Below are 115,343 nucleotides of genomic sequence, written 5' to 3'. Positions count from 1 at the left end.
TGTGGATACGAAGAGGACAGGCATCCCGCAATCCCTTATGAAATCCGCCGTCATATAGAAACCTTCCGTTCGTTCAATAAGCGGCACAGCCAATCCGCCAGCTCCCTCGACTAATACGATGTCATACATTTCCTCAAGTTCGTGAACCCTTTCCACGACTTTCTTCTCATCGATGATACTGCCGGTTAATTTAATCGCCAAATGTGGGGAGGTTTCGGGTTCCAGTGTGTAAAACCCCGATTCCTTTACACCGAGTTCCTGCTCAAACCAAGATATATCCGGGTATGTATGATTTTCCTCATTGATTCCAGTTTGAAATGGTTTGAATATCGTGACGCTTTTTCCCAATGTTTGAAGAGACAGATAGAGTGCACTCGTGACGATGGTCTTTCCAATGTCCGTGCCAGTTCCGGTTATAAAGTAGGCTTGGCCCATGGATGATTCAGCTCCTTTACGTTTATATATCTTGCAATGCGTGGACGTACTTTCTGAATGATGACAGCACATAGAATGCATAGCATTAAATCACCGGGTACAGGTAACAAGAAGCCGTAAAGGATCGTTTGGCTGATGGAAAGCGGCGTTTCCACAATCCACTTCATCGCACCATACAGCCAGATGCAGCCGAAAAGGTAAACGGTCAGCAAAGTGGCGGCATTAGCAAAGAATATGGAACGAATCGTGGAGAGGGTAAACCGGTTGATCAGCCATCCATTTACATAGGCTCCCAGTATATATCCGAGCAAATAGCCGAAAGTGGGTTTGAATATATAGCCGAATCCCCCGCCTTCAGCAAACACGGGCACCCCGATAAGTCCGATCAAGACGTAGCATAACTGACTGAGCATCCCAAGCCGGGGCCCAAACAATGCGCCTGCCAAATAGACTGCCAGAATTTGCAGCGTGAAAGGTATGTAAGGGATAGGTATCTTAATAAAGGCGCCGATGGCAGTTAACGCGGTAAAAAGGGCCACATAAGAAATCGTCCTTGCTTTCAAGTTTTTAACCCCCTTTTTTGAAAGTGCTGGCAGAATGCCCACTATTAGTTTGCCTGATTCCTATTTTATATGTCAACTAATTTGTTATTTGGTTAACATATAAAGTGCCATTTTTCTTAGGATTTAAAGGACAACTAGTAAAATATTGAAAAAAGGCCATTGAATAATATTTTGTATGTATGTTATTATTCTAACAATATGTTAACTTTTTATGTTTTAAGTTAACAAATATTATCGCTCCATTTGATACTGCTAAATGTTCTGAGGATTGATGCTACACATGCAGCCGGTTGGAGGGAAAAGTGGTTTAGGGAATTTCGCGGCTGGAGCAGCAGGTTGCAGGAAGCGGGTCTATTACTGGTATCTTCCGTTTTATGTGCGGAGAACCGGAACAGGATATGTGCTTTTTCAAGGAATGGGATTCGGCACACAATAAAAGAAAAGAGGGATAGGTTTGGAAACATTGGTAAGAGATTGGAAGATGTTGGCGGAGAACGTTATCAAAGGATATAAAGTGACGGAGGAAGAGGCATTATCTATCGTCCAAGCCCCAGACGAAGAGGTTTTGGAAATTCTGAATGCAGCCTATCTCATACGTAAACATCATTATGGGAAAAAGGTAAAATTGAATATGATCATCAATACGAAATCAGGATTATGTCCCGAAGATTGCGGCTACTGCTCGCAGTCGATCGTGTCGGAAGCCCCGATTGATAAATATGCTTGGCTGACTAAAGAAAAGATTGTCGAAGGAGCGCAAGAATCAATTCGCCGGAAAGCGGGCACTTATTGCATTGTTGCTTCTGGCCGTCGTCCGACCAACAGGGAAATCGATCATGTCATTGAAGCGGTAAAAGAAATCCGCGAAACGACGGATCTTAAAATCTGCTGCTGTTTAGGTTTCCTGAATGAGGAACATGCAGGTAAACTAGCGGAAGCAGGCGTTCATCGCTATAACCACAACTTGAATACATCACAGGAAAACTACAGTAAAATTACATCGACACATACATATGAAGACCGGGTAGATACAGTGGAAGCTGTGAAAGAAGCCGGAATGTCCCCATGCTCTGGAGCCATTTTCGGAATGGGTGAATCTGAGGCGGAAGCGGTGGAAATCGCTCTATCCTTACGCAGCCTTGATGCAGATTCCATTCCTTGTAATTTTCTCAATGCAATTGACGGAACGCCGCTTGAGGGAACTTCCGAGCTGACCCCCACTAAATGCCTGAAATTGATTTCGATGATGAGATTCGTTAATCCGAGTAAAGAAATCCGCCTGGCCGGCGGCCGGGAGGTCAATCTACGTTCCATGCAGCCCATGGCACTTTATGCTGCCAATTCCATCTTCGTCGGCGACTATTTAACGACAGCTGGTCAAGAACCCACAGCGGATTGGGGAATCATTGAAGACCTGGGGTTTGAAATTGAAGAATGTGCCCTTTAATTGATAAAGAAGATTATTGAGACAAACCAAAAAACACCCTTTGGGTGTTTTTTTCAGTTTGTCGACTAAAGGGAGCGGATTTCTGAAAGGGGGAGGTGTAAGGATTTCCACTCCAGGCACTCGCTTTCCGCGGGCGGTCCGGGAGCCTCCTCGGCGCTCGCCTGCGGGGTCTGGCCACGCTTTTCCCGCAGGAGTCTCGTACCTTCCGTTCCAATCAACTGGAACTTCTTTTTTTAGAAATATTGAAGGGAAACTGGCTCTTCTTCTCCAATAAGTCTACAGTCAGGCGGTTCCAACAATTTTTCGACAAAAGGAGTTTCGAATTGCTCTCGCCCCGAACCAAGATTTTAAAAGTAAACTTGATTATGTTTCATGTTTTTTACTAGTTTATACGGATGAAATCCTCACTAGATATAAGAAATATGCGACACTCCTGCCGAATAACTGGCTAGCCGAGACCCCGCAGCCGTTTACCGGCGAGGAGGCTTGGCAGACAGTCGGCGGAAAGGGAGCGGATCTCTGGAATTTACTGAAATGGTTTTAAGAGAAAAAAACTGCAGGCGACTCATCCTGAAACATGTTGAAGACTAGATTATCGTTCATGTTTTTTTACAGCAATCCTTAAAGGATGGAAGAAATATGCGACACTCCTGCCGAATAACTGGCTAGCCGAGACCCCGCAGCCGTTTACCGGCGAGGAGGCTTGGCAGGCAGTCGGCGGAAAGGGAGCGGATTTCTGGAATCGACTGAAATGGTTTTAAGAGAAAAAAACTGCAGGCGACTCATCCTGAAACATGTTGAAGACTAGATTATCGTTCATGTTTTTTTACAGCAATCCTTAAAGGATGGAAGAAATGAGCGACACTCCTGCCGAATAACTGGCCTAGCCGAGACCCCGCAGCCGTTTACCGGCGAGGAGGCTTGGCAGACAGTCGGCGGAAAGGGAGCGGATTTCTGGAATCGACTGAAATGGTTTTAAAAGAAAAAAACTGCAGACATTGCCGTAATAGAACTAATGTCCTTCAACCTTTACAAAAATAAAAAAGTAATGATAAGTGAAAATAATGAAAAAAAAATGCTAAATTGTAAGGAGAGGTTTTATAATGAATTACCTGAATGCAATAACATTTGCTGCATTGTAGTAAATGATTATGAAATAGGGAAAGGATCAGTATTGGTAATATCAATAATGAAAGGATAGTTTTGTGTGATGCATATATGGCTGATTAGCTTTATTATTTTATTATTGCTAGTAATATTTTATACTATTATCCCAACGGTGCTTATTCGTGTAGGCAGCCTGGGAATAACCAAAAAAATAAATTCGAATAATGGGATTGCGCTAACTTTCGATGATGGCCCAAACCCTGAACATACGATAAAATTACTTGATCTTTTAAAGGAATATGAGATAAAGGCTACATTTTTTGTTGTGGGCAGTAAAGTGAAAAGTAATCCTGGGATTATTAAAAGAATGCATGAAGAGGGACATACGATAGGTATCCATCATTTTCATCATGTTTCAAGTTGGGTCCTATCACCAATTCATCTGCGAAAACAGTTGGAAATGACTGAAAAGGCGATAACGGAATGCACGGATGAAAAGGTGATATTTTATAGACCGCCATGGGGCCATTTCAATATGTTTACCCCACTGTTCAGTAGGAAATATAAAGTAATTATGTGGTCCGGCATCTTTGGGGATTGGAAAGTCCAAAATTGCAAAAATACTCTGCTTGATCAGCTTCGAAGCACTTCAACGGAAGGTTCCATCATATTGCTTCATGACTGTGGTGAAACATTGGGAGCGGATAAAGAGGCACCAGGCTATATGATTGAAATGTTGAAAATTTACCTGCAGGAGAGTAAGGAAAAAGGAACACACTTTATTTCTTTAAAAGACTCATAACTAATTCTGGGGGTATTATGGATATAGATACACTTTTACAATTTATTGATTCTTATGGATACCTGATCATTTTTCTTTTTTTATTCTTCGGCATCGTGGGAGTGCCTGCTCCAGAAGAATCACTTCTATTTCTAATTGGGGTGCTGGTTGCCCAAGGTAAGCTCTCTATGGGTTTAGCGATGCTGTGTGCAATTCTCGGCGCCTTTATCGGAATGCTTGCAGCTTACTCATGCGGAAAATACGTGGGGTATCCATTTATAAATAAATATGGAAGATTCATTGGGATTACGGCTGAACGCTGGGAGAAAGCAAAGAGAAAATATACGGATAATGCACGAAAAACGTTAGTATTGGGATTTTATATTCCGGGGATGAGGCAAATAAGTCCATATTTTGCAGGAATCTCTTCTATACCCTTTCGGAAATACTTCCTCTTTTCCCTATTAGGCACTATACTATGGACCGTCCCTTTTATAGTGGCCGGTTATTATGTGGGGGATGCTTTTAATGTTAATCCCAAATACGTTCCATATTTAGGTGTTGTATTTTTAGTTATTTTTGTACTATATGTTACTATCAAATACATTAAAAAGAGAAAACAAAGATCAAAAAGTTGAGTCGGCTCCTTATTATAAAACGTCGGAAATAAAAAATCGATTTAAGGAATTTGTTCAACGATATTGTAAGAGGAAGATATCATGAACTATATATTTTGTATTTTCAGAATGATTTCTTTAGGAGATGACACACATGAAGAAGATTTTGTTTTTACCTCTCTTTCGAATGCAGTCGGGACATCATCAAGTTGCAGAGGCATTGATGGATATGTTAAAAAAGCATTCAAATGGGATCACTTATAAAAAAATCGATCTTATCAGTTATACCAATACCTCTCTAGAAAAATTCATTGCAAATAGTTATCTGACATGGATCCGCTATGCGCCGGAAACCTATAATCTTGCCTATAAGAATCTGTTTTATGTTCACTCGCCAAAGGAAAGTGTATGTAAATGGTATCAGCAATTATTCATGAATAAGATGGAACGATTGATAGCGGAAGAAAAGCCTGATTTAATTGTTTGTACACACGGTTTCCCTTCATATCTTTTGAGTCAGTTAAAGATGAAAGGGAAGTGCAGTACACCGGTAATAAACGTGTACACGGACTTTTTTATTAATAATGTGTGGGGAAGCGAAGGGATAGATGCCCATTTTCTTCCTAGTCAAGAAGTGAAAGAAAAGCTGATGAGTAAGCGTCAAATACCAAAACAAACGATGATGGTCACTGGCATTCCCGTGCACGAGGAAATCACAAAAAATGCCCGTGTCCAAAGAAACACAGAACGGCCAAAAATTTTGATATCCGGAGGAAATAGCGGTCTGGGAGGGATTTTGAACTTAGGTGATGAGTTAAAGAATTCAACCGACTTTGATTATTTAGTTCTTTGCGGAAATAACAACAAGCTTTATGAAGAAATCAATACATGGAACTTACCTCATATCAAACCACTGCCCTATATCTCATCAAGGTCTGAAATGAATAAGCTTTATGAAGAAGTTGACGCAATCGTTACGAAACCGGGCGGTGTCACGATCAGTGAATCATTACGAAAAAAGCTTCCGATTTTTGTTCATTCCAGGCTTCCGGGGCAGGAGGAAATCAATCTGCAGTATCTAAAACAGCAAGGCCTTGTATTTAAACTTAATCAGAAAACGCCTTTTGAAAAACAATTACTGAGTATATTGAAGGATCAGAAAAAAATGAAAAAGTGGAGCACATCCATAGAGTCCTATCATAAGGAAATAGAGTTGGAGAAACCCGAGGGAATAGTGGAGGTCATGAAATTGATCCTTGATCTTAATCAAAATGGTACGCCTTCCTATCTAGCCCGACAGCCCAAACTTCTTTATAGCTAAATGCATGGTGTTCCCGCTGGTGATCCTAAAAGGAAGAATGGATACGGAAGGCTGCTGAATTAGCAGCCATCCTATAATGAAAGGTCGGAGAGAAGAGTGACTTTGAAAAAAACATACCTTTTGATTTTTTTGATGATGATGCTTGTGATGGTGGGTGCAGGGTGTTCAAGTGATGAAACGGAAATGAAGGCGCAAGCCGGAGGAAAAGTGGAATTGACGGTTTCCGCAGCTGTAAGTTTGCAAGATGCCTTAAATGATATAAAGAAGTCTTTTGAAAAAGAGAATGCAAATGTGGAAGTTCATTATAACTTTGGAGCCTCTGGAGCTCTTCAGCAACAGATATCCCAAGGTGCACCTGTTGACCTGTTTTTCTCGGCAGCAGAAGATAAATTTGATAAATTAGTAGAGGAAGATCTTATTGAAGAGAAAAGCGGAATCGATTTAGTCGGCAATGACCTGGTGCTTGTGGTGCCAAAGGATTCCAAAAAGGAAATTGGATCGCTGGAAGACCTCACAAAGGCCGCTAAAATTTCGATTGGGACTCCAGAGTCTGTACCGGCAGGGCAATATGCGAAACAAACTTTGGAAAACATGAACCTTTTCAAAGAAATGGAAGATCGATTGGTATATGCCAAGGATGTGCGGCAAGTGCTTACATATGTGGAATCGGGAAATGTGGACGCAGGCCTCGTTTATAAAACGGATGCGCTCAACTCATCAAAAGTTGAAATCATTGCAGCGGCTCAGGCAGATTTACACGATCCGATCATATATCCCATGGGAATGATCGATGACAAGGATCATCCCAAGGAAGCCAAGCTATTCTATGACTATCTCCAAACGGAAGCCTCCATGAAAATCTTTGAAAAATACGGATTTAAGAATTTGAAATAACCGCCAATCCGGTGGTCTCAGTTTTACTAGGACTTGTACAACGAACGTCGATTTCCACTACAGGCACTTGCTTTCCGCGGGCGGTCGGCCCTCGGCTTGCGCCTGCGGGGTCTCCCCAGACGCGCTTTCCCCGCAGGAGTCTCGCACCTTTCGTTCCAAACTTGAATTAGTTTTTAAACTTTAGGAGAAATCCTTATTTCTACAGTTTAACTAGGACTTGTACAACGAACGTCGATTTCCACTACAGGCGCTCTCTTTCCGCGGGCGGTCGGCCCTCGGCTTGCGCCTGCGGGGTCTCCCCAGACGCGCTTTTCCCGCAGGAGTCTCGCACCTTTCGTTCCAAACTTGAATTAGTTTTTAAACTTTAGGAGAAATCCTTTTGTCCACAAACTATAACCACCAATCTGGTGGTCTTTTTTAATTCATCCGCAGTAATATTAGGTATATTTACCTTGATATTGAAACCTCTTCTCGCTTTACACGTAAGAAAAGGGACATGCATGTATTCGTCTTTCAATCGCTGCGTAATATGGACCTTGGGACAAAAGAAGGACAGGCACATTATTGTCCTTTGGCTTGACTGCAAATGGTACCATTCTTTTTGAAAACGATGTAAAACAGTTTAATAGGCAGGTATCCTATAACCCCGCCGAGAGTATTCAGGATTAAATCATCGGTATCAAAACTTCCTAATTCAAATAAAAGCTGAAGAATCTCATAGGTGAAACTAAGACAGAATGTTGCAATCAAGATCGATTTGAGTTGGGAAAACCTTTTTGACAGTAAGGGAAGCATCAAGCCGAATGGTACAAAGCCGATGATATTCCCCGCTATATTTTCCATCCGGATCGATGGGTTAACATCCGCTAAGAACAGGTAATGGGCAATGGTTTTAAAAGGGATGAAGTTATGGGAACCCCAATAGCGGCCATGGGAAAAATTAATATGACCATTCATCTCGGTTATCGAGAAGGTTTTAAATAAAATGAGCTTTGTAAGCATTGATAGATACAGAACCATAAATAACGATAATACTATTTTCTCAAAAAATTTCATGATACAACTCCAATATTAAAGTGGGAAATATTTATCATTTTATCATAAATGGTATATGATGAGTTTAATGTAATAATTTACTATATTCTTAGTTCGAATTACCAAGGAGGGGTAAAACGGTGGAGGAAGCAATAATTGATTTTGTCATTGCAGTCATATTAATTATTGGTTTCACATACGGTCTCATTAGGCAATTTAGACATTGTGTCAGTATCGGGAAGGGAAATAAGTCGGAGTATGTACATTACAGGAGGGCATTGATTGGAAACTATCTGGTTTGCCTATCCTATTCAGGGTTTCTTTTTTCTTATATTTTGAATTCATTATTGGCATCCCGAATTATACAGGCTTCATTTATTACAAGTGATAATACTAGTTTTTGCAGTTTCAGTTTTCTTGCCATTCTATTAATCGCCAAATTTGGGATTATTCCTAAGGAAAATGAACAAGTTGAATTACAAGAATACATAGTTGAGAAAGAGGAAATATGAAGAAAATTTCGCTTATCATATTAATTGCATGTATTTCAATCACCTTTCTATTGAATGTTGCCATGCCTGAGATTGCTGGCAAAATGAAACATAATATAAGTTCCATGAATATTCTTTATTCATACAGTGTCACAAAAACATTCTCGGAACAAACCCATGATACGGTTGAAATGGCATCCGTTCCTTCAGGGAAAACAGAGACCAGGGATGCTGATTTCCGAATTGATGTCAAGCTTGAGGGCACGCCGCTGAATATTAAAAGTGTAGTGAAAGGGCACTTGAATAAACCTCAAGCGTATAAAACTAAAGAAAAGTTAACCGGGCCCGAAAAAGGGTTTTCAAACCGGACATATTATCTTACCAAAAATTATGATAAAGGAAGATATACAGTCATCCGAACGAATAAAATAACAGGAAAAGAAAAGGTGTATGCCGGAACTTACTATGAGCCGAGCACGCAAGATCCCATCGTAAAATGGTCGCGTGATGAAAAATGATGGCGGTCATACGATTTTAAGTAAAGTTGAGTGATTATATGGAAAAAACAGTGAAGATCGAGGAATATAACCCTGATTGGGTCAGTGAATTTCAACAGGAAAAAGCGAGGATCATGGAGGTTTTAAAGAACGATTCCCTTTGTGTTGAGCATATTGGAAGTACATCCGTCATGGGGTTGGGGGCTAAACCGATTTTGGACATCATGGTTGGCGTCCAACATTTAGCTGAAGTTGACGCGTTCATTGAACCGTTGACATCGATAGGGTATGAATTTGTCACGCATAAGGAGTTTCCCGAAAGGCGTTTCTTTAGAAAAGGCCAATGGAGAGCGGGTACACACCATTTGCATATCTATAGATTTGGAAGTGAACAGTGGAAGACTCAACTTTCATTCAGGGACTACCTAAGAAGCCATCCTGACGTACGGAAACAATATCAGCAATTAAAAATGTCCTTAGCAGAAAAGCATCCTGCAGATATAGTGGGGTACACAAAAGCGAAAGCGCCATTTATCTTAAATGTCATGGAATCAGCAAAAGGCGGTTGACTTCCAAGGTGAAATTTTGAATTACTTGAAATATGGTAACGGCAGTGGTTTAAACTGCCGTTTGTTGTATAAACAATTAGCATGAACTTCGAACGATGGGTTCGGGGGCAAACCGATAAGTAATGTACGGGGCCTGATCCGAATTGGTTATCCGGTTCAATAGTAACTCAGCTGTTTTAATTCCCATTTGCTGAATGGGCTGTCCAATTGTCGTGATGGATGGTTCATAAAACTCCGTATAAGCGACATCATCAATGCTGACAATCGCCACTTCCCCAGGAATCGAGATTTTTTGCTTTTTCAAATAGCTAAGGATTTCACGTAATACTAAATCATTTCCTGCCACTATGGCTGTCGGTGGTTTTTCTGCATCGAATATCCGGGCCAATTTTTCTTGAATTTGGTTTCTGGGTAAAGAATGAATATCATCCTCCCTTACTTCCAATTTATGAGATGCCATCGCTTTTTTAAATCCTTCGATTCTCTCCAGCCTTGGTGTGATCGGGATATCAATCGGTAAGGTTAAAAATGCAATGTTTTCGTGTCCTTTTTCAGCCAGCATGGAAACAGCTAAAAAGATTGCAGCATGATTATCTAAAAGAACGGAATCGGAAGTTACCCCATCAACTAATCGATCGACGAATACCATTGGAATGGCATGATCGATCAAGTAATTATAGACTTTAAAATCATTTCCTACCGGAAAGATGATGATTCCGTCCACTTGCGTAGAAACGAGCAAATCAAGGTATTCTTTTTCTTTCTCTGGATCATCGGCAGAGTCACATATGAATACTTTCATGCCATGCTGCTGAAGCTGTTCTTCTACGGTACGAATGATTTCAGTGGATAAAGTATGTAAAATATTAGCTACGAGTATGCCAATGACTTTTGTTTTTTTCACTTTTAAATTCCGGGCATTATCATTGGGACGGAAGTCAAGTTCTTGGATGACTTGCTCGATTCTGTCCTTTGTTTCAGCACTCATATAACGAAAACGCTGGTTAATATATTGAGAAACCGTACTTTTGGAAACGCCGGCCTTCTCAGCAACATCTGATATGGTAGTTTTCTTTTTTTTCATGATGCTCTCCTAAAGGATATTATTTCTTGAACTAGAACGGGATACCTTCATCATAACAAAGGAGCATGACGATTCCAACGCCATTTACCTGATTTTGTTAAACATTGGATGTAAGAAACACCCTAAGCACTTTGGCTAAGGGTGTTAACCTTAAACTATTGTTTTACATATCTTGATCAGAAGATTAACGAACGAGCCAGCCTCCATCAACTGCGAGGATATGGCCATTCATATAGTCAGAGGCCTTGCTGGCAAGAAAAACGACAGTTCCCATGACATCAAAGGGTGTTCCCCATTTTTCAGCCGGGATCCTTGAGAGAATGTCTTTGTTTCTTGACTCATCTGCACGAAGCGCGGCAGTATTGGCCGTTTCAATATAACCTGGGGCAATCGCGTTTATTTGAATGTTTTTAGACGCCAATTCATTAGCGAAGGCTTTAGTCAGCCCGGCAACGCCATGTTTACTCGCAGTATACGCGGGAACGAACTTGCCTCCTTGGAAGGTGAGCATCGAAGCGATATTTATGATTTTCCCGCTGCCTTGTTCAACCATTTCTTTGGCAACGAGCTGACTGAGAAAATACAAGGAGTTAAGGTTAATGTCCATTACTGCATTCCAATCCTCGTCTTTATATTCCAATAAAGGGGCACGGCGAATCGTTCCTGCATTATTAACAAGGATATCGATTTTTCCGTATGCATCAAGACAGCCTTTTACAACTCCTTTAAGGCTTTCCTTATTCGTAAGCTCCGCCTGATAAAATACAGCTTTTTGCCCGGTCGTTTCGATTAAATCCTTTGTTTCCTGCCAATTATCACCATGAGCAACGATAAACAGATCTGCACCCGCCTTTGCTAATGCAACCGCATACCCTTGGCCCAATCCGGTATTTCCTCCTGTTACGATGGCAACTTTCCCTTTTAAACTGAAAAAGTCCATTGAAAAATCCAGTAAACTCATCTTGTTTCCTCCATCCCCATATGGATTAATAAAACACTCTAGTCTTACTTCATATCTGAAATAGGAAAGGTATCCATATCTTCATATGTATAATTCTCTCCGGCCATTGCCCAAATAAATGTGTAGTTGCTTGTAGCGGAACCACTATGTATGGACCATGGAGGTGAAATGACAGCCTGTTCATTTTTCATGACAATATGCCTTGTTTCATCGGGTTCACCCATCATGTGGAACAAAACGGCATCATCTGCCAAGTCAAAATACATATAAACTTCCACTCTGCGGTCATGGACATGAGGGGGCATGGAGTTCCAGACATTTCCTGGAGCCAATTCGGTCATTCCCATACACAGTTGGCAGCTTTGGATTCCTTTTTCATGAATCATTCTGCGAATCGTCCGCTTATTTGCCGTTTCCTGTGATCCCATTTCATCACCTTGCACTTCCTTGAACGCTACGTGTTGAATAGGGTAGTTTTTATGTGCCGGAGCAGAGGCTAAATAAAATTTAGCAGGTTCGGAGTCTGAGTCACTAATGAAAATCAGCTCCTTACAACCTAATCCTATATATAGACAATCACGATTTTCAAGGGGATATACTTTCCCGTCAACTGAGATCCTTCCTGATCCCCCTATATTAAATACCCCTAATTCTCTTCGTTGAAGAAAATAATCAGCTTTAATGAAATCATGACCCTCAAGCTTAACCTCTTTAGAAACAGGTTTGATTCCTCCTATGATGATCCTGTCATCAAGGGAATAGCATAAAGAAACGTCGTCATCGAGAAATAATTTTTCCACTAAAAAATTTTCACGGATTTCACTTGTATCAAAGTGTTTGGCTTGTGACGGATGAATGGAATAACGTTTTTCCATATGCATATAAATAACCTCCTAGTTTAGTAAAACGGTTTATCGTTAGGTTGAAAAATGTTAACGTTACCAATATTTAAAATATATCTAATGTTTTCCAAATAGTCAATATTAATAGAAAATTTTAGTAGTTTATCAGTAAAATAGATGGAAAATATGCAAAAAATAATATAAAAATTAGTATTGTTAATAACTGGTTTATATGATAATCTGATTTCATCCAAAAGAAAGCGCTTTCTTGTAGTGTTGGTTTACTAAACCGAAATAAACATTTTTCAGGAGGAATTGGGAATGATAGATTTAGATGTGATCACCTTTGGGGAACCGATGAACATGTTCTATGCAAATGAAGTAGAGGCTTTACATGAGGCTAAATCCTTTTCCCGAGCGATTGCGGGAGCCGAATCAAACGTAGCCTGCGGATTGGCACGTCTTGATTTAAAGGTTGCTTATATGACGAAACTTGGCAACGACAGTTTCGGTAAGTTCATCATCGGAGAATTGAATAAAGAAAAAGTCGACACGACAGGTATCCGTTTTACAAGTGATCACCCGACAGGAATGCTCATTAAATCTAAAGTGCATGCCGGAGACCCGGAGGTGGAATACTTCAGAAAAAATTCAGCTGCTTCCACTCTGAATATCGACGACCTCTCAGAAGAGTATTTTCGGCAAGCTAAACATCTGCATGCAACAGGTATCCCATCCGCATTATCCGAAAGCTGCCATGAATTTACCGTTGCTGCCATGAAACTTATGAAGAGCCAAGAGAAAACGGTTTCATTTGACCCGAATTTAAGGCCTAACTTATGGCCGGATAAACAAAAAATGGTGGAATGCATTAATGAGCTTGCTTATATTTGTGATTTATTTCTTCCAGGCATGTCCGAAGCGGAAGTTTTAACAGGACTCCGAACACCTGAGGAGGTGGCCGAATTTTATTTGAATAAAGGAGTTAAAATGATTGTCATCAAGCTTGGAGCAGAGGGAGCTTATTATAAAAATGCCAATGAAGAAGGGTATGTTAAAGGATTCGTACCGGAAAAAGTCATTGATACGGTAGGTGCAGGCGATGGTTTCGCAGTCGGTGTGATCAGCGGCTTGCTTGACGGGAAATCCACGCTGGAAACCGTTACTCGGGGCAATGCGATTGGCGCCCTTCAAGTCATGGCTCCCGGTGATATGGATGGCATGCCCAGCCGGAAAAAATTGCAGGACTTTATTGAAAGCCAGAACGAACTATTAAATGTTGAATGATCGATAACTGCAGCCAGTTAACTCCACAACTAGACTTCCAATTACAAATATTCATAAATTTGATAATGAAGTGGAGAGATTGTGATGAGAATAAAAGCCGCAATAGAAAAAATCCCTGGTGGCATGATGGTTGTCCCGTTGTTCATAGGTGCTTTGATACATACTATTTTTCCTGACACGGCAACCTTCTTTGGCGGATTTACAGGTGCCATGCTAACAGGTACCGCATCGATATTAGCCGTCTTTTTCTTTTGTGTCGGAGCTACTATAGATGTCAAGCAATCCGGGTATATTGCAAGAAAAGGATTTACATTGCTTTTCGGTAAAGTCATATTTGCGGCATTATTGGGATATGGTGCAGCTTTGCTGCTTCCGGAGAATGGGATTCAAACCGGTATCTTTTCCGGTCTTTCGGTATTAGTGCTGATAGCGGCTTTTAATGAAACGAATGGCGGTCTTTATACCGCACTCATGACAAAATTGGGCAGAACGGAAGATGCTGCGGCATTCCCGTTCATCAGTATTGAAAGCGGACCGTTCTTCACGATGATCATCCTCGGTGTTGGAGGCCTTGCAACGTTTCCATGGCAAACAATTGTCTCCACATTGATTCCGTTTGCAGTCGGGATGATTGTAGGGAATATCGATAAAGAATGCCGGGAATTCTTTGGACAGGCCGTACCGGTCCTTATCCCGTTCTTCGCATTAGCTCTAGGATTCGGGTTGGATTTTGGCATGATCGTAAAATCCGGATTCATGGGTATTTTAATGGGCGTTGCAGTCGTCTTCCTGTCCGGAGGCGTCTTATATCTACTGGACCGTTACGTTACTGGCTCCGATGGTGTTGCTGGGGTCGCCGCTTCTTCAACGGCGGGTGCCGCAGTTGCCGTACCTTTCATCATCGCCGAGTTAAACCCGCAATTCGCTCCTGTTGCAGAATCGGCAACAGCAATCATCGCGACAAGTGTATTGGTGACGGCAATCCTGACACCGATGCTCACGATGTGGGTTGCAAAGAAACAGGAGGAAAGAGGCATTCCGCAGCGAAGGGGCATGAAACCAACTATTTTGAAAGATCAAAATGTGGCTTCCATACAAAAAGCGAAATAAAACAAATGAAATGTAAGCGTTATCCAAAAAAGCAACTGGGGTTATTATCCCGGCTGCTTTTTTGTGATGCATGCACATTATGTTAAAATAAGGAAAAAGTAAAACGGAATGGAAACGCGAATTCCTATTAAGGAGGCTTTCATGAGAAAGGTCGAGGTCGTACCATATAAGAAAGAATGGTCCAAGCTATTTCAGGATGAATGCCAAAAATTAGAGGATATTTTCGGGCCTGAAATGATAGAGTTATACCATATAGGCAGTACGGCCATCCCGGCCATTCATGCCAAGCCTGTAATAGATATTTTGGCAGTGGTGAAAGATGTGGAATGTGTGGCTGACTTTAATAAAGAGATGGAAGAGATGGGGTATGATTTCAAGGGGGAGAACGGAATCGCCGGCCGACGTTTTTTTAGTAAAGGCGGGGATGAGAGGACGCACCATATTCACATGTTTCAAAAGGGACATGAAGAAATAGGCCGACACCTCGCTTTTCGGGATTATTTGCTATCACACCCTGATGAAGCACAAGAGTATAGTAGGCTGAAGCAGCGCTTGGCAGCGGAATTTCCAGATGATATTAAAGGATATGTAAACGGGAAAAATAATTTTATCAAAAAGGTTGATGAAAAAGCGAAACATTGGGCAAAGCGTGGTGATCTTCATGCTAATGAAGTGGATTAAATGCCAAGTGAATGAGGAAAACAAGCGTTCATTTTCAAAAGCACAAGTGGGATGGGGACAGTTGCGCCATTGTGCTGGCTTCATCGGTCAAATCGGAGGGTGGAATAGAAATGAACCCTGTGAAGCAGGCGTTCTCTCCGTTTGGAAAGATCTCCATGCCTATCAAAGTTTCATGCAGCATCAGCATGATGAAATTTTCGCCAAGAGTGACCAAGGAAGTACGTATACAAATATTTCTGTCGATATATTCGAGAGTATATCCAATATAGGAACAACGGACATTACGGATTATAAGGGAAAATTACTACGAGTGGCTGAATGTTCTGTTGAAAATGTTAAACGAGCCCGTTTTGAGCAGGTGCTAAAAGGCGCAGGGAACAGGGGGATGATACCGGGCATGCTGTCAGGCGCATTCGGTAAAAGGCAAAACGGCAAATATCTGGCCGCATCATTATGGGACAATGAAGATTCACATCAACGGTATGCGGATAAGGATTTGCCTGCACTGATAAACGACCCCGGAGTGGAAGATTCAACCCAGCGAATTTCAGTAAGTTTAATTGAATTGCATCCAAAGTGGGCGGTCATTTAGAATCAAACATTATCAATCTATCAATTTGAATAATCTATGGCGTTTTGGACTGTTGCTTTCTTAATCGAATGGCTCTAAATACACTTTCTACAGAAGGGGATAACAAATGAAACTATATTATGATTCACAGTATATCAGGGGCATCTGCCTCAATAGAGACAGAATATCTTCTTATGACCATTTTCCTCTTGATCTTCCTGTTATCAGGCACCTTCAGGAAGTTGCTTTTCATCCCAGTGTTACCTATGTCATCGGGGAAAATGGAATGGGGAAGTCCACCTTGCTTGAAGGTATTGCGATTGCGTATGGCTTCAATCCCGAAGGCGGAACGTTGAATTTCAATTTTTCCAATTATGATTCCCATTCCAATTTGGACGAGTACCTCCGTTTGAAAAGAGGCGTATACAAACCGAAGGATCATTTTTTCTTTAGGGCGGAAACCTTTTATAATTTAGCTACGAATATAGAGGAATTGGACAGGGAGTCATCGTTTGGGTCGAAGATCATCGATTCCTTCGGTGGAAAATCACTACACCAGCAATCTCATGGGGAATCGTTTTTTTCTGCTTTTGTAGAACGATTTCAAGGTGATGGATTGTATATCCTCGATGAACCTGAAGCTGCATTGTCGCCATTGAGACAAATATCGATGCTGGCCAGGATAAATGAGCTTGTTCAACAAGGTTCCCAATTCATCATTTCCACCCATTCCCCGATCATCATGGCCTACCCGGATGCTAAAATCCTCCAAATTTCAGATGAGGGAATGAGTGAGGTGACATTAGAGGAGTCCAATCACTATTTGTTAATGAAACAGTTTTTCGAAGATAAAGATCGGCTGCTTCATCATCTATTTCAATGAGATTTTAGCATCCCCATGAAAAGCAACTGAGGACAAACCCCGTCTGCCCTGCGCATACGGGGTTTTCATTTTTTTGGAATTCTTTGTTGACAGCTTAGGTGTATTATGGGTATAGTACATCTATAAGGTGTATGAACCACTTAGTACATACACGCATATCAGGCTTTTTTTTAATAAATAGGGGGTGGTTTTAATGAACGTAAATACCCGGGAACCGGTATATCTGCAAGTCGTTAGGCATTTCAAAGAACAAATAGCCATTGGTAATTTCGTGGCGGGGCAGGAAATTCCCTCCAGAAGAGAACTGGCGGCTTCACTCAATATAAATCCCAATACCGCTCAAAAAGCGTATAAAGAAATGGAGGAACAGGGCTTGATTCATACAGAACGAAATTTCCCCAGTCAAATCACGACGAATGAAACGATTTTACAGGCTGTAAGGCAGGAATTGATTTTGGCAGCCGTCGATACGTTTGTCGATGCGATTCGTCCGATTAATGTACCGGTTGATGAACTGCTTCGTGTGGTTAAAGAAAAATACTCGGAAGAAATAAGGGAGGAGGAAGAAAAATGATAGAAGTAAAAAAGATCTCCAAGAATTATGGACGGAAAAAGATCTTGGATGATGTTTCATTTACAGCCAATAAAGGGGAAGTCACTTGTCTGATCGGGATAAATGGTGTCGGTAAAACGACTACACTCAAAGCGATCATGGGCTTGACGCCATATAAAGGTGAAATCCTGATCGATGATCAAAAGATGACAAAGGAAAGTTATGAAAAAATCACCTTCATTCCGGACGCACCGACCATGCTTCCGCAAATGACCATTAAACAGGCCATGGTTTTCATGTCGGATTTCTATACGTCCTGGAATCCGGAAAGAGCTAACCAGCTAATGGGGTTTTTCAAGCTTAAAGAGGAGAATCGCATTTCGGAATTGTCAAAAGGAAATACAGCTAAGCTCAACCTGATGCTTGGTTTGTCCCTTGACGTCGATTATGTACTGATGGACGAACCATTTTCGGGAATCGATATGTTTAGCCGCGAGCAAATTGCCGATGTCTTTGCGAGCCACCTGATTGAAGATAGAGGAGTCATCATCACGACCCATGAAATCGGTGATATTGAACATTTGATCGATAAGGTCATTTTATTGGATAACGGTTCAGTGCTTAAAGAGTTCAATACAGAAGAAATGCGGGAAGAGGAAGGGAAATCGGTAGTCGATGTAATGAGAGAGGTGTATCAATCATGATGCGATATATAAAACTAGTGAACTTTGAAATCAACCGTTTCAGTAAAATCTATCTTAGCTTATTGTTGATCACCTTGGTTTCGCAATTTGCCGGAGTGATCATCGTAACGAAGAGCCTTCTTAATGATGCCAAGGATATCATGAAAGAAGAAAGACTATCTGAAGCAGCTTATATTACCAATTATGGAGGCATTGATTTTACCCATATCGCCAATAGCCTCTTGTTTGTAGGACCGATAGCGCTGTGTGCGGTTGCCCTTATTTTTTACATTTTCCTTATTTGGTATCGTGATTGGTTTGGAAAGAATACGTTCATTTATCGTCTGTTGATGTTACCGACATCCAGATTATCGATCTACCTTTCAAAAGCTACGGCCATCTTCCTGATGGTATTAGGATTGATTGCTTTCCAAATCATCATTTTACCTATGCAAAATGCACTATTTAATTCGAATGTGCCGGAAGCGCTCTTGAATGAAATGTCAATTTCTACTATCACGATAGCCAATCCGATTTTGTCATTGATCATCCCAAGCACATTCACGCAATTCCTGATTTCCTATGGCATCGGTCTTATGATCATGTCGATACTATTCACGGCGATCATGTTTGAAAGAAGTTTCCGCATAAAAGGAATCATAATGGGCTTGTTATATTGCGGAATCGCTGCGGTGTTGTTTTTAGCTCCACTTTTCGTAATGGAATTTGGGAATTTCTATTTCTATCCTAATGAATTATTTGGCCTGCTGCTCGCATTAGGAATCATTTTGACAGGCTTATCGGTTTGGCTTGGTGCCTGGTTATTTAAAAATCGCGTGACCGTATAACAACTTTAAAGGAGAGTGAACAAGGTGAAACGTTATTTATGCAGCATCATTATTGGAATGGTTGTCATCTTAAGCATCGGGACCTATTATGTCAAATTTTCCTCCGCTTCCAGCCTTCCAAAGTATACGTTCAAGACACTGGAAGGCAGCGATAAAGAGCTTGATCCGGTAATCATACATGCTACGCTTGAAAATGGTTCTTTTTATGAACCATTAACATTTGAATCCAATACAACCACATATGCCAGCGAAAGGTCTTACTTGGAGAACTTAACTGGAAGACAGGATCATCAAATTGAAAGATTAATAAAAGAACATCGTTCGTTTATGCGTGGCAAGGATTCCATTAGTTCTTTATATAAAGATGATGATTTTCTCGCTTACGCTTGGGTGAATAGCGAATATACAAAGAGCGGGAATATGGAAGCGGAGTTTGATATCGGTTTACTGGAGAAGAAGGACGAAGAGGAAACTTCTTTCCAAGTTGAACTTCCGAATCAAGGGAGAATCATGAATGTTGATGTCAGGGATGTGCAATTGGTCCATTCAAAACTACAGGTTTTAACGATGAATGATGTGAATTCCAACAATGAGAAAGAGACGAAAGAGGTTCATCTGTATACGATCGATGTAGCCAATAAAAAAGTCTTGAGCGATAAAACCCTTGTATCTGAATCCTTTACTTACCCTAATCAAGTTGATTTTGAGATGCCAACTGATGTTGCTCCCTCCCAGCCAAACAACATGGTATTCTTTTCGTTAATTAAAGGGGTAAATCATGAGGATGGCTTTGAGGAAAAACTAAAGGAAAGCAAGCTTTTATCTTATAATTATGAAACGGAAAAATTAGAAACGGTTAAAAAAGGATCGCTGAGCCTGGACATGGAAAGATCAGGATATGCAGACGTAAAAAACCTTTATACAGTTGAAATGAAATCAGGTAAATACCGCATTAAAACGTTTGATCTCAGCAGTCAAACATTAACGAATGACACGGAACTGGATTTAGCTGCTAATAAAAAGGAACAAGTTTTCGCTGCCATTAAGAACGGGCGTGTGTACTTCCTATTAGGGAACGAAGTGGATCAAGACGTTTTAACATACAAGCCTGCCAAACTTCTGATTGCAGATATAAAGACTGGAAAGACTTTATATAAAGGTGAAACAGTCATGAATAAAAAGAACAGCAAAAGTTTTGGACTTTTTATCAATGACTTGGAAGTAAAGTAAATACCTACTATCTATAAAGCTTTAAATGAAAAAGGGATATCCCCCAATGGGATATCCCTTTTTCATTTAAATGGAAGCCAAGTTCGTTCTGGCTGTACGTTCCTTCTTGCCGTGCAAGAAGTAGTAAAGGACGGAGGTCAAGATGACCACAACGCCCAAGATGACATAAAGTGTGCTGTAACCTGTTACCGGAATGATGAATCCCAGAATATAAGGGCCGAATCCAAGTCCTGCATCAAGCATGATAAAGAAGGTGGACGTTGCCATCCCCATTCGGTGAGGCGGTGTCAGTTTAACGGCAATCGCCTGAGAGCTTGATTGCATATTACCGAATCCAAGGCCAATGAGGAAACCTGCTGCCAGTAAAGTGAAACTATTGGTTGTCATACTTAGAAGCAGCAAGCCGACTCCGAAAATAATGAAAGCCGGATACATGATGAAGTTCGATCCTTTCCGGTCCATCAATGGTCCTGAGAAAGGACGTGATAGCAATACGGCTACTGCGTACACTACAAAGAAGAAGCTTGCCGTATTGACCAGATCGATTTCGATGGCATAGAAACTGATGAAAGAAAGGACACTGGAATAACAGAAAGCCAATAACAGAGTGATGATGGAAATGGGCAGTGCCTTAGGTTCAATGAAATTGGAAAGCTTGAATCCTTTGCTTTCCGTAACTTTTGCCGTCACTTTCAATGCCGGGACATACAGGAAGAATGCTGTAATCAGGGAGATCACCCCTAAAGCCAGGCAGAAGCTGAAAATGACTTGGAAGCTTGTATGTTGGGCCATATAAAGACCGATGAAAGGACCGATAGCCGTCGCAAGTGTTGCGCTCATGCTGTAATAGCCGATGCCTTCACCCTTTCGTGTCGCCGGAATGATCTGCGCAACGATCGTGCCTGTCGCAGTACTTGCCATCCCCATTGCCATCCCATGGATCAGGCGGTTAACAAGCAGGAAGCCGATTCCAAGGTCCACGAAATAAAGAATTGTTGTCAAAGTGAAAAAGATCAAACCTATGAATAACGTTTTCTTGCGGCCGATTGAATCAATGAAACGGCCAATGAACAGGCGTCCGATCAACGTCCCGATAATAAAAATTCCCGATATGAGTCCGGCTTCACTTGTAGAAGCATCCAATTCATTAACAGCATAGATGGCAAGTGTCACCATCAGTAAATAAAAGATTAATGTTATGAAAAAATTGATGGACGAAACGATGACAAAGTCCTTCGTCCACAGTCTGGTTCTGGATTGATCCATGTTATTATCTCCTTACTTTATAATGTTATTTCTAATTTCGCCCATGATGCGTATGGCAGCGAGTTGCTCCTCTTCCGTGATCCCCTTCAATATCTCCTGTTCATATTGATCGATTGTCACACGGACTTCGCTGTAGACCTTTTTGCCAAGCTCCGTAAGCCGCATCCTTTTCTCGCGTTTATCTTTGCTTGGCACATGCTCGACATACCCCAGCTCTTCCAAGCGGGCAATGGTCCTCGTAATCGTGGGTTTCTCCACGCTTTGGTAATTGGCAAGCTCGACAAGCGTCGCCGAACCATAATTGTTCAAGTAATACAAAATGGACCATTGAGCCCTGTGTAAATCATGCTTGTTCAGCTGGATATTAAGATTATTTTCAAACGGCCGGTACAGCAGCAATAATTGCTGAAAGAATTTTTGGAAAGTCTTTATCAGAAACACCTCTTATCAATATATGGTTATCTTGAGTAATTGTTACCCTAGGTAACTATAATACCAAATTTAATCCCTTCTGTCCACTCGGATTTGTTATTGTTATTTTGAAAAAATAGGGGAGGAACGGCAGAATTCACGAGTAAAAGCCGGAAACTCACGAGTAAACACTCCAAAAAGCGATCATAAGAGGAGGGTGACAGGATATCTTCAACATATTGAGCTGTATGTTCCAAATTTAAAGAGGAGCATTGATTTTGGGGGCTTGTTTTTGGACGAGCTGGGCTATGAGCCATTTCAGGAGTGGGAAAGCGGGAGGAGTTGGAGAATGGGTGAGATGTACATGTTTTTTATACAAGCGGAAACAAGGTTTCTCGACATTCCCTAACATAGGGGACGTGTGGGTCTTAACCATTTAGCTTTTTACGCCGCTTCCCGGCAACAGGTTGATGAAGTTGCCAGGAAAGTTAAGGGGGGGAGTTACCACCATTAACGCCGATAAGCATCCATTTGCAGGCGGGTAGGATCATTATGCTGTATATTTCGAAGATCCAGATCGGATGAAGGTCGAACTCGCGGCCCCTTAACAATAGTTGGCATAGCTATAACCATTATTTCCACCTTTCCCATTCTCAGGTTCGGGCTCTGGGCCAAGTGAAAAGGCCTCGATCAATATGAATGCTCCGAAAACCTGGGTCCAGCTGCCTAGTAGAAGGATATGTTCTCCCACCCGTACTTTTTCTTTTAAAATAAAAATATTTCCGACGGATTCCAAAAAAGAACCGGCTGCAATGAGGCCATTTCCCTTGATCTCAAATGGTGAAATGGCCTCATCAGTCAGCGTTGCCCCAAACGTTTCAAAGGCGGCACCGAGGCCTTGGATTCCACTGCCGATTGCATCGGTTCTCGTGCCTTCCTCCACTGAACCACTCAATTGCATATCTATTCCAACTACATTTGCGGTATTACCAATGGCCTCAAGCCAATTGCCGAATATGAAGTAGGATTGCGAACGTTCGTTTTCCGGGTTCAGCATTTTTGAACGGCCGATCGCTTGCAGGGAATTTGCAACGGCTTCAATGCCATTCCCTTTGAGGATGAGATCTTTTCCGAGATTAGTGCTCGTTAAAGTTTGCCGGGTTTGCCCGATTGCACCAACAAGAGTGCCGATGCCGAGTAACCATGCTGCTGAAATAAGGAGGTCATCTCCATTTCCATGAGTGATCATATCTTAAACGCTCCTTATAAGTGGTTAGATTATATTATTCAGGAAACAGTGTTTGTTTACTTAATGCTTTATCACTTTGGGCTTTGGTTGTAAGTTACCCATTTATTGGTATAATGACAACTGGAGGAGATGATATTGACTTTTAACAATTTTTTGCAAATGATTATCGCAGCACTTTTCTTTATGGTTTTTACGTTTTGTACCTGGTATGAAGGAAGCGAAATTCTGGATAGACCTTGGGAATGGAAGCATTCCACGCATTTCACACACGTAAGTGATGAACAGGCGATAGAAGCAGATGATATTTCGAATTTCGATCATTTCGTGTATGCCGCAAAATTCAAACCGTTATTTCCATCTCTTATGGTCCTAGCCGCATCGTACTTAATCATTCTTACGGGATATATCCTGTTCCAAAGAAGGATTAAAAAGATGGCCCTATTCTTGTTGGGATTCGGTGTCCTCTTTCTATTTTCAAGCGGTTATGTATCCAATTCCCCGACTGTTGGAGGAAATATCTTTCAAGCATTTTTTCTGATAGGCGGAATCATAGCGATAATGGCTGCAGCTATCTATTATTACCGGATGCCAAGAGGGTTCAATACGCTCATGAAGTAAGCAAGCTGCCGATGAGGCAGCTTTTTTTGTGCAAATTGTTGACACAAAATAACGAAAAATAATAGTCATTTACGCGAAATTCTTAGATTGAACTTCACTGTAATGTAGTTTATAGTTAAGTCGAAATTTAGTGGACCAGTTGTTATAATACCGGCGATGAACCCTATCGATTGGATAAACCAGTGATTGAAGAATAAAGCGAAAAGGTGATAATATGTCAGCCAAAACCAAAATTGAACAGCCAAAGATCCCCCAAGACTTAACACAAGCGAACTTTCAGGAAATATATTTTCAAGATGAGCCTTATCTTGAGTCCCGTATCATAACCAACTGCACGATCGATAGAGAAAAAATGGACAAAATCGTGTTATCACAAGTTGTTTTTAAAAATGTGACATTCAGTGATGTATCATTCAGGAATATCGAGCTGACGGATGTCATCTTTGATCATTGCGATTTAACGAATGCCGATTTCATGGGCGGCTCGATTCATCGTGTGGAATTCAAAGAGTCCAAACTTTTAGGCATTAACCTTTCTGACGCAAGCTTAGGGAATGTCTTCTTTGAGAATTGCAACCTGAATTTAAGTGCCTTTGGTTATTCCAGTTTAAAGCAAGTGAGGTTCGATCATTGCTCATTGGAAAGTGCTGATTATTATGAGTGTAAATTCATTAAAGTGAAGTTTGAAACATGCAGATTAAATGAAGTGAACTTTTCCCGGACACCCCTCAAGGGAATTGATATTAGCAGTTCTACATTTCAAAGGATTACCGTATCCCCCGAAGATTTAAAAGGATGCGAAGTTTCCCCGGACCAAGCGATAGTCTTTGCAGCCATGCTTGGACTGAAAATTAAAGAGTGAACCTTTCAATAAGGCTGAAGCGAGGGACCACCGAATTTGGCGGTCCTTTTTGAGTGATTTGTAGGGCAGAGTGAGTAGAAGTATATAGGTTTTGAAAAGCACGGAATCTTTGCACAAACGCAGTATTTATTTACAATATTTGTTAAGTGGAAAGGGGACTGGAAGTTGATTATCAATAAGGTCACTTTGTATAGTCATGCCTGGAATGAAATGCGGAATTTTTATATTGATGTGTTAGGGTTTGAGCTACTATCGCAAACGGATGGTGCTTTTGAAATTAAGGCAGGGGAAAGTGTGCTTGAAATCAAAAAATATCATCACAAAGAAAAGCCTTTTTACCATTTTGCCATGAACATTCCGACCAATTTATTTATTTCGGCAAAAGCATGGGCGAAATCAAAAGTGGAATTGACCAGGGAAGAGGATGATGACGAGGTTTATTTCAGCTTTTTAGACGCAAAGTCTTTTTATTTTTTAGACCCTTCAGGCAACATTGTCGAGTTCATATCTAGATATTCCGTATCGACCGAATCCGCGGCTGAGTCTTTTTCAGCTCAAAACGTCCTGTGCATCAGTGAAATAAACATTACGACAGATGAAGTCAGGGCCTTGGGGAATCGGTTGATCAGCAATGGTGTACCTGTTAGGAATGGTGAAGCGATAAGAGAAGATGGATTGAATTTCATGGGTGAACATGAAGCAGGTTCGTTTTTACTTCTAGGTCCAAGGAAACGGCGTTGGATTTTCTCGGATAAAGAGTCGGAAACCTATCCGCTTTCGCTAGTCATAAATCAGCATCTATATATTTCATTGGATGGCGAAGGATGTATGGAATTGAAAAAGATGGAATGATGTAGATTTATATATTGGCAATAAAGCAGGAGCGGGCTGCCTGTCATTGATGTATTTCCTATGATGGTTTTGTCATCGGGATTGTAAAAGAATGAATAAAGAATAATCTCCAATAATAACAAGAAGAAGGTAATTTATGCTGAACATGATAATTATCCTATTAAGTTACTTAATAGGTTCCATCCCATTTGCTTTGGTCATCGGGAAATTATTTTACAGTACCGATATCCGCGGATATGGGAGTGGAAATCTTGGTGCAACTAATAGTTTTAGGATTTTGGGCAAGACAGCAGGGACGATTGTAGCATTTGCTGATTTATTGAAAGGTATCATAGTCTGCGTACTCCCGATGGCGCTGCATTCGAACGTTTCCCCTGCACTATGCGGCTTACTTGCAATAATTGGCCACGCCTTTCCTGTTTTCGCGGGATTTAAAGGGGGAAAGGCTGTGGCAACATCGGCGGGAGTGTTTTTATTTTTAACCCCATTAGGTACATTCATTGCTTGCATGGTATTTCTCATTAGTTTGCTATCTTCAAAATATGTATCTCTCAGTTCGATGCTGGGGAGCATTTCCATATTGATATACAGCTTATTTTTTGAAGGCAGGCTTATCATTGCACTCTCATCATTTATTTGTTTATTCGTCATCATTTTGCATCGGGAAAATATAAAGAGAATCTGTAAGGGAACGGAAGCAAAAGTAGGCAGGACCTATAAATAGCAGGAAATGAATTACATGCAGATGTTATGGTTCTCTCAATATAGTGAATATTGCACCATAACCTAAGGAGCAAAGCCATGAAAAAAAGAAGTTTATTGATAGCGGTGGGAGTGATCGTTTTTGGGATCATTGCCTCGATAGCATTGTTTAGTAAGAAGTTCGGCTGGGTATCTGATAAGTTTGGTGTTTCCTGGCAGCTTACTCTCCCAATGTGAATGAAATGAAAAGGCCACTGGATAGTGGCCTTTTTATTGCCCTTCTTCTGATCACCACATCACCGAAAAGATTCCTGACAGTGAATTGATCATTTTCTATCTTTTCATTGATGAAAGTAGTGAATTCATTTCGAGGGTTTCTTCTTTCATTAACGAGAGATTTGGACACAAAGAAAACAAGGCGTCATATCCGGGCAAGAGTTAGATGCTTTTAGGATAAACCGTTTGTGCTGTGAAGGAATTAATTATATATTAATCCTTGAGTACATTAATTCATGGATTAAAGTATGATGATAAGAAAAGCCCGGAGGAGACAATCATGAAAAATATCAATACAGAACAAGAATATCGTGAACAAATCAACCAAGAGGGACTGACGGTCGGGATTTTTACGACTACATGGTGCCCGGACTGCAAACGTTTAGACATGTTCATCGATGAGATCACTCAAGAACATCAAGACAAACAGTGGTTTACAATCGATCGTGACGAGTTCCCTGAGATTTCCGAAGAGCAAACGGTAATGGGAATTCCATCACTATTAGTATTTAAAAATGGGGAAAAGGTTGCGCACCTGCACAGTGCGAATGCTAAAACTCCAGAAGCGGTCAATGAATTTCTAAAAGACCTATAAAAGACCTGAAAATGTGAACCCCTTATTGTGCTGTAATGAGGGGTTTATTTTTTTTTAAAAATTTTTCTGGAAATGACTTGATTTCTAAGGTGAAACGGGTTTTAATTATAGATACCGAACATCCATTATGGATATGTGATATCTACATACATACTGAAAGAGGTGAAATGATTTGCAATTAACAAAAGGGGTCGAGCAAGCTATATGCATCATCGTTATACTCTCCACCCAGGATAAAAATGTCCCGCTTTCGTCAAATGAGATCAGCAGGCGATTAGAGGTGTCTCCTTCGTATTTGAAAAAAATCATAAGGAAATTGGTCGTAAAGCAGTTAATCACTTCCGTTCCAGGTAATAACGGCGGCCTTACTCTTGCCAAAAGTGTAGATAAGATTAAAAACCTTGAAATTATTGAGGCGATGGAAGGTCCCATTTCGATGTTTCCGGATACAGGACTTATAGAAAAAGCGTTTAAAGATGGAGAGTATGCAGAGAAGGGAATGGACGTCCTTCGTCGGATGTTTTCTCGGGCGGATCAACTTTTAATAGAGTTCTTTTCCAGCCAAACAGTGGCGGATTTGCTTAAAGAAAGCTTTGGCACCACGGACATACCGACCCTTAATTGGAATACCGCGTCATTGAGTGATGTACTGCGTGAAAAGAAAGGTGAAAAGAAGTGAATATGCTTAAACAAGAATGGAAGCTTTTCCTTACGAATCGAAAATTGGTCGGTGTCGCAATCGTTTTACTGTTCGTCCCGATTATTTATGGGGGGTTATTCCTTAGTTCCGCTTGGAATCCATACGGAAATACAGGCAAATTGCCTGTTGCAGTCGTGAATAAGGATGTAAAGGCGGAATATGAGGGGAAAACCTTAACAGTCGGTAATGAGCTAGTCGAGCAATTAAAGGACAATGATGATTTAGAATGGCATTTCGTAACGGAAAAAGCGGCGAAAAAAGGGTTTGATGATGGTACATATTATATGGTCGTCACCATTCCGGAGGACTTTTCAAAAAATGCTTCTACCGTCATGGATGATGAGCCTAAAAAAATGAATCTGACGTATGATGTGAATCCTGGACGCAGTTTCGTTTCTGAAACGGTCGGGAAACAGGCAACCAATAATTTGAAAACGGAAATTGCCGAAAGTGTCACAAAAGAATATGCGGAAGCGATCTTCTCCCAACTGGATGAAATCGGAGAAGGATTCGGCGATGCGGCAGATGGGGCATCAAAGCTGGATGACGGTGCAAAAAAACTGCATGATGGAAACAAAGAAGTGACGGAAAATCTGAATAAGTTAGCTTCGAGCACATTAACTTTCAAAGATGGAGCGAATAAACTCCAAGTGGGCGTTGGCGAGTTTTTGGAAGGAGCCAACAAGCTTGAAAGTGGCGCGTCGGAATTGAATAAGGGTATTTCACAATATACCTCCGGTGTCGGTCAGTTGCAAAAGGGTGCGAACGAACTCGCATCAGGCACAGGGGAATTAACTAATAATAGTGAAGCACTTATACAAGGTTCTTCCCAGCTTTCCACTGGGCTGGCCAAAGTGGTTCCAGGAGCGCAAACTTTGAATACTGGATTGGCACAAGCGCAAACAGGCAGTGCGAATTTGAATGATGGGTTGAATCAATTATCACAAAATGCAAGCCAGCTGACGGATGAATCGACAGGAATTCCAAAATTGGCAGCAGGTCAGCAGAGTTTAAATGATGGAATCAATAAACTGGCAGGAGGAAGCCAGGCACTAAATGACGGCCTGAAAAAAATGGATGGTCAATTGCCCGGAGAAGAACAGCTGGATCAGCTTAAGCAAGGACTGACAAGCATTCAAAGCGGTGTAAATCAATTGCAAGAAGCGGTTCCAGCAGGAAGCAGCGCGTCCGGTACCGTATCCGGCATTACCGAAGACCTCAATAACAGTCAAGCGGCGTTAACGGAACTTCAATCAGCGATTGCGAATAATGGTCAGAGCACGATCAATGCCGTTCAAAACACGGAAGCCTTCAAAAGCATGACCAGTGAACAGCAATCAGAAGTAATCGGAGCCATTCAAAATGAACTTCAAAGCCAGGCGGAGGCACAAAAACGGATCGCATCGGCTCTTGCTGCAAGTGTATCAGACTTATCAACGCAATTAACGGATAAGGTAATGCCTGTATTGAATGGATTAGGGCAGCTTCCGGAACAAGTGGCCCATTTAAATAATGCGGTGAATAAAGTCAATCCAAACGCCGTTTCAGCGTTAAACGGATATACGTCAATAAGGAACGCACTGGAAGAACAATTGATTCCTGGTGCAACCCAATTAAATGGCGGCTTGAATGAAGCTGTAGAAGGCAGCAATCAATTAACGGCGGCAACGCAAAGTTTAAATGAACGGACACCGGAATTAGTGAAGGGGATCAACCAGTTAGCACAAGGCGGTTCCTCGTTGAATAATGGTCTTTCAAAACTAACTGAGGGATCTGGTCAATTGGTTGATGGAGTTTCACAACTGCAAGCAGGTTCATCCTCCTTTGGGAGTGGTCTTGAGAAGTACGCATTTGGTGTTAGCCAAGTTGGCGAAGGGGCAAGCAAACTGGCTAATGGGGCCAATCAACTGGATGCCAACTCATCGGCCTTGAACGAGGGCTCATCAGCACTTGTTAAAGGAACTGAACAATTGGCAGGCAATCTGCCTACTTTGAGCAATGGGGTCATCCAGCTTGCTGATGGCGCGGGTAAGATCAATGAAGGTTCATCAGCCCTTGCTGAAGGTTCCGGTAAATTGGGTGAGGGAATCTCCTCACTTCAAGATGGAACGGTCGAGCTTTCGGAAAAACTCAGTGATGGTGCAAAAGAAATTAGTGAAAATAAAACAACTGATGATAATTACAGCATGATTGCTGAACCGACACAGGTCAAAGAACAAAAAAGCAGTGACGTGCCGAATTATGGTCATGCACTGGCTCCTTATGTCTTGTCTCTAGGGTTATTTGTTGGAGCCATTGCCTTCAATATGGGATTCCCGACAGGCTTGCCTTCTACTAGGCCTACATCAGGAGTGGCATGGTGGTTCAGTAAATTTACGGTCCTATTCATCCAAGCGACCCTTTCTGCATTAGTGTTGGATGCAATCATGATTTGGGGAATGGACTTACAGGTCGAGAACATGGGGCAATTCATTGGGGTTTCCATACTGACTTCCCTAACGTTCATGTTCATCGTTACCTTCTTGACCGTAGGATTTGGAAATCCAGGTCGTTTATTGGCAATGATATTCCTTGTATTACAGCTAGGTGCAAGCGGAGGAATGTTCCCTGTGGAACTGACAAATAACTTCTTCAGTCATGTTCACCCGTTCATTCCGATGACATACTCTGTCATGGGCTTCCGCCAGGCGATGAGTACGAGCCTTGGGGCGGATGCATTGACAGCAAGTATAGTGTTCCTTACTGGATGCATCATTGTCTTTAATCTTCTGCTATTGCTAACGATGGTCATCAAGAAGCGAAAAGCACATAATATTGAGATGAATGCATAAACAAAAACCCCCGGTGCAATGCGCCGGGGGTTTTTTCATTAGGCTGTTTTCGTATACTTTGTTGCAATTCACCAAGTAATGCCGTGTGGTTGATTTCCCCTCCAATGCTCGCTTTCCGCGGGGCGGGCGGTGAGCCTCCTCGGCGGGAACGCCTGTGGGGTCTCACCTGCCCCGCTGCTCCCGCAGGAGTCTCGCACTTCCGCTCCAATCAACCTTAAATCGTTTCGTTTTAAAAACAACAATCTTTATGAAAAGAGCTTTTCATTATGATGGTTCATTCGTGTCCTTTTCTTTTTCGATGACTTTCAATCCATTTTCCCCTGAATTTTCAATCACATGTTTAAGGATGGATAATTTGTTATCCCAGAATTGATCGTAAAAAGAAAGCCACTGTTTTAATTCCGCTAAAGGTTCCGGCTGAAGCCGAAAGCGTTTCTCTCTTCCTACCTTGCGGCCACTGACCAATTCAGCTTCAGAAAGGATATGAAGATGCTTGGCAATCGCCGTACGGCTCATGGAAAAGTGAGAAGTGATTTCTGAAATGGGTAAATCCCCTTCAGCAAGCAATTGCAGGACCTTTCGGCGGGTTGGGTCGGCGATAGCCTGAAATACATCATGTTTTTCTGATGCAGACACTTAGCCCTCAACAGCCTTTTTAAGACCTTGATTAACGATCTGTTCCCAGCCATGATTCATTCTATCGCGAATCACTGAGCTTTTTTCGTTCGGTTTCGGAAGAATCGTATCCGGCTCTTTCCAGCCGCCATGAATAAGGGTGAACTCCGTTTTGCCATCCACTTCTTTTAAAAGGAAGGAAATGAACCAACCGTCCGTATCCCAACTGAATGAAAGGCGATGAGGAGCATCTAACTCCGTTACCTTACAAGGAGATGGGCCGAAGGGTGATTGCACATGGAACTCATGTCCCACTTTCGGTTGAAAATCATTTGGCATGAACCATGAAGCTATACCCTCTGCAGTGGAAACTGTATCCCAGACTTTTTGGATAGGTGCTTCAAGAATAACCATCTTCTTGATATCCTGTAATGTATTTTCCATACTGATTCTCCTTTTAAGTGAAAATATGAAACCAATTGGTTTTGCTTTGTTGATTATATAAAACCTTTTGGTTTCATGTCAATAATTTGTTTCAAGCGATTCCTTTTTATTCATTGCAGGAGGCTTAATTTCCCAACTCTTCGATTTGTTTTGCCAATCCCGTTATATTATCGATTGATTTCATTATCTCTGAATCTTCCAATGCCTTAGGATCAATTTGGCCCTTTTCAATATTATTCAGATATAATTCAATTCCATCTGAAAGCTGCTGATTTGAGCTGACGATCTTCTCATGGATGCCTTCAGCGATTTGGGGTGGTTCAGTTGCATTGAATTCTTCAATCTCCGTTTTCATCAATTCCAGTTCTTTTTCAAGATTTGCTCTTGTTTCGGCATTCGTGATGGCGTCCTGTGACATGGCGGGAACCTCATTGGCAAAATCCTGAACGGTATTTACATACTCCGTCGCATCATCTGCATACTCCAATGATGAATTGACTTCTTCTAATGCTGAACATCCGCTTAATGTAAGGATGGACAGCAGAGCAATGGTCATTATTTTTTTCATATGTGCCTCCAATGTGATTTTTTTATAGTAAGGATCAGATGGGCAGAAATCTTTTTTTATAAATTGCAGCAATGGAATTGAGTATGAAGCTGGGAATCTTCTTCGGAAAAAACGACTTCGAATAGAAAAGGTGAAAAGCACTTTTCAAGTCGTGCCACTGATTACAGGATTTCACCTGTTTAAACCTTGCAACGTCGATGATCTTCACCTTTTTTTCAGAAGTGATGAAGATGTTTCGTAAGTGGATATCCGAAGGGTTCAATCCCTCTTTCCTTGCCAATTGCAACGCATGGTCAATCTCCGCAATGTTTTCTTCCGTAATCGGGATTCCCAATGTTAAACATTCAAAAAGAGTGTTGCCTTCAATGTGATCTATAACCAGGTAATTTATCCCCGCATCATATAGGGTTGGATAGTATTCGATGGATTGGACGGTTTTGTATATTTCAGCTTCAACTTTAGCTGTGTGAGTATGATCCGGGAAAAACACTTTTAGTGCCTTATTGGTGGAATGTATTCGGAAAACATATGCGCTTCGGCCTTTTCCGATCAGTGATAAAGATGGGTCGGCATCGAGCAATACATGCTTTTTATCATCGGAAATCTTAACGCTTTGAGCTAATTCATTATAGTTCTGCATACTTTTCACCTCTATTGTGCAATTTTTCGAATCAAAAAAGACGGTATAACCGATTATTGGTCATACCGTCTTTAAATTAAAAGACCTCACCAAATAATCGGCAAGGTCTTGCAAACAACTAAATCAGTTGCCAATAAAGCCGAGGATTCAATCCTGTACTGACGACTTTATTGTATAGCTACTCCCCTTAACAGAAGGATTCTTATAAATTATATACAGTAATTATATAGGTTATTGCCTCGATCCGTCAAATATAAGGATCGTGTGCCTACCCTTTATATATATTCGATTTAGGCAGAAAGATGCTCGTCTCATTAGCATTAATTTGAGCGACAAGTAATTATATCAATATACTTAATTGCCATCATTTGCTTGACGCATAAGCTTCGTTGCAAATATTTCTATATAATTACTTAAATGTCTATTAGTTTACTATTATGTTACAATCACTTTTTACCTCCCTATAGATCTAAAGGAATATGTTATATTTTAGATGAATGAGTATATTAGCCTATATTATCGTACTAATCTTAACCGATATTTAAATAAATGTTAAAAATATAATTCTTTAGTAGGGAGAATGAGATGAAGAAATTAATTATACCAACTTTCTGTTTTGCAGTGTTGTCTACAGTTGCTTTCGAAGAAAAAATATCTGCAGCTCCACTACATGCCGAACAGGCCAATATTGAAGACGTTATGTTTGTGCAGGTGAATTCCGGATCGCTCAATATGAGAAAAACCGGGGCGGAAGGTGCCAGCATAGTCGCAAAGCTCGCAAATGGCACACAGGTGACGGTGTATTCTGAATCCAAAGGCTGGGCAAAGATCAAAGCCAATGGAAAAGAGGGATATGTCAGTGCCAAGTATCTATCTGCAACGAAGGCAGGGACTTTAACGAAAACTGCAGTAACCATAAAAACGACAACAAAATATGTGAATGTGAGCACAGGTTCACTTAATATGCGAAAAAGCGGGAGTGATAGTGCCAGCATAGTCGCAAAGCTGACAAGGGGTACACAGGTGACGGTGTATTCTGAATCCAAAGGCTGGGCGAAGGTCAAGGCCAATGGAAAAGAAGGATATGTCAGTACCAAGTATCTATCGGCAACGAAGCCTGGAGCGGTAAAAAAAGCTGCGGTGACCGTTAAAACGACAACGAAATATGTGAATGTGAGCACAGGTCAACTTAATATGCGAAAAAGCGGGAGTGATAGTGCCAGCTTAGTAGCAAAGCTGACAAGAGGCACACAGGTAACGGTCTATTCGGAATCCAAAGGCTGGGCGAAAATCAAAGCCAATGGAAAGGATGGATATGTCAGCACGAAGTATCTATCGGCAACGAAGCCTGGAACAGTGACCAAAGCGGCAACGGTTAAAACGACAACGAAATATGTGAATGTGAGCACGGGATCACTCAATATGCGAAAAAGTGGAAAAGCTACCGCAAGCATAGTTGCCATCCTTTCAAAAGGGACGAAAGTGACGGTGTACTCGGAATCCAATGGCTGGGCGAAAATCAAAGCCAATGGAAAGGATGGATATGTCAACACCAAATATCTGTCTGCTTCTAAGCCGGGATCGGGATCAACGGCAGCCACGCCTGTAAAAACGACGACGAAATATGTAAACGTGAGCGCGGGATCACTCAATATGCGAAAAAGCGGAAAAGCTACCGCAAGCATAGTAGCCATCCTTTCAAAAGGAACGAAAGTGACGGTGTATTCGGAATCCAATGGCTGGGCGAAAGTCAAAGCCAATGGAAAGGATGGATATGTCAGCACGAAATATCTTTCTGCTACAAAGCCAGGAACGGGTTCAACGGCAGTCACGCCTGAAAAAACGACGACGAAATATGTAAACGTGAGCTCTGGAACGCTCAATATGAGAAAAAGCGGATCGGAAAGCGCGAGCGTGGTCGCAAAGCTGTCAAAAGGAACGAAAGTGACGGTCTATTCGGAATCCAAAGGCTGGGCGAAGATCAAAGCCAATGGAAAAGACGGCCATGTCAGTACCAAATATCTATCGACAACAAAACCAGGAACGGGTTCAACGGCAGTCACGCCTGAAAAAACGACGACGAAATATGTAAACATAAGCTCTGGAACGCTCAATATGAGAAAAAGCGGGTCGGAAAGCGCAAGCATAGTCGCAAAGCTGTCAAAAGGAACGGAAGTGACGGTTTATTCGGAATCCAAAGGTTGGGCGAAAATCAAGGCAAATGGGCAGGATGGGTATGTCAGTACTGACTATCTCTCGACGACAAAGCCTGGAACGGACTCCAAACCATCCATACCTGAAAAAACGACAACCAAATATGTAAACGTCAGCTCGGGTTCACTGAATATGCGGAATAAGCCGTCGGATAGTGCTTCCGTCATCGTGAAATTGGCAAGGGGTGTAGAGGTAGAAGTCATCTCGGAATCAAATGGCTGGTCAAAAGTTAAAGCGTATGGCGGAGAAGGTTATGTCAGCACGAAATATCTATCAGCAACGAAGCCAGGTTCTGTACCGGGGCTGAATCCAGATGGAGAAGCAAACACATTAGTTAAATATGTAAATGTAAGTGATGGCTCGAGTCTGAATATGCGGTCTGCAGCATCGGCTTCCGCTTCAATTATAGCCAAGCTTGTAAATAATACGGCCGTAACGGTGTATTCAGAGTCTAATGGCTGGTCAAGGGTCACAGCCAATGGAAAAACCGGATATGTCAGTACGCAATATTTAACGGCCAAAGCACCGGAAGGTCCGGGAAGTTCGAATGGATCGATAATCAGGATCGATAAGGAATATAATCTTACGATGGAAAAGATGGTTGAAATTCAAATGGCCGTTAATGGTCAAACGGATAAAAAGTATAAAACCTACATACGTGAAGATGGAGTAACTTTGATCAATTCAACAAAAGGTACCGTTAATGGAACCGGATGGCGTATCAGGGGCGGAGCGGGTTCTAATTATTGGGCAGTCGGTCCTGTTAGCAATAATCAATCATTGACTATTAAATCAAAAGTAAAGGGCTCTGACGGATACTATTGGTATGAGGTGGACTATAACAAGACATGGGTAAATGCCAGCCCGGAAGATATAGAATATAATCTTAACCCAAATAATTTCGTGAATGATCCAGTCCATTCATTCCAGTTCGTCAAGCTTTCCCAAGTCACCAACATGAACGTTTCAGAAGTGAATAATAGAATCCTTTCTGGCAAAGGGATATTACAAGGCCAAGCAGCAACGTTCACTGCGGCAGGGGAAAAATACGGAGTCAATGAAATCTACCTGATTTCACATGCTTTGCTGGAGACCGGGAATGGCACTTCACCATTAGCGACTGGCGTAAAGGTGAACGGGAAAACGGTCTATAATATGTATGGAGTCGGGGCGTTTGACGGAACGGCGCTAAGCAGCGGCGCTCAATACGCCTATAATGCGGGCTGGTTCACACCGGAAGCGGCCATCATAGGCGGTGCTGAATTCATCGCCAAAGGATATATCTCTGCTGGACAGGACACGCTTTATAAAATGAGATGGAATCCTACAGCTGCAGAGAAATATGGATATGCATCACACCAGTATGCGACTGATATTGGCTGGGCAACAAAACAAGTGAAACAGATTTATAATTTATATAGTTTATTAGATTCGTATAAATTGACGATTGAGGTTCCTAAGTATAAATAAGGAAACAAAAAAACACATGAGTCCGGCTCATGTGTTTTTTTTTTGGCTACTCAGTTTTATCCTTTTCCAGTATCCCCTTGACGACATCCTCGATCGTCACCACTCCCAACGCCTTTTCCAAGGCAAGTTCAGCAACGGAAAAGATGGGTTCTATTGTATCTTGTATATTTCTTCCAACAGTGCATGCTGGATTAGGATTTTCATGAATTCCAAATAATTCTTTATCGGAGACAACATTGACAGCGTGATAAACATCGAGCAAAGTGATATCCGACAATTCCTTGGCCAATGTCGCTCCGGCGATACCCGGCCGAACATTCACTAAACCTGCATTCTTCAGCATGCCAGTGATTTTTCTGATTAAAGCTGGGTTGGTGTTTACACTTTTTGCAATAAAATCGGAAGTGTTAACGCCTTCCTTGTTTATTTCTAAAAGAGATAATATATGGATTCCTACGGAAAAGCGGGTACTGATGGACATCTCTTTTTTCTCTCCTTTAAAATCTCTATTCCTTTATAGTATAAATTATTTAACATGTAATTCAAGTGGTTACAAGTTATAATGGCCTGCAAGAATAATATTTATCCAATAACCGTTTCCTTGTCAAGTCACGCCGTTGCCGCAAAGGCAAAAATAAAAGGTATGTGTAATTGACAAACAAGCATGGTGAAACTTATATTATAACGTGTAAATGAATTAGTTACAGGTGAAAGGTTACAGGAAAGGGGGAACTGAAATCGGCCGCCATGGCTGGATAAGGAATATGACACAATTACAAGTGATGGAGGTATATGATGGCTAATAAAAAAAAGGGTAATCAAAAACAATCTTCTGCATTCACGTTTTGGATCATCGGGTTAATCGCTGTAATCATTATTGGCTTTATATTTTTAGCAAATGGGAAAAAAGACGAAGATACAGCCGTTAATGAAATCGATTATAAATCACAACCTTATTTGGGAGAAAAAGCGGCTCCTGTCCAAATAGTGGAATTTGGGGACTATAAATGTCCAGTCTGTAAGACATTCGAGAAACAATTCTTTCCTTCTATACAAAGTGAATTGATTGATACAGGAAAAGCGCAATTTTATTTCATGAATTATTCGTTCATTAACGTCGATTCAACCAGATCCGCTAAATTCGCGGAAAGTGTTTATCAGGAATTAGGCAATAAGACCTTTTGGGAATTTCATGAGCTTTTGTTCGATAAGCAGCCAGCTGACCTGAAATATGAAAAGGAAGATGTCTTTACGGATAAATTCTTAGAAGAAACATTGAAAGAAATCGCAAATGACAAAGATGTGAAAAAAGTCGTTACCTCTTTTAAAGCCAAAAAGTCCGAGGACCAATGGAACAAGGATATGGAGTTGGCCGACGAATTGGGCGTTACTGGAACACCTTCCTTATTTGTCAATGGCAAGAAGTTTGAAGGAAATACAATCGATGATTTAGTGAAAATGGTTGATGATGCAGCGAAGGAGAAATAGTGATGAACAAGCCATTATTACTTTCTTGGATCCTGTCCATCATCGCCACTGCCGGAAGTCTCTACTTTAGTGAGATTCTCCATTATGTACCCTGCACCTTTTGTTGGTACCAAAGGATCCTGATGTACCCGCTCGTCATCTTATTGGGACGGGCCTTTTATGAACAGGACCTGAAAATCTATCGATACATCCTCCCATTATCGATTTTGGGCATGGCGGTGTCAGGATATCACTATAGTCTGCAAAAAATTCCAGCACTACAGCATTTCGAAATGTGCCAAAGCGGTGTCCCCTGCTCAGGTGAGTATATAAATTGGCTAGGATTCATCACGATTCCGTTTTTGTCCTTCATCGCCTTTACGCTCATCACAATCTGCATGGCACTGCTAATGAAAAAGAAAATCAGCATATAATGAAGCGCACCATTCTAAAAGGAATGGTGCGTTTTTATTTATCGACGAAACTGCGGGTATATCAGCGAAAATCGGATTATATCGACGAAAAACAGCAATATATTAGCGAAAACTGGATTATATCAAAGAAACTCCTGATATATCAACGAAATTTGGATTATATCGACGAAACTGCGGATATATCAGTGAAATCTGCAATATATCTCCGAAACACCTCTTGACAAAATGTTAACCTGTAACTTATATTATTACATGTAAGTAATTTGGTTACAATTAATATTTCAAAAACAATATATAGGAGGAATGTAAAATGAAAATTGGTATTATTGGTGCGAGCGGAAAAGCTGGAAGTCTGATTTTAAAGGAAGCATTGACTAGGGGACATGAAGTTACGGCCATTGTCAGGGATGAAGCTAGAGTCCAAATTCAAGGAGCTTCCGTATTGGAAAAAGACGTATTTGATATGAAAGCAGAAGATATTAAAGAATTCGATGTTGTAGTGAATGCATTTGGCGCTGCTCCGGGGAAAGAACATCTGCATGTAGACGCAGGAAAAATCTTGATTAAAGCAATGAAAGGCGCTCCACAAACGAAACTGATTGTTGTTGGCGGAGCTGGAAGCCTTTTTGTTGACGAAGCAAAAACGATCCGTGTCCTGGATACTCCTGAGTTTCCTAAAGAATACTTTGCAACAGCGTTTAATCAATCCAAGAACCTTGGAGATCTGCAAAACGCCACTGACATACAATGGACGTTCATCAGTCCTTCCGCCTTCTTTGATCCGCAAGGAAATAGAACAGGCGGATATAAACTAGGTAAAGACAATCTGCTTGTAAACTCAAAGGGCGAAAGCTATGTAAGTTATGCCGATTTTGCCCTTGCAGTACTTGATGAAATTGAAAATCCGCAGCATATCAACCAGCGCTTTACCGTTGTTGCCGAAGCTGAATAATTTAGTGGCGTCTCCCCTCTGGGGTGACGTCTTTTTTTACGAAAGAAACTTCTGAATCTGCGCAGGTTCGCCAAGGAAGCCGTTGATGTATTTTTCATCGCTAATGAGGATCAAAGAGCTGACGGTGGGAACCGATAGGGAAGAAGCCGAGCGGAAATTGAAGAAGGTGAGATGGTCAATAAATGATAAGTCTTTAGATCTATGAGCTGTAAGTAAGAGAAATAAGTCCTTTTCCTTAAAAATTGGGAAAGACCTTAAATATTTTGGTTGCGTTTACAAATGAAGGAATTTTTTTGTTAATATATTTACAAAAAACGAGTCTATGTTACTATGTAAAGGATGATTCAGAAAAATTTGGGGTATTTTGTTGATTTATCCTATTATGAAGGAGTTACAAAGAATGAAAAAAGTTAAAAAGGCCATTATACCTGCAGCGGGATTGGGAACCAGATTCTTGCCCGCAACGAAGGCTATGCCTAAAGAAATGCTGCCAATAGTCGATAAACCAACTATACAATATATTATAGAAGAAGCCGTGAAAGCCGGAATTGAAGATATAATCATTGTCACAGGAAAGAATAAACGAGCGATAGAGGATCATTTTGATAATGCGTACGAACTGGAGAATAACCTGATTGAAAAAGGGAAGTTCGATTTATTGGAGAAGGTGAGATACCCATCCAATTTGGCTAATATCCATTACATTAGGCAAAAAGAACCGAGAGGCCTCGGACATGCTGTTTGGTGTGCACGTAACTTTATTGGTGATGAGCCATTTGCCGTCCTTTTAGGCGATGATATCGTAGAAAGCGATGTGCCCTCCCTTCGTCAATTGATCAACGAATATGATGCGACAGGTTCGTCCATCATTGGTGTACAGCCGGTGAATGAGAGCGAAACACATAGATATGGCATCATCGACCCGCTTACGCAAGAGGGCAGGAGATACGAAGTGAACCGTTTCGTCGAAAAACCAAAACAAGGAACGGCCCCATCCAACTTAGCCATCATGGGAAGATACATACTGACTCCGGAAATATTCGATTTCCTGGCCAAGCAGGAAACGGGGGCTGGCGGTGAAATCCAGTTAACGGATGCCATTCAAAAACTGAATGAAATCCAAAGTGTCTTCGCTTACGATTTTGAAGGAAAACGCTATGATGTCGGAGTTGTCGATGGCTTTGTGAAAACGACAATTGAATTTGCCCTGCAACGTCCCGATTTAAGAGACGACATTTTAAAAGTAATGGAAAATATCCTCGAAATGCACAAGGCAGTGGATAAGTGATCTTTTAAATTAATAGAGTAATTAGTTTAGAAAAAATCTCCAACTATTGATCATTCATAGTTGTTATTTTTGGTTACTGAAATGCAAACATAATTTTGAATGGTGAATATAAATCCATAAAAGGGGATGCCTATTTAGTGAATAAGAAGGTAATAAAGTAAATAATGAATGTCAGCAATGATTTGAAGAGGATCATTATCCACCTTGGCCAGGTTCGCCCCCTTCCAAGTCGGGGCATATAAAAATATTTTCCTTAGCATCACTGATTTTCAAACCCAGGGTCCTTAAGTAATCCTTATACTCCCCCGGATTCGTATTCAGCGTCAAATCGATCCTCGGATATCCTTCTTCTATTATTTCACCTTTATACAATCCACTTAACTTATAGCTATGTGTAAATATGTTGGTAGTGTGGGCATTAGGGCTAAAAGTGAAATCTGCACTCAAGAAGTTCCTGACAACGTTTTGAGAGACCGAAGGGTTACCGGATATATCAAAGCCCATATTCTTAAGGGGCGTTCCATGCCAGGTATTGATGTAAATCTGATCGCTTTTAGGGATGAAGAAAGACTGGCATGTGGAATTATTGATTAAATACTCACTTGTCGCCAGCCACTTAAGTCAAATCGGTGAAAAATGTAACTTATTAATTAAGGTGCACCATTTTCTGTATACAATCGATTTGATAAACTGGTAAGCGTGTCTGAGGGAACAATGGAATTAAACCGAAAGAATCTATTGGAGTATGCAGACTTCGATAAATTTGATTATGTAATGAATTCCATCAACCCTGATAAAATCCTTCAAATCGAGTCAAATGAGCCCGAAGGTAGCGAAAATGATGAAAAGGCGATGATCACAGAAAACTTCAAAGCGAGGGCGATTTTAAGGGATGTCAAGGATAATCCTGTTTGGAATACCCTTCCGGGAATTTCGAATGCCGCTCAATTTCCATTGGAAGAACGATTTGAAGGTGCTGAAATCGTGATTTCGAGGAAAACCTATGCTGATCAAAAGACTTTTTATAAATTCAGTCATGACAATCAAATAATTGGCTGGATTAGTGAAGAAGCTGTGGAGCTGCTGCCAGACAGCATCATTTATGAAAAAGAAGTGGATAAAATAGCAAGGTTAGTAAGACCTCGATCGAACTATATTTGGTCCTTGCCGTATAAGGTTGAAGAAACGTACAAAGTTTCCGGCAGTCATGATTTTAAAGGGATCATTGTAAAAGTCGATAGGGAAGCAAAAACCCAGCATTCGATTTATAGCAGAATATCAGTAAAAGACAAGATCATAGGCTGGATAGATAAATTCTGCTTTATCCGTGCTTGAACATTGTACAATCAATGAAGACATGGGCTATAATGACAAGAAAATATATAATATCGAGAAACTATAAAAACAATAAAAAGTTCATCGATAAAATTGAGAATAGAACGCTGAAGGAAATAAACACTGGTAATCAGAAGTACGGTAAAATAACTAACCCGGAAGATCATACAATCTGGACGAAGGCATATCCGAACTACAAGGCTAAAAGAGTGAGCAAGGCAATCGATTTTGAAGGACAAATCGTCAGAATCATCAAGTATAATAGAACCAACAAAGGCGGCTATTACCTTTTCGAAATCGATAATAAGAAAATAGGCTGGTTAAATACGGGGGCATTCGAAATCATAGAAGAGCCAATCCTGTTAAAAGAACGGGAAGTGCGCGGCACTGCCGAAATTAACTTAGGCGATTATCATATATGGGATAAGCCTTATGGGCTGCAAGATGCCATGGTCTTGGAAAATGGGCCAACCTTTAATGGCCGGATCGTGGAATTTGATAAAGAAGCGGTCACTCAACTTGGTACGTATGCCCATATATCATTGGACGGGATATCTATTGGCTGGATCGATAAACAGGCGTTAATCGTACAAGAGGTCCATGGGTTGGAAGTGAATGATCAATTCGTTCCATATCCTGATAAAAGTGATTTTAACTTTGTCAATATGGGAAGGTTATCTCCTGAAAAAGGGCAAGATAACTTGATTCGTGCATTCGCAGGCTTTCATGAGAAAAACAAAAATAGCAAACTGTATATTTTAGGACAAGGACCTTTAAAGGAAGATTTGCAGGCAATCATTGATGAGCTGGACTTAAATCATTCCATTCATCTTTTGGGGCAGCTTGAAAATCCATTTTCGTTCATGGAAAAATGTGACTGCTTCGTTCTTTCCTCACATTATGAAGGCCAGCCCATGGTATTATTGGAGGCAATGACCTTAGGAATGAAAATCATGGCTACTGATATAGTGGCTAACCGGACCGTTTTGGAAAACGGTAAATATGGTTTACTTGTCGAAAATAGCATAGATGGACTGGAAAAGGGCTTATCTACCATGGTTAGTGAAGATAATCCTAAACTAGCGAAGTTTGATTACACCCAATATAATGGATTGGCCATGGAAACCTTCAATAAATGCTTATAAAACGAGGGAGGTTCTTATAATTGGACCTCCCACTAATGACATGTATGGGTTGCGAGATTTAATGATTCATTCAAGCTTAAAGTAAAAGGGGTAATACTATATGATTTTGGTCGTTGGCGGTGCAGGATATATTGGAAGTCATCTTGTAAAAGAGTTAGTGAAAACTGAAGAGGTTGTCATCCTGGATAATCTCTCAACTGGATTTCGTTCGCTGGTTGATTCAAACGCCACCTTGGTGGAAGGGAATTTAGGGGACGAAGCGGTCTTGAATGAAATTTTCCTTAAGTATCCGATTAAAGCGGTCATGCACTTTGCCGCTAATAGCTTGGTCGGGGAGTCTGTTCAAGATCCTTATAAATACTATGATAATAATGTAGGTGCAACCCTTACATTATTGAATACCATGCTCAAGCATGATGTTAAGAATTTCATTTTTTCATCAACGGCAGCTACGTACGGGATACCAAATGTGGATATGATTGATGAAGATCAGCCAACCAATCCGATTAACCCATATGGCCGCTCGAAATTGATGGTGGAACAGATCTTGGGGGACTTTGCAAAGGCATATGGACTTCATTATGTCGTCTTGCGTTACTTCAATGCGGCCGGAGCACATGCGTCAGCAGAAATCGGTGAAAGCCATGATCCGGAAACACACCTGATTCCAATCATTTTACAGCATTTATTAGGTCAACGTGAGAAGATTTCCGTGTTTGGTACGGACTATGACACAGAAGATGGCACATGCATTCGCGATTATATCCATGTAACGGATTTAGCCCAAGCACATATAATCGCGCTTCAAGCCCTATTATCCGGGAAGAAGGATACGGCCACCTACAACCTTGGGAATGGAAAAGGATTTTCGGTTAAGGATGTAATCGACACTTGCGAAAAAGTCACGGGAGTGAAACCGACCATAGAGTATGCAGACCGTCGCCCTGGAGATCCAGCCCGCCTGGTTGCTTCAGCCAATAAGATATATGAAGAACTCGGTTGGAAAGCATCGATAGATTTGGAAGAAATCATTGAAAGTGCGTGGAAATGGCATAAATCTCAAATGAATTAATGCTCCCATGATTTCAAACTGCAGGCAAACTCGAAGAAAACGGGTTTGCCTGCAGTTTTTTTATTAAAAAAACGTTCCAGTTGATTGGAACGTAATGTACGAGACTCCTGCGGAAAGCTCGTTCTGGAGTGGAAATCAACGATCAAGTTTACTCCCCCCAAAAAAAAATCCAGCTGTTTTCAGAAACCAGCTCCCTTTTCCGCCGACTGTCCGCAAAGCCCCAAGCGCCTGCTGTGACGGGTCGTGGCTAGCGAGTCATTTGGCAGTTTTCATTCTAAGCTTGAAGAGCTTTCCGGATTGATTTTTTCAGGGCTTTTACAAAATTTTGACGTGTTTCTTCGGGTATTTCCAACAGGGAAAGGTACGGATTTAAATCTTCCAGCTCTACTAATAAAAGTTCACCTTGCTCCTTCCGACAGGCATCTACTCGTTGGATGCCCCAATCAAGATTGTTCCAATCAATAAATCGTTTCGCAAAAACCAGGTCTGCTTCAGTAGGGACATATTCTTTTAATTCCCATCTTTTCTCTTTATCAGGCGCATAAAGGGCGTACTGAAATTCTTTATCGATAAAATAAAAAGAGACTTCATACTCAAAGTTGATAAATGGCTGTACCAATGTGTTCTTTGATTTTGCATCCATTTTATCTCCCAATTCTTCTTTCGCGGCAAATTCCAAACCGATGGAATCCGCGCCATCTTTCGGCTTCACTATATACGTTTCCACATTGGGAAGTTTATGTAAAGATTCAAGTGCATCGATGGTCGGAATGACAGGGAATTGGGCATTCGTCAGTTCAATTAAGTACTCCTTCCCGTTCATATCAGCCTTTCCAACAAATGAGTTGTATGTTTTCAAATGACCAGCAGCCACTCTATTACGGAATGCTAGATACTTATCTTTAAAATTGGCTACTGGACCGGCATTTCGAAAGACGATCAAGTCAAAATCCTTTTCAAACGTTTCAATGTCTTCAGGATGGCAAAGTACTAACTGAAAATCCTCCCTAAGCTTCGAGGTAAGGTACAAATCCTCCTCATAATAATTTCTTCCTTTTGCTTCATAGTATAAATCCGTTACGAATAATAGTGTCTGCATGACTCCTGCACCCGCTTTCCCGATATTTTCATTGTTTGGTTTACATACAAAAAATCCCGTCTCATTAAGAGACGAGATTTGAACTCGCGGTACCACTCTTGTTTAATGACAAACGCACATGAATGCGTTGTCCCATTTAACGGGGGGAACCGGTAAAGCTTACTGAAGCTTCGGCTTTACTTCTCGGGGATGATCTTCGGTCAGATTCTGGACACTGGCTTTCAGCAAAGCACCAGTTCTCTTTGGAACAGAATGATAACGTACTCCTTCCCTTCAAGGAATTTTACATTTGATGAATTTGAGTAATTGTATAATAGTCAGAAAATAAAATCAATGGTTGTTTCACTTACTATAGGACGAAAAAGGAATATGGATAGAGATATAGAATTACTATTCAAGAGAAGCACCATTCATTAATAGGAGATGTTAGATTTGAAAACGGTAAGGGTTTTTCATTACGATGCGTTCAGCAGTAAACCGAATAAAGGAAATCCGGCAGGTGTGGTTTTAGATGCAGATGGACTGACCGAAATGGAAATGCAGGAGATAGCGATGAAGGTGGGTTTCAATGAAACCTCTTTTCCGATGGAATCCGATATTGCCGATCTTAGAATCCGTTATTTTACACCAAGAAACGAAATGAATCTTTGCGGACATGCGACAATGGCTACCATCCATGCACTGAAGACCAGGGGATTATTGGATAAAGATGAGTTGATGATTGAAACAGGAGCGGGAATATTGCCAATCAACATCCATACGTCGGCGGGGCCTGATATATATATTACGATGAAGCAGGCCGCGCCGCAGTTTGAAGCGTTTAACGGAGATGAAGGTGGCTTAGCCAGTTCCCTCGGCCTTGATATAGAAGAACTGGAAAGTGAATTACCTATTGTTTATGGAAGTACAGGTTTATGGACTTTACTGGTTCCGGTAAAAGAAAGAAGTTCATTTAAAAGGATGAAGGCCAACAATAGCCTGTTTCCGCAATTATTAAAGGAAATGCCAAGAGCTTCCGTTCATCCCTTTTGCCTGGAGACGTACGATAGTGATGCTCATATGCATGCTCGGCATTTTTCCTCGCCCTATTCAGGTACGCTTGAAGACCCGGTTACAGGAACGGCATCAGGTGTGATGGGCGCTTATTATGCAAAATACATAAAGGGTGATCTTGAAGATGAGGTGCATCTGTTAATCGAACAGGGGCATGAAATCGGAAAGGATGGCAGAGTTCGCGTTACAGCTACCAAGAACGATGGCACATACGATATTGAAATCACCGGGAATGCTGTCTACGTTAAAGAATTTGAAGTGGAAGTCTAAAGGTTCATACTGTGAAAAAGTATATGGAAAAAACCCTGTGCTAAGACGTTACGTGTCTTGGCACAGGGTTCTTGTAAATCAGTAACACGTTCATGCAAATGATTGAGGTGGTTGCGACAATCGCTGTCCTTTAGATGAGGGTCACGCCGCTAAGATCAACCTTTGCTCCATGTAAAAAGTTGTAAGTGAGTTTATCCATTGAAGCTCCAGTAAAGTCAATTTTCTTTAAATCGGACATCCGAAATTGAACATTGATGAGGGTGGTATCGCGGAATGATGCCTTTCTCAATGAAGAGCCTTCGAAAATGGTTTGTTTGAAAGTTTCCCCATCGAATATAAGACCAGATAAATTACAGCTTTTAAAATGGGTTTTATTATAAATGCTGTTCTTGAAAGTTACGCCTTTTAAATTGGCATTTTTAAATAAGGTGCCAGTTAAATTGGCATTTTCGAAGATGCAATGATCTAAGTTACTGTTTTTAAATGTGCTGTTCGTCAGGTCGGAATGGCTGAAGTCAGAACGGCTTAAATCGCAGGAATTGAACTTCCCATCATGGACCGAAACCGAGCGGAAGTCGGAATCCAATAAGCGATGCCTGGAATAGTCCATGCTTATCGCCTGCTCAAGCACATTGTATTGTAGGTTGAGGGATTCCATGAGCTCTGATACCTCCCCAATCGAATCAACAGTCAGCTTAAATGCTTCCTGTTCACTGGCACCATTCCTTCTATGGTCATCGTATTTTTCCAGTAAGTTTTGCAGCAGTTCTTCTTCCAATTCCTTTGCTGTTTTTGCACTTTTGTACGGGGCAAAAATGCTATGAACATGTGCATTCAGTTTTTCAATCACATTTCATCTTCCCTTCTTAGAGAAGGCACTCAAGTATTCGCTTGGCCTGCTCCCAGTCATTTTTATTTTGGATATATGTGTTTTCCCCGATTGGGGTGATTTTGTAATATTTCCTTCTTCCGCCTTGTGTGGCGTCTCCCCAATAAGAGATGATGCATCCATCCTTTTCCAGCCGTTTTAGGCTGGAGTACATCGTCGCTTCCTTGATTTCATATTGCTCGTTGGAATTCGTATATATTAATTTGCTGATTTCATAACCATATTTATCGCCACTTTGCAGGAGTTTCAGAATCATCGTATCTACATGTCCGCGAAGCAAGTCAGAGGATAGTTGTCGTTGAACCAAATCCTCACCTCCTTTGGTATATCTTATAGCATATTACTATGACAGTCAAGGTAGTTTGGTTACTATGGATCATGCAGGTTTGGAGGGTTTATGATAAGAAACATGCCAATTTTCGCGAATCACTGCATCACATACTTTTTAATTGTACTAATTTGCCACATATAATATCCGCTTGGAAGGGATTTACCATGTTTCATGGAAGAAGTATATAAGGGGGTAAGGATGTTGAATAATTCGTGGAATAAAGTGATTTATAAATTTTGGTCGCCGGTTTATGACAAAATCTTCAACGCTCATCTCTTTTTAGATGCCAGGAAAAGAATGTTTGAAGAGCTGGATTTTCATGATCATGCAAAGGTCCTGTTTGTGGGCGTAGGTACGGGGGCCGATTTGGAGCTGATCAAAAACCTTGACCTTGAGATAACGGCAATAGACCTGTCGGCGGATATGCTAAAAAAAGCGATGGGGAAATTTGATGATGCATCGATCAGTTTCCTCGAGATGGATGCACAGCATATGGAATTCGCTAATGAATCGTTTGACTATGTAGTGGGAAGTTTGGTTCTTTCCGTCGTACCTGATGCCAATGAATGTCTTCGGGAAATGATCAGGGTTGTAAAAGGCGAGGGGAAAATAATACTATTCGATAAGTTTATCTCTAAAGATGAACGGCTTTCAGTTCCCAAAAGGCTGCTGAGGCCGATCATTCGAATTTTAGGAACGGATATTGGCTTGAGGTTTGAAGACCTGTTCAGTGGACATGGGGGTATTATGGAAATTAAAGAAGATCGACCGATCATGCTGAATGGAATGTATAGAAGGATAATCATCAGTAAACAGTTGTGAGGACATCAGGATACCACATAGAGCTGAGTGTTGTTTTTTGGAAGCTAAACCCTGTAAGGAGGCATGTAATATTTGACATGCATGTATAAACCCATGTCTTCCCTAACATGGTTAATGAGCTGATGCGGCTGTTACAGAGGCACCGGGCGAAATCAGTATAATTAAATGGTGGTATACAATGAAAGAGGTGATGGTTTTGTCGGAGACGATTACAACCTATGAAGATCTGTTGAACATGCTGGACTCATTATTGCGTGAACCAACTGGATTCTGGGATGGCTTTTATGAAGACCGCTCAAAAGGGGTTCCCTTTTTCGAAAATTTCCCTGATGAAAATTTGGTTTCATATTTTGATGGTGGGCTAATTGGGCCAGGAAAGGTTCTTGAGCTTGGATGCGGACCTGGCAGAAATGCCATTTACCTTGCTCAAAAGGGCTGTTCCGTTGATGCGGTGGACCTTTCGAAGGAAGCCCTTGAATGGGGAAAAGAACGGGCAGCAGACAAAAATGTCCAAGTGAACTTCATTCAAAGGAATATATTTGATTTGGATATTGCAAAAGGGCAATATGACTTCGTATATGATTCAGGTTGTTTTCACCATATTGCTCCACATCGAAGGATCAATTATTTGGAGATGGTGAAAAAGGCGTTAAGGCCTAAGGGGTTGTATTCGATCACTTGTTTTGTCGAAGGCGGCATATTGGGTGGTGCCGATATTTCAGATTGGGAAGTATATAGGCAAAGAAGCCTTAATGGCGGTTTAGGTTTTACTGAAGAAAAACTCAGAATGATCTTCAAGGCATTCGAAGTGGTGGAAATACGGAAAATGAGGAAAATGGAACAATCGGATGAAACTTTTGGGGTGCAAGGTTTATGGACGGCTTTATTTATGAAATGAGAAGGCGAAATGGTTTTAAACCGAAGGATTTGGGGTTAGGTCCTTTTTTGCGTGGAAGTTGTTAACAAAAATAATAAAATGGTAAACCATAACAACGCTATAAAGTTTTGGGAATGGGGATTTGACAGAATGATAGATGAAGGCTTTTGCTGATCTTTTTTTAAAAAACATGGTTTCAAAAACAGCTGGGAAGGTATATGGGAAGAGGGGGCCATCAGGAATCAGAGAGCCTAAGGTTTTAAGTATGGAAGAGGTTGTCTTCGATGCTTGCTTTGTTGATAAATTGGATTTATCGATTGCTTTTGATAAAAACTAAATAGGAGGAGTTTATGCACGTAAATAAAGAATTATATTCCTTTTTATTGGGTGTGGCAGCACAATTGACTGAGGATTGGTACGCATCATTGAATAAAAGTGATAGTTCGGGTGTATATTGCTCAAACGATCCCAAAGTGGTTAAAAAACTTAAGCAGCAAAATAATGAATTCCATTTACGTTTCTTTCAGGTCTTTGATACAGAGGAGAGGGAATTCTTTAAGCAGCTTGGTGATTGGATTGAAGAGATCGGTCAGGATGAGCATCATTTAAACACACCCATCTATTTTATATTGAGGGAGTTTTTCCGAACGCAAGAGCAATACCTGGATTATATTGACCGGTTTGTGAAATTGCATGGAGATCAATATACACAGGAGGAAATAAACTCCTGGTATCGGATAGTGGTGAAGGTGTTCAGTGAAGTGATGGAGAGGTTTACGGAAGCGAATCATAGGTATGCCAATAAAATCATGAAAGCCCAACAGGCAACGATTGATGAATTGAGCACACCCATCATTTCCCTTAAAGATAACACGGCATTGCTTCCCCTGATAGGCGATATTGACACGACGAGGGGCATGTCCTTGCTTGAAAACACCTTACAAAAGTGCGCTGAAAAAAATGTCACCAGACTTTTCATTGACCTATCTGGCGTTCATGCAATAGATAGCGGATCCGCACACCAGCTGTCTCAATTGATTGAATCCTTGCATTTGATCGGAATTCAAACAACCCTTTCAGGATTTCGGCCGGAAATAGCCATGACTGCCGTTAAGCTTCAACTGCCTTTTGATAAAGTGACGATAAAGTCCACTCTTGCCCAAGCGATCAGTACGATAAAATAATACATACATATCCAGGGCACGGGCATGTTCGTTATAAATTTCATCGAGAAGACCTCCATATGGTGGTCTTCTCGTATGTATTAGCATTCAAAATAGCAAAAGCCGGAACGACTATTCAATATTGGCAAAGATGGCCAGATCTTCTTTATTGCCAACCACTAAAAGCATATCTTTTTCATGGATATCCTGATCCGGTGACGGTGCTATGATGATTTCCCCATTACTCACGATGGCAATGACGCTGATATTATATTTTGCCCGTAAATCAAGCTCCCTGAGGCTTTTTCCCTTCATGCTCATGGGGAGGATGATTTCCTCGATATTGTATTCTTTAGAAAGCTCTATGTAGTTCAGCATGTTAGGGGAAAGGAGCTGGTTCGCGACCCGTTCCCCCATATCCCTCTCAGGATAGATGACCCAGTCGGCACCGACTTTTGTGAGCACCTGACCGTGATTTTTATTAAGTGCTTTGGCAATGACCTTTTTGATCCCAAGCTCTTTTAAAAGCAAGGTAGTCAAAATGCTCGATTGCATGTCATTTCCGATGGCTACGATGACACAATCGAAATTACGGATTCCGATTGCTTTCAATGTCTCTTCTTCGGTCGTATCCGCCATGACTGCATGGGTGACGTTCAGTTCCGCATTCTCGACTCTTTCCTCGTTCACATCAATACCCAAAACCTCTTGGCCTGCCGTATATAATCTATGGGCCACACTTGTTCCAAATCTGCCTAAACCTATCACGGCGTATTGTCGTTTTCCCATCTATTACACTCCTTCATTCATTATTAACCAATCATGATTTTCCCTTTTGGACGTCGGAACGGATCTGGCTTGCGCCTCATGGCGATAGCAAAGGCAAAAGTCAAAGGACCAACACGGCCTGCAAACATCGTGAAAATGATGAGCATCCGGCCGACCGGTGATAATTCCGGGGTCAAACCCATTGAAAGTCCCACGGTGGCGAAAGCTGAAGTGGCTTCGAACAAAATCATCAAAAAGTCAGTTCCGCTTTCAGTGATGGTCAGCAGAATGGAGATGATGGAAACCACGAATACACCAATGAATGTGACGGATAATGCCTTGAAAATCGTTTCACTCACGATGCGGTGGCGGAACAAGACCACATCACCTTTACCTTTGATCTGTGACCAAACCGTTCCGACAATCGTCGCAAATGTCGTCGTTTTAATCCCGCCGCCGGTCGATCCGGGTGATGCCCCAACGAACATCAAGAAAATGATGAGCAGTAATGCAGGCTGAGTTAAATCAGGGATATTCAGCGTGTTGGAGCCTGCCGTCCGTGGTGATACCGATTGAAATAAGGACGACAGCATTTTACCCATGAAAGATAAAGGCTGCAATGTCTTGGCATTGCCGGACTCGAATAAAAAGATTAAAATCGCGCCGGCAATCGTAAGGGTCAAGCTAGTCGTCAGAACGATCTTCGTATGTACGGACAAACGATTTGTATTCCGATATTCGTATAGTTCATTCATCACGATAAAGCCTATCCCGCCAAACGTGATGAGGAAGGCAACGGTAAGGGTTACGAATGGATCCGAAACATAAGGGGTCAAACTCCTGAATTCCCCCATTAAATCAAAGCCGGCATTATTGAAATTGGAGATGGAATGAAAAGCACCGTAATAGATCGCCTTGCCGGTTGGCATATCAAAAGAAAAGCGAATCGATAAGATAAGGGTACCCATGCCCTCAATAATGGCCGTAAAAATTAAAAGCCGTTTCACTAATCTGACTACACCCGCCATGGATAGATTATTTAACGACTCCTGCAGAACTAACCTGCCTTTTAAAGAAATCTTTTTGCCTATTAATAAAAAGAAAAACGTCGCAAATGTCATGAACCCTAAGCCGCCTACCTGAATCAGTGTTAAGATGACCAACTCACCAAAAGTGGTGAAGGTCGATCCCGTATCCACTACGACCAGCCCTGTTACACATGTAGCGGAAGTCGAGGTGAATAAAGCATCCAGAAAAGAAAGACCATGGCCATTTTCTGTGGAAACCGGCAGGGTCAATAAATAGGCCCCCAAAAGTATCAGGATGGCAAAGCCGAGTACAAGTATTTTTGGCGGATCCAATTTTGTCATTCTCAAATGATCATCCCTACTGTATGACTTTTAATCATCAATCTGCTTTTCGAATCTTTTTAAAAGCATAATAAAAAGACCTGCGAAAACATCGAATAGCTGTATTGCCACAAAAAGCGTGCAAAAAAGGCTCCCGAAATAGGCGGTCTTATGACCTCCTTCGCTTTAGCCGACGAAGTTAGCTGACGGGTAGGATGGCGAAAGAGCTGATCTCATCCCTTCTGCAAGGCAGAATTAACCCCAAATGATTGGGTCCTCCGTACTCATTTCCCATGAGTTTTGGCCGAATTGCATTAAATTGATAAGCGTATTCTACTCCCATCATTTAGCAGTTGTAAACCCCTAAATCGTAAAAAAATATTTCTTTAACAAAACTGAAAATTTACGTTTTATTTACATTTAGAAAACGTATTGACAAATATTAGTTAGCACATTATGATAGGTTCGATTAATCCAATTATGATAACCGGCATCGATGTACTTTATTCAATAATTTCAAGCAGAACAGGCTATTGCCAATCAAAATTTGTAATAGATATATTATGTTTCTTTTGTAAAAGATAAAGGAAAAAGCAGTACATTATTAGTTAAATTCAATACATTTTATTAAAAAGGCGGGCAATTATGGAGAAGACGTTCAATAGATATGTTATTAATGCTACAGGCAAGGGTGGCCAAACATATTTAACACAATGCCAGGATAAAGATGCACTAAGGAAATGGATAGCCGATCATGAGGATCAAATCATCATGAATGAATTAAGGATAACGGATAAGAAAAAGAATCCGTTTTTAAAATTGTTTTCCCCAAGGTAAATCAACTGATTCCAACATTCATAGCGGTATTCAATTATTGTAATTCCCTGTGTTCTATCCAGGAACGCTGAGCGAAAATCCATATCTTGTTTTGCTTTTAAACTCATTTATTTTGAATGAGTTTTTTTGTGTTATTTACATAATTCAACCATTAATGTTAAAATTTAGTAATGTTGAAGGTGGACGTAAAGAAGAGAAAAATAAAATGAAATGACCACTTTCCGAGAGCAGCCGAGGATAGTTGGGGATGTATGGTGGCATATTGGGGGCATCGCAAATTGGTCTCGTTCCTTGGGGACGGGGTTTTTTATTGTAAAGTCAAAGGGAGAAGCGATGACATTAAAAAATGCATTAGTATCCTGGAAATACCCTTCCATTCTTTTGTGCGGAATAGGTATCTCCAACTTTGGTTCCTGGGTGTATTTCATTGCCCTTAATTTAATCGATCTGGATATGACTGGTTCAGCCTTGGCGGTATCTGGACTTTATATCGTTAAACCGCTGGCTGCCATATTTACGAATGTGTGGGCAGGGAGCGTGATCGACCGGATAAATAAGCGGAACCTGATGGCGGCACTTGACCTATTTCGCACGGTATTCATAGTCTTGCTGCCATTCACTTCTTCTATTTGGGTCATGTATTTCCTTGTCTTCGTGATCAATATGGCAGGGGCCATGTTCGGAACGACATCTAGGTCCTATATAACAAAATTAATACCAATTGAACAGAGGAAACGATTTAATTCATTACGAAGCTTAATGGATTCTGGAGCTTTTTTGATTGGACCGGCGCTAGCGGGTATCCTTTTCTTGATCGGTACGCCCGTTTTAGCGATTTATATTAATGCGGCTGCCTTATTGTTATCCGGCATCATCACTCTATTCATGCCTAATCTTGAAAAGGGTCAGCGCCTTGAACAATCCAATCATTACCTGTCTTGGACCCTCATGAAAAAGGATTGGGGCATCGTCCTGGACTTCAGCAGGAAATCTTCCTATATCATGCTCATTTATTTCCTATTCAGCTGCATGGTTGTGATGGAAACAGCCATCGATTCCCAAGAAGCTGCGTTTGCCAAGGCCGTGCTCCTTTTGTCGGACAGCGATTACGGATTCCTTGTAAGCGTCGCCGGGGCAGGCATCATTGCTGGTGCCATAGTCAATGCCGTATTCATCAGTAAAGTGAAAATCTCGCACATGATTGGTCTTGGATCTTTATTTGTCTCGATAGGTTATATGATCTTTGCCCTTTCGAATGCCTTTTCACTGGCCGCCATCGGATTTTTCATCATTGCCTTTTCATTGGCTTTTGCCAACACCGGCTTTCAAACCTTTTATCAAAATAATATTCCGGTGGAAATTATGGGCAGGGTCGGAAGTATTTTTGGCTTGTTAGAATCTTTATTGATCATCATTACTACCGCAATCGTTGGTGTTTCAGCCCATTTCATTTCGATTCGGTTCGTGGTGATTTCAGGTTCCTTGATCATGTTCGCTTTATCCTTATGGTTGTCGATGCTTAGTATGAAGACCTCCAAGAGCAGGTATTATTCAGTTGGTGATGTAGAGATAGAAGCGAAGGAAAAGATGTAATCGGATTTAAAGGCATGTTGATGGTACATGCCTTTAATGAATCGTTCATTGGATGAATGTGCGCAAATGGCTGATGAAGTTCAAGATTTGAAAATGGATTTTCGCCATTTCTTCCGCCGTTTGTTCTTCACAGTTCTCCAGCCACTCAGTAATCACTCCTAAAATCGCCGATGTCAGGAAGGCGTGCATATACATGCGGAATGCTTCATCTTTAGCTGCTGGATGCAGGCTGATCAAACGCTCCAACAGTACTTCACCGAAAACCCTTTTTATTTTTTTCGCAAAAGAAGGGTCGCCCTGATCACCAAGAATGGCCCTTAATGCGTGAGCATGTTCACTGATGAATTGAAAAATCGCTATGAAAGGCGGGTAAAGTTGCTGTTGATGAAGGGCCAAAAAAGCCTCTTTCGGCAAAATGGCAGTAATGCGTGTTTGAAGTTCATGTAACAATTCCTGCTGTAAGTGATCCATCAATTCATATTTATCTGTGTAGTGCAAATAGAATGTGCCCCGATTAATATTGGCGCGCTCTGCAATTTTCTTAACTGATACATGTGAGAACCCCTCTGCTTCAATGAGTGCAATAAAATGATGTTGTATCTGCTTTTTCGTCTTTTGTACCATATCCTCATGAATCGATGCCATGGAATGTCTCCTTCACTGAACATTTTTCCAAATGTGTTGATTGTATTAGACCGAATGCTACCTTAGAATGATGATACACTCAACACCGTGTTAATTAAAGAGGGAGGATGTGTGTGCAATGAAATTTGCGATTTCCATTGATGGAATTGCTAAGGGTTTTCAGCAGAAGAAGGTCATTCAGCCAATGAGCCTGAATATTGAAAAAAGCGGAATTTTTGGCTTGTTAGGTCCATCCGGATGCGGAAAGACGACCTTGATTAAAATGATTGTCGGATTGATTAAGCCCGATGCGGGTAAAGTCACGGTTCTGGATCATGAAGTGCCAAATGAAGCACTGTTAATGGATGTTGGCTATATGGCACAGTCCGATGCTTTATATACAGAACTGACGGGAGCTGAAAACCTCGAATTTTTTGCGAAGCTATACCGTTTTTCGAAAAAGGAACGAAGGGAACGCATCCAATATGCAGCTGAAATCGTACAGCTGACGAATGATTTGAACGTTCGGGTTGCCCATTATTCAGGGGGGATGAAACGCCGTCTTTCACTTGCGGTTGCACTCATCCAAAATCCGGATATTCTCATATTGGATGAACCGACAGTAGGAATAGACCCTTTGCTGAAACAATCGATTTGGGAGGAACTTGAGCGTTTAAGGAATGAAGATGATAAGACGATCATCATCACGACGCATGTGATGGATGAAGCGGAGCGATGCGATAAACTGGCGATGCTGCGTGAAGGTGAAATCATCGCGGCAGGAACCCCTGCAGCTTTAAAAACTCAATTTGCCGCGGAAACGCTTGATGATGTTTTTTTAAGGATTGGAGGCGGCCTAAAATGAGAATTGCCTCTCTTGTAACTCGCATTACCCAGCAGATGCGCCGGGATCGAAGGACGCTCGCTTTATTTTTCCTGGCTCCATTGCTCATCTTAACGCTCATGTATTTTATTTTCGATACAGAGGCGAGTGCTTTGAAAATCGTTGTTACAGGCAGTGATGAAACGATCGTTAAAGCATTGAAAAAAGCGGATTTTCAAGTGACGGATGCTGAGGAATTCTCACAGGAAAAGATGATTGAAAAGGATACGGATGGCTGGCTGCATGTTGAAAATGGCAAAATGGAACTCACACTTTTGAACGACGAACCGACCCGGGCAAAGGCCGTTCAAATGCAGATGATGCAGGGCTTGCAAGGGAATGAAAAAATCACTCCTTCAATTGAGGAGCAATATGTTTACGGAGATGCCAACACAAAGGGGTTTGATACCTTCAGTCCGATGCTCGTCAGCTTTTTCGTATTCTTCTTTGTATTTTTAATAGCGGGAATTGCACTTTTGAAGGAGCGTACAAGTGGTACGTTGGAACGGCTGCTTGCCACCCCGATTAAAAGATACGAAATCGTAGCGGGCTATGTGATCGGATATGGCTTATTTGCTCTAATTCAAACCATAATTGTCGTACTATATGCGGTCAATGTATTGGATATCGTCCTTGTTGGCTCCATTTGGCTCGTTTTACTGACGAATATACTGGTCGCGCTCGTTGCATTATCGCTTGGTACATTACTATCGAGTTTCGCGACATCCGAATTCCAAATGGTGCAATTCATTCCGTTGGTCATCGTGCCGCAAGTCTTCTTTACAGGGATTTTCCCATTGGATGGCATGTCAGACTGGCTCCAAAAAATCGGCAAGGTCATGCCTCTCTATTACGCATCGGATGCCATGAATGGCATTATGTACAAAGGTTTCACGTTCAATGAGGTCTTACTGGATCTGCTCATTCTCCTGGCCTTTGCCATCGTTTTTATCACCATCAATATCATTAGCTTAAAAAAATACCGTGCACTATGAAATTAATAACTTACAAAAGAAGCCGGATTCCCGTACATGGGGAACCGGCTTTTTGTTTACTGTAAGAATGCCGAATTATCCTTCCCATCGGTTGATTTATTCGAAAAGGCGTCCCCTCGACGGTTTTCTACCGACAGGTTTATGCAGTTTGTTGACGGACTGTTAAAGTTGTCCTAGGATATAAGGATATGCAATGATTTGAAAATAAATAGAAGGGGGGGAGTTATATGTCTCTAAAATCGGTCATGCTTTCCCTTTTGCTGTCGCAAGCATTGTTTTTGTGCGGTTTGCCTTTATTCCTTCAGCTTCTACTCTATTTGAATCCTTTAGTGATCATGGTTGTCTGGTTTTGTATCCTTCTTTTCGTTTCGTTTGCGGTTCTTTATTTTCGAGGTGAAACGGTCAGGGTTCCGCGTCTTTTGTGGCAGGCAGTATTGTTTGGCTACAGTTTATCATTAATGGTTTTGCTGTTCTTTCGGCCAGAAGGGCAGGTATATTCATATAATTTGATTCCTTTTTCTACGATTCTTTCCTATTTATCGAACGAAACGAACGGGTTTGTGTCATTTTATAACCTTAGCGCCAATGTGGGACTGTTCATTCCATTCGGTCTGTATTTGTTGTCCAGGGAAGGGCAAGAGCTCTCCGCTAAAAGGAAATTCATTTATCCATTACTTTCGATTTCGGGCATCGAAATCTGTCAGTTTGTTTTTCGGCGTGGAAGTTTGGATGTCGATGACCTCACCTTGAATATGATTGGTGTTTACATAGGGTACCTTCTGTATCCTTTGTTCAAGAAAGTCGTGGTGCTCTCTGGAAAAGTTAAAGGATGAAAGGCAGTATCAATATATTTAAAGAAAGGGTGTATTTCCATGTATAGCACGTTAGAAGAATTATCGAGCCATCCGGTGTTTCATTATTTTGCAGCGATTTCCAAAATCCCGAGAGGATCGGCGAATGAAAAAGCGATCAGTGACTATCTGGTTCGCTTCGCTAAGGATAGGAACCTGGAGGTGATCCAGGATGAGGCGCTGAATGTGGTGATCAAAAAGCCTGCCACAATTGGATATGAGAGTGCACCTACAGTCATTATCCAGGGGCATATGGATATGGTTTGCGAAAAGAACAAGGGAACGCTTCATGATTTTGAGAAAGATCCGCTTCAATTAAGGATTGTGGGAGATATGTTATATGCAACGGATACAACATTGGGGGCGGATAATGGAATTGCCGTTGCTTATGCATTGGCATTATTGGATGCCAATGATATTCCGCATCCCGCTCTTGAAATAGTCATAACGACTGAAGAAGAAACGACAATGAACGGTGCACTTGCCGTGGATCCTGCTCACTTCAAGGGGAAAATGATGATCAATATCGATTCTGAGGAAGATGGGAAGCTGCTGGTTAGCTCTGCTGGAGGAATACGCGTGCGACAGGTCCTGCCAATCGGATGGGAATCGGCATCCATTGTTGATGCTGTATCTTATAACATCAGGATTAAAGGGTTGAAGGGCGGACACTCCGGTATGTCCATACATAAGGAAAGAGGGAACTCCAATAAACTTTTGGGAAGAGTATTACATGAATTGACGACAGAATTTCCTTGCTGCATTCAGCAAATGAACGGGGGCCTGAAGGGGAATGCAATCCCTCGTGAAGCGGAAGCGACTGTATTGATTTCTGTAGAAGATGTTCAAAAGATACAGGAGAGACTCCAGAAATGGGAGGATACTTTTAAAAATGAACTGCAATCTTCCGACCCTGAGATATCGATTAAGTTTGAAAAAATCGAAACGATGTCTTCAAACGTTTTTTCCAAAGAGACGGTGACTAAAGCCATTACCTCATTACTGATAATCCCGCATGGTGTTCAAGGAATGAGCATGGGAATAGAAGGGTTAGTCGAAAGTTCGACGAATCTAGGGGTCGTTACAACAAATGAAGCGGAAATGATATTCGAAAGTGAAATCAGGAGTTCGGTCAAAAGCATCAAATATAATATGGTCATACAGGCAAAGGCCATTGCCGGCATGCTTGGGTGCGAACTATTGGTTGACGCGGATTATCCGGAATGGCCCTATAATCCTGATTCGAAACTCAAGAAATTATTTGAAGAGACATACAAAGAAAAATATCATGAAGAAATTGAAATCATCGCTGTGCATGCAGGGATCGAATGTGGGGTATTCATAGATAAGATACCAGGTTTGGATACAGTCTCGATCGGACCGGATATGTTTGCCGTACATACACCTGAAGAACACTTAAGCATCCCTTCGACCATAAACAACTGGGAATATTTTGTTTATACATTAAAGCGGATGAAGGACCTATAAACAATGTTTGGGGCAACGGCAAAATGATATTCAATAGATTTGGAGACATCCTATAATTGATTGGATGTCTCTTTTTTGAGTGTAGTAAATCTAACCGTTGATTTCCACTCCAGGCGCTAGCTTTCCGCGAGCGGGCGGGAGCCTCCTCGGCGCGCCTGCGGGGTTCCCATGCTACGCTATTCCTGCAGGAGTCTCGTACCTTACGTTCCAATCAACTTTGTTTTATTTAGATAGAACCCTATTGTCCACAAACTAGATAATATTTGTTTGCCGACAGTCTTTTTTTGAGGGTTTGTAAAATGGGAACGTTGATTTCCACTCCAGGCGCTAGCTTTCCGCGAGCGGGCGGGAGCCTCCTCGGCGCGCCTGCGGGGTTCCCATGCTACGCTATTCCTGCAGGAGTCTCGTACCTTACGTTCCAATCAACTTTGTTTTATTTAGATAGAACCCTATTGTCCACAAACTAGATAATATTTGTTTGCCGACAGTCTTTTTTTTGTGGGTTTGTAAAATGGGAACGTTGATTTCCACTTCAGGCACTCGCTTTGATGCGGCTTGGCAGACAGTCGGTGGAAAGGGAGCTGATTTCTGAAATCAGCTGGAATGTTAATAAAAAACTGCAGGCTGCTATTCGGAACCAAGTTTTAGACTGTTTATCCTTTAAGTTTTTCACCTGTAATCCTTCTTGGATGGAAGAAATATGCGACACTCCTGCCGAAAAACTGGCTAGCCGAGACCCCGCAGGCGCTCGTGCCGAGGAGGCTTGGCAGACAGTCGGCGGAAAGGGAGTGGATTTCTGGAATCAGCTGGAATGTTAATAAAAAACTGCAGGCTGATCTATTCGGAACCAAGTTTTAGACTGTTTATCCTTTAAGTTTTTCACCTGTAATCTTTCTTGGATGGAAGAAATATGAGACACTCCTGCCGAAAAACTGGCTAGCCGAGACCCCGCAGGCGCTCGTGCCGAGGAGGCTTGGCAGACAGTCGGCGGAAAGGGAGCGGATTTCTGGAATCAGCTGGAATGTTTTCTAGAAAAAACTGCAGACCAATTCGGATTTCTCTGCAGTCTGAAAGAAACAGAGGATTCTTTACAATTGTTATAAAATAAACTATTGTAAAGAAAACCTAGCATTCAGTGTAAATTATTGTTCTAAATCATTATGTATAGAGGAAGGTATATGGAAATATGGTTGTAAAGTATAGAATGGTCGTAGAACAAATGGAGAAGGAAATATTAGATGGAAAATATACATTAAATACTAAGTTGCCAACTGAAGAAGAGTTGATGAAGAAGTTCGATGTGAGCAGGAACACCATTAGAAAAGCAATCAACATATTGGTTGAGCAGGGGTATATCTATCAAGTTCAAGGCAGCGGCATATTCCTTAGGGAATTTACCAGACCGGGCTGCATTTCGATGAGGGATATGGGTGGCTTAACCAAAGTTTTTCCTAATGATGAAATGAAAAGTAAAGTGTTGAAGTTAGAATTAATAGAAGCCGATGAAAAATTGGCCAAACGAATGAAATGCCAGGTAAAAACCAAAATCTATAACCTGAAAAGGGTTAGATATTTAAATGGTCAACCCATTGTAATAGAAGAGTCCTTTTTCAATAAAGACATCATTCCCATCATAAATAAAGAAATTGCAAATGGTTCCATTTATGAATATATCGTCGAGGATTTGAAGTTGAATATCGGTTTTGCGGATAAAATCATTTCGTGTGAAAAACTTAACGACGATGATGCCAGGCTTTTGGACTTGCAGCCAGGGGATCCGACATTAATAGTTGAAAGTACGGTCTTTTTAAAAGCGGGAGCCGTTTTTGATTTATCAATCGAGAAATATAATTACACTTCAGCCAAATTATTAACATTGACTTAAAAAGTGCAGGAAATTCTTGAATAAGATTATACGGTGTGAATGGGAGATATCGATTCACACCGTGTTTTCTTAAATTCATTTCTCTTTTTCCCCAACAATCCCATAAAACAAAATCTTCATAATATCCTCAGTCAAAGGCAGGATGCTTTGATAAACCTCTTCCCGTTGGATATATTCATTCATTGCCTTTATATAAAATAAAATCGCTTCATTAGATAAGTTCGGATCAACATATCCTTGTTCCTTCCCCTGGTTAAACAGATCGATAAAGCGGGGCAGGGCCTTTTCTGTATATATTTTTTCCATATAATTGATTCCGGAAGTATATTCCTTCATTAAATATTGATAAAAATCTTCATGAATTTGTTTGGCTGTTTCATTCTTCGTGAACATGAGCTGTTTTATTTTTTCAGGGAAGGCGATGTTGCTGGCCAGTATTTGTTCAAATTCATCCAAGGCCTTATCTGTATAATAAACAAAAACCTCATGAATTAGATTATGTTTGCTTTCGAAGTAATTATATATCGTTACTTGAGATACATTTGCTTTTTTTGCTATTTCCCCAATCGAAATCTTTTGGACACCATACTCCATGAATAAAGCTAAGGCAGCCTCTAATATATTCAATTTTTTTTGTTCCCTGCGTCGTTGAAATCCGTCCATTTGTTTCACCTCAACCTAAGTTTAATTAAAAATATGTAATAGAACAATAAAATTAGTTCATAAACTATTGTCAGGAATTCTTCTTATGTATATTATGAACTAAATCAGTTAAGATATTTCATATTTTTTTCAATGAGGAAGAGGTGGATGAGGAATGTCAGTATTGAAAACAACTAATCTAACGAAAAAGTTTGGAAAGTTCACTGCTTTAAATGGTGTGAACATTGAAGTGAATAAAGGGGAGGTATTTGGGTTCATCGGTCCCAATGGTGCTGGAAAATCAACAACGATCCGTGTGCTGCTCGGGATTTTAAAGGCCACGGATGGGGAAGCGAAGATTTTTGGCAGGGATGCATGGAAAGATGCGGTTGAAATTCACAAGCGAATCGCGTATGTACCGGGAGATGTGAACCTATGGCCCAACTTAACAGGCGGGGAAGTTATTGATCTATTTGTTGAATTGCGCGGGACGAACAATAAAAGCAGACGCGAAGAACTAATAAAAAAATTCGATCTGGATCCCTCCAAGAAATGTGGAACATATTCAAAGGGTAACAGGCAAAAGGTTGCTTTGATTGCTGCTTTCTCATCTGATGCCGACCTTTATATATTGGATGAACCAACATCAGGTCTAGATCCATTGATGGAAAGGGTTTTCCAGGAATGTGTGATGGACGCGAAAAATGAAGGAAAAAGTATATTGCTTTCCAGCCACATTCTTTCTGAAGTGGAAAGGTTATGCGATAGAGTGGGCATCATTCGGCAAGGGCAAATCATTGAAACGGGAACATTGGATGAGTTACGTCATTTAACGAGAACAAGCTTGCTTGTCGAAACGAAGCAGCCTATCCCTGCTTTAGGGAATGTAAACGGTGTTCGGGATATCGTGATGAAAGACCAGGCACTTTCATTTCAAGTGGATACAGGTGAATTGGATAATGTCATGAAGTATATAAGCCAGTTTGGCATTGTGAAATTGGAAAGCGCGCCGCCTACATTGGAAGATTTATTCATGAGCCATTATGAAGGTGTAAGGAATACTTGTGATTCTGGTGCGGGAGGTGCGTTATAATGGCGAACCAGTCCTATCATAATACTGGAAGACTCTCCCGATTCATCGTACGGCAGGATCGGATTCGGATACCTGTTTGGATCATTTCCTTATCCGTGCTTTCCTTTATGGTTGCGATGGCATTCACCGATCTGTACCCGACTGGGCTAGAAAGGCAAACCATTGCAGAAACGATGAAGAACCCTGCAATGACAGCGATGGTGGGGAAAGGTTATGGCCTGGATGACTATACAAACGGAGCGATGATGGCGCATCAAATGTTACTGTTAACCGCTATGGCCGTGGGAATAATGAGTATTTTACTCGTTACACGCCATACACGCGCAGATGAAGAGGACGGCCGTATCGAAATGATCCGTTCTTTGCCGGCTGGACGATTGGCTAATTTATATGCAACCATTTCCGTATCGTTTGGAACGAATGCATTGATTGCGTTAATAATGGGTTTCGGATTGTATGCTCTGGGGATAGAAAGCATGGATTTGGAAGGTTCCCTTATGTATGGAGCTGCTTTAGGGGCAACCGGTATTTTCTTCTCGGCAATAACGGCATTATTTGCCCAGCTTACCGAGAGTGCTCGAGGTACGATCGGTTACTCCATCACTATATTGCTTCTCTCCTATCTTATTCGGGCGATAGGGGATGTCAGCAATGAAACACTTTCCTTGTTTTCACCATTGGGTTGGGTGTTAAGTTCAGAAGTATATGTGAATAATTATTGGTGGCCAATCATCCTTACGATCGGTGCGGCAATCATTTTGGTTGCCTTATCCCTATATTTGAATGCCATCCGTGATTTGGAAGCTGGATTCATTCCGGCTAGGCCCGGCCGGAAATATGCTTCATCGTTTTTAAAAAGTCCGCTGGGGCTCGCGCTAAGGCTGCAGCGTACAGGATTGATCGCCTGGGCAGCCGGGATGTTCATTTTGGGTGCATCTTACGGTTCCGTTTTAGGTGATTTGGAATCCTTTTTTACAAAAAATGAAATGATGGCCGAACTATTGACGCCAGTGAAAGGCTATTCGCTGACAGAACAATTCTTGACAATGTTGATGTCAGTCATCGCCATGATATGCACCATCCCGCCTCTAATGGCGATGTTAAAGCTTAAAGGGGAAGAAAAAAAGAACCATACTGAACATTTATTGAGCCGTGCTGTATCCCGTACAAGGCTTATGGGCAGCTATCTTATCATCTCCGTCATTGGCGGTTTTCTAATGCTTGCGCTTGCTGACATCGGCCTTTGGGTCGTCGGGAATTCAGTGATGGATGAAGGGGTTGCTTTCGGCACTATATTCAGTGCAGCGATGGTCTACCTGCCTGCGATGTGGATCATGATTGGTATTGCCGTGCTGTTTATTGGATATGCACCAAAATTATCCGGCTTGACTTGGCTTTACTTGACCTACTCAATCTTAGTCGTTTATTTAGGCGGAATGCTTCAATTCCCGGAATGGATGGGAAAACTAACGCCATTTGGCCATATTCCGAAGCTTCCTGTTGAAGATATGGACTTCATGAAAGTATCCATGCTTACAATCATAGCTATCTTATTATTGGCTGCAGGCTTTTTCGGATATAACAAACGGGATATCCGCGGTTGATGGTTCGACTATGATTCTATTATTATTGCCAAATTGTCTTCTGACTAAAGCCTGATTCCTTTGTTTCAAAGGGAAATCAGGCTTTTATTGGTTATCAGTCATGGGGAATCAATAATAGTACACCTAGTGCAATGATGATGAAGAATAAATAACTTTCGAATTTCTTCGCGGGAATTCGCTTATTCATGAAGATTCCGAGACCTGTCGCAAGTAATATGGCTGGAATGGAATAAGCGTAAAGAATAAGTGAATCGGCTGTCCAAAGTCCGCCTAGCGCATGACCTGTCACGACCAGGATTCCGGATATCAGGAAATGGGCTTGCAATGTTCCGCGGAATCGCTCTGGGTCCCATCTTCGCAAAGTTCCATAGACGACGACCGGCACCCCGTTAAGGTTATAGGCGCTGCCAAGGGCACCAGAGGCAAAACCGAACGGCCATACCCAGCCCTTCGAGTTAAGTAATGGTTTATCCACAGTCTGAAAAAGTTTTTGCTTTAGAAGAGAATATCCTCCATATGCAATCAAAAAAACACCGAGTGCAGAAGTGATGATCAAAGAAGGTGCGTAATGGAGCAAAGCCAGGCCGGCTGGTATGCCAATGACCGTTGAAGCTGCCAGTCTGATTAATGCGGAGCGTTCGATATGCCGCCATCCGCTAACGACGGTTAGTGAAGCGACGGTAAGACCAGCCAATCCAATCAGGGAAACCGAAGTATTAAGCGGAATGTGAAGTAAGGCAAGCAGAGGCATGCTGACAATCGCTTCACCGAACCCGAACATCGTCCGCATCAAGGCGCCGATAAAGACTGCCGCCACCACCAATATGATGCTGCTGATCGTCATTCTTTCACCTCCTAAAAGCACAATAAATCTTCTATAATTATATCATATCAAAATTTCATTTGGTCGAGGTAACTATGATTTAAAACAGGTGATTCAAGGCCTTTATTACTCTTTGTAATGCGTTTAGCTCACCTTTTGAGAGGTACGAGGATTAATTTCCGTCGCTTAGGAGTCTGAAATGAGGTAAAATGTGGGTGTGCACCTTGTGGTGTTGTGTGGTGATAAAGATAGAAAAACATTCTCTTTAATTGAATTTGATGTGAAGGTTGTTTTGCAGATTAATAAAGATAACCAAGGGTGGTTTGTGGAAAATATGTTACGGGCAATACTTTTTAGGGAGGCTTTTTCCATACAAGCAGATTTAAAGAAAGAGTCATAGCCTTTCATTGGATTTCTCACCAGGAAAGGCTATGAATGCGTTCACCTTTTATCAAGCTTAGCAGAAAGGTAATTTCCGGCGAATTGGACGGATTGAACAATGATGATGAGAAGGAATACGGTTGTTATCATGATGTCAGTCTGAAAACGGTAGTATCCATAACGAATGGCCAAGTCGCCAATTCCCCCGCCGCCCACGACCCCGGCAATAGCCGAGTAGGATATGAAAGAAACGGCAGTAACAGTTAGTCCTAACAGGAGACCGGAACGCGCTTCTAATAATAATACTTTGAAAATGATCTGGAAGGGGGATCCACCCATAGCAACAGCTGCCTCAATTGTTCCCTTTGGCACCTCACGTAAAGATTGTTCAACAAGCCGAGCTAAAAAAGGAATTGCAGCTATCGATAATGGGATGGAGGCGGCCAGCGGTCCTACAGAAGTTCCCAATATCGTTCTTGTAAATGGAATAAGAGCAATGAGTAAAATGATGAATGGGAAGGAACGGACCGTGTTGATCATTGCGTTTAAAACGTTATTTAAGATAGTCTGTTCGAGTAATTGCTCCTTTGAAGTTAAAAATGTAATGAAACCAAGTGGGAGGCCCAATAAGATAGCTGCCAATATCGCTATTCCCACCATTAAAAATGTTTGGCCTGCACCTAAATAAATTTCAGGAAGTAAGGAAATGATATTATCAAACACTTACCTTCACCTCTTCAGATTCATGTTTTAATAGAATTTTACCGATTTTCGTTGTAGGTATGGTTCTATTATCCGCTAAGTTCAATTCCTCCATGATTCTCCCCTTTTCCATGACCGCCACCCTATTTGCTAACCTTCGAATTACATCCATTTCATGAGTCACGATCAGGATGGTCACACCATAGGTTTCGTTTATTTTTTTTAGATAGGCCAGGATGGATTGAGTGGTTTGCGGATCAAGTGAAGAGGTGGGCTCATCACATAGCAATACATTAGGTCTTGTGCTTATGGCACGGGCGATAGCGACTCTTTGCTTTTGTCCGCCAGAGAGCTGCGCGGGATAATGATTGGCTTTATCAGATAAATCAACGATTTGCAGGGATTCAGCTATAATTTTGGCTCGCTCATGTTTTGGTACATTGGCAAGTTCCAATGCGAGGCTAACATTTCCTTGTACCGTTCGATTTGCCAAGAGGTTGAAATGTTGAAATATCATCCCGATTTTGTTGCGTGCTTCTCGAAGCCGTTTGCCAGATAAATCACTAAGGATAGAATCATTTATTGCTATCGTACCTTCCGTAGGCTTTTCTAATAGGTTACCCATGCGCAGTAAAGTCGATTTACCTGCACCGCTAAAACCGATGATCCCATATATTTCATTCTCCTTAATATCCAGATTTACATTGGAAACGGCAGTGAATAATTCGTTTTTTACAGTAAATGTTTTACCTGCATTTTTAAATGTTATCATTCTCGAACCTCCCAATCTTAAAGCGTTTATATCCATTCATTTAAAATAATCAGGTCGGTGAAATCCTTCAAATTCTGTATTGCTTTCAATCGCTTTTTGAAATTCAGGGGAGTGGTAGGCGTTAATGATTTCCTTCACGAATCGTTTGTTCTTATCTTCGGTTCTTACTGCCACAAAATTTTGATATTCAAATGGGGGATCCTCTAAATAAAGGGCAGAAGATAGTTTCCGGTCGGATACCAAGATGGTATACCCATTGGCTACCGCATAATCTACATCAGGTAAGATTCGGGGAACTTGAGCCTGTTCCACCTCAACAAATGAAAAGTTCACTTTTTGATCGATGATATCTTTTTTGGAGACAGTCAAGGGATCGTATCCTTTTTTTAATTGAAGCCACCCTATTTGTTCAAGCATTCTTAATGCTCTTGCCACGTTAGCTGGATCATTCGGGATTGCCACCTTTTGCCCATCCTTCAATTCATCCTTGCTGTCATGCTTATCGGAATATAAGCCCATAGGTGCTGTGGGGACTTTAATGGTTTCGGTAAGCTCCAGTTTATTTTCATTGATGAAATTCTTGAAAAAAGCAGTATGCTGAAATACATTTACATCGATGGAGCCTTCGGCCAAAGCAAAGTTTGGTTGGTTTGGGTCACTGATTTCCACGTATTTAACGGCATATCCTTTATTTTTCAAATAAGGTTCTATGCCTTTTTTCACTTGGTCACTATAAGGACCTGGAGTGAAGCCGAAAATAATTTCTTTCTTAGCTTCACCCTCACTCGCTGCTTTTTCACTGCCGTTGCTGTTGCAAGCTGAAAGCAACATGACGAATAATAGAGACATGATGATGAACAGAAATGAATTTCTCATGGAATTCCTCTTTTCTTTTTTTGTATAGGGTTCATTCTTTTTTTAGGAATAAAAAAAGCATGAACAAGTTTTGTTCATGCCGCCGGTTATCCGGTAGGCTTGCATAGTATAGTTTTCCAATTGGAATAATTAAACTATAACAAGAGTATGGATAATTTATCAAGTGTTAATTTTTATGGATATTTATGGGTGGGAACCAAAAAACACACTTGACCAATTGAATTTATCGGATTATGATAGTGAACATAAAAAAATAGCTTATCGGACAACCGAGAGCCCTTGTTAGGAGTCAGTTTCATACTCCTTCAAGGGCTTTTGTGTTTTCCAGGGAGGAGTTGGGAACTTAATGAATAAGAGAAGCCGGCTTGCCGAAAGTTTGAAAGATGGAAGAAATGTTTGGCTTGATGGAAAGAAAATAGACGATCTATATGCCCATCAGGCTTTCACAGGCACTTTGAAAACTTTAACAAATTTGTTGGAAATGCTGGATTCACCTGAAGAACAAAAGATTGTCGGGTATGAAAGTCCAAAAACAAAGGAATATGTTCATAAATCTTTTCTCATTCCTAAAGATTTGGAAGAACTGATTTCAAGAAGAAAGGCTTTTGAGTTATGGTCGCGGAAAACCTACGGAGTGATGAGCCGATTATCCGACTATGCGAATTCGATGGTCACAGCATATTTCATTGATAGGGATTTCTTTAACCAGTATGATTCAGGATTTTCCGAAAAAATCACTGCATACTATGAACAGGCTAGGGATGAACGGCGTATTGTGATCCAGGCCATTCTTGATCCTCAGATCGATCGGTCCAAGCCAAGTGATGAACAGGAAGATGCTTTATTGAAAGTCATAAGGGAAACGGAAGAAGGAATCGTTGTTAGAGGGGCTAAAATGATAGCTACCGCTTCCCCGTATGCACATGATGTCATCATCATGCCGCATCAAAAGCTGACTCCTGATAAAACGGAGCATGCCAATATGTGCATTATCCCTTTGAATCTTCCTGGCCTGCAAATTGTCTGTCGTGAATCATTCGCTTCAAAAGACCAAAAGAAACATCCATTAAGTGCACAATTTGATGAAATGGACGCTGTTTTAATTTTTGATGATGTGTTGATTCCGTGGGAACGCGTAATGATTAGGGGATCCGTAGAAGGAGTGTTTGAAGCTCAGCGGCACCAGCAATTAAACTGTCTCGCCCATCATCAGACGGTCGTTCGCTTGCTTACGAAGCTTCAATTCGTAACGGGGGTGGCTACGGCTATCGCTCAATCGATTGGTGTTGATCAGTTCTTACAAGTGAAGGAAAAGCTTGGTGAACTATATACCCAAATCGATAGTATAGAAGCGTTGCTTATTGCTTCAGAGGTTCAAGGTTCACATAACGAAAAGGGCGTTTATCTGCCTGCTCTCGTACCTTTGCAAACGGCACGAAATCTTGGAACCCGCCATTATCCAAGAGCGATTGAGATTTTAAAACAAATCGGGGCGGGCGGTTTTATCCAGCTCCCTTCAACAACGATAGAGGACAGCAACGATCTCATTCCATTATTAGAAAAGTATTTTAGAGGAGCGAATGTTGATGCCGTCACTAAAACTTCTTTATTTCAAATAGGATGGGAACTGATTGGAAGCACACTGGGATCGAGGCATGATCTGTATGAAAGGCTGTATACCGGCGATCCCATTCGAACCTTCGCTTTGCAGTATGAAACCTATGATAAAGAGCCATTAAAACGAAAACTCCACCATTTTTTGGAGGGGGTAAATGGAAAGGGGAATCGTGATGATCGAAAACAATCGCTATCTTCAACGACTTAATGATGGCAGAAATATTTGGCTAGATGGGGATATTGTCAAAAACTTAGACGAACACCCTGCATTTAAGGGAACGGTCCATACGATACAATCATTGTTGGATTTACAAACAAAAGCAGACAGTAAATCCTTGCTGACATACCAAACGGAGGAAGGACTTGATGCGAACCTATCATTTCTCGTTCCCAGGACACATAAGGATCTGGAAAAAAAACGTTTGGCGTACCAGCATTGGGCCGATCAGACTTTTGGAGTCATGAGCCGTCTATCTGAATATTCCCGTTCCATATTTACTGGTTGGTTTGCAAACCGTTCAGAGTATGAAGATGTACATCCAGGTTTTTCTGAAAAAATAGAAAGCTATTACTATCAATCCCGTAATCTTGATTTATTGTCAACAGTAGCAGGGCATGATCCACAAAAGGATCGTTCAAAAACAGCAGGGGAAAAGAAACCGGGGATTTTACATATCAGCCGTAAAGATAGTGAAGGGATCTATGTTCGCGGTGCGAAAATGATTGCGACAGCAGCTCCATATGTTGATGAAATTTTAATCTTTTCCTATCACAAGAAAGGAGAAAATGAACGTGAATTCGCCAATGTTTTCTTTGTGCCTGTCAATGCCAAAGGCTTGCATATTGTTTGCAGGGAGTCATTTGCCGATAAACGGGAGGAGGATCACCCGTTAAGTGCACGTTTTGACGAAATGGATGCAGTCCTGATTTTTGATGATGTATTCATCCCTTGGGAGCGAGTGCTGGTTCATGAGGATCCGGAATTTGCATGGAAGCTTCGTTGTGATGCCCCTTCATCACTGCTTAGCCAGCATCAAACAGTAGTGAGACTGGTCAGCAAACTGGAAAGTGTCGTAGCAATCGGGAACGAATTAGCGGAAACGGCTGGGGCAACACAATTTCTGCATGTGAAAGAGAAGCTTGCAGAATTGATCATACAGCTAGAAACCATTAAAGCATTACTGCTCGCTTCAGAATATAAAGCAAAAATGTATAACGGCATCCTGCTTCCTAATCAAGATTTCTTAGCGACAGCAAGGAATCTGGGAACTCGATTCTACCCAAGAGCGTTGGAAATCCTCCAGCAGATTGGGGCAGGGGGGCTATTGCAGGTCCCATCCAGCATAAAAGAATTGGAAGGTCCCATAGGTCCTTTGTTAAAAGAATATTACCAGGGTACAGAGACATCTGCAGAAGATAGGACACGATTAATTAAATTAACGTGGGATCTATTGGGGAGCCCGCTTGCATCAAGACATGAATTATATGAGAGATTTTATTCCGGCGATCCTGTCAGAACGTATGCAGCCCAGTACAATAATTATAAAAATAAGCAAGAACTCGTTGATTATGCTTATGAGGTTTTAAAATAAGGGGGTCCTATAATGTCTGTGCATTTTTACTGGTATGTACCTACAAATGGTGATGGTGAATACTTAGGCCTAAACGAGCCGCAGAGGAAGCCTACTTTGGATTATATAATAAGCGTTGCGAAAGCAGCTGAAAAGGCAGGTTTTGAAGGGATATTAATTCCTACGGGCATACCTTATCTAGACTCATGGATAGTGGGTTCGGCCATCATTCATCATACGAGAATAATTAAGCCGTTAATCGCTTTTCGCCCAGGATTCATCGCTCCGACGGTTGCGGCTAAAATGGCCGCGACCCTTGATCAATTCTCGGAAGGGAGAATGCTTGTCAATGTAGTGACTGGAGGTTCGGCAAAAGAATTGGGGCAGGATGGTGACTTCGTTGAGCATAATGAGCGATATGCCAGAACAGGTGAATTCCTTGAAGTCATACAAAAATCATGGACGGAAGAGAAGGTTAATCATATAGGAGAATATTTTACGATCAGTGATGGAGTATTGAATCCAAGCATTCACCAAAGTCCAAATATTCCGATTTATTTTGGAGGTTCATCTGATGCAGCAAAGGAAATTGCAGCGAAATCTGCCGATGTTTATTTGCAATGGGGAGAACCAGCCCAGCAAATTGAACAACAAATCAATGATGTCAAACAAAGGGCGAAGAAGTATGGAAGGCAATTGGAATATGGTGTCAGGATTCATGTGGTCGTTCGGGATGAGGAAAGTGAAGCATGGGAGGCAGCCGCAAAAATAATAAGTAAGGCTGACAGGGAAACTCTGAGTAATATGAATCATTACTATGAAACGACGGATTCAGTGGCCCAAAAACGGATGAATGAATTAACAAGGAACAATGAGCGTTTTGGAAGATATGGTTGGTCGGGAATCGGGAAAATCAGGAAAGGAGCAGGTACAGCCATTGTAGGCACCCCTGAACAAGTAAGGGAAGGCCTGCAAGAATATATCGATATTGGCGTCAAGCATTTTATCCTATCCGGTTTTCCTCATTTAGAGGAGGCAGAAAGATTTGGGCAAGCAGTACGGCCATTATTTGGAGAAAAGGTTTTATGAGCAGGAAGTTACTGAAAACTAAGGAGGGAAGGATATGAAATTTTCAATCTGGGGGGCTAATTTATCAGGTGGTTTCTTGCGGGCAAACGTAGAACAAAATACGGATGGAAGTATGGAATATAATCGTAAACTCGCAAAAATGGCAGACCAGCTACAAGTGGATTCCATCCTTTATGCCATTCGCTATGTTGGCAGTATTGGAGGTAGCTCGACGGATAGAGGTCAACTTGATCCCTTATCAGTAATTACCGCTTTGGCAGGGGATACCGAAAACGTTCATTTTATTGCTGCGGTTTTACCGGGCTTCATTCACCCTGCAACCCTCGCAAAAGTAAGTTCAAGCATCGACATTATATCAAACGGGAGATTCCACATAAATTTGGTCAGCGGTTGGTTTAAAGAAGAGCAAGAAATGTTTGGGATAGAATGGATTAAGCATGAAGAGCGGTATAAACGTTCAAGGGAATACCTAGAGGTTTTAAAAGGATTGTGGACGACTGATAATTTTTCTTTTCAAGGGGATTATTATCAAATAAAGAATGCAATATTGGCACCGAAACCGATTCAAAAACCATATCCAGCAATCTATCAAGGCGGTAATTCCCAAGATTCCCAAGAGATGGCCGGGGAATTATCCGATTATTACTTTATGAATGGAGCTTCCATAGAAGAGTTGAAAGAACAAATGAATTATGTAAATGCTGTAGCACAAAATCATGGTCGTGAAGTGAAATTTGCTGTTAATGCTTTTGTCATTGCCAGAAAAACGGATGAGGAGGCAAGAAGCGAATATCGGTATATTATCGAACATGCAGATGATACTGCGATAGCACAGTTCAAAAACCGTAAAGATACGAAAGGAATGTGGAAAAATGCATCCTCTATTAGTGATTTTGTTGCTAATAATGAAGGATTCAGGACAGGGTTGATTGGCAGTTACGAATCAGTTGTAAATAAAATTCAGGAACTTCAAGCAATTGGAATTGATAAGATCCTATTAACTTTTCGAAATGCACTTGAGGAATTACCGGATTTTTATAACAACGTTAACAATCGTTTGGAATCAGAGTTCATAAAGAAATAAATATGTACAAGGAATTCAGAAGTTTAATCGAGGATGCCATATTGAAACCTGGATGAATGGGGAAATATAGAAATCAAAAAGACCGCTATAAGGTGGTCTTTTTCATTGGATTGAAGAAATTTGCGATACTCCTGCCGAATAACTGGCTAGCCGAGACACCGCAGGCACTTATTTTGATGAGGCTTTGCAGACAGTCGGCGGAAAGGGAGCGGTTTTCCGAAATCAAATCATTATTATATAGCCAAAAATTATTCATTTATTTTTCCTCATTGTAATAGGTCTAAGCAGATTCCAAAATAAATTAAGCATCCCCGGTATTTCGCATGGTTTGCAGCGCCTACCTCTCAATTACCCAATTAATGATCACCAATTTTGCATGTAACAGCTCTTTGTCGTACTAATAGAATGGACCCAGCTTCTACTTGGTCACCGTTATAGGTACGGTTTTGGCAATGCCCCTGTCTTTGGGGGATTTGTTTACCAAAAACTAAGAATACTGGAATGTTGAACGCAAAAAAACATATTAGGGCTATCCAGGGAATAAAATGAAGGGAATATTTTGAAGGAAAGCGGGGCAGTGCATGTGAAAATCCATGTGGTGAATAGGGGGGATTCTTTGTGGGGAATTTCCCAGCAATATGGTGTCAGTACCAACCGAATTGTTCGGGTCAATGGCCTTGAAAATCCAGATAAGCTGGTGATTGGCCTAGCTCTTTTGATTCCTGAACCTTATCTTCAGTACAGGGTTCAGCAAGGGGATACTCTAAATAATATCGCAAATCAGTTTGGAATTACGGTACAGGAAATCATGCAATCGAATACCATCACAAATCCTTCCGCTATCTATCCAGGGCAGAGACTAACCATCCCGGTTATTTATCATACCGTAAGGGAACGAGATACCCTTTATGATATAGCGAGACGTTATGGAACGACAGTTCAGGCCATTATGCAGATGAACAGGATTACAGATCCGTCCACTATCCATATCGGAAGGATAATAAGGATTCCACAGAAACCAAAACCCATCATTGAAGTAAATGGTTTTACAAACGTTTACGGGCAAGCCGGTGCGGAGCAGGTACGTGAAGTAGCCCACGATTTGACCTACGTAAGTCCATTTGGTTATAGAATGAGGCAAGATGGCAGCTTAGAAGTCATAGATGACATCCCGACGATCCGGGCGGCACAGTCGACTGGCGTCATACCCATGATGTGCATAACGAATTTTTCCGCGACGGAAGCTGGAACTCAGCTTGCCCATACGATACTTTCTGATTTGAATTTAGTGGAAACATTATTGACCAACGTCATAAAAACGATGAAAGATAAAGGGTACCGTGGATTGAATATCGATTTTGAAAGTGTAGCACCAGAGGATCGTGATTTCTATAATCGCTTTCTCCAAAGAGCAGTGGATCGGTTGCATCCTGAAGGCTACTTTGTGTCATCCTCCCTAGCCCCAAAAACTAGCGCCAATCAAAAGGGACCATTAGTTGAGGCACATGATTATCCAGTTCACGGACGGCTGCTCGACTTCGTGGTGCTGATGACATATGAATGGGGTTACCGAAAGGGGCCGCCGCAGGCAATCTCCCCCATTAATGAAATAAAACGTGTCCTTGACTATGCCGTAACGGTGATACCAACAAATAAAATCTTCATAGGATTTCAAATTTATGCACGGGACTGGCTTTTTCCCCATGAAGAGGGGCAGGAAGCAGAGACTTTCGACATGCAGGAAGCCATCAGGCGCGCCGTACAATATAATGCAGAAATAAAATATGACGAGACAGCCCAAACACCTTATTATAGGTACAAAGATGATCAGGGACGCTCACATGAAGTTTGGTTTGAGGATGCACGCAGTGCTAAAGCTAAATTCGACCTGGTGAAGATTTACAGGTCAAGGGGTCTCAGTTATTGGGTACTTGGTTATCCGTTCCCCCAGAATTGGGAACTGCTTGGGGATACATTTATTGTAAGGAAACTGTAGGGGGTTTTGTCACATAATTGATATAGTGATGGGCAGCTTTTTTTATAAAGCTGTCTATTTTAGTGATTTCGAAATGCTCTACAAGAATTACAGGGTTTTTTATAACAACGTTTAAAATCGAGGAACCTGAGTCGATAAAGGGACTTAATCGAGGACGCCATAAGGTGGTCCTTTTCACTTTAATGAGAACTCTTTAAAAAACAAGGGAATGGTTCTTCAAAAAAGGAAAAGGGCTCCTCATTGTGGAATTAGGAGACTAGAATATTACTTACCGGAGGAACATTTAATGGAATTAACCATCATTAATACGTTTACAGATCAACCTTTTAAAGGAAACCCTGCTGCAGTCTGCCTTCTTACCGGGGAAAGTGACAGCGAGTGGATGCAGAGAATAGCTAAAGAGATTAATATGCCTGTTACCGCTTTTATTCAACCTCATAATGGTGAATGGAAGCTGCGATGGTTCACACCTTTCATTGAAATCCCGATTTGTGGACATGGGACGCTGGCAAGCTCTTTCTTTTTATGGGATAAGGGATACGTGCCAAGGAATCAGCCGGTTGCCTATCAGACGAAAAGCGGGCTTCTCACTGCAAAATTCGTTGATGGAATGGCTCAGTTGGAATTTCCGTCATTAAGGGAGAAGGAGACCACTGCCCCTGATTTACTGATAAAAGCTTTAGGAGTTGTGCCTGCGTATGTTGGGCAAAACAAATGGGATCTTCTAGTCGAAGTTCAATCAGAGGAAATCGTAAGGAATTTAAAGCCGGATATAGACTCCGTTGCCCAATTGCCGGTTCGGGGCGTCATTGTAACGAGTCAATCGGATAGCAGTGAATATGATTTCGTTTCACGTTTCTTTTCCCCTGCCCAAGGCCTTGACGAAGATCAAGTAACGGGCTCGGCCCACTGCTGTCTGGGACCCTATTGGAATAGCAAGCTGGACAAAAGTATTTTTATAGCCCATCAGGCATCGGAAAGAGGAGGACTATTGAAGGTTGAAGTAACGGAAGACACAGTTAAACTTTCCGGGCATGCAGTCACAATATTCGAAGGGAACTTAACCATCTAGATAATAAAGGAAGGTTTCATCCCGAACCATAATTTTAAAAGAAGACTAGAATATCCTTAATGTTTTTTTACAGTACCCCATAATGGATTGAAGAAATTTGCGGCACTCCTGCTGGCTTGCCGAGACCCCGGAGACGCTTGCTTTGATGTGGTTTGGCAGCCAGTCGGCAGAAAAGGAGCGGTTTGCTGAAACAACTAAAAGTTTTTTTTGAAAAACTGCAGGCAATCTCGCTTTTCTCCGGGTTTGTTTACAGTCGGAGAGAGAGTTAAATCTCTCTCCTTTTTTATTTTAGGTTAATTTAGGTATAAAGACCAAGGGTGGTCGCGGAATGGTGTGGTGCTATTTTACCATTGAATCATTTTATTGATATATCATCTATCTTCTACTAGGTATTTTAGGGTGATTATAATGATAATATTCTGTTAATATTCGATGTTGTATTGTAAATTTGTTTTAAAATTGGATTATTTTGTTGTAATATAAGAGATACACGGATCTTTAGAGGAAAAAAGTAGGGTGGATTTGTGTATGGGTAAGTAAATTTGTCGGAATTCAATTTTTGGAAAAGCGTGTCAATTATATGGATAAGTTAGCAGAATGTTATTCCAGTATAGAACTAATGGGGGGGATTACGATAATGGGGAAAAAGAAAATCGTAAAAATTGCATCAGCTACCATCATGGCTGCGACAACGATCGTAGCAGTAGCGCCGGCACCATCGGATGCTGCCACTAGCCTGAATGGTAAAATCAAAACGGCCAAGGCCGCCATCAAGAAACCATTCGATACCTATTTCTACACTTCTAAACTCGCTTCAGTGTCCACGGTTGAAAAACAAATCAAGTCTGCAAAACAAGCAAAAAAAGACATCAACTCTACCATTAAAAAATCAATGTTAAGCAAAAAAGAAAAAGATGCCAAATACAAAGAAATCGAAGCTTATGATAAGTACATCACTCGTTCGGAAGGTTATGTAAAAGGATATAAAGCGGCTGAGAAAGCTAAAGCTGCTCATGGCAAATCGATTGGCGCCCTTACGGATTCAATACTTGCCAAGAAATCCATTGATATCAGGAATCAATACGAGGCACTGGATAAAGCCGTGAAAAAGGCAGATAAAGATATTAAAGATACGGTTTACGGAGCGAAAATCGAAAAGCTCCTATACGATAAATTCACTAAAGCGACCAAAACAGTTTTGAACGGTGACCTGAAAGTTCCATACTACTATGAAAAAGCTGCTTACTGGGTGAAGAAAGGTGATTTAAAGACCGCGGACAAGCGGATGCAAACCGTTTCTTCGCAATTGAAGAAGGTCAGCAAAACATCCAAGCTCGGAAAAGGCATACACGCCTATGTTAAAGAAGTGAAAGGTAAGTATGATGATGCGGTATATGCAGAAAAGAAAAAAGAAGTGGCAAAGCAGGTCAATGCCTATGTAGCTCTTGCCAATGGGGAACTTAATACGAAAGAACAGATAAACGCGGCTAAAAAGGCGAGAGCCGACATCCATTTAAATGGGATCAAGGAGTCGGACCGAAAGGTATTCGAAACGAAAATAGCATTGGCGGATAAGAAAGTCGCTGCTGCTGAAGAAGCGTTGAAAAATCCTCCGAAGGCGATCACGCTTTCCTTGATGCATACGAATGATACCCATGCCCACTTGGACAATGTGGCCAAAAGGGTGACAGCTGTTAAGGAAGTGCGTAAGAGTAAACCGCAAGCCCTTTTGGTTGATGCTGGTGACGTATTCTCGGGAACCCTCTATTTTAATGAATTCAAAGGGCAAGCGGATCTGCGCTTCATGAATTTAATGAAATATGATGTCATGACATTCGGGAATCATGAGTTTGATTTGGGTTCAAGCGCCGAAGGGCATCAAGCTTTGGCTGACTTCATTAAAGGGGCAAAGTTCCCGTTTGTCAGTTCGAATGTGGACTTCTCCAAAGATGATAAATTCAAGGGACTATTCTCGGATTTGATTTCAAGTAAGCCAGAGCAAGGAAAGATATACAATGGCATCGTAAAACAAGTGGATGGCCAGAAGGTAGGGTTCTTCGGGCTTACGACTGAAGAGACGAAAGATATTTCAAGTCCAGGAAGTATAGAATTTGAAAACTACCTTGAAGAAGCCGAAAAAGCGGTCAAGGCGTTCAAAGGCATGGGTGTTAATAAGATCGTTGCCGTATCCCATATCGGTTACGACGACAATGCAGCCTATGACAATGATTTAACATTGGCTGCCAAGGTCAAGGGCATCGACGTGATTGTGGGCGGACATAGCCATACGCAGTTAGACGCCCCCATTGTTGTCGACCAAGATGATAAAGGGAAAAAGAAAGAGCCAACTGTCATCGTTCAAGGGTATCAATATAGCGACTATTTAGGCACGATCGATGTGGAATTCGATAAGCAAGGCAAGATTGTCGGACAAGCAGGCAAGCTGATTAAGCTTTCTGAAAAACAGGATGATGTGGAAGCGGCAAAAGTGCTCGAAACATATTCCTCGAAGATTAAGGAACTGAAGGAAACGAAGACGGGTGCAACAGCTGTGAAGGCCTTGGAAACACCTCGTGATGCAGGAGATGCAACAAAGCCGAGCGTTCGAAAAAATGAAACGGAGCTGGGTAATTTAATTACGGATGGAATGCTCAGTAAAGCGAAGGAATTCAATAAGGATACGGTAATGGCATTCCAAAATGGCGGGGGCATCCGCGCCGGCATCGATCAAGGCGAGATCACTTTAGGGGAAATCCTCACCGTTTTACCGTTTGGGAATACGTTAGCGACGATGAAGCTTACGGGTGCAGAAATCAATGAAGCATTAGAGCATAGTGTAAGCCTGGCTCCTAAGGAAAATGGCGGCTTCCTGCATGTTTCGGGAATGAAATTCAGCTACGACAGTTCGAAGGAAGCAGGCAATCGTGTCACAAAGGTTGAAGTCCTGGGACAAGATGGAACATATTCCGAATTGGATGCAGCGAAGGAATACGTCGTGGCGACCAATGCTTTTACAGCCAAGGGCGGAGATGGTTTCACCGTTTTCAAGAAGGCTTATGAAGAAGGAAGAGTGACGGATATCGGCCTCGCCGATTGGGAGAATTTACGTGATTATGTCAGCGGGCTGAAAACTGTCGATCCGAGCATCGAAGGACGCATCAAGGATGTGGCCGGAAACTCTACAGACCCGACTGTGGTATTGGCTAAAGACTTTGGCGGAACGGCTGATGCGCCAAAAACACATGAGGGCAATGTAGTTGTGGATATCACGGATATTGCTTCATTGGAACATGCAGTGGTTAAAGGGAATCTTACATTAACGGGAACTCCTCCGGATGATTTTACTTTTTCACAGGTTACAGTGGAGGGTGATTTGGATTTATCGGGACTTAACGGTAAGACCATGAGCCTGAGCGGTGTCACGGTGAATGGCGAAACCATTCTGTAAGCGGTATTCAAATGATTGCTGAGCCTATGAAAAAAGTTGGAGGGGTTGAGATCTTGAAGAAGAACGGGATAAGCAAGCTTTTCTTTGCCATACTGATTGTACTGTCAACGGTTCTGCCAAATGCAGCCGCTGCAAATGCCGAAGGGACAATATCGGTGATGGAAGCGATTAATAATAACAGTGGAACGGCAACGGTGAAGGGATATATCGTCGGTACAGCTAAAAGCGGTACAAGCTATCAACAAACATCGCCTTTTACTGAAAGTACGAACATAGGCATTGCGGATAGTCCGGATGAAACGGATGTCAAGAAAATCATGCCTGTTCAGCTTCCAGCCGGAAATATCCGAACGGCCTTGAATTTGGTCGAACATCCGGAATTACTTAAAGCGCAGGTGACGATTACGGGGAAGCTCGAAAAGTACTTTTCAGTACCCGGCCTGAAATCCGCAACGGATTTCACGATCATCACCGATGGGGGAACAACACCTGAACAGCCTGATGTGAAGGTTCTGGACTCCATTGCCGAGGCGCGCACGAATACCGAAGATGTCGTGCAGGTCGATGGGGTGGTCACGACGGGACTTGGTTATTGGGGAGGAAAAGGTTTTTATATCCAAGATGAAACGGCAGGGCTATATGTTTATGGTTCTTCGTGGCCTGCGGAAGTAAAGCAAGGGGATAAGGTTAGATTAATCGGACAAGTATCCGCTTATAATAAGGAATTACAAATCCAACCAACCTCCCTTGAAGTCGTATCTTCTGATAATGAACTTCCTGTAATCCAAAAGATTGATGCCTCAGGGGTCAACGAGGATACACAAGGTGAGCTGGTCACCATCGATAAGGCGACCATTACAGAATTGGCGGCATCGGGCACCTACGGAACATTCGAATTCAAAGCGGAAGATACTGAAGGGAAATCCGTCATCGTTCGCCATGATAACCGGACCGGTTCGAGCTATGAAGATTTCGTGAAAAGCTTTAAAGCAGGGGATGTCATTTCCGTTACCGGAATCGGATCGAGGTTCAATGACACCTACCAGTTGAAGCCGCGTGGTATTGAAGATTATGAACTGGTGAACAAACCGGCCGTTTACACGGATATTTTCCCTGGTACGGTTAGTGAAAATACAAAGGTATCACTTGAATCTGGTTGGGAAGGAGCGAAAATCCATTATACGCTGGATGGATCTGCACCAACGTCTTCAAGTGCTGTGTACACAGAACCTATCATTTTAACGAAAGATACGGTCATCAAGGCAATCGCTGTCAACGACAAGACATCGGAAGTTTTCACATTTGCCTATACCGTTAACAAAACCACTGAAGTGAAGATTCGTGACATTCAGGGGATGAATCATTTTTCATCTTATGAAACTCAACTCGTCTCAGGTGTGGAAGGTGTCGTCACTTATGTAAAAGATGCGAATAACTTTTACATGCAAGATCCCAACCCGGATAAGGACTTAACGACTTCCGAGGGAATCCTTGTGTACAACAAAGCACATGGCCTAAAAGCGGGAGATCATATCAAAGTCGCAGGTAAAGTCGCCGAATGGTATATCGAAGGATACGCTGAAATGAAAACGACAGATCTGCCAACGACTGAATTGACGAATACGACGATTGAAAAGCTTGGCACTGCATCGATTCCAGAACCGATCGTCATCGGAAAAGATGTCATTCCGCCGTCTGGGAACATCGATGATGATAGGTTGACAGATTTTAATCCAGGTGAAGACGGCATTGATTTCTACGAAAGTCTGGAAGGAATGCTTGTGCAGGTATATAACCCGAAAGTGGTTGCTCCTCAAGACTATGGTGAATTGGTCGTGATTCCAGGGAATATGGAAACGACGACTGCAGTCGGCGGGGTCAAAATAACGGAAACGGATTTCAATCCTGAAAGAATTACCCTGGATATAAATGATGAATCATTTGCAGCGAAAACGGGTGATTTCTTTGAAAGCTCGGTTACCGGTGTAATTAGCTATGGATATAGCAACTATAAGGTAGTGACGGATAAAGCTCAGCTGCCGGCGTTAAAGGATGGCGGTACGGCTCGGGAAGTGACATCTTTAGAGAAGGATGCTGATAAGCTATCGATCGCTTCCTATAATATAGAAAATTTCTCCACTCAAACCGCTAATTCGAAAGTTGAAACGATTGCAACATCCATCATTACCAATCTTAAACACCCCGATATCATCGGGGTAACGGAAATGCAGGATAACGATGGAGAAACAGATAGCGGGACAACGGATTCTGCTCAAAGCGCCAAGAAGTTAACCGACAAAATAAAAGAGCTGGGCGGACCGCAATATCAATACATCGATATCGCTCCAGAAGATAAACTTGATGGCGGTGCACCTGGCGGGAATATCCGTGTAGGCTTTTTATATAATGTCGACCGTGTCAAATTGACTGAAGGAACGAAAGGGACGGCAACACAGTCCGTGGCTTTCAAAGATGGAAAACTTACCTTGAACCCTGGACGAATCGAGCCTGCCGATCCCGCCTTCAAATCAAGCAGGAAGCCTTTAGCGGCTCAATTCGAATTTAAAGGCGAAAGCGTAGTGGTGGTGGCCAATCATTTCAATTCGAAGGGCGGCGATCAGCCGTTATTTGGAAAAAACCAGCCACCGGTCCTTTCAAGTGAAACGCAAAGGCTTCAAATTGCCTCGATCGTCAATCGGTTTGTCAGTGATATCAAGTCACAGGATGCCAAAGCGAATATCGTCTTGCTTGGAGACTTTAATGACTTTGAATTTTCGGCTCCGCTTAAAACATTGAAGGGCAAAGATTTAACAAATATGATCGAGAAAGTCCCTTTTGAAAAACGTTATTCTTACACATATCAAGGGAATTCACAAGTACTGGACCATATCCTGGTATCGAATAATATGGCCGCGGCCACAAAAGTCGATATTGTCCATATTAATTCATCCTTCATGGAAGTTCACGGAAGGGCTAGCGATCATGACCCTGTACTGATTTCAACCACTTTATCTGAATCAGGCGGAGTTGAAACCCCTGCTCCAGAAAAAACGTATAATCTGACAAACGTTAAAACAAAAAAACTTACGATTGCTTCACCTAGTGCTTTGATCGATCTTGACGAAACATCCAGCATCGAAGAAGGTATCTGGTTAAAAGGTTCATATGCTGTACTCAAAGGCCTTGGGCTGAAGAATGCTGCTGTGACGATAAAACCGGATAAGGATGGCGCAATCATTGATTTTAGCGGCATGGCGGTGAAGGAAGTCATCATTGATAATGCCAATGTAAAAGAAATCAGGGGCGCTGAAAATGTTCAGAAATGGTCGGTAACAGAAGGTGTCGACACATCGAATATCAAATTTGTCGATTCCAAGGGGGAAGCAATTGCTTCCCCTTTCGACCCTAAAGAAAATCATGCGCCCGTCTTAACGAAAACACTGGAAAACCTTGAAGTGAAAGCCGGTTCAAAGGTAACCATCGATTTAAGTGAGCACTTCTCAGATCCTGATGGGGATAAGCTGACCTTTTCATCCACTATCGGTACAGTCACTGGCCAGACATTAACGCTTCCTGCAAATGAAGCTGGAACATACCTTGTCGCAGTCAAGGCCGAGGACCAGCAATCGGAAGCGGTTGCCCGTTTCACGTTGACCGTATTGAATGATAAGCCGCTTGAAGCTTATTATGAAACGGCGGCAGGCAAAACGGGAACGGAATTGAAATCGGTTCTGCACTCGATAATCAAGGGCCATACGATGTTATCTTATGATCAAGTGTGGAATGCCCTTAAAGAAACGGATGAAGATCCGGTGAACAAACAGAATGTCATCTTGCTTTACTCTGGAAAATCGATCTCGGAGGACGCGAATGGGGGCAATACCGGACAATGGAACCGCGAACATGTTTGGGCAAAGTCCCACGGTGATTTTGGGACAAGCAAAGGTCCCGGGACAGACCTTCATCATCTCCGTCCCGCTGATGTGACAGTCAATGGAAAACGGGGCCACCTTGATTTCGACGAGGGGGGGCAAACATATAGTGGATGTGAATGTAAGTTTGATTCAGATTCATGGGAGCCGCCAGACCATGTTAAAGGCGATATAGCACGGATGCTATTTTACATGGCCGTCCGATATGAAGGAAACGGCGAGTTGGATCTTGAATTATCCGATACAGTCAATACGTATCCGAAGCCGCTTCATGGAAAACTATCGACACTTTTGAAATGGAATGAGCTCGATCCAGTCGACGATTTCGAGAGCCATCGCAATGATGTCATTCAGGGCTGGCAAAATAACCGCAATCCATTCATCGACCATCCAGAATGGGCATCCGAAATTTGGGGTGCCGCTGAATCCAAAGATGAAAAAAAGGCGAGTTAAATCGGAGATCGAAGGGAAAGCAGACTGATGGCTGCTTTCGGATAGTAGACAAACTTGATGAAAATCGAGTTTGTCTATTTTTATGGCTTATACAAGTTGAACGTTGATTTCCACTCCAGGCACTCGCTTTCCGCGGGCGGTCCGGGAAGCCTCCTCGGCGCCTTGCGCCTGCGGGGTCTCCCCTGGCCACGTTTCCCCGCAGGAGTCTCGTACCTTACGCTCCAATCAACTTTGTTTTACTTTTTAGAAAGAAATCAATTTGTCTCCAAACTCGATAAAACTTGATTTTTCCTACAGTATTTTTGAGTGTTATAGATTTGAAACGTTGATTTCCACTCCAGGCACTCGCTTTCCGCGGGCGGTCCGGGAAGCCTCCTCGGCGCCTTGCGCCTGCGGGGTCTCCCCTGGCCACGTTTCCCCGCAGGAGTCTCGTACCTTACGCTCCAATCAACTTTGTTTTACCTTTTAGAAAGAAACCAATTTGTCTACAAACTCGATAAAACTTGATTTTTCCTACAGTACTTTTGAGTGTTTATAGAATTGAAACGTTGATTTCCACTCTAGAAAATGGTTTTGCTTAACAAAAAAAGTCGTGACTATGCATATGCTCACGACTTTTTTGTATTAATGTTGAAGTATTTAACTGTAAGACATAGCTTTCTTGATGTAGTTGGAAAGTTGTTCATCTAACCTGAATCTTTCTTGTATTTCAGGATTTTCTATATAATAACGTTCAGCTGCTTTGGATATCTCGGGATTCCTGATGGTCAACTTGTCGAGTAATTCATTCCATTGTTTTGCCAATTGTTTAACGTTCAGGTTTTCAGGCGGTATGCCCTTTTCATATTCCCCACGTATCTTTGAGGTGATTTCAATCCATTCACTTACATGCTGCTTTCTTTTCTCTAATCCGACCTGTTTTAGTTGTTTGAACAGCTTTTCCTGTTGTTCTTGGGTAAAATAGTTATCTTTACTCAAATTAATCACCTCGATTAAATTTATAAATTGTTCTGCCTTTACTTCTTGTTGACTGTTAAGCAATTCATATATCCTTTCCAAACGACTGCACAATTGTTCTTGTATCTGGATGGTCTTTTTTACACTTTCTAGCTGCACTTTTATTAATTCGACAGGATTTAAATTTGGATTTTCCATCATTTCTTTAATCTCATCCAAAGCAAAACCTAACTGCTTAAGTGAAATAATTTGTTGCAGCTTAGTAATATCTATTTCAGTATAGATCCTATGTCCCTTATGAGATGATTGCGAAGGTGAAAATAGACCAATTTTGTCATAATGGTGGAGCATCCGTACCGTAAGTCCGGTTTGCTTAGCTAATTCCCCAACTTTCCAAGTTTTTTTATTCAGAATCAACCCCTCATTTCGTACGAATTTTTTTCTTTTTGCCGGCAACATTACTATACAACCTCACATAGTGTTAGGTTCAAGTACCTCATTAAAACTTTTTTGTTTTTTTGTTTGTCCGATTTGGACGTTAATTTCGGATCCAGCCACTGGCGGTCCGCTACCCACCCGGCTTATGCCTGCGGGGTCTTTCTAGACCCGCTTTTTCCGCGGGAGTCTCGAACACCCGCTCCGATCAGCTTTGTTATAAAATTCAGATGCAAACCAAGTGGCCACAAGGCTGCCTTTTTATGCTTTAAAAATTTAGTGGTTGAAAGTTAATTATCTTAAAATACTGAAAAATCAAATATCATTTCCGGGTTAAATAATAAAAAATTTTGGTAGGTATGTTATGTAATATATGTTAATATGGGATATGCAATGAAAGGGTTTTCATTGCAGAAATGATAAAAATATTTTAATATAGTAATAATGCCGCTTTTTGATCTTCATTTACTTTAAAAGACGGTTAAAAAATTTATTGCCAGAAATGGGGCATTACACGATGAAATACAGATCTGCATTCGATATAATCGGTCCCGTCATGATTGGACCTTCAAGTTCACATACAGCAGGAGCTGCCAGAATTGGCAGAGTAGCAAGGACATTATTCGGAAAGCAACCGAAGAAAGCGATTATTTCTTTATATGGTTCTTTTGCAAAAACATACAGGGGACACGGTACGGATGTTGCTGTCGTAGGCGGGATCTTGGATTTCGATACGGATGATGAACGAATCCCTGCCTCTTTAACGATAGCGGAAGAAGCCGGTATGGACGTTTCCTTTACAATCGAGGATACGGTGATGGATCATCCTAATACAGTCAAAATCAGATTGTTCGACGAGGATAAGGAATTGGAACTTGTCGGGATCTCGATTGGCGGCGGAACGATAGAAATAACGGAGCTGAATACATTCAAGCTCAAATTGTCAGGGGAAAACCCAGCCATTTTAGTCGTGCATAACGATGTGTTTGGAATCATATCTTCCGTTTCGACCGTATTGGCGAATCATGAAATTAACATTGGTCATATGGAAGTTTCACGAAAAGAAAAAGGTCAAATGGCCCTCATGGTGATTGAAGTCGATCAGAAAATCCAGAGCGATGTCATGAAGGAAATTGAAGGATTGGAAAACGTGTCGCAAGTCATAAGGATGGTTGAATGATCATCATTAAAAGTGCTGGCATAGATATGGAGGTAAAAACATGTTCCGAAATGTAGCAGAGTTGGTTGAACTTGCTGAAAGTAAAAATGTGAAAATCGCGGAAATCATGATTTTACAAGAAATGGAGTTCTCAGGCCTGTCGAGAGAACAGATCATCGAAAAGATGGACAGGAATTTGACAGTGATGGAACAAGCGGTGGAAAGAGGTCTGAAAGGTGTGCAATCCGTGACAGGCCTAACGGGCGGAGATGCCGTTCTTTTGCAAAATTATATCAAGTCGGGCAAGGCACTGGCAGGTAATTTATTATTGGATGCCGTCAGTAAAGCTGTTGCGACGAACGAAGTGAATGCAGCAATGGGAATGATCTGTGCCACTCCGACTGCAGGTTCTGCGGGAGTTGTGCCTGGTACATTATTTGCCGTGAAAGAAAAATTAAACCCGACCCGGGCAGAGATGATTGAATTTCTTTTCACTTCCGCTGCCTTCGGATTCGTGGTTGCAAACAACGCTTCCATTTCTGGAGCGGCTGGTGGCTGCCAAGCAGAAGTGGGCTCGGCAAGTGGAATGGCCGCGGCTGCGATAGTAGAACTGGCCGGCGGTACGCCAAGCCAAGCTGCAGAAGCGATGGCGATCACATTGAAAAATATGCTTGGACTGGTTTGTGATCCAGTGGCTGGATTGGTCGAAGTTCCTTGCGTGAAACGTAACGCAATGGGTGCCTCCAACGCAATAACGGCAGCTGATATGGCGCTTGCAGGCATTACGAGCCGCATTCCATGTGACGAAGTGATCGATGCCATGTATAAAATAGGATTGACCATGCCGGTTGCACTTCGCGAAACGGCAGAGGGCGGCCTGGCTGCGACTCCTACTGGGCGTAGATTGGCAAAGGAAATTTTCGGTTCATATAAATAAACATTCAATCCCATTAACAAGAGGTTTGTTAATGGGATTTTTATTTTGTCTTAAAAAGAAATGAGGCTATTTTTGTGAATGAAAAAAGGAAATTAGAGGAAGACCGAGGGATTTGGCGTTTTTGGACACGGAGATGGAATCAGTCGTTGAAAAAACTGAATTATCAGTGAATATGGAACCATAGCAACTTTGTGAGTTATCCCTTTCAATGATAAGATGAGTACGAAATTCACAATGGGAAGGATTGATTCTTCATTAATTTTCTCGAACTAACGTACACGTCGGCAATGGAAAAAGCGATGTTTCAGGCTCATGGAATCGGCTATGCACAATATGCTCAAAAACTGGAGCAACGCATGATGGTTGAACAGGAACGGGAACAGGATTATCTACAGGGCAGGCGTATATCGGAGGAGATGAGAGCCAATCTTTTTTTGGGGAGCTAATTTTGATCTGCGATATCGATAACATAAACGAAGACAAAAGGAGCAATCGAAAAGATTGCTCTTTTTGTCCGGCCATAAAGGGTATTTTTCCATTAAAAAGAAGGAAACAACACTTTTAAAGAGAATGTACGTTCATGAAGAGGAGGATGATCTTGTTGGAGAGAAGAGCATTGCTTGTATCCGCAATACCGGGATATGAAAAGGAAATTGGGCGGTGGCTATGGTGTTTAGAAGATGTTCGCCGTACACTTATATCGGAATTGTCTGGAATCAGCCAAAATATACTCGATTCGAAAATCGATGAAAGGCAAACGATTGGCTCGATGTTATATCACATCGCGCTGATAGAGGCAGATTGGTTATACGAAGAGGTCCTTGTTACTGAATGGGATTCGGAAATATCCGCTTTGTTTCCAGTAGGGTGCCGTGCTGAAGATGGCTCCCTAAATCATATTGAAGGACAAACATTGGACGAACATTTCTACCGACTCAATAAGGTGCGTGAGGCATTTCTTTCCAACTTTCGCACGATGGACCTGACGGATTGGCGTAAACCGAGGATACTTGAAAAATATGACGTCACACCTGAATGGGTCGTTTACCATTTGATTGAACATGAATCACATCATCGAGGTCAGATTTTCCAATTGCTGAAGAAATTACGGAATGAATGTGAAATTAAAGAAATGTGATGTTTTTATCCCTACTATCAACATGGTCTCACCCCGAACCATGATTTTAAAACAGGACTAGATTATCCTTAGTGTTTTTAACCGTTATCCACAGGAATGTTTAATAAATAAAGAACCCGAAGACAAACTTGCCTTTCTTTCATTCTGGAGCTGCCTTTATGGCAGCTTTTTGTATGTTGAGTTACGGGTGTTTGGATATTTATGGTGTATTACCCATAATGAGTAACGGTTTATGGTATATTGGTTAATGTCAATACGTCAACATGGTCCGGTGTGCTTAGATGTGTGCTTGCGTTGTTATTTAAATTAAAGAATAGATCCAAGCCTTCACGGATGAAAGCAGTGAGGTTTCCAATCTTTATAAGGTTTTAGCGGTCAGTGCTAAAAAAGACGGTGACGCCATCGTAAATTGAAATTATGAAAACAAGACTTGGTTATGGTTTATGGGATGAAACCAACTGAGATGTTTTTTAATAAAAAAACTGTAGGCAAACTCGCTTATATCTTCGAGTTCGTCTACAGTTTATATGTCTGGACTTTTATATCATTTAATCTATTTGGTGATTATGACCGAATTTCGACTTTAAGACGCTGCTTGCATACCCAATGAATCCTCCAACAATGGCAGGGACGATCCACCCAAGCCCAGCTTCATACATAGGAAGTATTGCAGTGAAGAAATCATTGATGAATGTAATGTGTACACCTGCTCCATTTAATCCATCAAATAGACTGACGATGAATGTTAAAAGTAAGCTGCCTTGATAAACTTCAGGTCTTCCCTTAAATAAGGAATGAAGAAATGTTAGGAAGATCAAAACAATGGCTAATGGATAAATGGCTGTCATAACCGGTACTGAAATGGCAATTAACTCAGTTAGTCCGATATTGGCAATGATTGCACTGAAAATGGATAAACTTATGGCAATCGTTTTGTAAGGCAGACTTGGAAATAGTTTATGGAAGTACGTCGAGCAAGAGGTAATGAGTCCTACGCTCGTCGTTATACAAGCTACGGTGATCATTAATCCCAATAATATTCCACCATATGATCCAAAGTAGTAATCCGAGACTTTCGCCAAGATAATGCCTCCATTATCCAAGCGTCCAAGTTCCCCAACGCTTGAAGCACCCATATAAGAGAGAGCTGTATAAATGGTAGCAAGGATAACGGCCGCAATGGCAGTCGCTTTTCCACAAACGATCATGATTTGTTTTTTTGTTTTGGCACCTTTTTCTTTGATGGCATTAATGATGATGATGCCAAAAACAAAAGATGCAAGAGTATCCATGGTTAAATATCCTTCTCTGAACCCATTGAAAAATGGTTGAACCATATAGTGCTCGGCAGGTGCTTCAAAATCTCCAATTGGATTAACGAAAGCGACTACCACCAGGATTCCAATGAACGTCAACTTGATGGGTGTCAAAACTTTCCCCACAATTTCGACAATTTTCGCAGGATTGAGCGAAAGAAGGCATGAAATTGTAAAAAAGATGATGGTGAAAATGAGTAAAGGCAATGGACCTGGATCTTCAGGCAAAAAAGGTTTTACACCGATCTCAAAAGAAACGTTTCCTGTTCTAGGCATGGCGAATAATGGACCAATGGCTAAATAAAGAACGGTTGTGAATACAATACCAAAGACTGGATGGACACGGCTCGCTAATGATTGTAAGTCATCTTTTCCAGAAAAACCGAGTGCCAGCACACCAAGTAAAGGTAATCCCACTCCTGTGACCAAAAACCCTGCATTAGCCGACCAGATATTCATACCTGCCGATTGACCAAGCATTGGCGGGAAAATTAAATTCCCTGCACCGAAGAAAAGGGCAAATAACATGAACCCAATCACTACTATAAATGAAGATGGAACCTTATTAGACAAAATAAACCCTCCAAAATTTGCTATTTTAGAAAATTATTAAATTTTCTAAAAATTATATAAACAGTAATACTAAGACCGTACAGTATTATAACTAAATTAAATTGATATTTCAATATATTTTTTGTTTTTTATTATTTACTTTGATGACCAGTGATCCGCCCTTATCTTATTTTGAACATCTAAAGGCTGCTCATACTCATGAAATTTGAAATATAAAGGAAATGAGGATGCGGAAAAAAACTGCTTTGCGTCGCGAACCAGTTAGAGCTCACGTGACGGTTTGGATGCGGTATTAATTGTGGAAAAATAAGGAGGTGTTTAGAATGGTTGAAAAAATACTGGGATTGTTCTTTGAAAAACGGAAACAAAGCAAAAAGGATGTTTTATTACTAATTTTCTTATTCGCACTTTCTATATTAAATATGGTTAAATATATCACGGATATGGACTTATCTTGGTTAGCTGGCATTGTATCTATTGCAATCATTGCTCTTGCGGCATCGATATACTTTGAAGGAAAAAGAAGCAGGGAAAATGATAGATAATACTTCGGTTTTTGTTTGTGCGGGCGTTAGGCTAATTGTATTGTTTAATCAATAAAATAAAATGACGTTAAAATACAATTATTCCTTTTAGTAGGGACTGATACTTCAATAAGGAAGCTGCTTGGGCAGCGCTTTAGTTTGTAGACAAAAGGGGTTTATCTATATCCAAAACAAAGTTGATTGGAGCGGGTGTGCGAGACTTCTGCGGGAAAAACGCGTCGAGGAGACTCCTGGACCGCCCGCGGAAAGCGAGTGCCTGAAGTGAAAATCGACATTCGAGGTTTTATAAATCCAAATAAAAACTGAGGAAAACTTAATTTTCAAAGGGTTTGTCTGCATTTGGGCTGCTTATGCAGCTCTTTTTTCATGGAGCGATACTCCTTAAATTATTAGAAATTGAATCGGAGCTCTAAGGTATCCTATCAACAGGGGTAAAAAAAATTACTTGTACTCAAAAGGGTTTGTATAGTCTTCTTCTGTCAATAATGGTTATGGAATCAGAACTACTGCGTTTTGTCTATAACTTACCGTTTTTTCGTGAAAGGAACTTAAGAAAATGCTCGAGAAGGGTAAAATTGGAAGCCGTCAACTGATGATATTGGTGATTCTATATACGCTTGGAGATTCTATTTTAGTCATTCCCTCCGTTGTCGCTTCCAAAGCTGAACAAGATGCTTGGATTTCGGGCATGATAAGCGTGGCAATAGCACCGTTATTGATTGTTTTGATATATGAGGCCTTAAGGAAATGCTATCCTGATTTAACATTAGTGGAATACAGCCAAAAAATTCTGGGGAAGTGGCTGGGAATGGCAATTTCTCTTCTGTTTATAAGCTACTTCTTTATAACTACAGCGACTTATCTGAGTGAAATTGGTGATTTTATGATAAGTCATATTATGCCTGATACTCCAATTCAAGTGATCATGATTCTTTTTATGAGTGTCGTCCTCTTGGCCGCGCGTCTTGGTTTGGAACCTTTGGCCCGAAGCGCGGAAATATTTTTCCCCTATGTTTTATTACTTATATCAACCTTGATAATTCTTCTGCTTCCCGAGATTAAATTTCAAAACCTGCAACCCGTATGGGAGGGGGGAGTGAAACAGGTTATAAGGGGTTCTATACCTTTTATTGTTTTTCCGTTTATTGAACCGGTTGCGATTCTAATGATCCTCCCGTTCGTAAGTCAAAAAGACAGAATAAGAAAAAGCCTTTTTGTCGGTCAATTGTTGGCTGGAAGCGTTTTGATCATTATAACCATGTTAGCCATTCTTGTACTTGGTTCCGAGTCAACAATAAGACAAAATTATCCAATTTATATGTTGGCAAAGAAAATAAATATCGCTGATTTCCTGACGCGGCTGGAAGCAATAATAGCCATAATATGGTTCATCACAATTTTTATTAGATTTAGTTTGTTTTTTTATGTGACCGTTTTAGGTACGGCACAAACGTTAAAATTGCAAGATTATCGCCCTCTGGTTTTTCCGTTTGGTATCCTCTTGATTGCCTTTACTCTGATGATGTCACCGAGTATTGTCCATTATAATAAATTCATTACAGAAATCTGGCCGTTTTATGCCATGACATTCGGGTTTCTGCTGCCATTGATATTACTAATAATCGCCAAAGTTCAGAAAAGTGCTCGACGTAACTAAGGCAGGTTCTATCTGTTAAGAAATCAGTGTAAAATTCCATTGGAAGCACAGGTGTCCTTTTTTACTTTTTCTCAGTTTATAGAACTCTTCGACCGTCGATTTCCACTCCAGGCACTTGCTTTCCGCGGGCGGTCCGGGAGCCTCCTCGGCGCTTTAGCGCCTGTGGGGTCTCCCCTCGACTCGCTATTCCCGCAGGAGTCTCGCACCTTTCGTTCCAATCAACTTTGTTTAAGGTTTGTTAATCTCGACCGTCGATTTCCACTCCAGGCACTCGCTTTCCGCGGGCGGTCCGGGAGCCTCCTCGGCGCTTTAGCGCCTGCGGGGTCTCCCCTCGACTCGCTTTTCCCGCAGGAGTCTCGTACCTTCCGTTCCAATCAATTTTGTTTAAGGTTTGTCAATCTCGACCGTTGAATTCCACCCCAGGCACTCGCTTTCCGCGGGCGGTCGGAAAGGGAGCGTATTTCTGAAATCACTGGAACGTTTTTTAGTATCATGAAATAAATAAATCGACTATAAAAAATAGTTTGACTTTTTTTACAACTATGTTTATATTTGGTTTAATACTAACTACCGTTAGTTAATGCAATTCAAAAAGGTAGGTGTTAGACATAAAAAGTAATTCAATGAATCATGGTTTGTAAGCGATTACACTATGTGTTTGTAAATCATATCAGAAGACTTTTAAGACCAGGAGATGATTATTATGAAATATCCACTTACACCAGATGTAAAGCCAGAGTTTTGTACAACAGGAACTTTTATGCGTTTACCTTCTCAAAAGCATGATGCAAAGCTGGCAATTGTAGGTATGCCTTTTGATACAGCAGCTTCTTTTCGGGTAGGAGCCAGGTTTGCTCCTCAAGCCATTCGTCAATCATCCATGACCCTGTTTCCCTATCACCCGATTCATAATGTATATCCTTTTGAACAAATGAACGCCATTGATATTGGCGATATCCCTGTTATTCCCCATAATATTCATCGAAGCTATGAGCTAATGAAGGAATCCATTCATGACTTGATGTCCAAAGGGATCATACCGATTGGATTAGGGGGAGACCATTCTGTTACTTTAGCTAGTTTACGAGCTGCGGCAAAGGTATATGGACCAATAGCCATGATTCATTTTGATTCCCATACAGATACCTGGGATACATATTATGAGGAAAAATATTGGCATGGATCTCCTTTCATTCGTGCCCACGAAGAAGGTTTACTGCAGGAAGATAAAGTGTTTCAAATAGGCATCCGCGGCACGCTAAACCACTCTGGGGATTTACAGGCAAGCCTCGATTTAGGTTATCGCCTGATTACAACTGGTGAACTTTCCAATCGTGGATTTGAAGATGTTTTGAAAGAGATTAGAAAAACGATTGGTAATACCCCTTGTTTCTTGACATTTGATATAGATTTCGTTGATCCTTCTTTTGCCCCAGGAACAGGAACACCTGAAATAGGTGGTTTTAGCAGCTATGATACATTAAAAATGATACGTTCCCTAACTGAATTTAACTTTATAGGATATGACGTGGTTGAAGTGCTGCCTTCATATGATCCAAGTCAAATCACTTCACTTTTAGCGGCAACCCTTGTACATGAATTTGCCAGCCTGGCAGCATTAGGTGCGAAAGAAGATATTAAAATCACTTTAACTTAAAAATGGCCCATTTATTTAATAAAGGAGGCAGCTCTTTGCGATGAAAGAATTACCCGAGCTTAAGCGTTCACTGAATACAAGATATGTAATTGTATTTGGACTTTCCTTTATGGCGCCTGTGACAGTCTTTAGCACATATGGCATCGCTATTGATCGTACCCATGGAATGATTCCGACAGCATACATAATCGCGTTAATTGTCATGCTATTCACTTCATATAGTTACGCAAAAATGGTTCAGGTATATCCCACTACCGGGTCAGCTTATACCTTTGTGCAGAAAGGAATTAATTCACACCTTGGTTTTCTGGTAGGATGGGTGATTTTATTGGATTATCTTTTCAGTCCTATGATCAGCGCTTTACTGTTTGGAATTATGGTGAATGCTTACCTCCCTGGTATTCCTATCGTTGCCGTCATCATTTCTTTCATCATTGCTGTGACAACGATTAATATTTTTGGGATTAAGGTCGCGGCAAATGTGAATACCTTTTTGGTGATATTTCAATTTCTTTTTATCATGATCTTCAGCCTGCTTTGCATAAAAGGACTTTTAGCAGGAAAAGGCACCGGAGAGTTGTTTTCTAAAGACCCTTTTTTTAGCCCGGACGTGAATATGAATAATCTGCTTTCTATTGTACCTTTATTATGTTTTAGTTTTCTTGGGTTTGATGCGGTTACTACACTTGCAGAAGAGACCAAAAATCCGAAAAAAACACTTCCTAAAGCTATTTATGCTACGACATTGATTGGAGGTTTATTATTTGTTGCAGCTACCTATTTTGCACAATCGATTTTCCCGAATTTCAATGCTTTTAAGAACCCTGATACAGCTATAGTCGATATCATGATTTATACCGGGGGTAATTTTCTGAATAGTTTGTTCGTTTCTGTCGTAGTGACATCCGCTACTGCTTCTGCGATAGCTTCAGGAGGCAGCGGAGCCCGGATTTTGTACGCAATGGGGAGAGATAATGTTCTGCCTAAGCGGATTTTCGGATATGTTTCTCCAAAATTTCAAACGCCCATATTCAATATCTTGCTCATTGCTTGTATTGCAATGAGCGCCGTATTTTTGGATATTGCAACGGCCACTTCTTTCATTAATTTTGGAGCACTGTTTGCTTTTACCTTCGTTAATCTTGCTGTGCTTTTCCATTATTTTGTGAGACAGAAGCAGAGAGCTCCTAAAAGTATCATTTTATATGTTCTTCTTCCCTTAATAGGCACCGGCATAACTATATGGTTTATGACAAAGTTGGATATCCATTCATTAGCATTAGGAATCACTTGGATGACAGTAGGTTTCATTTACTTATTGTACCTAACAAAAATGTTTAAGGAACGTCCTCCTGAACTGAATTTTGCAGAGCAAAAAGAAGAATTCGATGTAAAACTAGTGCAATGATCAGTTACTGTTTGATTATTTCGAATGAAAAGAGGTAAACTCCATGACTATTAAAAAAGCGGATATTGTCCTTTCCAGTGATGCTATTTTCACAAGGCTTACACATGAGCCAATGTCTGGGGCAATAGCTATCTTAGGTGACAAAATTCTGAGTGTAGGATCAAAAGCAGAGATTGAACCTTTTATAGGAAGCGGGACAAAAGTGTTTAACTATGGAAATCAATTGATTATGCCTGGATTTCATGATTTTCATCTCCACATTATGTTCAGTGCACTAAGTTTAACTAGTATTAATTTATTTGAAGCCAGGTCAGCTCAAGAAGTGGCTGAAAAAGTACTGGAATTTTCTAAAGAATGTCCTGGGGAAGAATGGATTATTGGCATGCAATGGGACGCAGGTTATTGGCATGAAAAACAAGAGCCCCATTATAGAATTCTTGACGCTGTCATTCCAGATCGTCCTGTCGTTCTTTTTCATGCTGAAGGTCATTATACATGGGTGAACAGTAAGGCCATGGAATTAGCAGGAGTTACTGAGGAAATACGTGATCCGGATTTTGGTCGCTATGAAAGAGATAAGAATGGTTTACTTACTGGAATTTTATATGAAGAAGCCCAGCAAATCGTTTTAAAAGAGGCATTACGGTTAACACAAAATAAAAAAGAAACGATATTAAAAGAGTTTTTACGATTGTTATCGCAATATGGAGTTACTTCCGTGAACGATTTGTTTGCGCCAATAGATGACTTCCTTCAAGACTATGACCTTTTTGATAAATTGGATAAGCAAGGAGAATTAACGACTAGATTTCATATCACTCCTGAATTGGATGGCAATTTGGACAAAGCTCAAATACTGAGAAATAAATATGAATCAAAGAAACTACAATTCTCAGGATTAAAACAATTCGTTGATGGAACAGTAACGGGTCATACCGCTTACTTCCTGAAACCTTATTCCGATCAATTGGATATTTGCGGTCATCCAGCTCTAGATCCAGAAGTATTGATAGATCGAGTTGTTAAAGCGGATGAACTCGGATTTAGAATCAGGTTTCACGCTATTGGAGATGCGGCAATTCGTTTAGCTTTAGACGCTTTTGAAGAAGCTGTACGCAAGAATGGAATAAGAGACTCAAGGCATACGGTCGAGCATATTGAAGTAATCGATTCGGATGACATTGAACGTTTTTCAAAACTGGGGGTCATTGCCTCGATGCAACCTGATCACATGGCAGCTTCATCAAGAGAGGTATATTCTTCAATAATAGGTCCTCAAAGGGAAAAAAATGTTTTCCTGACGAAGTCGCTATTAAATACAGGTGCATCTTTAGCTTTAGGAACAGACTTTCCGGTTTCCATCTCATTAAATCCAATGCGGCAAATATATACTGCGATTACTAGAGTGGATAGTAGCGGAGATCCACAAAACACATGGCATCCTGAACAAAAACTCACTTTGGCAGAGGCATTGCAAGCATATACATATGGCTCGGCCTATGGATGTTTCAGGGAGCATGAGCTAGGTACAATAGAAGAGGGGAAACTTGCCGACCTTGTGGTTTTAGATAGAAATCTTTTTGATATTCCAGAAAGTGAAGTGCTCAAAACTAAAGTGGAACTAACAATAAACGATGGGAAAGTTGTGTATAAAAGCGAAGAAACTTCTTTATCAAGCATATTCTAATTCTTATCTTTTAAAGAAAGAACCATGTTCCAAGGTGTTAAATATTTAGTTTAAAAAAGGAAATGAGTTTATAATGAAATTAACTGACGTTGGATAGTTTGGAGGCTCATTATGACAAAAAATGAAATAAAAAACATTTCCTTATCACTTTTTACCAAGTACGGATACGAGGGAACGGCTTTATCGGAAATTGCCAAGAGGGTAGGTATACAAAAACCCTCAATCTATAACCATTTCAAAAATAAGGATGACCTTTTCTTGTGTCTGTTTGAAGAAATCCTGGAAGAGCATATACACCAGGTCGAACAATTTGTCGAAGAGATAAATACACTCTCTTCTGAAGAAAAGCTAAAGCACATCCTTCTAGATACTTGTAACTATTATAAAAACCATGAAGATAAAGCAACATTTTTAAAGAGGGCAATGATTTTCCCGCCGGAGCATTTGAAGCACATCTTAAATGAAAGTTTCCTTAGATCTGAAGAATCATTTTCCGCTATCTTACATGATATCTTTGTCGAAGGAATCGACAAAAAAGAAATACGCCAAGGGAAAATCGAGAACCTAATCATGTCCTATTTCTGTTTGATTGATGGGATATTCATGGAATTTTCTTATTATGGCAAAGAGAATATGGAACCTAGAATTCAAAATATATGGGAAAACTTTTGGTATGGACTGAGTGGATGATACGTTCATCAGTTCATGCCCTAAAAACGTACAATAATTGTCATTGATTGGAACGTAGGGCACTTCTCTTCCAATACCCCTGAAATTGGTGAAGCACCATCAAACATATAAAAGATCACTATACGATAACCAAAATGGTTATCGTATAGTTGTTCTTTCTCCGTTTACACAAATTATGATAAAATGTAGTTATCGGAATTTTCAAAATAAAAGAACATTCATTGTTCCGTTAAAGGGCCAGTGTATAGCTATCCACAACAAGCCGCAAATGAATGTTGACCAAAAGGATCACTATTAAAGGGATTAAATTGGAGGGAATGGGAAATGGATGTAAAAACCCTTTTGTTACAGCAATGGGCAAGCTGCTTAGATGAAGAAGACTGGTTTCCGCCACTTGAAAAAGTGCTAGAGGATATCACTCTTGAACAGGCAATTTGGAAACCAGCTGATGGGGCAATGAATTCCATTTGGGAATTAGTTTGTCATTTACTTTTCTATGAAAAGAGATTTCTGATGCGATTTCTTGGTGAAACAGCGAATGAACCACAGGCAGAAAATAATGATTCCACATTTCGATTACCAGCTGAGACGTTAGAGAATTGGAAGGAAACAAAACAAGAATACTTTTATGTTCATCGTGAACTTGGAAAAATACTAGCAAAATCAGAACATGAAGATTTATATAGACAGGTCCCAGGAGAAGATAATTCATTAGTGCTTGAACTGAAGAGTTTAGCCATGCACGACGCATATCATATTGGGCAAATTGTATTCCTAAGTAAAATGCAAGGAGCTTGGGCCGCGAAACGCAGCTTTTAAAAATGCTTCATTAGCTTTACAGTTATTCGATTATAGGGAGCTTTAATGAATAAGAACGGGAACGTCCAAATCGGACGTTCCCGTATTTTATACCTAAAAAACAATAATCCTGCTTTTTATAGAGAAGAAGCCCTTATTGGATGGAGGAAATATGCGAAACTCCTGCCGAAAAACGAGCTAGCCAAGACCCCACAGGCGCTTGCTTTGATGCGGCTTGGCAGACAGTCGGCGGAAAGGGAGCGGATTTCTGAAAACAGCTCGAATTTGCCTACAAGTCTACTCACAATTCCTGTGTCTTAATCCTTTTGATTAACTCTTCATACCAAGATATTGTGTGATCTGTTCGGGTCGAAAAATAACCAGCCAAAAATTCACGAATATCCTCGTTGCCTTTAGGTTCTGGCTCGAAATTCCCAAGCTGCTCCCAAATAGCCTTGATGGACTTTACTTTTCTTTCTAATATATCTACTACTTTATCCCGGTCCACATACTTGATGTTGGCTAAACCAACAATCATATCCTTGATTTCATCCGCATTTTCAAATAATTTATAGATTTTTTTTGGTAGTTCTTCGCGACCCTTATCCGTAATCGCAAATACCTGTTTATCAGGGCGATGTTCTTCTTTTATCACTTCAACCGGTTCGACTAAACCTTGTTTCACCAATGACTCAAAATGGTAGTACAGTTTACTTTCCGTTAATCCGCCCAGGCGATCCAATGGAATGGGTTCTGAAAGCTGTTTTTTTAATTTATAAGGATAATTTTTATCCTCCATCAGCTTGCTCAATATAAAAATTTGAATAGACATTTTCTACGCTCCTTTAAGAAGTATTATCTCCTTATTGTAGCAAAACCTAAGCTGTGATTTCTGCCGCTTTCTTTTCAACTTCTGTTTCAGGAACCTGTACTGGCATCGGTTTGTGTAAAAACGCGACAATAGCGATATTAATTAACATCGCAACGGAACCTACCGCAGCCATTGACCAAATATACGGACTTGGACTGATGCTGCCAAATAGGTTTGCAAAGTAAGCTTGAACTGAGTAATACATCGGTGAAATGTGGCTCATCCATTCATATGGTGCGTGCATCATATCACGTGTGATGGTGGCACCATTCGCTATTGTTTGCATTAATAAAATCGGTAAGTTCAAAATCATGCCGCCTTCACCAAATAAGAAGATTAAAATCGCGGTGAAATTAAAACATACCATATAGTTCAGTATTTGTTGACCTACTATACCGAAAAATAGGTCACCGCTCGGCTTGTCAATTAAATAGGCTACACCTACAGCGATGAGTGATGAAACCACGGCAATCAATAATGCAGCCATTTGCACATACGTGAATAACCGTGTTTTGCTTGCTTTTCCCCGGCTGGCTCTAAATGCACCCACTAATTGCATTGCCCCGATCATCGCCCCTACATAACCGGCCATTGTTAAGAACATAGGGAGCATATTATGATTCATGCCATCGGGTATTTCATTGATTGTAACGACATTTCCTACATAGGATTTCTCAATCTTTTCGGCTAAGTCAGCGGCTTGCTTTTCTGGTACCTTAAAGTTCATCAATACGCCCTGAGCTGTTTGTTGCGAGAATTGTGTGCTTAACTGACTGTTAATTTCAGTTACGACAGAATTCATGGTAGAAGAAACGACTGTCGCCCCTGCCTCATTGATTGTAAAGTCGATGCTTGATGACGCTTCACCTTTTTGAATATTTTCAGAGAAGGTTTTTGGGATGTGTACGACTAATGCTAAATCATTGTGCTCCAAATCTTTTAAGGCTTGTTTATTGGTTATATCCGTCTCGATTTCTTTAAAGGGTAAATTTTCTTGTAAATTTTCGGCGATCATTGCCCCATTTTTACCAGCATCATCATTGATGATGGCGATCGGTAATTTATCGATATTTCCTGGTATGGCTGTATACCCAGGCAAGAAGATGCCTAGCATGGCAACTGCATAGAAAATCCCCATAAAGATTGCCGCTGTTGCCCCTCTTGTTTTTAAGAATGCTGAAAATTTCATATGTTGAATCCATCCTTTTGATTTAAAGTATATACTCGGTTCAGAGTACTCAAGTTAGAGTAGTTTGAAAGAAGTACTTAGAATTTTATTTTATTTTTTTCATAAAGTCAATCGAAAAAGTATATCTTTTTTATCCATAGGAAAAAACCCCAACAAAGCAGGAGTTGGGGGAGCATTTGTTATTTAGGTTCTTTTGGCAACACTGCCTCTGACTAGCAAATATGATCTTGATTTCATTCCATTAAGACACCCATTTTCTCGTTGTTACTAAACGAGTTTAATACAGCCTCAACAAAAGCCTCTACCGCAGGAGACTGCCATTTTTTCTTTTTTATCAGCATGTGTGAATAAAGGGGATCGAGGTTTTCAGAATGATTCAGGATTTTAAGCTTGCCGCTCTCGATTTCTTCTTTCACTGTAATATAAGGCAAAACAGAAAAACCAAGTCCGCTCATGACAATCTGTTTGATTGCTTCTATACTCCATAACTCCATGGTTTGAAAGTAATCCATTTCATGCTTTAAAAGATATCTTTCAAACATGATCCGATAACTGCAGCCTTCTTCATTTGTGATGAAAAAATGATTGGTGTTGGTGCCGCCTTTTTTATATTCATCAAAGTGATCAGGACCGTCAGGACTGCTCACAAGGACGATCTGCTCCTCAATCAAAGAATGATGAATGCATTTTTCCGGGTTTATTTCCGGATAGACCATTAAAGCGACATCCACCCGCCCGCTTAATAAGTCGACTTGGTTTTGGCCGCATGGACCATTGGTTAATATGATTTTGACATTGGGATATTTCAAGGAAAAATCCTTTATTATTGGACCTAACCTGGAGATTGTTAAAGATTCCGGTGCCGCCACTTTTAAAACACCTTTAACTTCATTCGTGCAACGCATGCTCTTAATCTGTTCGTGAGTGGAAAGCAAATCTTCAGCTAACGGTATTAAGTCTCTGCCTAGTGCAGTAAGCTGCAAATTCCGATTAGTATAAGTGAAAAGTTCCCCGCCAATCTCATGTTCAAGTGCCTGTATATGTGAAGTTATCGTGGATTGAGTATAGCCCAACTTCGAAGCAGCCCTTGTATAACTTCCTATTTCGACAATAGTCTGAAACGTTTTAAGGTGTCTAATTTCCATATCGTTCTCCTTAAGTTGGATGATGTATCGAAAAAAATGATAATGAATTTTTTGTTTTCAATTTTATTTATACTTATAGTCATCTTACAATAAAGACTGTTCGTTAGGAAATAGTGAATGAAGGTGGGATTATGAGTATTATAGCGTTTCTTTCGTATGTGATGATTACATCGATTACGCCTGGCCCAAGTAACATATTATTGATGAATGAAGCAAGGAGATTTGGTTTTTTTGGTTCATGGAAGTTCACTAGCGGCATCCTGACAGGATTTGCAGTATTAGGGATCTTGAGCGGAGTATTTACAACAAGCCTCTATAATTGGATTCCTATTGTAGAGCCATATTTTAAAATAGCCGGTGCCGCATATCTTCTTTACCTAGCATGGCAGATTCGTATGGCCAAAGGTTCAAAGAAGGATACGGGAGATGTGCAATCTTCCTTTTTATCAGGTTTCATTCTTCAAATCATCAATGTCAAAAGCATTTTGTTCTATTTAACCGTGTTGAGTGCGTTTATTTTACCGTTTAATGAGTCGCTTAAATTCGTTGCGATCTATTTAGCGATAACTATTTTTCTGGGGTGGATGGCATTGCTTCTGTGGTCAGGATTCGGCTCGCTGTTCAAAGATTTTTTTGCTAAACATGACAAGTCATTTCGGTTAATCATGTGTTTGTTATTGATTTACTCTGCCGGTACAATTTTTCTGTGATTACAAAAAAGAAGCAACAGCAACTCTCATGCAAAACGTGTGCTTCAACGGAAGATATAAGACTCTCATTTTCACAAACACTGACATTAGTGCAAGCTGTTTTTCATACGATATATTTGGGGTGAAAAAATGCCAAGAGTAAGTTATCGAAGTTCAGACGTTGATTTAATGGCAAGGATGATGAGAGCAGAAGCCGAAGGTGAAGGACTGCAAGGAATGTTGTATGTCGGAAATGTAATTGTTAATCGTCTTAAAGCAAATTGTTTGGACTTTAAAGATTTAAGAACCATTCCACAAGTCATTTTTCATGTACAAGGAGGAAATTATTCTTTTGAAGCTGTTCAAAAAGGTAATGTATTTTATCAAAGAGCGAGAACTGCTGAAAAAAGATTAGCCAAACAGAATTTGGATTATTGGAGGCAGCACCCAGGGAAATATGCGCTTTGGTATTTTAATCCATATGCTCCATGCCCACCGACATGGTACGATCAACCTTTTGCGGGTCAATTTAAAAATCATTGTTATTATGAACCAAAACCTGGAACATGTGAAAGTGTTTATACAGGAGGTTAGGCTGTTATTTCTTTTCAAGGAGCAGATCAGCAGCTCCTTTTTTTTATGCAACAATCGGGCACTGCAACAAGGTTTTTTGGTAAAATAAAGGAAAAAATGGATTGTTGTTTGGGAGGATTTTTAGTGAAGGCTATTATATTTTTTATTGTGGGGTTATTCATGCTCTATATAGTTATTGAAACAGCAGTGAGAAGAGGAATTAACCATTCAATTATTGGTCAATTTCTTGAAAAAAAGTATGGAATGAAAGAAGATGAAAGGTCTTTTCTTGATGATGACTTGGATAATGAAAAAAATAAGACGGATTATTAAAACAAGGGAGGTTGCTGCGGCAACCTTTTTTTAGAGGGGAAGTTGATGTACGAACTCTTTTAAAAAAACAAATTCAACAAGACAACAATGAATTTCCTAAAACAGGCTCCAGTTTGTGGAATAGCACACTTATTCAGCATCTTTCCGAGGGCGCCGAAATTCGGTGTAGTAGACCTTTCTTTTTTCAGGTTCGGATTCAATATTTTCGATGAATGCCGTTTTGGCTTTCTCCAGTAACAACCCCTTTAATTCCCGAAGCTTTATTGGACCCACTCCTGGCACCTTATCAGGTATATGTACTTCGAAATCCCCCTGGCGTTTATAAAAACGGATACTAGCAAGCCCCGTTCTTTCGGCTTTCCCCAAGGTATATGCAAATTCAAACCGCTGCTGAATGAATGAAGATAACTCAGGCAGCCCTAGACCTTCATAGAGGGGAGGGAATTCATGATAAACGGGAGGTTCTATGAACGATATTGAAGAAATCTTCAAATGGATACTCCTCCTTTTGGCGGAATAAAGAAAGACATACGTTGCCTATATTATTGTGCTATGGGCCAATTTTTTAAACATCCTTACAGCGGTCTTGCTTCCTGTAACCAGGAATAGTACAGCTTTTTTAGGTCAGCATCAGCACTTTCCTTATACTGCAATATCAAGATATCCAATCTTTACTTATTATCAAGTTAATGTTTTGTACTTAAACTAAAGCGTACTTTATTTTGAACACCTGGAACTGATCAGCAGTTCCGGGAGCCTTTCTAAATGATAAGCCGTATGAGTTTTTTTAAAAAGATATGCCTGTACGGGTTTAATTTAATAATGATTATATAAAACATAACAAAAAATCACGGTCCCTTTATACGGATATAAAATTCTAGAGTTATTCTGAATTTACATCTAGAGGGAGGGATCCGAAGTTGTCAAAATTTCAGGCCATAACTTCTTTGTTCATCTTGGTATTCATCATCATTTTCGTAACTTATAAAGCATTCTCATCCAATCATTCCACAACGAATCATTCCACATCCAACCGCTACATTCAACTGCAATTATTAGGCGTTAATGATTTTCACGGCCAACTAAACAAATATCAAATGGTTTCAGGAACCATGGCAGGCGGTGCTGAATACTTGGCTGCCTATTTAAAAAAATATAAACAAGAAAACCCAAATACACTACTCGTTCATGCTGGTGATATGGTAGGAGGAAGCCCTCCAATCTCTTCTCAATTTCAAGACGAACCCACGATCGAATTTTTAAACCTCCTGCATTTTGATGTCGGGACACCTGGAAATCATGAATTGGACGAAGGCGTAATTGAAATGAAACGTCTTATTCATGGAGGATTCAATAAAAAAACAGGGTATTTTCAAGGTGCCAAGACTGCTTACAGTTCTGCAAATATCATCGACAAAAAGTCGGGCATTCCCTTGTTGCCACCGTATGTTATTAAACAAATGGACGGAATTGATATTGGATTTATCGGTGCGGTCACAAAAGAGACCAACATGTATGTGTCCCCTGAAAATCGAAAAGGAGTAGAAATTACGGATGAAGTTTCAGCTATTAACCGAACCGTAAAGATTTTAAAGGATAAAGGGATCAAAGTGATTGTTGTACTGGCACATGATTCAGCTAAATCAGAAAAGGCAGGAGCAAATTCCACTGGAGCTCTAGTGGAGATGGCTCCAAAAATCGATGATGAGGTCGATGTCATTTTTGCAGGGCACAGCCATGAATATGCCAATACCGTTGCGGCCGGTAAACTGATCGTTCAAGCTTATTCTAATGGGAAAGCTTTTTCGCAAGTAAACCTTGAAATTGACCCGCATACTAAAATAATTGTTAAGAAACGAGCAAAGATCATTGCCACTTCACATCATCATATAAAACCGGATGAAGAAACGGTCGCTCTTCTAAATAAATATAGAAAAAGATTGGGGAGCAACTTTAATCAGGTAATAGGGGAAATGCCGGAAGAAATCAGAAGAAATCAAGATGCAAACGGTGAATCCCCATTAGCGAAAATGATTGCAGAATCTGAGCGCGAAGCCATGGGGGTAGATATTGCTTTTGTCCATCAAGGCGAAATGCGGAAAAGTTTAAAAAAAGGGAAGATCACTGTAGAAGACCTTTATACAAACGTGCCTATGGGTCATAGTGTCAGTAAGTTAATTTTAACAGGAGCGCAGATAAAACTTGCTTTAGAACAGCAGTGGACGAAAGATTATGAAAATAGGTTACAAATGGTTGGCTTAACGTATGATTGGGAAGCCAAAGCCCCAATTGGCAGCCGCGTTGTCGTGCTGAAAGACAAGAAGGGTCAAGAGATTCAGCCAAACAAAGAATATGAAGTAGCGGTCAGTAATTATTTAGCTTCAGGCGGTGATAACTTCACTGCATTTGAACAAGGCAGACTCGTAGAATCCGGTCCGCAAGTTGTCACTGCACTTATACGCCATATCCAAAGGAAGTATCCTCCCCATTCATTGAAAGAGTGAAGGGGAAACATGACGGGTGCGTTTCTGTAATAAGCAGGAACGCCTTTCCCTAATGTAAGCAGGTTAGTCCAACAACAAGGCATTTGCATCCTAGGGAAATATAGTAATGAACTAGAGGGGCAGTATAGATGAAGAAGGAACTTGAAATGTAAATCTCGAATATCTAATGTAATCGATAGATGAAAATTGGATGTCAGACAGGAGTTAGATACGATGATAAAAGGTTTTGGAGGAATATTTTGGAGAACTAAGAATCTTGAGGTTGTAAAAAAGTGGTACAGTGAAGTGTTGAAGATTGAAATGGAAAATTGGAATGGGACTGTGATAAAACCGCAATTAGGAAATGAGACGATCTTTTCTTTCTTTACCGAGAATGACAGTTATTTTCCAACAGAACAACAAGTGATGTTAAATTTCGAAGTACATAATCTAAACGAGACGATTAAGCATCTTGAACATATTGGTGTACCTCTTGCAAAGAAAAAAGAGATTAGTGAATTTGGAAAGTTTATTTGGATTGAAGATCCCGAAGGTCGACTGATCGAGCTTTGGGAGAAATAACGAGTTGTCATTCATTTGAAAGGAGTTCCACTAAATGACCGAACCGCTAATTGTAAGAGATGAGATACTCATTGAAGCGAATTCCCAGAAAGTCTGGGAAGTGCTTACTAAACCCAAATTCGTTGCAGAATGGGATGAACTACCAGAAAATTATCCTAATGAAGATATGACCGAGGGAAGTAAGGTGATTTGGGAGCTTCCGAATGGTGGTCAGTCAATCACTAAAATCATTAGAGCAGTTGTACAGAAAGAATTAAAAATCGCTTTGAACGTTTCAAATTGGGAAGTAAAGCCGGATGAAGGTGATGTCGCATATAATTATCAATTAAAAGAAAAAGGCGATAGTACTCTGCTAAGAATCGAGATTGGTGATTTCTCCCTGATTAAAGACGGAAAAATGCATTATGATGCATCTGTGGAATTTGCATCTGATTCTAAACAAATAATTAAGAAGTTATCCGAAAATCTTGGCTGATTATTGAATATTATGATTGGCTCTTACCTTGGAATTCCTTCGGGTGTGTTAGCTGAAGATCGGAGCTGTCTATAAGGCAGCTTTTTCTAATGGAACTCTAGGGGCAGGTTAGTTGAGTACTGTTTGATCTTTATTCAACAATTGGGCCACTTTGTTTGAAATTTAGGAGTGAAGAAATGAATAATTTTTTTACAGCATTAACTTATGTAAATAAAATGATTTATGAGTCGAATCACTTAATTGTAAAGTCAGTTCAAGAAGAGAAGCAAAATTCTATGTATGGTGCTGGTACATTTCAATTATCTTCTAAAACAGTTCGATTCAGAGTTGCGAATATAACCCCTACCAAAGTAGGGCAGTTTGTTGCATTTTGGGAAAAAGACGAAAATAATAAAAATCAACCCTACTTATATGAGTCAGCCCCTGATTTATTAGTTATAACTACCTTTAAAAATGAAAATGAGTTTGGTCAATTTATTTTCCCAAAAGAAATTCTATTAGAAAAGAACATTCTTAGGTCCACTTCAACAAAGGGCAAAATGGCAATAAGAGTTTATCCTAGCTGGGATAGTCCGAGTAGTAATCAAGCAATGAAAACTCAAAAATGGCAGTTACCCTATTTTGTTGACATGTGTAATCCGAATAAATTAGCCTTAGAAAAAATATTAGAACTCTATTCTTTTTAATCCTCTGCAATCGGGAGCGATTCTTGAAGAATTTTCGCTTTTCTTAATGAACTACCGGGTGTGTTAGCTAGGATCATAGCTGTCTATAAGGCTGCTTTTTCTTATGGCACTAACGGGGCAGTTAGTTGAATATGGAACTACCCATTTTTTAGCAATTCACTTAAATTCGATGGCCAACCGGGATACCGAAGACGGCGGGTGTAAACCAATTAGAACGTGATCTTATCCGTATTCGGCAGCGTGAAGGGATTGAACTGGCTAAGAAAGAAGGAAAGTTTAAAGGTCGGTTAAAGAAGTACCATAAAAATCATGTAGGAATGAATTATGCAGTAAAGCTTTATAAAGAGGGGGATATGACTGTAAATCAAATTTGTGAAATTACAAATGTGTCTAGGGCCTCATTATATAGAAAGCTATCGGAAAGGAACAGTTGATGAGTTATACCGAAAATCGGAAATATATAATAGAAAATAAATTCCATATAGAGGTGGAGTTATATGCCTAAAATTGACAATATGTTAGCAATTCTATGGATGCTTCGTTCAGGTGAAAAAATTACTGCAAAACAAATTTCAGAAAAGTTAGAGATGAATATAAGGACTGTGTATCGTTATATTGATACAATTTCAACAAGTGGCGTACCTATAATTTCAGAACCAGGACATAACGGTGGATACACTTTATTGAACAATTTTATTGAGGCTCCTCTTTTTTTTGATTTTGAGGAGCAAACTTCACTATTCCACGCTGCTGTGTTTGCAGAAGAAGCCGGATATTATGGAAGTGAAGCACTAAATAGGGCCATTTCAAAACTAAGTAAATACTCAAATCAAGAGCAGGAAACAAAGATAAACCAACATTTAACTAGTCTTGAAGTAATAAGTCGATTAAGTTCAATCTCTATGGAACCTTTTTTGAAGGAGTTGGAGCAGGCCGTAGCTGACGGGTACTCAGTAAAAATTATTTACCATAAAAGTAGCGAAAAGCAATTAAATTATAGATTGGTCGATCCGTACAGAATTATCTATTGGAATAATAAGTGGTATGTGATTGGATTTTGTCATCTTAGGGATGATATCCGTAGTTTTAGAGTAGATCGAATTGAAAGTCTAATGCTAACCGAAAATAAGTTTAACCGGCCAGAAAATTTTTCAGCACGTGACTTTTTTATGAAAAACCTCCTTCCAACTATAGAAGATAAGGGAGGGAATACTTCTTTAGTTATTAATGGGAATACAAGGACGTTGGAAGATATTTGCCAACATTGGTTTTTAGGACATTATTTACAAGAACGGACTTCAAATCAAGCTGTATTTCTTCTTGAAAAGGATATGATACATACATATGTACCTTATTTACTTTTACCGTACGGTAAATCTATTCAAGTTATTGAGCCAATAAGTCTAAAGAAAAGACTTATTGAAGTTCTGTCGGAATTAATAAAATTTCATCAAGTATGATAACTTCCCTGACGTTAGCTGTCAGGGAAGTTATATTATAATTGGCTATATCAATTGTGATTGGGAGTGTTATTGGATGCAAATAAAAAAAGTTTATCTATATGTATTTAATACAATGTCAGACTGGGAATATGGATATTTAATTGCCGAACTAAACACAGGAAGATATTTCAAAAAAGATATAGCACCTTTAAAAGTAGTTACAGTAGGAGCTAATAAAGAAATTATTACTACGATGGGGGGACTGAGCATAAAACCAGATATTCCCCTTGATGAGTGTACTCTTGAGAGTAAAGATCTTTTAGTTTTGCCTGGTGGGAATACTTGGGGAGAAGTTATTCATCAACCAATCATGAAAAAAATTGGCGAAGCTTTAAAGCTTGGCACTATTGTTGCTGCAATTTGTGGTGCAACTGAGGCCCTTGCGAATATGGGATACCTAGATTCTAGAAAGCATACAAGTAATAACTTAGAGTATATTAAAATGGTTTGTCCTAATTATAAAGGAGAAAAATTTTATGAGATGGGACCTGCGGTATCTGGTGAGAATTTGGTTACTGCATCAGGAGTAGCTCCACTGGAATTTGCGATGGAAGTACTGAAAAAATTAGATGTATTTGCACCAGATACATTACATTCATGGTATAACCTAAATAAGACTCACAAACCTGAATACTTCTTCCAGTTAATGAATTCAATAAATAGATGAGCTAAAAAAATCAACTTAGCAGATTTATATTAGTTTAAATAATTACCATGCTTTAGACAATGTCAAAGCATGGTTTTTGAATAAAACTTAAAAATGCTTATGGAGTAATGAAAAAGCCCAATTTCTCTTAATTAACGGTGAAGTTGGGCTTTTTAGTATTGAAAATTCCTTAACGTTGTAAATCCGCATTTTCCTGACGGTACCCCTATGTATTCCTTATGGAACTATAGGGGCAGATTAGTTGATTAAGAAATGAAAGTAAAAGAGACTTATAATAAAAGGAGCTATATCAATGATAAAAGGTTTATACGAAGCACATTTACCAGTAAGTAATTTAAATCGTTCAATTGAATTCTATGAAGGACTTGGTTTGCAATTTGATCACAAGGTTGAAGACAGATTGGCTTTTCTATGGATTGAAAAAGATAAAAGTTGGTTGGGGTTATGGGAAACAGATAAGGTAGAAGTTGAGTATCATCCATCAATAAGACATATTGCATTTCAAGTAACATTAGAAGACTTAAAAAACTCAGTTGTTTGGCTAAAAAGTAAAGGTTATAAGCCAAGAGAGGCTTTTGGCTTTGATCCTATTGAGCCTTTTGTAATGCCTCATGAAGAATATGCACACGCTAAAATTCATTTTAATGACCTAGACGGAAACAGTTTAGAATTAATTTGTAAACTAGATAACCCGAAAAAAATTAAGCACCGTATGTATTTAAGTGAATGGGAACAAATAAATGAAATATAATTTGTATCTTAAATAATATTCGCAAAATACTTTAACTAACGGGTGCTTTACTTCAATAAGGAAGGTTGCTGAGACAGCCTTTTTCTTATGGCACTAACGGGGCCGGTTAGTTCAATTAGGATATTGTAGACGGATTGTGCAGTAAAACCTTATGCTATAATTAACCAAAAAAAGGAGAATTGTTTTGACCGCACTAATTATCTCTGTATATATAACTATTACACTTGTATCGCTCTTTACTTTCGCCGGACCATATTCTCCATTGGTGGGACTAGCAATTGGGATTCCTATCCACATCCTAATATTACTTACAAAAATATATAAAGAGATCAATAAGATATCTAAGAAACTTTACGAATAGTTTGTGTCAAATCTACAATGATCCATAATGAAATAACGGGTCGTTAGCGCCATAAGAAGGCCGCCAATTGGCGGCCTTTTGAACGTATGGTTTTTAGACAAATCATACATTCGGATTCAAGTGAAAAACAACCGCAAAATACAGGGCAGCTTGAAGATCTAGCTGACGAACCGACGGCTTTTTCTTATTGAAGTAATGAAACAGATTAATTGAATAAAAAGTAAAGAATAAGACAAAAAAGGACACAGCTAGTGCTAGTGTCTTTTTTGAGACGTTATTACACCATCGTCTATACTTCATACGGTTGTTAAACATAATATATTGCGGACAACCTGTATTTACTTTTTTGTATCAAATTTTGAAAAAGACGGGAGAACGAACATTAATGGACAAAGAAAAAGGAATTAAAGAAAAGAAAACAAAAGGGGATAGAAGTTTTGGGAGATAAACAAGAAATACAAACTCAAATGTTGGAACTACAGAAAGAATCAACAGAAACATTGAATAAAGTCTTAAATGAAATAACACTATTAAATAGTAATCTGGAAAAAATGGGGACTGCAATTTCTTCGATGCAACAAAATGTACCTACTACAAATTCTTCAAACATACTTGCTAATCTTGATGCTGACACACTGTTAACCCTCTTACCGGTTGCAAGTAGCCTTTTTAAAGGTACAGGAACTGGACATGCTATGGATCCGATGCCTCAAGTTCCACAACCCAATCCTTTAAGCTTCCTTAATAATTTGGATATTGATAAAGTATTAGAAATCTTGCCGGTTGTACGTAGATTTTTTAAAGGTACAGAAAATTTGGATAAAATCTTACCGGTTGCACTTAGCTTTTATAAAGGTACAGAAACGGGACCTGCTATGTATTCGATGTCTCAAGTCCCGCAACCTAATCCTTTAAGCTTCCTTAATAATTTGGATATTGATAAAGTATTAGAAATCTTACCGGTTGTACGTAGCCTTTATAAAACTGTAGGCGAAACTGAAGGCAAGAATGAAAATAAAGAATAGTAATGTAAAAGGGCAAAGAGCTGACTCAAAAAAAAAGTCAGCTCCTTGCCCTTCGTTTATTTATTAATTACAGTCCTACTAAGATAATCACTAGTAGGATGAAAAGCACAAGGATCAAACCAGTGTTTACACCATTTTCACCATTGCCCATATCTATCCCTCCTTTAAAAATTGTAAAGGACTGGAAAAGAATGAACAATAGTGGTTAAAAAAGAACTGCCCATACTACTCCCCCTTGTCCTCTTTAACAAGATATGTCTGTAAAATTATCTTGTATAGGACAAGCTATTAGGGGATATGTGGATTTTTCAAGAATGCACATTTTACAAAAAGTAAGAGAGTATGCTATTTATCAAAAAAGAGCAGAAATGGAGCGTAAATCGTATCTGCGAAGATAGCTATTGAAAACACAAAATAATCTACATACTATGCAGGATAGTTCTATAACGAGTATGGAATATATGGTAAAACAAGGATGTGTATTTATGAATGGGGGAGGTTAAATGCAATACTTTGTACTTGCATTAATTATCGGGGTGATTATTTTTTCTCTTTTTAGGATGTTTAAGAAGAAAAAAACTATACCGAGTAATCAATATACACCTATTGATGACATCAATAATTGATTGGTTCGAAATTACTCAAGCGAACCTCAAGAAATTGAGTCAAGTAAAGAAATACCTTATGAAGAAGTTGATAAAAAAGAGTGATTGAAATAAAGCCCTATAGAACTACGGGTGCGTTAGCTAAAGATCAGAGCTGTCTTTAAGGCAGTTCTTTCTTTATGGAACTAACGGGGCAGTTTAGTTCATTAAGAAACCCAATGACATTTATGGTATTATATGTAATAAAAGTGCATAAGAGCCTAACAAGGGGGAGTTATTAATGTTTCCAATATTAGAGACAGAAAGACTAATACTAAGAGAAATAACAAAAGAGGATGCAGAAGGTATTTTTGCTTGTTTTTCTCACAACGATGTAACACGTTATTATGGACAAGAAACATTACATAGTATAGAACAAGCAGAGAAGTTCGTTGATTTCTTTTCAAAAAACTACAATGAAAAAAGAGGCATACGCTGGGGGATTGAAAGAAAAGAGACCAAAGGTATAATTGGAACAATTGGCTTTAATTTTGGTTACCTAAACATAAAAGAGCAGAAATAGGGTACGAAATCCATCCAGAGCAGTGGAGAAAAGGATATGCTTCAGAAGCAATATCTAAAGTTCTTTCATATGGCTTTGATGTTATAGATTTAACTCGTATAGGTGCTGTTGTATTTATTGACAATGAAGCATCTAATAATCTACTAACTAAAATTGGTTTTCAAAAAGAGGGAGTTTTGAAGAAAAATATGTATCAAAATGGTGAAGCACACGATACCTATGTCTATTCATTATTTGAAAGTAATAAGTAATTAAAGTTCTTCATCCAACAGGTGCGTTAGTTTAACAAAGGGTTGTTGCGGCAACCTTTTTCTTATGGCACTAAACCAGCTAATAGTTAGTCAACATTTTTCAATGAAAACTTAAAATATTTCATGCTATACTAAATTTGTGCATGCCAAATAACCTTCCAATGAACCGTATTTGGAAAGTTTTGTGATATTTAGTTATACTTTTAAA

116 protein-coding genes, 3 pseudogenes, 1 riboswitch and 1 other annotated feature (1 of these 121 running past the window's edge) are annotated in these 115,343 nt (G+C 40.7%); of the genes and pseudogenes, 85 read left to right on the top strand and 34 right to left on the bottom strand.

Translation table 11 applies throughout. From position 1 onward, the window contains the following. Positions 1-435 carry the 5' portion of a dethiobiotin synthase gene (gene bioD, locus J7I96_RS19880; protein WP_214925182.1) on the bottom strand. Its footprint begins 273 nt before the window's first position, so the window shows 435 of its 708 coding nt (coding positions 1-435); its start codon is at positions 433-435; its stop codon lies off the left edge, out of view. After that, positions 414-998: a biotin transporter BioY gene (locus J7I96_RS19875; protein ID WP_214925181.1), complete on the bottom strand. Its 585-nt coding sequence runs from the start codon at positions 996-998 to the stop codon at positions 414-416. The genes bioD and J7I96_RS19875 overlap by 22 nt, the downstream gene beginning before the upstream one ends. A gap of 280 nt (positions 999-1,278) precedes the next feature. Here J7I96_RS19875 and J7I96_RS19870 point away from each other — a divergent pair, with 280 nt between their 5' ends. The 6 genes from J7I96_RS19870 to modA all read left to right on the top strand — a co-directional run bounded on the left by J7I96_RS19870 (position 1,279) and on the right by modA (position 7,165). Continuing rightward, positions 1,279-1,434, top strand: coding sequence for a hypothetical protein (locus J7I96_RS19870; protein ID WP_214770450.1), 156 nt, complete (start codon positions 1,279-1,281; stop codon positions 1,432-1,434). 45 nt (positions 1,435-1,479) lie between these two features. Beyond that, positions 1,480-2,445, top strand: a complete 966-nt coding sequence (gene bioB, locus J7I96_RS19865) for a biotin synthase BioB (RefSeq protein ID WP_053537392.1) — start codon at positions 1,480-1,482, stop codon at positions 2,443-2,445. A gap of 1,210 nt (positions 2,446-3,655) precedes the next feature. Continuing rightward, positions 3,656-4,354, top strand: a complete 699-nt coding sequence (locus J7I96_RS19860) for a polysaccharide deacetylase family protein (RefSeq protein ID WP_214925308.1) — start codon at positions 3,656-3,658, stop codon at positions 4,352-4,354. 17 nt (positions 4,355-4,371) lie between these two features. Further along, on the top strand, positions 4,372-4,971 hold the full coding sequence (locus J7I96_RS19855; RefSeq protein WP_214925180.1) for a DedA family protein: 600 nt from the start codon (positions 4,372-4,374) through the stop codon (positions 4,969-4,971). 133 nt (positions 4,972-5,104) lie between these two features. Then, positions 5,105-6,271 carry an MGDG synthase family glycosyltransferase gene (locus J7I96_RS19850; protein ID WP_214770444.1) on the top strand — a complete coding sequence of 389 codons (1,167 nt, stop codon included), beginning with the start codon at positions 5,105-5,107 and terminating at the stop codon, positions 6,269-6,271. A gap of 102 nt (positions 6,272-6,373) precedes the next feature. After that, positions 6,374-7,165 carry a molybdate ABC transporter substrate-binding protein gene (gene modA / locus J7I96_RS19845; RefSeq protein ID WP_214925179.1) on the top strand — a complete coding sequence of 264 codons (792 nt, stop codon included), beginning with the start codon at positions 6,374-6,376 and terminating at the stop codon, positions 7,163-7,165. A 561-nt stretch (positions 7,166-7,726) separates the two neighbouring features. Here the strand turns inward: modA and J7I96_RS19840 are convergent. Then, on the bottom strand, positions 7,727-8,221 hold the full coding sequence (locus J7I96_RS19840) for a VanZ family protein (protein ID WP_214770439.1): 495 nt from the start codon (positions 8,219-8,221) through the stop codon (positions 7,727-7,729). Positions 8,222-8,340: 119 nt separating this feature from the next. Here J7I96_RS19840 and J7I96_RS19835 point away from each other — a divergent pair, with 119 nt between their 5' ends. From J7I96_RS19835 to J7I96_RS19825, 3 genes are read left to right on the top strand one after another with little or no spacing between them, the layout of a single operon-like run. Continuing rightward, complete coding sequence (locus J7I96_RS19835; protein WP_214770437.1) at positions 8,341-8,712, top strand: hypothetical protein; 372 nt, start codon at positions 8,341-8,343, stop codon at positions 8,710-8,712. Then, on the top strand, positions 8,709-9,209 hold the full coding sequence (locus J7I96_RS19830) for a hypothetical protein (RefSeq protein WP_214925177.1): 501 nt from the start codon (positions 8,709-8,711) through the stop codon (positions 9,207-9,209). The genes J7I96_RS19835 and J7I96_RS19830 overlap by 4 nt, the downstream gene beginning before the upstream one ends. A gap of 38 nt (positions 9,210-9,247) precedes the next feature. Then, complete coding sequence (locus J7I96_RS19825; RefSeq protein WP_214925175.1) at positions 9,248-9,757, top strand: GrpB family protein; 510 nt, start codon at positions 9,248-9,250, stop codon at positions 9,755-9,757. A gap of 76 nt (positions 9,758-9,833) precedes the next feature. Here the strand turns inward: J7I96_RS19825 and J7I96_RS19820 are convergent, their stop codons facing one another. From J7I96_RS19820 to kduI, 3 genes are all read right to left on the bottom strand, one after another. Beyond that, a complete protein-coding gene (locus J7I96_RS19820; RefSeq protein WP_214925173.1) occupies positions 9,834-10,841 on the bottom strand; it encodes a LacI family DNA-binding transcriptional regulator in 1,008 nt (335 codons plus the stop codon). A 184-nt stretch (positions 10,842-11,025) separates the two neighbouring features. Next, positions 11,026-11,802, bottom strand: coding sequence for a 2-dehydro-3-deoxy-D-gluconate 5-dehydrogenase KduD (gene kduD / locus J7I96_RS19815; RefSeq protein WP_034310689.1), 777 nt, complete (start codon positions 11,800-11,802; stop codon positions 11,026-11,028). A gap of 44 nt (positions 11,803-11,846) precedes the next feature. Next, on the bottom strand, positions 11,847-12,677 hold the full coding sequence (gene kduI / locus J7I96_RS19810; RefSeq protein WP_214770490.1) for a 5-dehydro-4-deoxy-D-glucuronate isomerase: 831 nt from the start codon (positions 12,675-12,677) through the stop codon (positions 11,847-11,849). A gap of 288 nt (positions 12,678-12,965) precedes the next feature. On the opposite strand from kduI, the gene J7I96_RS19805 reads away from it, so the two are divergent. The 9 genes from J7I96_RS19805 to J7I96_RS19765 all read left to right on the top strand — a co-directional run bounded on the left by J7I96_RS19805 (position 12,966) and on the right by J7I96_RS19765 (position 20,490). Next, entirely contained in the window at positions 12,966-13,931 is a 966-nt protein-coding gene (locus tag J7I96_RS19805; RefSeq protein ID WP_251029208.1) for a sugar kinase, read from the top strand. A gap of 84 nt (positions 13,932-14,015) precedes the next feature. Next, positions 14,016-15,041 carry a 2-keto-3-deoxygluconate permease gene (locus tag J7I96_RS19800; RefSeq protein WP_214925171.1) on the top strand — a complete coding sequence of 342 codons (1,026 nt, stop codon included), beginning with the start codon at positions 14,016-14,018 and terminating at the stop codon, positions 15,039-15,041. A 141-nt stretch (positions 15,042-15,182) separates the two neighbouring features. Next, positions 15,183-15,722, top strand: coding sequence for a GrpB family protein (locus tag J7I96_RS19795; protein WP_214925170.1), 540 nt, complete (start codon positions 15,183-15,185; stop codon positions 15,720-15,722). Next, positions 15,709-16,314 (top strand): YdbC family protein, encoded by a 606-nt coding sequence (locus J7I96_RS19790; protein WP_214925168.1) that lies wholly within the window; start codon positions 15,709-15,711, stop codon positions 16,312-16,314. The genes J7I96_RS19795 and J7I96_RS19790 overlap by 14 nt, the downstream gene beginning before the upstream one ends. A gap of 106 nt (positions 16,315-16,420) precedes the next feature. Beyond that, the gene (locus tag J7I96_RS19785; protein WP_214925166.1) at positions 16,421-17,176 is read left to right on the top strand and encodes an AAA family ATPase; all 756 of its coding nucleotides are present in this window, start codon (positions 16,421-16,423) and stop codon (positions 17,174-17,176) included. Positions 17,177-17,369: 193 nt separating this feature from the next. Next, positions 17,370-17,750, top strand: a complete 381-nt coding sequence (locus J7I96_RS19780) for a GntR family transcriptional regulator (RefSeq protein ID WP_034310706.1) — start codon at positions 17,370-17,372, stop codon at positions 17,748-17,750. Next, positions 17,747-18,433 (top strand): ABC transporter ATP-binding protein, encoded by a 687-nt coding sequence (locus tag J7I96_RS19775; RefSeq protein WP_214770415.1) that lies wholly within the window; start codon positions 17,747-17,749, stop codon positions 18,431-18,433. The genes J7I96_RS19780 and J7I96_RS19775 overlap by 4 nt, the downstream gene beginning before the upstream one ends. Then, entirely contained in the window at positions 18,430-19,260 is an 831-nt protein-coding gene (locus J7I96_RS19770; RefSeq protein WP_214770413.1) for a hypothetical protein, read from the top strand. The genes J7I96_RS19775 and J7I96_RS19770 overlap by 4 nt, the downstream gene beginning before the upstream one ends. A 24-nt stretch (positions 19,261-19,284) precedes the next feature. Continuing rightward, the gene (locus J7I96_RS19765; protein WP_214770411.1) at positions 19,285-20,490 is read left to right on the top strand and encodes a hypothetical protein; all 1,206 of its coding nucleotides are present in this window, start codon (positions 19,285-19,287) and stop codon (positions 20,488-20,490) included. Positions 20,491-20,556: 66 nt separating this feature from the next. Here J7I96_RS19765 and J7I96_RS19760 read toward each other — a convergent pair whose 3' ends face one another. Both J7I96_RS19760 and J7I96_RS19755 read right to left on the bottom strand, forming a co-directional pair. After that, complete coding sequence (locus J7I96_RS19760; RefSeq protein ID WP_214770408.1) at positions 20,557-21,756, bottom strand: MFS transporter; 1,200 nt, start codon at positions 21,754-21,756, stop codon at positions 20,557-20,559. A 12-nt stretch (positions 21,757-21,768) separates the two neighbouring features. Then, complete coding sequence (locus J7I96_RS19755; RefSeq protein ID WP_048686687.1) at positions 21,769-22,188, bottom strand: MarR family winged helix-turn-helix transcriptional regulator; 420 nt, start codon at positions 22,186-22,188, stop codon at positions 21,769-21,771. A gap of 196 nt (positions 22,189-22,384) precedes the next feature. On the opposite strand from J7I96_RS19755, the pseudogene J7I96_RS28110 reads away from it, so the two are divergent. Then, positions 22,385-22,775 (top strand): annotated as a pseudogene (locus tag J7I96_RS28110) (VOC family protein). Here the strand turns inward: J7I96_RS28110 and J7I96_RS19750 are convergent. Then, positions 22,772-23,416, bottom strand: a complete 645-nt coding sequence (locus tag J7I96_RS19750; protein WP_214770406.1) for a DUF6944 family repetitive protein — start codon at positions 23,414-23,416, stop codon at positions 22,772-22,774. The pseudogene J7I96_RS28110 and the gene J7I96_RS19750 overlap by 4 nt on opposite strands. A 135-nt stretch (positions 23,417-23,551) precedes the next feature. On the opposite strand from J7I96_RS19750, the gene J7I96_RS19745 reads away from it, so the two are divergent. From J7I96_RS19745 to J7I96_RS19710, 8 genes are all read left to right on the top strand, one after another. After that, positions 23,552-24,034: a DUF4306 domain-containing protein gene (locus J7I96_RS19745; RefSeq protein WP_214770404.1), complete on the top strand. Its 483-nt coding sequence runs from the start codon at positions 23,552-23,554 to the stop codon at positions 24,032-24,034. 214 nt (positions 24,035-24,248) lie between these two features. Beyond that, entirely contained in the window at positions 24,249-24,896 is a 648-nt protein-coding gene (locus J7I96_RS19740; RefSeq protein ID WP_214770402.1) for a pentapeptide repeat-containing protein, read from the top strand. Between the two features lie 165 nt (positions 24,897-25,061). Further along, positions 25,062-25,748, top strand: a complete 687-nt coding sequence (locus tag J7I96_RS19735; protein WP_214770400.1) for a VOC family protein — start codon at positions 25,062-25,064, stop codon at positions 25,746-25,748. Between the two features lie 136 nt (positions 25,749-25,884). Continuing rightward, positions 25,885-26,472 carry a glycerol-3-phosphate 1-O-acyltransferase PlsY gene (plsY, locus tag J7I96_RS19730; RefSeq protein ID WP_214770398.1) on the top strand — a complete coding sequence of 196 codons (588 nt, stop codon included), beginning with the start codon at positions 25,885-25,887 and terminating at the stop codon, positions 26,470-26,472. 77 nt (positions 26,473-26,549) lie between these two features. Next, a complete protein-coding gene (locus J7I96_RS19725) occupies positions 26,550-26,687 on the top strand; it encodes a VOC family protein (protein ID WP_214770396.1) in 138 nt (45 codons plus the stop codon). Positions 26,688-26,958: 271 nt separating this feature from the next. Then, positions 26,959-27,321, top strand: coding sequence for a thioredoxin family protein (locus J7I96_RS19720; RefSeq protein WP_371748549.1), 363 nt, complete (start codon positions 26,959-26,961; stop codon positions 27,319-27,321). A gap of 172 nt (positions 27,322-27,493) precedes the next feature. After that, a complete protein-coding gene (locus J7I96_RS19715) occupies positions 27,494-28,000 on the top strand; it encodes an Rrf2 family transcriptional regulator (RefSeq protein ID WP_063574903.1) in 507 nt (168 codons plus the stop codon). A 2-nt stretch (positions 28,001-28,002) separates the two neighbouring features. Continuing rightward, positions 28,003-30,852 carry a YhgE/Pip domain-containing protein gene (locus J7I96_RS19710; protein WP_251025181.1) on the top strand — a complete coding sequence of 950 codons (2,850 nt, stop codon included), beginning with the start codon at positions 28,003-28,005 and terminating at the stop codon, positions 30,850-30,852. A gap of 264 nt (positions 30,853-31,116) precedes the next feature. Here J7I96_RS19710 and J7I96_RS19705 read toward each other — a convergent pair whose 3' ends face one another. The 4 genes from J7I96_RS19705 to J7I96_RS19690 all read right to left on the bottom strand — a co-directional run bounded on the left by J7I96_RS19705 (position 31,117) and on the right by J7I96_RS19690 (position 33,119). Beyond that, positions 31,117-31,488, bottom strand: a complete 372-nt coding sequence (locus J7I96_RS19705; protein ID WP_048686677.1) for an ArsR/SmtB family transcription factor — start codon at positions 31,486-31,488, stop codon at positions 31,117-31,119. After that, positions 31,489-31,917 carry an SRPBCC family protein gene (locus J7I96_RS19700; protein WP_214925303.1) on the bottom strand — a complete coding sequence of 143 codons (429 nt, stop codon included), beginning with the start codon at positions 31,915-31,917 and terminating at the stop codon, positions 31,489-31,491. A 118-nt stretch (positions 31,918-32,035) separates the two neighbouring features. After that, a complete protein-coding gene (locus tag J7I96_RS19695) occupies positions 32,036-32,479 on the bottom strand; it encodes a DUF6376 family protein (RefSeq protein WP_054399099.1) in 444 nt (147 codons plus the stop codon). Between the two features lie 34 nt (positions 32,480-32,513). Further along, on the bottom strand, positions 32,514-33,119 hold the full coding sequence (locus J7I96_RS19690) for a protein kinase family protein (protein ID WP_214770388.1): 606 nt from the start codon (positions 33,117-33,119) through the stop codon (positions 32,514-32,516). A gap of 585 nt (positions 33,120-33,704) precedes the next feature. Between J7I96_RS19690 and J7I96_RS19685 the strand changes: the two genes are divergently transcribed. Next, positions 33,705-36,803 carry an SH3 domain-containing protein gene (locus J7I96_RS19685; protein ID WP_214925165.1) on the top strand — a complete coding sequence of 1,033 codons (3,099 nt, stop codon included), beginning with the start codon at positions 33,705-33,707 and terminating at the stop codon, positions 36,801-36,803. 46 nt (positions 36,804-36,849) lie between these two features. Here the strand turns inward: J7I96_RS19685 and J7I96_RS19680 are convergent, their stop codons facing one another. After that, a complete protein-coding gene (locus tag J7I96_RS19680) occupies positions 36,850-37,284 on the bottom strand; it encodes an Rrf2 family transcriptional regulator (RefSeq protein WP_048690112.1) in 435 nt (144 codons plus the stop codon). Positions 37,285-37,598: 314 nt separating this feature from the next. On the opposite strand from J7I96_RS19680, the gene J7I96_RS19675 reads away from it, so the two are divergent. The 4 genes from J7I96_RS19675 to galU all read left to right on the top strand — a co-directional run bounded on the left by J7I96_RS19675 (position 37,599) and on the right by galU (position 40,944). Beyond that, positions 37,599-38,291: a DsbA family protein gene (locus tag J7I96_RS19675; RefSeq protein ID WP_214770386.1), complete on the top strand. Its 693-nt coding sequence runs from the start codon at positions 37,599-37,601 to the stop codon at positions 38,289-38,291. Between the two features lie 2 nt (positions 38,292-38,293). After that, positions 38,294-38,704 (top strand): disulfide oxidoreductase, encoded by a 411-nt coding sequence (locus J7I96_RS19670; protein ID WP_214770385.1) that lies wholly within the window; start codon positions 38,294-38,296, stop codon positions 38,702-38,704. Between the two features lie 310 nt (positions 38,705-39,014). Further along, positions 39,015-39,656 carry an NAD(P)-dependent oxidoreductase gene (locus J7I96_RS19665; RefSeq protein WP_214770383.1) on the top strand — a complete coding sequence of 214 codons (642 nt, stop codon included), beginning with the start codon at positions 39,015-39,017 and terminating at the stop codon, positions 39,654-39,656. Positions 39,657-40,056: 400 nt separating this feature from the next. After that, the gene (gene galU / locus J7I96_RS19660) at positions 40,057-40,944 is read left to right on the top strand and encodes a UTP--glucose-1-phosphate uridylyltransferase GalU (RefSeq protein WP_048690103.1); all 888 of its coding nucleotides are present in this window, start codon (positions 40,057-40,059) and stop codon (positions 40,942-40,944) included. A gap of 195 nt (positions 40,945-41,139) precedes the next feature. On the opposite strand, the gene J7I96_RS19655 is transcribed toward galU, so the two are convergent. Then, the gene (locus tag J7I96_RS19655; RefSeq protein WP_311315246.1) at positions 41,140-41,505 is read right to left on the bottom strand and encodes a CDP-glycerol glycerophosphotransferase family protein; all 366 of its coding nucleotides are present in this window, start codon (positions 41,503-41,505) and stop codon (positions 41,140-41,142) included. Between the two features lie 153 nt (positions 41,506-41,658). Here J7I96_RS19655 and J7I96_RS19650 point away from each other — a divergent pair, with 153 nt between their 5' ends. The 3 genes from J7I96_RS19650 (at position 41,659) to galE (ending at position 44,496) form a co-directional block, all read left to right on the top strand. Beyond that, the gene (locus J7I96_RS19650; RefSeq protein ID WP_214770381.1) at positions 41,659-42,279 is read left to right on the top strand and encodes a GW domain-containing glycosaminoglycan-binding protein; all 621 of its coding nucleotides are present in this window, start codon (positions 41,659-41,661) and stop codon (positions 42,277-42,279) included. 32 nt (positions 42,280-42,311) lie between these two features. Further along, positions 42,312-43,424 carry a glycosyltransferase gene (locus J7I96_RS19645; RefSeq protein ID WP_214770379.1) on the top strand — a complete coding sequence of 371 codons (1,113 nt, stop codon included), beginning with the start codon at positions 42,312-42,314 and terminating at the stop codon, positions 43,422-43,424. A gap of 100 nt (positions 43,425-43,524) precedes the next feature. Continuing rightward, a complete protein-coding gene (gene galE / locus J7I96_RS19640; RefSeq protein ID WP_214770378.1) occupies positions 43,525-44,496 on the top strand; it encodes a UDP-glucose 4-epimerase GalE in 972 nt (323 codons plus the stop codon). Here galE and J7I96_RS19635 read toward each other — a convergent pair. Both J7I96_RS19635 and J7I96_RS19630 read right to left on the bottom strand, forming a co-directional pair. Further along, positions 44,493-44,642: a hypothetical protein gene (locus tag J7I96_RS19635; protein WP_214770375.1), complete on the bottom strand. Its 150-nt coding sequence runs from the start codon at positions 44,640-44,642 to the stop codon at positions 44,493-44,495. The two genes, galE and J7I96_RS19635, sit on opposite strands and share 4 nt — an antisense overlap. 128 nt (positions 44,643-44,770) lie before the next feature. Further along, positions 44,771-45,595: an ATP-grasp domain-containing protein gene (locus J7I96_RS19630; protein WP_214770484.1), complete on the bottom strand. Its 825-nt coding sequence runs from the start codon at positions 45,593-45,595 to the stop codon at positions 44,771-44,773. A gap of 64 nt (positions 45,596-45,659) precedes the next feature. Beyond that, positions 45,660-45,881, bottom strand: a binding site (T-box leader). A gap of 146 nt (positions 45,882-46,027) precedes the next feature. Between J7I96_RS19630 and J7I96_RS19625 the strand changes: the two genes are divergently transcribed. Then, entirely contained in the window at positions 46,028-46,918 is an 891-nt protein-coding gene (locus tag J7I96_RS19625) for a PhzF family phenazine biosynthesis protein (protein ID WP_214770372.1), read from the top strand. Between the two features lie 130 nt (positions 46,919-47,048). Here the strand turns inward: J7I96_RS19625 and J7I96_RS19620 are convergent, their stop codons facing one another. Further along, positions 47,049-47,768 (bottom strand): pentapeptide repeat-containing protein, encoded by a 720-nt coding sequence (locus tag J7I96_RS19620; protein ID WP_214770369.1) that lies wholly within the window; start codon positions 47,766-47,768, stop codon positions 47,049-47,051. A 16-nt stretch (positions 47,769-47,784) separates the two neighbouring features. Continuing rightward, complete coding sequence (locus tag J7I96_RS19615) at positions 47,785-48,063, bottom strand: PadR family transcriptional regulator (protein WP_396020121.1); 279 nt, start codon at positions 48,061-48,063, stop codon at positions 47,785-47,787. Between the two features lie 276 nt (positions 48,064-48,339). On the opposite strand from J7I96_RS19615, the gene J7I96_RS19610 reads away from it, so the two are divergent. From J7I96_RS19610 to J7I96_RS19595, 4 genes are all read left to right on the top strand, one after another. Continuing rightward, positions 48,340-48,960 carry a class I SAM-dependent methyltransferase gene (locus tag J7I96_RS19610; protein ID WP_214770366.1) on the top strand — a complete coding sequence of 207 codons (621 nt, stop codon included), beginning with the start codon at positions 48,340-48,342 and terminating at the stop codon, positions 48,958-48,960. Between the two features lie 196 nt (positions 48,961-49,156). Then, positions 49,157-49,858: a class I SAM-dependent methyltransferase gene (locus J7I96_RS19605; protein WP_214770481.1), complete on the top strand. Its 702-nt coding sequence runs from the start codon at positions 49,157-49,159 to the stop codon at positions 49,856-49,858. A gap of 136 nt (positions 49,859-49,994) precedes the next feature. Beyond that, positions 49,995-50,174, top strand: coding sequence for a hypothetical protein (locus J7I96_RS19600; RefSeq protein WP_214770364.1), 180 nt, complete (start codon positions 49,995-49,997; stop codon positions 50,172-50,174). Positions 50,175-50,187: 13 nt separating this feature from the next. Beyond that, positions 50,188-51,021, top strand: a complete 834-nt coding sequence (locus J7I96_RS19595) for an STAS domain-containing protein (protein WP_214770362.1) — start codon at positions 50,188-50,190, stop codon at positions 51,019-51,021. Positions 51,022-51,132: 111 nt separating this feature from the next. Here the strand turns inward: J7I96_RS19595 and J7I96_RS19590 are convergent, their stop codons facing one another. Continuing rightward, complete coding sequence (locus J7I96_RS19590) at positions 51,133-51,789, bottom strand: potassium channel family protein (RefSeq protein ID WP_214770360.1); 657 nt, start codon at positions 51,787-51,789, stop codon at positions 51,133-51,135. A gap of 23 nt (positions 51,790-51,812) precedes the next feature. Beyond that, the gene (locus J7I96_RS19585; RefSeq protein WP_214770358.1) at positions 51,813-53,138 is read right to left on the bottom strand and encodes a TrkH family potassium uptake protein; all 1,326 of its coding nucleotides are present in this window, start codon (positions 53,136-53,138) and stop codon (positions 51,813-51,815) included. Positions 53,139-53,290: 152 nt separating this feature from the next. After that, positions 53,291-53,433, bottom strand: a riboswitch (cyclic di-AMP (ydaO/yuaA leader). A gap of 329 nt (positions 53,434-53,762) precedes the next feature. On the opposite strand from J7I96_RS19585, the gene J7I96_RS19580 reads away from it, so the two are divergent. Together J7I96_RS19580 and J7I96_RS19575 are read left to right on the top strand one after the other, a co-directional pair. Next, complete coding sequence (locus J7I96_RS19580; RefSeq protein WP_034310797.1) at positions 53,763-53,954, top strand: hypothetical protein; 192 nt, start codon at positions 53,763-53,765, stop codon at positions 53,952-53,954. Positions 53,955-54,287: 333 nt separating this feature from the next. Beyond that, on the top strand, positions 54,288-55,547 hold the full coding sequence (locus J7I96_RS19575) for an MFS transporter (protein ID WP_214770478.1): 1,260 nt from the start codon (positions 54,288-54,290) through the stop codon (positions 55,545-55,547). Between the two features lie 45 nt (positions 55,548-55,592). Here the strand turns inward: J7I96_RS19575 and J7I96_RS19570 are convergent, their stop codons facing one another. Further along, the gene (locus J7I96_RS19570; RefSeq protein WP_214770356.1) at positions 55,593-56,192 is read right to left on the bottom strand and encodes a TetR/AcrR family transcriptional regulator; all 600 of its coding nucleotides are present in this window, start codon (positions 56,190-56,192) and stop codon (positions 55,593-55,595) included. Positions 56,193-56,310: 118 nt separating this feature from the next. On the opposite strand from J7I96_RS19570, the gene J7I96_RS19565 reads away from it, so the two are divergent. From J7I96_RS19565 to J7I96_RS19540, 6 genes are all read left to right on the top strand, one after another. Next, positions 56,311-57,036, top strand: coding sequence for an ABC transporter ATP-binding protein (locus J7I96_RS19565; RefSeq protein WP_214770354.1), 726 nt, complete (start codon positions 56,311-56,313; stop codon positions 57,034-57,036). Further along, positions 57,033-58,049: an ABC transporter permease gene (locus J7I96_RS19560; RefSeq protein ID WP_214770352.1), complete on the top strand. Its 1,017-nt coding sequence runs from the start codon at positions 57,033-57,035 to the stop codon at positions 58,047-58,049. Before J7I96_RS19565 ends, J7I96_RS19560 begins: the two co-directional genes overlap by 4 nt. Before the next feature lie 227 nt (positions 58,050-58,276). Further along, positions 58,277-58,882: a VanZ family protein gene (locus tag J7I96_RS19555; protein WP_214770350.1), complete on the top strand. Its 606-nt coding sequence runs from the start codon at positions 58,277-58,279 to the stop codon at positions 58,880-58,882. Positions 58,883-58,921: 39 nt separating this feature from the next. Beyond that, positions 58,922-60,388: an aminoacyl-histidine dipeptidase gene (locus tag J7I96_RS19550; protein WP_214925164.1), complete on the top strand. Its 1,467-nt coding sequence runs from the start codon at positions 58,922-58,924 to the stop codon at positions 60,386-60,388. 548 nt (positions 60,389-60,936) lie between these two features. Further along, positions 60,937-61,206: a hypothetical protein gene (locus J7I96_RS19545; protein WP_214770342.1), complete on the top strand. Its 270-nt coding sequence runs from the start codon at positions 60,937-60,939 to the stop codon at positions 61,204-61,206. A 368-nt stretch (positions 61,207-61,574) separates the two neighbouring features. Then, a complete protein-coding gene (locus J7I96_RS19540) occupies positions 61,575-62,273 on the top strand; it encodes a GntR family transcriptional regulator (RefSeq protein ID WP_214770339.1) in 699 nt (232 codons plus the stop codon). A 75-nt stretch (positions 62,274-62,348) separates the two neighbouring features. On the opposite strand, the gene J7I96_RS19535 is transcribed toward J7I96_RS19540, so the two are convergent. Further along, complete coding sequence (locus J7I96_RS19535) at positions 62,349-62,936, bottom strand: TetR/AcrR family transcriptional regulator (protein ID WP_095395155.1); 588 nt, start codon at positions 62,934-62,936, stop codon at positions 62,349-62,351. Positions 62,937-63,090: 154 nt separating this feature from the next. Here J7I96_RS19535 and J7I96_RS19530 point away from each other — a divergent pair, with 154 nt between their 5' ends. Both J7I96_RS19530 and J7I96_RS19525 read left to right on the top strand, forming a co-directional pair. Continuing rightward, the gene (locus J7I96_RS19530) at positions 63,091-64,008 is read left to right on the top strand and encodes an ABC transporter ATP-binding protein (RefSeq protein WP_214770336.1); all 918 of its coding nucleotides are present in this window, start codon (positions 63,091-63,093) and stop codon (positions 64,006-64,008) included. Then, a complete protein-coding gene (locus J7I96_RS19525; RefSeq protein ID WP_214770333.1) occupies positions 64,008-65,612 on the top strand; it encodes an ABC transporter permease in 1,605 nt (534 codons plus the stop codon). Before J7I96_RS19530 ends, J7I96_RS19525 begins: the two co-directional genes overlap by 1 nt. Before the next feature lie 94 nt (positions 65,613-65,706). Here the strand turns inward: J7I96_RS19525 and J7I96_RS19520 are convergent, their stop codons facing one another. Continuing rightward, positions 65,707-66,456: a sulfite exporter TauE/SafE family protein gene (locus tag J7I96_RS19520; RefSeq protein WP_214770331.1), complete on the bottom strand. Its 750-nt coding sequence runs from the start codon at positions 66,454-66,456 to the stop codon at positions 65,707-65,709. A gap of 190 nt (positions 66,457-66,646) precedes the next feature. Between J7I96_RS19520 and J7I96_RS19515 the strand changes: the two genes are divergently transcribed. After that, the gene (locus J7I96_RS19515) at positions 66,647-66,835 is read left to right on the top strand and encodes a hypothetical protein (protein WP_214770329.1); all 189 of its coding nucleotides are present in this window, start codon (positions 66,647-66,649) and stop codon (positions 66,833-66,835) included. Positions 66,836-66,876: 41 nt separating this feature from the next. On the opposite strand, the gene J7I96_RS19510 is transcribed toward J7I96_RS19515, so the two are convergent. The 3 genes from J7I96_RS19510 to J7I96_RS19500 are packed head-to-tail and all read right to left on the bottom strand — an operon-like array spanning position 66,877 to position 69,166. Then, on the bottom strand, positions 66,877-67,539 hold the full coding sequence (locus J7I96_RS19510; RefSeq protein ID WP_214770326.1) for a methionine ABC transporter permease: 663 nt from the start codon (positions 67,537-67,539) through the stop codon (positions 66,877-66,879). Next, positions 67,532-68,290, bottom strand: coding sequence for a methionine ABC transporter ATP-binding protein (locus J7I96_RS19505; RefSeq protein WP_214770323.1), 759 nt, complete (start codon positions 68,288-68,290; stop codon positions 67,532-67,534). The genes J7I96_RS19510 and J7I96_RS19505 overlap by 8 nt, the downstream gene beginning before the upstream one ends. 36 nt (positions 68,291-68,326) lie before the next feature. Further along, on the bottom strand, positions 68,327-69,166 hold the full coding sequence (locus J7I96_RS19500; protein WP_214925158.1) for a MetQ/NlpA family ABC transporter substrate-binding protein: 840 nt from the start codon (positions 69,164-69,166) through the stop codon (positions 68,327-68,329). A 346-nt stretch (positions 69,167-69,512) separates the two neighbouring features. Here J7I96_RS19500 and J7I96_RS19495 point away from each other — a divergent pair, with 346 nt between their 5' ends. Genes J7I96_RS19495 through J7I96_RS19480 form a run of 4 tightly spaced genes read left to right on the top strand, consistent with a single transcriptional unit; the run spans position 69,513 to position 74,527 of the window. Beyond that, positions 69,513-70,991, top strand: a complete 1,479-nt coding sequence (locus J7I96_RS19495; protein WP_214770318.1) for a 4-hydroxyphenylacetate 3-hydroxylase family protein — start codon at positions 69,513-69,515, stop codon at positions 70,989-70,991. Continuing rightward, entirely contained in the window at positions 70,939-72,375 is a 1,437-nt protein-coding gene (locus J7I96_RS19490; protein ID WP_251025172.1) for a 4-hydroxyphenylacetate 3-hydroxylase family protein, read from the top strand. Before J7I96_RS19495 ends, J7I96_RS19490 begins: the two co-directional genes overlap by 53 nt. Positions 72,376-72,387: 12 nt before the next feature. Then, positions 72,388-73,443 carry an LLM class flavin-dependent oxidoreductase gene (locus J7I96_RS19485; RefSeq protein ID WP_214770315.1) on the top strand — a complete coding sequence of 352 codons (1,056 nt, stop codon included), beginning with the start codon at positions 72,388-72,390 and terminating at the stop codon, positions 73,441-73,443. A 34-nt stretch (positions 73,444-73,477) separates the two neighbouring features. Further along, complete coding sequence (locus J7I96_RS19480; RefSeq protein ID WP_214770312.1) at positions 73,478-74,527, top strand: LLM class flavin-dependent oxidoreductase; 1,050 nt, start codon at positions 73,478-73,480, stop codon at positions 74,525-74,527. 85 nt (positions 74,528-74,612) lie between these two features. Here the strand turns inward: J7I96_RS19480 and J7I96_RS19475 are convergent, their stop codons facing one another. Then, complete coding sequence (locus tag J7I96_RS19475) at positions 74,613-74,783, bottom strand: hypothetical protein (RefSeq protein ID WP_214925156.1); 171 nt, start codon at positions 74,781-74,783, stop codon at positions 74,613-74,615. Between the two features lie 327 nt (positions 74,784-75,110). Between J7I96_RS19475 and J7I96_RS19470 the strand changes: the two genes are divergently transcribed. The 4 genes from J7I96_RS19470 to J7I96_RS19455 all read left to right on the top strand — a co-directional run bounded on the left by J7I96_RS19470 (position 75,111) and on the right by J7I96_RS19455 (position 85,428). Beyond that, the gene (locus J7I96_RS19470; RefSeq protein ID WP_214770472.1) at positions 75,111-76,523 is read left to right on the top strand and encodes a glycoside hydrolase family 18 protein; all 1,413 of its coding nucleotides are present in this window, start codon (positions 75,111-75,113) and stop codon (positions 76,521-76,523) included. Positions 76,524-76,809: 286 nt separating this feature from the next. After that, positions 76,810-77,595 carry a PhzF family phenazine biosynthesis protein gene (locus J7I96_RS19465; protein ID WP_214925152.1) on the top strand — a complete coding sequence of 262 codons (786 nt, stop codon included), beginning with the start codon at positions 76,810-76,812 and terminating at the stop codon, positions 77,593-77,595. A gap of 637 nt (positions 77,596-78,232) precedes the next feature. After that, complete coding sequence (locus J7I96_RS28105) at positions 78,233-81,043, top strand: bifunctional metallophosphatase/5'-nucleotidase (protein WP_251029206.1); 2,811 nt, start codon at positions 78,233-78,235, stop codon at positions 81,041-81,043. Positions 81,044-81,096: 53 nt separating this feature from the next. Beyond that, positions 81,097-85,428, top strand: a complete 4,332-nt coding sequence (locus tag J7I96_RS19455) for an endonuclease (protein ID WP_214925147.1) — start codon at positions 81,097-81,099, stop codon at positions 85,426-85,428. 639 nt (positions 85,429-86,067) lie between these two features. Here the strand turns inward: J7I96_RS19455 and J7I96_RS19450 are convergent. Further along, positions 86,068-86,844: a MerR family transcriptional regulator gene (locus J7I96_RS19450; RefSeq protein WP_251025169.1), complete on the bottom strand. Its 777-nt coding sequence runs from the start codon at positions 86,842-86,844 to the stop codon at positions 86,068-86,070. Between the two features lie 493 nt (positions 86,845-87,337). Between J7I96_RS19450 and sdaAB the strand changes: the two genes are divergently transcribed. From sdaAB to J7I96_RS19430, 4 genes are all read left to right on the top strand, one after another. Beyond that, complete coding sequence (gene sdaAB / locus J7I96_RS19445; RefSeq protein ID WP_054399153.1) at positions 87,338-88,000, top strand: L-serine ammonia-lyase, iron-sulfur-dependent subunit beta; 663 nt, start codon at positions 87,338-87,340, stop codon at positions 87,998-88,000. A 40-nt stretch (positions 88,001-88,040) separates the two neighbouring features. Continuing rightward, positions 88,041-88,916, top strand: coding sequence for an L-serine ammonia-lyase, iron-sulfur-dependent, subunit alpha (gene sdaAA / locus J7I96_RS19440; protein WP_096340651.1), 876 nt, complete (start codon positions 88,041-88,043; stop codon positions 88,914-88,916). A gap of 299 nt (positions 88,917-89,215) precedes the next feature. Further along, positions 89,216-89,362, top strand: a complete 147-nt coding sequence (locus tag J7I96_RS19435; protein ID WP_162489976.1) for a YuzK family famiily protein — start codon at positions 89,216-89,218, stop codon at positions 89,360-89,362. 152 nt (positions 89,363-89,514) lie between these two features. After that, positions 89,515-90,054 carry a DinB family protein gene (locus tag J7I96_RS19430; protein WP_251029205.1) on the top strand — a complete coding sequence of 180 codons (540 nt, stop codon included), beginning with the start codon at positions 89,515-89,517 and terminating at the stop codon, positions 90,052-90,054. A gap of 548 nt (positions 90,055-90,602) precedes the next feature. Here J7I96_RS19430 and brnQ read toward each other — a convergent pair. Further along, positions 90,603-91,943, bottom strand: a complete 1,341-nt coding sequence (gene brnQ / locus J7I96_RS19425) for a branched-chain amino acid transport system II carrier protein (RefSeq protein ID WP_214770300.1) — start codon at positions 91,941-91,943, stop codon at positions 90,603-90,605. Positions 91,944-92,266: 323 nt separating this feature from the next. Between brnQ and J7I96_RS19420 the strand changes: the two genes are divergently transcribed. The 8 genes from J7I96_RS19420 to J7I96_RS19385 all read left to right on the top strand — a co-directional run bounded on the left by J7I96_RS19420 (position 92,267) and on the right by J7I96_RS19385 (position 100,706). Next, entirely contained in the window at positions 92,267-92,488 is a 222-nt protein-coding gene (locus J7I96_RS19420; protein WP_214770297.1) for a hypothetical protein, read from the top strand. Between the two features lie 556 nt (positions 92,489-93,044). Continuing rightward, on the top strand, positions 93,045-94,145 hold the full coding sequence (locus tag J7I96_RS19415) for a GerAB/ArcD/ProY family transporter (protein ID WP_285289416.1): 1,101 nt from the start codon (positions 93,045-93,047) through the stop codon (positions 94,143-94,145). 703 nt (positions 94,146-94,848) lie between these two features. After that, on the top strand, positions 94,849-95,802 hold the full coding sequence (gene speB, locus J7I96_RS19410; protein ID WP_214770291.1) for an agmatinase: 954 nt from the start codon (positions 94,849-94,851) through the stop codon (positions 95,800-95,802). Positions 95,803-95,842: 40 nt separating this feature from the next. Next, complete coding sequence (locus J7I96_RS19405; protein ID WP_214770287.1) at positions 95,843-97,210, top strand: APC family permease; 1,368 nt, start codon at positions 95,843-95,845, stop codon at positions 97,208-97,210. Between the two features lie 43 nt (positions 97,211-97,253). Further along, positions 97,254-98,897 carry an amidohydrolase gene (locus tag J7I96_RS19400; protein WP_214925139.1) on the top strand — a complete coding sequence of 548 codons (1,644 nt, stop codon included), beginning with the start codon at positions 97,254-97,256 and terminating at the stop codon, positions 98,895-98,897. 111 nt (positions 98,898-99,008) lie between these two features. Continuing rightward, positions 99,009-99,587, top strand: coding sequence for a TetR/AcrR family transcriptional regulator (locus J7I96_RS19395; RefSeq protein WP_214770281.1), 579 nt, complete (start codon positions 99,009-99,011; stop codon positions 99,585-99,587). Between the two features lie 324 nt (positions 99,588-99,911). Then, entirely contained in the window at positions 99,912-100,406 is a 495-nt protein-coding gene (locus J7I96_RS19390) for a DinB family protein (RefSeq protein WP_214770278.1), read from the top strand. Between the two features lie 45 nt (positions 100,407-100,451). Then, entirely contained in the window at positions 100,452-100,706 is a 255-nt protein-coding gene (locus J7I96_RS19385; protein ID WP_214770275.1) for a hypothetical protein, read from the top strand. On the opposite strand, the gene J7I96_RS19380 is transcribed toward J7I96_RS19385, so the two are convergent. The 3 genes from J7I96_RS19380 to J7I96_RS19370 form a co-directional block, all read right to left on the bottom strand. Then, positions 100,687-101,217 (bottom strand): PadR family transcriptional regulator, encoded by a 531-nt coding sequence (locus J7I96_RS19380; protein WP_214770272.1) that lies wholly within the window; start codon positions 101,215-101,217, stop codon positions 100,687-100,689. The two genes, J7I96_RS19385 and J7I96_RS19380, sit on opposite strands and share 20 nt — an antisense overlap. Before the next feature lie 46 nt (positions 101,218-101,263). Then, positions 101,264-102,445, bottom strand: coding sequence for a YhgE/Pip domain-containing protein (locus J7I96_RS19375; protein ID WP_214770268.1), 1,182 nt, complete (start codon positions 102,443-102,445; stop codon positions 101,264-101,266). Positions 102,446-102,678: 233 nt separating this feature from the next. Continuing rightward, positions 102,679-103,590 (bottom strand): LysR family transcriptional regulator, encoded by a 912-nt coding sequence (locus J7I96_RS19370; protein WP_214770264.1) that lies wholly within the window; start codon positions 103,588-103,590, stop codon positions 102,679-102,681. A 131-nt stretch (positions 103,591-103,721) separates the two neighbouring features. On the opposite strand from J7I96_RS19370, the gene J7I96_RS19365 reads away from it, so the two are divergent. From J7I96_RS19365 to J7I96_RS19355, 3 genes are all read left to right on the top strand, one after another. Further along, positions 103,722-104,300: a LysE family translocator gene (locus J7I96_RS19365; protein WP_214770261.1), complete on the top strand. Its 579-nt coding sequence runs from the start codon at positions 103,722-103,724 to the stop codon at positions 104,298-104,300. A gap of 129 nt (positions 104,301-104,429) precedes the next feature. Further along, entirely contained in the window at positions 104,430-104,873 is a 444-nt protein-coding gene (locus tag J7I96_RS19360) for a cell wall hydrolase (RefSeq protein WP_214770258.1), read from the top strand. A 123-nt stretch (positions 104,874-104,996) separates the two neighbouring features. Then, positions 104,997-105,185, top strand: a complete 189-nt coding sequence (locus J7I96_RS19355) for a hypothetical protein (protein WP_311315243.1) — start codon at positions 104,997-104,999, stop codon at positions 105,183-105,185. Positions 105,186-105,314: 129 nt separating this feature from the next. On the opposite strand, the gene J7I96_RS19350 is transcribed toward J7I96_RS19355, so the two are convergent. After that, complete coding sequence (locus tag J7I96_RS19350) at positions 105,315-105,677, bottom strand: hypothetical protein (protein WP_214770257.1); 363 nt, start codon at positions 105,675-105,677, stop codon at positions 105,315-105,317. A 428-nt stretch (positions 105,678-106,105) separates the two neighbouring features. On the opposite strand from J7I96_RS19350, the gene J7I96_RS19345 reads away from it, so the two are divergent. The 11 genes and pseudogenes from J7I96_RS19345 (at position 106,106) to J7I96_RS19295 (ending at position 115,135) form a co-directional block, all read left to right on the top strand. Further along, positions 106,106-107,689, top strand: a complete 1,584-nt coding sequence (locus tag J7I96_RS19345) for a bifunctional metallophosphatase/5'-nucleotidase (RefSeq protein WP_214770254.1) — start codon at positions 106,106-106,108, stop codon at positions 107,687-107,689. Between the two features lie 213 nt (positions 107,690-107,902). Then, entirely contained in the window at positions 107,903-108,250 is a 348-nt protein-coding gene (locus tag J7I96_RS19340; RefSeq protein ID WP_214770252.1) for a VOC family protein, read from the top strand. Between the two features lie 34 nt (positions 108,251-108,284). After that, a complete protein-coding gene (locus tag J7I96_RS19335; protein ID WP_214770250.1) occupies positions 108,285-108,725 on the top strand; it encodes an SRPBCC family protein in 441 nt (146 codons plus the stop codon). Positions 108,726-108,901: 176 nt separating this feature from the next. Beyond that, positions 108,902-109,411, top strand: coding sequence for a MepB family protein (locus J7I96_RS19330; RefSeq protein ID WP_214770248.1), 510 nt, complete (start codon positions 108,902-108,904; stop codon positions 109,409-109,411). A 194-nt stretch (positions 109,412-109,605) separates the two neighbouring features. After that, positions 109,606-109,845: pseudogene (locus J7I96_RS19325) on the top strand (helix-turn-helix domain-containing protein); the annotation flags it as partial. Positions 109,846-109,908: 63 nt separating this feature from the next. Further along, positions 109,909-110,871: a helix-turn-helix transcriptional regulator gene (locus J7I96_RS19320; RefSeq protein WP_214770246.1), complete on the top strand. Its 963-nt coding sequence runs from the start codon at positions 109,909-109,911 to the stop codon at positions 110,869-110,871. A 76-nt stretch (positions 110,872-110,947) separates the two neighbouring features. Continuing rightward, entirely contained in the window at positions 110,948-111,580 is a 633-nt protein-coding gene (locus J7I96_RS19315; protein WP_214770242.1) for a type 1 glutamine amidotransferase family protein, read from the top strand. Positions 111,581-111,872: 292 nt separating this feature from the next. Continuing rightward, complete coding sequence (locus J7I96_RS19310; protein ID WP_214925135.1) at positions 111,873-112,331, top strand: VOC family protein; 459 nt, start codon at positions 111,873-111,875, stop codon at positions 112,329-112,331. A 798-nt stretch (positions 112,332-113,129) separates the two neighbouring features. Beyond that, the gene (locus J7I96_RS19305) at positions 113,130-113,717 is read left to right on the top strand and encodes a hypothetical protein (RefSeq protein WP_214770236.1); all 588 of its coding nucleotides are present in this window, start codon (positions 113,130-113,132) and stop codon (positions 113,715-113,717) included. 503 nt (positions 113,718-114,220) lie between these two features. Next, positions 114,221-114,343 carry a FeoB-associated Cys-rich membrane protein gene (locus J7I96_RS28880; RefSeq protein ID WP_214770234.1) on the top strand — a complete coding sequence of 41 codons (123 nt, stop codon included), beginning with the start codon at positions 114,221-114,223 and terminating at the stop codon, positions 114,341-114,343. A 259-nt stretch (positions 114,344-114,602) separates the two neighbouring features. Beyond that, positions 114,603-115,135, top strand: a pseudogene (locus J7I96_RS19295) (GNAT family N-acetyltransferase). Positions 115,136-115,343: the final 208 nt, after the last annotated feature.

It is taken from the genome of Bacillus sp. ISL-78 (assembly GCF_018613455.1).
GTDB classification, from domain to species: Bacteria; Bacillota; Bacilli; order Bacillales; family DSM-1321; genus Peribacillus; species Peribacillus frigoritolerans.
The sequence above is the reverse complement of the archived record's forward strand: the minus strand, read 5'-3'. Positions and strand labels throughout refer to the sequence as shown.

Excerpts from the sequence above, each read along its gene's own strand:
- J7I96_RS19870 (WP_214770450.1), top strand. The coding sequence starts at position 1,279 with ATGCAGCCGGTTGGAGGGAAAAGTGGTTTAGGGAATTTCGCGGCTGGA.
- bioB (WP_053537392.1), top strand. The coding sequence starts at position 1,480 with ATGTTGGCGGAGAACGTTATCAAAGGATATAAAGTGACGGAGGAAGAG.
- J7I96_RS19860 (WP_214925308.1), top strand. The coding sequence starts at position 3,656 with ATGCATATATGGCTGATTAGCTTTATTATTTTATTATTGCTAGTAATA.
- J7I96_RS19855 (WP_214925180.1), top strand. The coding sequence starts at position 4,372 with ATGGATATAGATACACTTTTACAATTTATTGATTCTTATGGATACCTG.
- J7I96_RS19850 (WP_214770444.1), top strand. The coding sequence starts at position 5,105 with ATGAAGAAGATTTTGTTTTTACCTCTCTTTCGAATGCAGTCGGGACAT.
- J7I96_RS19840 (WP_214770439.1), bottom strand. The coding sequence starts at position 8,221 with ATGAAATTTTTTGAGAAAATAGTATTATCGTTATTTATGGTTCTGTAT.
- J7I96_RS19830 (WP_214925177.1), top strand. The coding sequence starts at position 8,709 with ATGAAGAAAATTTCGCTTATCATATTAATTGCATGTATTTCAATCACC.
- J7I96_RS19825 (WP_214925175.1), top strand. The coding sequence starts at position 9,248 with ATGGAAAAAACAGTGAAGATCGAGGAATATAACCCTGATTGGGTCAGT.
- J7I96_RS19820 (WP_214925173.1), bottom strand. The coding sequence starts at position 10,841 with ATGAAAAAAAAGAAAACTACCATATCAGATGTTGCTGAGAAGGCCGGC.
- kduD (WP_034310689.1), bottom strand. The coding sequence starts at position 11,802 with ATGAGTTTACTGGATTTTTCAATGGACTTTTTCAGTTTAAAAGGGAAA.
- kduI (WP_214770490.1), bottom strand. The coding sequence starts at position 12,677 with ATGGAAAAACGTTATTCCATTCATCCGTCACAAGCCAAACACTTTGAT.
- J7I96_RS19805 (WP_251029208.1), top strand. The coding sequence starts at position 12,966 with ATGATAGATTTAGATGTGATCACCTTTGGGGAACCGATGAACATGTTC.
- J7I96_RS19800 (WP_214925171.1), top strand. The coding sequence starts at position 14,016 with ATGAGAATAAAAGCCGCAATAGAAAAAATCCCTGGTGGCATGATGGTT.
- J7I96_RS19795 (WP_214925170.1), top strand. The coding sequence starts at position 15,183 with ATGAGAAAGGTCGAGGTCGTACCATATAAGAAAGAATGGTCCAAGCTA.
- J7I96_RS19790 (WP_214925168.1), top strand. The coding sequence starts at position 15,709 with ATGAAGTGGATTAAATGCCAAGTGAATGAGGAAAACAAGCGTTCATTT.
- J7I96_RS19785 (WP_214925166.1), top strand. The coding sequence starts at position 16,421 with ATGAAACTATATTATGATTCACAGTATATCAGGGGCATCTGCCTCAAT.
- J7I96_RS19780 (WP_034310706.1), top strand. The coding sequence starts at position 17,370 with ATGAACGTAAATACCCGGGAACCGGTATATCTGCAAGTCGTTAGGCAT.
- J7I96_RS19775 (WP_214770415.1), top strand. The coding sequence starts at position 17,747 with ATGATAGAAGTAAAAAAGATCTCCAAGAATTATGGACGGAAAAAGATC.
- J7I96_RS19770 (WP_214770413.1), top strand. The coding sequence starts at position 18,430 with ATGATGCGATATATAAAACTAGTGAACTTTGAAATCAACCGTTTCAGT.
- J7I96_RS19760 (WP_214770408.1), bottom strand. The coding sequence starts at position 21,756 with ATGGATCAATCCAGAACCAGACTGTGGACGAAGGACTTTGTCATCGTT.
- J7I96_RS19750 (WP_214770406.1), bottom strand. The coding sequence starts at position 23,416 with ATGATCACTCATGGAAATGGAGATGACCTCCTTATTTCAGCAGCATGG.
- J7I96_RS19740 (WP_214770402.1), top strand. The coding sequence starts at position 24,249 with ATGTCAGCCAAAACCAAAATTGAACAGCCAAAGATCCCCCAAGACTTA.
- plsY (WP_214770398.1), top strand. The coding sequence starts at position 25,885 with ATGCTGAACATGATAATTATCCTATTAAGTTACTTAATAGGTTCCATC.
- J7I96_RS19725 (WP_214770396.1), top strand. The coding sequence starts at position 26,550 with ATGAAAAAAAGAAGTTTATTGATAGCGGTGGGAGTGATCGTTTTTGGG.
- J7I96_RS19710 (WP_251025181.1), top strand. The coding sequence starts at position 28,003 with ATGCTTAAACAAGAATGGAAGCTTTTCCTTACGAATCGAAAATTGGTC.
- J7I96_RS19695 (WP_054399099.1), bottom strand. The coding sequence starts at position 32,479 with ATGAAAAAAATAATGACCATTGCTCTGCTGTCCATCCTTACATTAAGC.
- J7I96_RS19690 (WP_214770388.1), bottom strand. The coding sequence starts at position 33,119 with ATGCAGAACTATAATGAATTAGCTCAAAGCGTTAAGATTTCCGATGAT.
- J7I96_RS19685 (WP_214925165.1), top strand. The coding sequence starts at position 33,705 with ATGAAGAAATTAATTATACCAACTTTCTGTTTTGCAGTGTTGTCTACA.
- J7I96_RS19680 (WP_048690112.1), bottom strand. The coding sequence starts at position 37,284 with ATGTCCATCAGTACCCGCTTTTCCGTAGGAATCCATATATTATCTCTT.
- J7I96_RS19675 (WP_214770386.1), top strand. The coding sequence starts at position 37,599 with ATGGCTAATAAAAAAAAGGGTAATCAAAAACAATCTTCTGCATTCACG.
- J7I96_RS19670 (WP_214770385.1), top strand. The coding sequence starts at position 38,294 with ATGAACAAGCCATTATTACTTTCTTGGATCCTGTCCATCATCGCCACT.
- J7I96_RS19665 (WP_214770383.1), top strand. The coding sequence starts at position 39,015 with ATGAAAATTGGTATTATTGGTGCGAGCGGAAAAGCTGGAAGTCTGATT.
- galU (WP_048690103.1), top strand. The coding sequence starts at position 40,057 with ATGAAAAAAGTTAAAAAGGCCATTATACCTGCAGCGGGATTGGGAACC.
- J7I96_RS19650 (WP_214770381.1), top strand. The coding sequence starts at position 41,659 with ATGGAATTAAACCGAAAGAATCTATTGGAGTATGCAGACTTCGATAAA.
- J7I96_RS19645 (WP_214770379.1), top strand. The coding sequence starts at position 42,312 with ATGACAAGAAAATATATAATATCGAGAAACTATAAAAACAATAAAAAG.
- galE (WP_214770378.1), top strand. The coding sequence starts at position 43,525 with ATGATTTTGGTCGTTGGCGGTGCAGGATATATTGGAAGTCATCTTGTA.
- J7I96_RS19630 (WP_214770484.1), bottom strand. The coding sequence starts at position 45,595 with ATGCAGACACTATTATTCGTAACGGATTTATACTATGAAGCAAAAGGA.
- J7I96_RS19615 (WP_396020121.1), bottom strand. The coding sequence starts at position 48,063 with ATGATTCTGAAACTCCTGCAAAGTGGCGATAAATATGGTTATGAAATC.
- J7I96_RS19600 (WP_214770364.1), top strand. The coding sequence starts at position 49,995 with ATGAAGGCTTTTGCTGATCTTTTTTTAAAAAACATGGTTTCAAAAACA.
- J7I96_RS19595 (WP_214770362.1), top strand. The coding sequence starts at position 50,188 with ATGCACGTAAATAAAGAATTATATTCCTTTTTATTGGGTGTGGCAGCA.
- J7I96_RS19590 (WP_214770360.1), bottom strand. The coding sequence starts at position 51,789 with ATGGGAAAACGACAATACGCCGTGATAGGTTTAGGCAGATTTGGAACA.
- J7I96_RS19585 (WP_214770358.1), bottom strand. The coding sequence starts at position 53,138 with ATGACAAAATTGGATCCGCCAAAAATACTTGTACTCGGCTTTGCCATC.
- J7I96_RS19580 (WP_034310797.1), top strand. The coding sequence starts at position 53,763 with ATGGAGAAGACGTTCAATAGATATGTTATTAATGCTACAGGCAAGGGT.
- J7I96_RS19575 (WP_214770478.1), top strand. The coding sequence starts at position 54,288 with ATGACATTAAAAAATGCATTAGTATCCTGGAAATACCCTTCCATTCTT.
- J7I96_RS19570 (WP_214770356.1), bottom strand. The coding sequence starts at position 56,192 with ATGGCATCGATTCATGAGGATATGGTACAAAAGACGAAAAAGCAGATA.
- J7I96_RS19565 (WP_214770354.1), top strand. The coding sequence starts at position 56,311 with ATGAAATTTGCGATTTCCATTGATGGAATTGCTAAGGGTTTTCAGCAG.
- J7I96_RS19560 (WP_214770352.1), top strand. The coding sequence starts at position 57,033 with ATGAGAATTGCCTCTCTTGTAACTCGCATTACCCAGCAGATGCGCCGG.
- J7I96_RS19555 (WP_214770350.1), top strand. The coding sequence starts at position 58,277 with ATGTCTCTAAAATCGGTCATGCTTTCCCTTTTGCTGTCGCAAGCATTG.
- J7I96_RS19550 (WP_214925164.1), top strand. The coding sequence starts at position 58,922 with ATGTATAGCACGTTAGAAGAATTATCGAGCCATCCGGTGTTTCATTAT.
- J7I96_RS19545 (WP_214770342.1), top strand. The coding sequence starts at position 60,937 with ATGCGGCTTGGCAGACAGTCGGTGGAAAGGGAGCTGATTTCTGAAATC.
- J7I96_RS19540 (WP_214770339.1), top strand. The coding sequence starts at position 61,575 with ATGGTTGTAAAGTATAGAATGGTCGTAGAACAAATGGAGAAGGAAATA.
- J7I96_RS19535 (WP_095395155.1), bottom strand. The coding sequence starts at position 62,936 with ATGGACGGATTTCAACGACGCAGGGAACAAAAAAAATTGAATATATTA.
- J7I96_RS19530 (WP_214770336.1), top strand. The coding sequence starts at position 63,091 with ATGTCAGTATTGAAAACAACTAATCTAACGAAAAAGTTTGGAAAGTTC.
- J7I96_RS19525 (WP_214770333.1), top strand. The coding sequence starts at position 64,008 with ATGGCGAACCAGTCCTATCATAATACTGGAAGACTCTCCCGATTCATC.
- J7I96_RS19520 (WP_214770331.1), bottom strand. The coding sequence starts at position 66,456 with ATGACGATCAGCAGCATCATATTGGTGGTGGCGGCAGTCTTTATCGGC.
- J7I96_RS19505 (WP_214770323.1), bottom strand. The coding sequence starts at position 68,290 with ATGATAACATTTAAAAATGCAGGTAAAACATTTACTGTAAAAAACGAA.
- J7I96_RS19500 (WP_214925158.1), bottom strand. The coding sequence starts at position 69,166 with ATGAGAAATTCATTTCTGTTCATCATCATGTCTCTATTATTCGTCATG.
- J7I96_RS19495 (WP_214770318.1), top strand. The coding sequence starts at position 69,513 with ATGAATAAGAGAAGCCGGCTTGCCGAAAGTTTGAAAGATGGAAGAAAT.
- J7I96_RS19490 (WP_251025172.1), top strand. The coding sequence starts at position 70,939 with ATGGAAAGGGGAATCGTGATGATCGAAAACAATCGCTATCTTCAACGA.
- J7I96_RS19485 (WP_214770315.1), top strand. The coding sequence starts at position 72,388 with ATGTCTGTGCATTTTTACTGGTATGTACCTACAAATGGTGATGGTGAA.
- J7I96_RS19480 (WP_214770312.1), top strand. The coding sequence starts at position 73,478 with ATGAAATTTTCAATCTGGGGGGCTAATTTATCAGGTGGTTTCTTGCGG.
- J7I96_RS19475 (WP_214925156.1), bottom strand. The coding sequence starts at position 74,783 with ATGAATAATTTTTGGCTATATAATAATGATTTGATTTCGGAAAACCGC.
- J7I96_RS19465 (WP_214925152.1), top strand. The coding sequence starts at position 76,810 with ATGGAATTAACCATCATTAATACGTTTACAGATCAACCTTTTAAAGGA.
- J7I96_RS28105 (WP_251029206.1), top strand. The coding sequence starts at position 78,233 with ATGGGGAAAAAGAAAATCGTAAAAATTGCATCAGCTACCATCATGGCT.
- J7I96_RS19450 (WP_251025169.1), bottom strand. The coding sequence starts at position 86,844 with ATGTTGCCGGCAAAAAGAAAAAAATTCGTACGAAATGAGGGGTTGATT.
- sdaAB (WP_054399153.1), top strand. The coding sequence starts at position 87,338 with ATGAAATACAGATCTGCATTCGATATAATCGGTCCCGTCATGATTGGA.
- sdaAA (WP_096340651.1), top strand. The coding sequence starts at position 88,041 with ATGTTCCGAAATGTAGCAGAGTTGGTTGAACTTGCTGAAAGTAAAAAT.
- J7I96_RS19435 (WP_162489976.1), top strand. The coding sequence starts at position 89,216 with ATGTTTCAGGCTCATGGAATCGGCTATGCACAATATGCTCAAAAACTG.
- J7I96_RS19420 (WP_214770297.1), top strand. The coding sequence starts at position 92,267 with ATGGTTGAAAAAATACTGGGATTGTTCTTTGAAAAACGGAAACAAAGC.
- J7I96_RS19415 (WP_285289416.1), top strand. The coding sequence starts at position 93,045 with ATGCTCGAGAAGGGTAAAATTGGAAGCCGTCAACTGATGATATTGGTG.
- speB (WP_214770291.1), top strand. The coding sequence starts at position 94,849 with ATGAAATATCCACTTACACCAGATGTAAAGCCAGAGTTTTGTACAACA.
- J7I96_RS19405 (WP_214770287.1), top strand. The coding sequence starts at position 95,843 with ATGAAAGAATTACCCGAGCTTAAGCGTTCACTGAATACAAGATATGTA.
- J7I96_RS19400 (WP_214925139.1), top strand. The coding sequence starts at position 97,254 with ATGACTATTAAAAAAGCGGATATTGTCCTTTCCAGTGATGCTATTTTC.
- J7I96_RS19395 (WP_214770281.1), top strand. The coding sequence starts at position 99,009 with ATGACAAAAAATGAAATAAAAAACATTTCCTTATCACTTTTTACCAAG.
- J7I96_RS19390 (WP_214770278.1), top strand. The coding sequence starts at position 99,912 with ATGGATGTAAAAACCCTTTTGTTACAGCAATGGGCAAGCTGCTTAGAT.
- J7I96_RS19385 (WP_214770275.1), top strand. The coding sequence starts at position 100,452 with ATGAATAAGAACGGGAACGTCCAAATCGGACGTTCCCGTATTTTATAC.
- J7I96_RS19380 (WP_214770272.1), bottom strand. The coding sequence starts at position 101,217 with ATGTCTATTCAAATTTTTATATTGAGCAAGCTGATGGAGGATAAAAAT.
- J7I96_RS19375 (WP_214770268.1), bottom strand. The coding sequence starts at position 102,445 with ATGAAATTTTCAGCATTCTTAAAAACAAGAGGGGCAACAGCGGCAATC.
- J7I96_RS19370 (WP_214770264.1), bottom strand. The coding sequence starts at position 103,590 with ATGGAAATTAGACACCTTAAAACGTTTCAGACTATTGTCGAAATAGGA.
- J7I96_RS19365 (WP_214770261.1), top strand. The coding sequence starts at position 103,722 with ATGAGTATTATAGCGTTTCTTTCGTATGTGATGATTACATCGATTACG.
- J7I96_RS19360 (WP_214770258.1), top strand. The coding sequence starts at position 104,430 with ATGCCAAGAGTAAGTTATCGAAGTTCAGACGTTGATTTAATGGCAAGG.
- J7I96_RS19340 (WP_214770252.1), top strand. The coding sequence starts at position 107,903 with ATGATAAAAGGTTTTGGAGGAATATTTTGGAGAACTAAGAATCTTGAG.
- J7I96_RS19335 (WP_214770250.1), top strand. The coding sequence starts at position 108,285 with ATGACCGAACCGCTAATTGTAAGAGATGAGATACTCATTGAAGCGAAT.
- J7I96_RS19330 (WP_214770248.1), top strand. The coding sequence starts at position 108,902 with ATGAATAATTTTTTTACAGCATTAACTTATGTAAATAAAATGATTTAT.
- J7I96_RS19320 (WP_214770246.1), top strand. The coding sequence starts at position 109,909 with ATGCCTAAAATTGACAATATGTTAGCAATTCTATGGATGCTTCGTTCA.
- J7I96_RS19315 (WP_214770242.1), top strand. The coding sequence starts at position 110,948 with ATGCAAATAAAAAAAGTTTATCTATATGTATTTAATACAATGTCAGAC.
- J7I96_RS19310 (WP_214925135.1), top strand. The coding sequence starts at position 111,873 with ATGATAAAAGGTTTATACGAAGCACATTTACCAGTAAGTAATTTAAAT.
- J7I96_RS28880 (WP_214770234.1), top strand. The coding sequence starts at position 114,221 with ATGCAATACTTTGTACTTGCATTAATTATCGGGGTGATTATTTTTTCT.